General features: G+C 72.7%; 101 protein-coding genes and 1 pseudogene (2 of these 102 running past the window's edge). 51 read left to right on the top strand and 51 right to left on the bottom strand.

Annotation, left to right across the window (positions count from 1 at the left end; genetic code table 11):
• A protein-coding gene (locus C7C45_RS14495) for a bifunctional adenosylcobinamide kinase/adenosylcobinamide-phosphate guanylyltransferase (RefSeq protein ID WP_110564165.1) crosses the window boundary here: on the bottom strand, positions 1–1681 show its 5' portion. Its footprint begins 230 nt before the window's first position; the window shows 1681 of its 1911 coding nt (coding positions 1–1681); it begins with the start codon at positions 1679–1681; its stop codon lies beyond the left edge, outside the window.
• Positions 1682–1740: 59 nt separating this feature from the next.
• Positions 1741–3534: a serine/threonine-protein kinase gene (locus C7C45_RS14490; RefSeq protein WP_110564164.1), complete on the bottom strand. Its 1794-nt coding sequence runs from the start codon at positions 3532–3534 to the stop codon at positions 1741–1743.
• A 143-nt stretch (positions 3535–3677) separates the two neighbouring features.
• Between C7C45_RS14490 and C7C45_RS14485 the strand changes: the two genes are divergently transcribed.
• Positions 3678–3878, top strand: a complete 201-nt coding sequence (locus C7C45_RS14485) for a hypothetical protein (protein ID WP_030337978.1) — start codon at positions 3678–3680, stop codon at positions 3876–3878.
• Entirely contained in the window at positions 3878–4675 is a 798-nt protein-coding gene (locus tag C7C45_RS14480; RefSeq protein ID WP_110564163.1) for a site-2 protease family protein, read from the top strand. Before C7C45_RS14485 ends, C7C45_RS14480 begins: the two co-directional genes overlap by 1 nt.
• Before the next feature lie 64 nt (positions 4676–4739).
• On the opposite strand, the gene C7C45_RS14475 is transcribed toward C7C45_RS14480, so the two are convergent.
• The 6 genes from C7C45_RS14475 to nadA form a co-directional block, all read right to left on the bottom strand.
• On the bottom strand, positions 4740–5738 hold the full coding sequence (locus tag C7C45_RS14475; protein WP_110564162.1) for an aldo/keto reductase family protein: 999 nt from the start codon (positions 5736–5738) through the stop codon (positions 4740–4742).
• A 44-nt stretch (positions 5739–5782) separates the two neighbouring features.
• Positions 5783–10771: a WG repeat-containing protein gene (locus C7C45_RS35525; protein ID WP_280101375.1), complete on the bottom strand. Its 4989-nt coding sequence runs from the start codon at positions 10769–10771 to the stop codon at positions 5783–5785.
• A 386-nt stretch (positions 10772–11157) separates the two neighbouring features.
• Positions 11158–11721: a helix-turn-helix domain-containing protein gene (locus C7C45_RS14465; RefSeq protein ID WP_110564161.1), complete on the bottom strand. Its 564-nt coding sequence runs from the start codon at positions 11719–11721 to the stop codon at positions 11158–11160.
• Between the two features lie 155 nt (positions 11722–11876).
• Complete coding sequence (locus C7C45_RS14460; RefSeq protein ID WP_110564160.1) at positions 11877–12470, bottom strand: DUF3043 domain-containing protein; 594 nt, start codon at positions 12468–12470, stop codon at positions 11877–11879.
• A 113-nt stretch (positions 12471–12583) separates the two neighbouring features.
• On the bottom strand, positions 12584–13951 hold the full coding sequence (murA, locus tag C7C45_RS14455; RefSeq protein WP_247669761.1) for a UDP-N-acetylglucosamine 1-carboxyvinyltransferase: 1368 nt from the start codon (positions 13949–13951) through the stop codon (positions 12584–12586).
• A gap of 200 nt (positions 13952–14151) precedes the next feature.
• Positions 14152–15351, bottom strand: coding sequence for a quinolinate synthase NadA (gene nadA / locus C7C45_RS14450; RefSeq protein WP_110564201.1), 1200 nt, complete (start codon positions 15349–15351; stop codon positions 14152–14154).
• Between the two features lie 68 nt (positions 15352–15419).
• Here nadA and C7C45_RS14445 point away from each other — a divergent pair, with 68 nt between their 5' ends.
• The 3 genes from C7C45_RS14445 (at position 15420) to C7C45_RS14435 (ending at position 18287) form a co-directional block, all read left to right on the top strand.
• Positions 15420–16559 carry a glycerate kinase family protein gene (locus C7C45_RS14445; protein ID WP_110564202.1) on the top strand — a complete coding sequence of 380 codons (1140 nt, stop codon included), beginning with the start codon at positions 15420–15422 and terminating at the stop codon, positions 16557–16559.
• 181 nt (positions 16560–16740) lie between these two features.
• A complete protein-coding gene (gene erpA, locus C7C45_RS14440) occupies positions 16741–17109 on the top strand; it encodes an iron-sulfur cluster insertion protein ErpA (protein WP_007463211.1) in 369 nt (122 codons plus the stop codon).
• Positions 17110–17306: 197 nt separating this feature from the next.
• On the top strand, positions 17307–18287 hold the full coding sequence (locus tag C7C45_RS14435; protein ID WP_110564158.1) for a carbohydrate kinase family protein: 981 nt from the start codon (positions 17307–17309) through the stop codon (positions 18285–18287).
• A gap of 120 nt (positions 18288–18407) precedes the next feature.
• Here the strand turns inward: C7C45_RS14435 and C7C45_RS14430 are convergent, their stop codons facing one another.
• A complete protein-coding gene (locus C7C45_RS14430; RefSeq protein ID WP_110564157.1) occupies positions 18408–18641 on the bottom strand; it encodes a sulfurtransferase TusA family protein in 234 nt (77 codons plus the stop codon).
• Positions 18638–19789, bottom strand: a complete 1152-nt coding sequence (locus C7C45_RS14425) for a cysteine desulfurase family protein (RefSeq protein WP_110564156.1) — start codon at positions 19787–19789, stop codon at positions 18638–18640. Before C7C45_RS14425 ends, C7C45_RS14430 begins: the two co-directional genes overlap by 4 nt.
• Positions 19790–20020: 231 nt before the next feature.
• On the opposite strand from C7C45_RS14425, the gene ctaC reads away from it, so the two are divergent.
• Both ctaC and C7C45_RS14415 read left to right on the top strand, forming a co-directional pair.
• Complete coding sequence (gene ctaC, locus C7C45_RS14420; protein ID WP_110564155.1) at positions 20021–20992, top strand: aa3-type cytochrome oxidase subunit II; 972 nt, start codon at positions 20021–20023, stop codon at positions 20990–20992.
• Between the two features lie 9 nt (positions 20993–21001).
• On the top strand, positions 21002–21427 hold the full coding sequence (locus C7C45_RS14415) for a cytochrome c oxidase subunit 4 (RefSeq protein WP_110564154.1): 426 nt from the start codon (positions 21002–21004) through the stop codon (positions 21425–21427).
• A gap of 181 nt (positions 21428–21608) precedes the next feature.
• Here C7C45_RS14415 and C7C45_RS14410 read toward each other — a convergent pair whose 3' ends face one another.
• The 4 genes from C7C45_RS14410 to C7C45_RS14395 all read right to left on the bottom strand — a co-directional run bounded on the left by C7C45_RS14410 (position 21609) and on the right by C7C45_RS14395 (position 24494).
• On the bottom strand, positions 21609–21815 hold the full coding sequence (locus C7C45_RS14410) for a hypothetical protein (RefSeq protein ID WP_110564153.1): 207 nt from the start codon (positions 21813–21815) through the stop codon (positions 21609–21611).
• A 120-nt stretch (positions 21816–21935) separates the two neighbouring features.
• The gene (gene trpD, locus C7C45_RS14405) at positions 21936–22982 is read right to left on the bottom strand and encodes an anthranilate phosphoribosyltransferase (RefSeq protein ID WP_110564152.1); all 1047 of its coding nucleotides are present in this window, start codon (positions 22980–22982) and stop codon (positions 21936–21938) included.
• Positions 22983–23073: 91 nt separating this feature from the next.
• Positions 23074–23469 (bottom strand): response regulator, encoded by a 396-nt coding sequence (locus C7C45_RS14400; protein ID WP_110564151.1) that lies wholly within the window; start codon positions 23467–23469, stop codon positions 23074–23076.
• Between the two features lie 104 nt (positions 23470–23573).
• A complete protein-coding gene (locus tag C7C45_RS14395; protein ID WP_425271137.1) occupies positions 23574–24494 on the bottom strand; it encodes a cytochrome c oxidase assembly protein in 921 nt (306 codons plus the stop codon).
• A gap of 108 nt (positions 24495–24602) precedes the next feature.
• On the opposite strand from C7C45_RS14395, the gene ctaE reads away from it, so the two are divergent.
• From ctaE to C7C45_RS14370, 5 genes are all read left to right on the top strand, one after another.
• Positions 24603–25202: an aa3-type cytochrome oxidase subunit III gene (gene ctaE, locus C7C45_RS14390; RefSeq protein WP_110564150.1), complete on the top strand. Its 600-nt coding sequence runs from the start codon at positions 24603–24605 to the stop codon at positions 25200–25202.
• 70 nt (positions 25203–25272) lie between these two features.
• On the top strand, positions 25273–26109 hold the full coding sequence (qcrC, locus tag C7C45_RS14385; RefSeq protein ID WP_110564149.1) for a cytochrome bc1 complex diheme cytochrome c subunit: 837 nt from the start codon (positions 25273–25275) through the stop codon (positions 26107–26109).
• 64 nt (positions 26110–26173) lie between these two features.
• The gene (qcrA, locus tag C7C45_RS14380) at positions 26174–27262 is read left to right on the top strand and encodes a cytochrome bc1 complex Rieske iron-sulfur subunit (RefSeq protein ID WP_110564148.1); all 1089 of its coding nucleotides are present in this window, start codon (positions 26174–26176) and stop codon (positions 27260–27262) included.
• Positions 27259–28890 carry a cytochrome bc1 complex cytochrome b subunit gene (gene qcrB / locus C7C45_RS14375; RefSeq protein ID WP_110564147.1) on the top strand — a complete coding sequence of 544 codons (1632 nt, stop codon included), beginning with the start codon at positions 27259–27261 and terminating at the stop codon, positions 28888–28890. The genes qcrA and qcrB overlap by 4 nt, the downstream gene beginning before the upstream one ends.
• 192 nt (positions 28891–29082) lie before the next feature.
• On the top strand, positions 29083–29772 hold the full coding sequence (locus tag C7C45_RS14370; RefSeq protein WP_110564146.1) for a DUF4142 domain-containing protein: 690 nt from the start codon (positions 29083–29085) through the stop codon (positions 29770–29772).
• A gap of 62 nt (positions 29773–29834) precedes the next feature.
• On the opposite strand, the gene C7C45_RS14365 is transcribed toward C7C45_RS14370, so the two are convergent.
• From C7C45_RS14365 to C7C45_RS14345, 5 genes are all read right to left on the bottom strand, one after another.
• Positions 29835–30122 (bottom strand): Lrp/AsnC family transcriptional regulator, encoded by a 288-nt coding sequence (locus tag C7C45_RS14365; RefSeq protein WP_110564145.1) that lies wholly within the window; start codon positions 30120–30122, stop codon positions 29835–29837.
• Positions 30119–31057: a nucleotidyltransferase family protein gene (locus C7C45_RS14360; protein WP_110564144.1), complete on the bottom strand. Its 939-nt coding sequence runs from the start codon at positions 31055–31057 to the stop codon at positions 30119–30121. The genes C7C45_RS14365 and C7C45_RS14360 overlap by 4 nt, the downstream gene beginning before the upstream one ends.
• On the bottom strand, positions 31054–31596 hold the full coding sequence (locus tag C7C45_RS14355) for an NUDIX hydrolase (protein WP_110564143.1): 543 nt from the start codon (positions 31594–31596) through the stop codon (positions 31054–31056). The genes C7C45_RS14360 and C7C45_RS14355 overlap by 4 nt, the downstream gene beginning before the upstream one ends.
• A 53-nt stretch (positions 31597–31649) precedes the next feature.
• Positions 31650–33443: a RelA/SpoT family protein gene (locus C7C45_RS14350; RefSeq protein WP_110564199.1), complete on the bottom strand. Its 1794-nt coding sequence runs from the start codon at positions 33441–33443 to the stop codon at positions 31650–31652.
• A 128-nt stretch (positions 33444–33571) separates the two neighbouring features.
• Positions 33572–35326: a DEDD exonuclease domain-containing protein gene (locus C7C45_RS14345; RefSeq protein ID WP_110564142.1), complete on the bottom strand. Its 1755-nt coding sequence runs from the start codon at positions 35324–35326 to the stop codon at positions 33572–33574.
• A gap of 127 nt (positions 35327–35453) precedes the next feature.
• Between C7C45_RS14345 and C7C45_RS14340 the strand changes: the two genes are divergently transcribed.
• The 4 genes from C7C45_RS14340 (at position 35454) to C7C45_RS14325 (ending at position 40007) form a co-directional block, all read left to right on the top strand.
• On the top strand, positions 35454–36926 hold the full coding sequence (locus C7C45_RS14340; protein WP_110564141.1) for an NYN domain-containing protein: 1473 nt from the start codon (positions 35454–35456) through the stop codon (positions 36924–36926).
• A 280-nt stretch (positions 36927–37206) separates the two neighbouring features.
• A complete protein-coding gene (locus tag C7C45_RS14335; protein WP_110564140.1) occupies positions 37207–37425 on the top strand; it encodes a hypothetical protein in 219 nt (72 codons plus the stop codon).
• Between the two features lie 201 nt (positions 37426–37626).
• On the top strand, positions 37627–38886 hold the full coding sequence (locus C7C45_RS14330) for a M48 family metalloprotease (protein ID WP_110564139.1): 1260 nt from the start codon (positions 37627–37629) through the stop codon (positions 38884–38886).
• A complete protein-coding gene (locus C7C45_RS14325) occupies positions 38883–40007 on the top strand; it encodes a glycosyltransferase family 4 protein (protein WP_110564138.1) in 1125 nt (374 codons plus the stop codon). The genes C7C45_RS14330 and C7C45_RS14325 overlap by 4 nt, the downstream gene beginning before the upstream one ends.
• 13 nt (positions 40008–40020) lie before the next feature.
• Here the strand turns inward: C7C45_RS14325 and C7C45_RS14320 are convergent, their stop codons facing one another.
• The 7 genes from C7C45_RS14320 to C7C45_RS14290 all read right to left on the bottom strand — a co-directional run bounded on the left by C7C45_RS14320 (position 40021) and on the right by C7C45_RS14290 (position 48434).
• Positions 40021–40689 (bottom strand): lysophospholipid acyltransferase family protein, encoded by a 669-nt coding sequence (locus tag C7C45_RS14320; RefSeq protein ID WP_110564137.1) that lies wholly within the window; start codon positions 40687–40689, stop codon positions 40021–40023.
• A gap of 13 nt (positions 40690–40702) precedes the next feature.
• Entirely contained in the window at positions 40703–41287 is a 585-nt protein-coding gene (locus C7C45_RS14315; RefSeq protein ID WP_110564136.1) for a TetR/AcrR family transcriptional regulator, read from the bottom strand.
• Positions 41288–41500: 213 nt separating this feature from the next.
• Complete coding sequence (locus tag C7C45_RS14310; protein ID WP_244200381.1) at positions 41501–43159, bottom strand: putative bifunctional diguanylate cyclase/phosphodiesterase; 1659 nt, start codon at positions 43157–43159, stop codon at positions 41501–41503.
• 79 nt (positions 43160–43238) lie between these two features.
• The gene (locus C7C45_RS14305) at positions 43239–44048 is read right to left on the bottom strand and encodes an SAM-dependent methyltransferase (RefSeq protein WP_110564135.1); all 810 of its coding nucleotides are present in this window, start codon (positions 44046–44048) and stop codon (positions 43239–43241) included.
• Positions 44049–44237: 189 nt separating this feature from the next.
• Positions 44238–44906 (bottom strand): response regulator transcription factor, encoded by a 669-nt coding sequence (locus C7C45_RS14300; RefSeq protein ID WP_007072219.1) that lies wholly within the window; start codon positions 44904–44906, stop codon positions 44238–44240.
• 7 nt (positions 44907–44913) lie between these two features.
• Positions 44914–46605 (bottom strand): sensor histidine kinase, encoded by a 1692-nt coding sequence (locus C7C45_RS14295; protein WP_110564134.1) that lies wholly within the window; start codon positions 46603–46605, stop codon positions 44914–44916.
• 14 nt (positions 46606–46619) lie between these two features.
• Positions 46620–48434 carry an AMP-dependent synthetase/ligase gene (locus C7C45_RS14290; protein ID WP_110564197.1) on the bottom strand — a complete coding sequence of 605 codons (1815 nt, stop codon included), beginning with the start codon at positions 48432–48434 and terminating at the stop codon, positions 46620–46622.
• A 121-nt stretch (positions 48435–48555) separates the two neighbouring features.
• On the opposite strand from C7C45_RS14290, the gene C7C45_RS14285 reads away from it, so the two are divergent.
• The 6 genes from C7C45_RS14285 to C7C45_RS14260 all read left to right on the top strand — a co-directional run bounded on the left by C7C45_RS14285 (position 48556) and on the right by C7C45_RS14260 (position 53822).
• On the top strand, positions 48556–49011 hold the full coding sequence (locus tag C7C45_RS14285; protein ID WP_110564133.1) for an SRPBCC family protein: 456 nt from the start codon (positions 48556–48558) through the stop codon (positions 49009–49011).
• A gap of 31 nt (positions 49012–49042) precedes the next feature.
• A complete protein-coding gene (locus C7C45_RS14280) occupies positions 49043–49747 on the top strand; it encodes a hypothetical protein (RefSeq protein ID WP_110564196.1) in 705 nt (234 codons plus the stop codon).
• A gap of 76 nt (positions 49748–49823) precedes the next feature.
• Entirely contained in the window at positions 49824–50771 is a 948-nt protein-coding gene (locus C7C45_RS14275; RefSeq protein WP_110564132.1) for an ROK family glucokinase, read from the top strand.
• An 11-nt stretch (positions 50772–50782) separates the two neighbouring features.
• Positions 50783–51487: an endonuclease/exonuclease/phosphatase family protein gene (locus C7C45_RS14270; RefSeq protein WP_110564131.1), complete on the top strand. Its 705-nt coding sequence runs from the start codon at positions 50783–50785 to the stop codon at positions 51485–51487.
• A 113-nt stretch (positions 51488–51600) separates the two neighbouring features.
• Positions 51601–53007, top strand: a complete 1407-nt coding sequence (locus C7C45_RS14265) for a flavin-containing monooxygenase (protein ID WP_110564130.1) — start codon at positions 51601–51603, stop codon at positions 53005–53007.
• Positions 53004–53822 (top strand): alpha/beta hydrolase, encoded by an 819-nt coding sequence (locus C7C45_RS14260; protein ID WP_110564129.1) that lies wholly within the window; start codon positions 53004–53006, stop codon positions 53820–53822. Before C7C45_RS14265 ends, C7C45_RS14260 begins: the two co-directional genes overlap by 4 nt.
• A 144-nt stretch (positions 53823–53966) precedes the next feature.
• Here C7C45_RS14260 and C7C45_RS14255 read toward each other — a convergent pair whose 3' ends face one another.
• From C7C45_RS14255 to C7C45_RS14245, 3 genes are all read right to left on the bottom strand, one after another.
• Positions 53967–55460, bottom strand: coding sequence for an alpha,alpha-trehalose-phosphate synthase (UDP-forming) (locus C7C45_RS14255; protein WP_244200379.1), 1494 nt, complete (start codon positions 55458–55460; stop codon positions 53967–53969).
• Between the two features lie 158 nt (positions 55461–55618).
• Positions 55619–56473: a DUF308 domain-containing protein gene (locus C7C45_RS14250; RefSeq protein WP_110564128.1), complete on the bottom strand. Its 855-nt coding sequence runs from the start codon at positions 56471–56473 to the stop codon at positions 55619–55621.
• Between the two features lie 292 nt (positions 56474–56765).
• Positions 56766–60239, bottom strand: a complete 3474-nt coding sequence (locus C7C45_RS14245; RefSeq protein WP_110564127.1) for an ATP-binding protein — start codon at positions 60237–60239, stop codon at positions 56766–56768.
• A gap of 137 nt (positions 60240–60376) precedes the next feature.
• Here C7C45_RS14245 and C7C45_RS14240 point away from each other — a divergent pair, with 137 nt between their 5' ends.
• On the top strand, positions 60377–60640 hold the full coding sequence (locus C7C45_RS14240) for a hypothetical protein (RefSeq protein WP_110564194.1): 264 nt from the start codon (positions 60377–60379) through the stop codon (positions 60638–60640).
• A 123-nt stretch (positions 60641–60763) separates the two neighbouring features.
• Here C7C45_RS14240 and C7C45_RS14235 read toward each other — a convergent pair whose 3' ends face one another.
• On the bottom strand, positions 60764–61456 hold the full coding sequence (locus tag C7C45_RS14235) for a Crp/Fnr family transcriptional regulator (protein WP_007463121.1): 693 nt from the start codon (positions 61454–61456) through the stop codon (positions 60764–60766).
• Between the two features lie 269 nt (positions 61457–61725).
• Here C7C45_RS14235 and C7C45_RS14230 point away from each other — a divergent pair, with 269 nt between their 5' ends.
• From C7C45_RS14230 to C7C45_RS14210, 5 genes are all read left to right on the top strand, one after another.
• Positions 61726–62229 (top strand): polyadenylate-specific 3'-exoribonuclease AS, encoded by a 504-nt coding sequence (locus tag C7C45_RS14230; RefSeq protein WP_110564193.1) that lies wholly within the window; start codon positions 61726–61728, stop codon positions 62227–62229.
• Positions 62230–62318: 89 nt separating this feature from the next.
• On the top strand, positions 62319–62822 hold the full coding sequence (locus C7C45_RS14225) for a pyridoxamine 5'-phosphate oxidase family protein (RefSeq protein ID WP_110564126.1): 504 nt from the start codon (positions 62319–62321) through the stop codon (positions 62820–62822).
• A 170-nt stretch (positions 62823–62992) separates the two neighbouring features.
• Positions 62993–64021: a 6-phosphofructokinase gene (locus tag C7C45_RS14220; RefSeq protein ID WP_110564192.1), complete on the top strand. Its 1029-nt coding sequence runs from the start codon at positions 62993–62995 to the stop codon at positions 64019–64021.
• 72 nt (positions 64022–64093) lie between these two features.
• Entirely contained in the window at positions 64094–64912 is an 819-nt protein-coding gene (gene proC, locus C7C45_RS14215; RefSeq protein WP_110564125.1) for a pyrroline-5-carboxylate reductase, read from the top strand.
• A gap of 45 nt (positions 64913–64957) precedes the next feature.
• Complete coding sequence (locus C7C45_RS14210; protein ID WP_110564124.1) at positions 64958–65308, top strand: DUF2203 domain-containing protein; 351 nt, start codon at positions 64958–64960, stop codon at positions 65306–65308.
• A gap of 27 nt (positions 65309–65335) precedes the next feature.
• On the opposite strand, the gene C7C45_RS14205 is transcribed toward C7C45_RS14210, so the two are convergent.
• Complete coding sequence (locus tag C7C45_RS14205) at positions 65336–66052, bottom strand: class F sortase (RefSeq protein ID WP_244200378.1); 717 nt, start codon at positions 66050–66052, stop codon at positions 65336–65338.
• Positions 66022–66891 carry a DUF4397 domain-containing protein gene (locus C7C45_RS14200; RefSeq protein WP_110564123.1) on the bottom strand — a complete coding sequence of 290 codons (870 nt, stop codon included), beginning with the start codon at positions 66889–66891 and terminating at the stop codon, positions 66022–66024. Before C7C45_RS14200 ends, C7C45_RS14205 begins: the two co-directional genes overlap by 31 nt.
• A gap of 168 nt (positions 66892–67059) precedes the next feature.
• Between C7C45_RS14200 and C7C45_RS14195 the strand changes: the two genes are divergently transcribed.
• Together C7C45_RS14195 and C7C45_RS14190 are read left to right on the top strand one after the other, a co-directional pair.
• A complete protein-coding gene (locus tag C7C45_RS14195) occupies positions 67060–68658 on the top strand; it encodes a glycosyltransferase 87 family protein (protein WP_110564122.1) in 1599 nt (532 codons plus the stop codon).
• 15 nt (positions 68659–68673) lie between these two features.
• Positions 68674–68916 (top strand): hypothetical protein, encoded by a 243-nt coding sequence (locus C7C45_RS14190; protein WP_146247318.1) that lies wholly within the window; start codon positions 68674–68676, stop codon positions 68914–68916.
• A 61-nt stretch (positions 68917–68977) separates the two neighbouring features.
• On the opposite strand, the gene C7C45_RS14185 is transcribed toward C7C45_RS14190, so the two are convergent.
• The gene (locus C7C45_RS14185) at positions 68978–69652 is read right to left on the bottom strand and encodes an NADPH-dependent F420 reductase (protein ID WP_110564120.1); all 675 of its coding nucleotides are present in this window, start codon (positions 69650–69652) and stop codon (positions 68978–68980) included.
• Between the two features lie 576 nt (positions 69653–70228).
• Positions 70229–70723, bottom strand: a complete 495-nt coding sequence (locus C7C45_RS14180; protein ID WP_110564119.1) for a glutathione peroxidase — start codon at positions 70721–70723, stop codon at positions 70229–70231.
• A gap of 167 nt (positions 70724–70890) precedes the next feature.
• Between C7C45_RS14180 and C7C45_RS14175 the strand changes: the two genes are divergently transcribed.
• The 4 genes from C7C45_RS14175 to C7C45_RS14160 all read left to right on the top strand — a co-directional run bounded on the left by C7C45_RS14175 (position 70891) and on the right by C7C45_RS14160 (position 75846).
• The gene (locus tag C7C45_RS14175; RefSeq protein WP_110564118.1) at positions 70891–72555 is read left to right on the top strand and encodes a glycosyl hydrolase family 18 protein; all 1665 of its coding nucleotides are present in this window, start codon (positions 70891–70893) and stop codon (positions 72553–72555) included.
• A 181-nt stretch (positions 72556–72736) separates the two neighbouring features.
• Complete coding sequence (locus C7C45_RS14170) at positions 72737–73246, top strand: hypothetical protein (RefSeq protein WP_110564117.1); 510 nt, start codon at positions 72737–72739, stop codon at positions 73244–73246.
• An 87-nt stretch (positions 73247–73333) separates the two neighbouring features.
• Positions 73334–74740: a class II 3-deoxy-7-phosphoheptulonate synthase gene (locus tag C7C45_RS14165; RefSeq protein WP_110564116.1), complete on the top strand. Its 1407-nt coding sequence runs from the start codon at positions 73334–73336 to the stop codon at positions 74738–74740.
• 80 nt (positions 74741–74820) lie between these two features.
• Positions 74821–75846: a threonine aldolase family protein gene (locus C7C45_RS14160; RefSeq protein WP_425271138.1), complete on the top strand. Its 1026-nt coding sequence runs from the start codon at positions 74821–74823 to the stop codon at positions 75844–75846.
• A 135-nt stretch (positions 75847–75981) separates the two neighbouring features.
• Here C7C45_RS14160 and C7C45_RS14155 read toward each other — a convergent pair whose 3' ends face one another.
• Both C7C45_RS14155 and pknB read right to left on the bottom strand, forming a co-directional pair.
• The gene (locus tag C7C45_RS14155) at positions 75982–76854 is read right to left on the bottom strand and encodes a deoxyribonuclease IV (RefSeq protein ID WP_110564114.1); all 873 of its coding nucleotides are present in this window, start codon (positions 76852–76854) and stop codon (positions 75982–75984) included.
• Positions 76854–78842 (bottom strand): Stk1 family PASTA domain-containing Ser/Thr kinase, encoded by a 1989-nt coding sequence (gene pknB, locus C7C45_RS14150; RefSeq protein WP_110564113.1) that lies wholly within the window; start codon positions 78840–78842, stop codon positions 76854–76856. The genes C7C45_RS14155 and pknB overlap by 1 nt, the downstream gene beginning before the upstream one ends.
• Positions 78843–79030: 188 nt before the next feature.
• Between pknB and C7C45_RS14145 the strand changes: the two genes are divergently transcribed.
• On the top strand, positions 79031–79420 hold the full coding sequence (locus C7C45_RS14145; protein WP_110564112.1) for an Rv2175c family DNA-binding protein: 390 nt from the start codon (positions 79031–79033) through the stop codon (positions 79418–79420).
• A 165-nt stretch (positions 79421–79585) separates the two neighbouring features.
• Here C7C45_RS14145 and C7C45_RS14140 read toward each other — a convergent pair whose 3' ends face one another.
• Together C7C45_RS14140 and C7C45_RS14135 are read right to left on the bottom strand one after the other, a co-directional pair.
• The gene (locus C7C45_RS14140) at positions 79586–80668 is read right to left on the bottom strand and encodes a polyprenyl synthetase family protein (RefSeq protein WP_110564111.1); all 1083 of its coding nucleotides are present in this window, start codon (positions 80666–80668) and stop codon (positions 79586–79588) included.
• Positions 80669–80677: 9 nt separating this feature from the next.
• Positions 80678–81067, bottom strand: coding sequence for a helix-turn-helix domain-containing protein (locus C7C45_RS14135; RefSeq protein ID WP_110564110.1), 390 nt, complete (start codon positions 81065–81067; stop codon positions 80678–80680).
• Between the two features lie 250 nt (positions 81068–81317).
• Between C7C45_RS14135 and metF the strand changes: the two genes are divergently transcribed.
• Together metF and C7C45_RS14125 are read left to right on the top strand one after the other, a co-directional pair.
• The gene (metF, locus tag C7C45_RS14130; protein ID WP_110564109.1) at positions 81318–82235 is read left to right on the top strand and encodes a methylenetetrahydrofolate reductase [NAD(P)H]; all 918 of its coding nucleotides are present in this window, start codon (positions 81318–81320) and stop codon (positions 82233–82235) included.
• Positions 82236–82279: 44 nt separating this feature from the next.
• On the top strand, positions 82280–82969 hold the full coding sequence (locus C7C45_RS14125; protein WP_110564108.1) for a CDP-alcohol phosphatidyltransferase family protein: 690 nt from the start codon (positions 82280–82282) through the stop codon (positions 82967–82969).
• Positions 82970–82979: 10 nt separating this feature from the next.
• Here the strand turns inward: C7C45_RS14125 and C7C45_RS14120 are convergent, their stop codons facing one another.
• The 7 genes from C7C45_RS14120 to C7C45_RS14090 all read right to left on the bottom strand — a co-directional run bounded on the left by C7C45_RS14120 (position 82980) and on the right by C7C45_RS14090 (position 89123).
• Positions 82980–84467: a phytoene desaturase family protein gene (locus tag C7C45_RS14120; RefSeq protein ID WP_110564107.1), complete on the bottom strand. Its 1488-nt coding sequence runs from the start codon at positions 84465–84467 to the stop codon at positions 82980–82982.
• Between the two features lie 10 nt (positions 84468–84477).
• Positions 84478–85605 carry a glycosyltransferase family 2 protein gene (locus tag C7C45_RS14115; RefSeq protein ID WP_110564106.1) on the bottom strand — a complete coding sequence of 376 codons (1128 nt, stop codon included), beginning with the start codon at positions 85603–85605 and terminating at the stop codon, positions 84478–84480.
• Entirely contained in the window at positions 85602–86483 is an 882-nt protein-coding gene (locus C7C45_RS14110; RefSeq protein ID WP_110564105.1) for a carotenoid biosynthesis protein, read from the bottom strand. The genes C7C45_RS14115 and C7C45_RS14110 overlap by 4 nt, the downstream gene beginning before the upstream one ends.
• A complete protein-coding gene (locus C7C45_RS14105; protein WP_110564104.1) occupies positions 86480–87031 on the bottom strand; it encodes a GNAT family N-acetyltransferase in 552 nt (183 codons plus the stop codon). The genes C7C45_RS14110 and C7C45_RS14105 overlap by 4 nt, the downstream gene beginning before the upstream one ends.
• Positions 87028–87798 carry a monooxygenase gene (locus C7C45_RS14100; protein ID WP_110564103.1) on the bottom strand — a complete coding sequence of 257 codons (771 nt, stop codon included), beginning with the start codon at positions 87796–87798 and terminating at the stop codon, positions 87028–87030. Before C7C45_RS14100 ends, C7C45_RS14105 begins: the two co-directional genes overlap by 4 nt.
• A gap of 65 nt (positions 87799–87863) precedes the next feature.
• Complete coding sequence (locus C7C45_RS14095; RefSeq protein WP_110564102.1) at positions 87864–88352, bottom strand: YbaK/EbsC family protein; 489 nt, start codon at positions 88350–88352, stop codon at positions 87864–87866.
• A gap of 36 nt (positions 88353–88388) precedes the next feature.
• Entirely contained in the window at positions 88389–89123 is a 735-nt protein-coding gene (locus C7C45_RS14090; protein ID WP_110564101.1) for a TetR/AcrR family transcriptional regulator, read from the bottom strand.
• A gap of 87 nt (positions 89124–89210) precedes the next feature.
• Here C7C45_RS14090 and C7C45_RS14085 point away from each other — a divergent pair, with 87 nt between their 5' ends.
• The 10 genes from C7C45_RS14085 to C7C45_RS14045 all read left to right on the top strand — a co-directional run bounded on the left by C7C45_RS14085 (position 89211) and on the right by C7C45_RS14045 (position 101339).
• Positions 89211–90407, top strand: a complete 1197-nt coding sequence (locus tag C7C45_RS14085) for an FAD-dependent monooxygenase (protein ID WP_110564100.1) — start codon at positions 89211–89213, stop codon at positions 90405–90407.
• Positions 90408–90823: 416 nt separating this feature from the next.
• Positions 90824–91273 (top strand): SAV_6107 family HEPN domain-containing protein, encoded by a 450-nt coding sequence (locus C7C45_RS14080; RefSeq protein WP_007463070.1) that lies wholly within the window; start codon positions 90824–90826, stop codon positions 91271–91273.
• 102 nt (positions 91274–91375) lie between these two features.
• The gene (locus C7C45_RS14075; RefSeq protein ID WP_110564099.1) at positions 91376–92101 is read left to right on the top strand and encodes a hypothetical protein; all 726 of its coding nucleotides are present in this window, start codon (positions 91376–91378) and stop codon (positions 92099–92101) included.
• Positions 92098–93711 carry a DNA polymerase Y family protein gene (locus tag C7C45_RS14070; RefSeq protein ID WP_110564098.1) on the top strand — a complete coding sequence of 538 codons (1614 nt, stop codon included), beginning with the start codon at positions 92098–92100 and terminating at the stop codon, positions 93709–93711. Before C7C45_RS14075 ends, C7C45_RS14070 begins: the two co-directional genes overlap by 4 nt.
• Before the next feature lie 171 nt (positions 93712–93882).
• A complete protein-coding gene (locus C7C45_RS14065) occupies positions 93883–97293 on the top strand; it encodes an error-prone DNA polymerase (RefSeq protein WP_110564097.1) in 3411 nt (1136 codons plus the stop codon).
• A gap of 95 nt (positions 97294–97388) precedes the next feature.
• Positions 97389–97565, top strand: a complete 177-nt coding sequence (locus C7C45_RS34065) for a hypothetical protein (RefSeq protein WP_167454721.1) — start codon at positions 97389–97391, stop codon at positions 97563–97565.
• A complete protein-coding gene (locus C7C45_RS14060; RefSeq protein WP_110564096.1) occupies positions 97562–98332 on the top strand; it encodes a methyltransferase domain-containing protein in 771 nt (256 codons plus the stop codon). The genes C7C45_RS34065 and C7C45_RS14060 overlap by 4 nt, the downstream gene beginning before the upstream one ends.
• A complete protein-coding gene (locus C7C45_RS14055) occupies positions 98329–99501 on the top strand; it encodes an alkaline phosphatase family protein (protein ID WP_110564095.1) in 1173 nt (390 codons plus the stop codon). The genes C7C45_RS14060 and C7C45_RS14055 overlap by 4 nt, the downstream gene beginning before the upstream one ends.
• 61 nt (positions 99502–99562) lie before the next feature.
• Entirely contained in the window at positions 99563–100822 is a 1260-nt protein-coding gene (locus C7C45_RS14050) for a DNA polymerase IV (RefSeq protein ID WP_110564094.1), read from the top strand.
• A gap of 118 nt (positions 100823–100940) precedes the next feature.
• On the top strand, positions 100941–101339 hold the full coding sequence (locus tag C7C45_RS14045; protein ID WP_110564093.1) for a DUF3040 domain-containing protein: 399 nt from the start codon (positions 100941–100943) through the stop codon (positions 101337–101339).
• A gap of 308 nt (positions 101340–101647) precedes the next feature.
• Here C7C45_RS14045 and C7C45_RS14040 read toward each other — a convergent pair whose 3' ends face one another.
• The 3 genes from C7C45_RS14040 to C7C45_RS14030 are packed head-to-tail and all read right to left on the bottom strand — an operon-like array spanning position 101648 to position 106491.
• Complete coding sequence (locus C7C45_RS14040; protein WP_110564092.1) at positions 101648–104122, bottom strand: transglutaminase TgpA family protein; 2475 nt, start codon at positions 104120–104122, stop codon at positions 101648–101650.
• Positions 104123–104138: 16 nt separating this feature from the next.
• Positions 104139–105437 (bottom strand): DUF58 domain-containing protein, encoded by a 1299-nt coding sequence (locus tag C7C45_RS14035; RefSeq protein ID WP_110564091.1) that lies wholly within the window; start codon positions 105435–105437, stop codon positions 104139–104141.
• Between the two features lies 1 nt (position 105438).
• Entirely contained in the window at positions 105439–106491 is a 1053-nt protein-coding gene (locus C7C45_RS14030) for an AAA family ATPase (protein WP_110564090.1), read from the bottom strand.
• 401 nt (positions 106492–106892) lie between these two features.
• Here C7C45_RS14030 and leuS point away from each other — a divergent pair, with 401 nt between their 5' ends.
• The gene (leuS, locus tag C7C45_RS14025) at positions 106893–109733 is read left to right on the top strand and encodes a leucine--tRNA ligase (RefSeq protein ID WP_110564089.1); all 2841 of its coding nucleotides are present in this window, start codon (positions 106893–106895) and stop codon (positions 109731–109733) included.
• 200 nt (positions 109734–109933) lie between these two features.
• On the opposite strand, the gene C7C45_RS14020 is transcribed toward leuS, so the two are convergent.
• From C7C45_RS14020 to C7C45_RS14010, 3 genes are read right to left on the bottom strand one after another with little or no spacing between them, the layout of a single operon-like run.
• Complete coding sequence (locus C7C45_RS14020; protein WP_110564088.1) at positions 109934–110617, bottom strand: TVP38/TMEM64 family protein; 684 nt, start codon at positions 110615–110617, stop codon at positions 109934–109936.
• Positions 110614–111333 carry a type 1 glutamine amidotransferase gene (locus tag C7C45_RS14015; RefSeq protein WP_110564087.1) on the bottom strand — a complete coding sequence of 240 codons (720 nt, stop codon included), beginning with the start codon at positions 111331–111333 and terminating at the stop codon, positions 110614–110616. Before C7C45_RS14015 ends, C7C45_RS14020 begins: the two co-directional genes overlap by 4 nt.
• Positions 111323–112570 carry a MurT ligase domain-containing protein gene (locus C7C45_RS14010; protein ID WP_110564190.1) on the bottom strand — a complete coding sequence of 416 codons (1248 nt, stop codon included), beginning with the start codon at positions 112568–112570 and terminating at the stop codon, positions 111323–111325. The genes C7C45_RS14015 and C7C45_RS14010 overlap by 11 nt, the downstream gene beginning before the upstream one ends.
• Positions 112571–112925: 355 nt before the next feature.
• Here C7C45_RS14010 and mraZ point away from each other — a divergent pair, with 355 nt between their 5' ends.
• The 3 genes and pseudogenes from mraZ to ftsL form a co-directional block, all read left to right on the top strand.
• Complete coding sequence (mraZ, locus tag C7C45_RS14005; RefSeq protein WP_030488958.1) at positions 112926–113357, top strand: division/cell wall cluster transcriptional repressor MraZ; 432 nt, start codon at positions 112926–112928, stop codon at positions 113355–113357.
• 205 nt (positions 113358–113562) lie between these two features.
• Positions 113563–114666: pseudogene (rsmH, locus tag C7C45_RS14000) on the top strand (16S rRNA (cytosine(1402)-N(4))-methyltransferase RsmH).
• Positions 114663–114912 carry the 5' end (the start) of a cell division protein FtsL gene (gene ftsL, locus C7C45_RS13995; RefSeq protein ID WP_110564086.1) on the top strand. It continues 356 nt past the right edge of the window, so the window shows 250 of its 606 coding nt (coding positions 1–250); its start codon is at positions 114663–114665; the stop codon falls past the right edge of the window. The pseudogene rsmH and the gene ftsL overlap by 4 nt, the downstream one beginning before the upstream one ends.

Below are 114912 nucleotides of genomic sequence, written 5' to 3'. Positions count from 1 at the left end.
CCAGCGCGTTCGCGCCCTCGCCAAGATCCAGCCGCAGGTCCAGCAGTGGGGTGAGACCGAGCACGTCGGCGGCGAGCCGCACCGCCGGGTGCCCACCGTGGTCGGCGAGCAGGCACCAGTGCCGGGCCTGCCCGGCCAGGTCGCGGCTGATCATGGCGGCGGCCACCCCGACCGGCCCGTCGAGCAGCACCGGCACCCGGCGGGCGGTGGCGCCGAGCAGCACACCGGTGGCCACCGCCACGTCACCACCGCCCAGCTCGGCCAGGATGTCCTTGGCGCCGCGCGACGAGCGGCGGGTGCGGTGCAGGGCGTCGCGTACCGCCGCGCAGCGGATCATCCACGCCGCGTCGTCGATCTCACCCGAGTCGGTGATCACCCGGCCCAGCACGGCGGGCGGCTCCGCGCCGGCGGTCGCCGCGAGCACCGCCGCGGCCGTGGCCTCGGTGCCGGCTCCGCACGCCCCCAGCACCAGCAGCTGTACGCCGGCGTCGGCGGCCTGCTCGGCCAGCCGCCAGCCGTAGCGCAGCGCGGACTCCACCTGCTCGGCCGAGAGCGCCGGCTGGTCCTCCATGGGCGCGGCGGCCGGAGTGTCCACCACCTGCAGGCTGGCGCCACTCTCGGCGGCCAGCCGCGCCAACGCGCCCCGGCCGGCGCGGGCCTGCGCGGCCCGTCGTGCCGACTCACCGGCGACGGTTCCGGCCGACGCCCCACCAGCGTGGTCACCGTGCAGCAGCAGCACCCGCACCGAACCCCAGGCCTGCGGGGTCGAGGTGCTCTGGGTGGCGGCGGCGAAACCGACCACCCGGTCCAGCACGCCCAGCCCGGCCCCCGGGACGTCCAGCGTGGCCAGTCGGTCCACCGCCTGCGGGCCCGCGTACTCGTCGGGCATCGGCAGCTCCATGCCCGGTTGGATGACCAACCCGGTGGCCACCATCGGCAGCGCCATGGTCGGTGCCGCCCAGGGGTTGCCGGGCTCCTGGTTCGGGACGACCGGAGGCGCGTGGGTCAGCACATCGGGCAGTTGCACCTCGGGGGTGGGTTCGGCGTCATCCAGGCTCGCCACGACCGTTGCGGTCGTGGCGGCGGGGGCCGCTGCGGTCGTGGCGGCGGGAGCCGCCGGCAGGGTCGTGGTGGCGGCCGGCTTCAGCCAGACCGGCTGGCCGGCGACGACCAACGCCACCGCGTCGCAGGCGTCGGCGACCGCGCGGTTGGCCGCGCCCAACGCGTCGGTGAACGCCCGGCCCAGCGGGGTGGTCGGCACCAGCGACAGCCCCACCTCGGGGCTCACCAGCACCACCCGCGCCGAGCAGGTACGGACCGCCTCGGCCAGCTCCGCGATCGTCGCCACGTCGTCGGCGGGCTGGTGGTCCGGGTCGAGCAGGACCGTCACCCAGCCGCCCAGGTCGTCGACGAGCAGCGTCTCGTTGGGCTCGGCGGACGCGAGCACGTCGGCCAGCCGGCGTGGCTCGGCGGCGGTCTCCTCGGTGGTCCAACTGCCTGGCCGTCGGGCGCGGTGCGCCGCCAGCCGGGTCGCCCACTCGGTGTCCTCCGGGTCGCCCTCCGGCGCGGTGGCGAGGTAGCGGACCACCGGGGCGTCGGTGACCAGGGACTCGGCGAACTCGGACTTGCCGGACCGGGTCCCGCCGAGCACCAGGACCGTGTTCCACCCGTCTACGGACATGCCCGTACCTTAAGGCCGCCGGTGCTCGTGCTGCCTGCCGGCCCGGTGCTCACCGTCGTTCAGTCGCAGTGTTCGAACCCACTGCCGTAACTGACCCCACCGGTGGCGCCGCCCCACTTCACGCACGTCCCGGCGGCGCTGGCCCGCACCGGCCCGGCGTAGTAGTCGAAGGACCCGCTGTCGGTGCTGCGGGCCCGCCCCTGCACCTCCAGGTACGCCGAGGCCGCCGTCTTCGTGCCGACCCCGGTGTCCTTGAGGGTGACCACGCAGTTGGTGCCGGTGCCCGCGTGGTACATCAGGAAGACCCGGCCCTTGCGTTTCCCGTCGCCGCCGGTCAGCGTCGCCGAGTCGATCACCTGGTAGCCGCTGCCGCACGCCTGGGCGGCCGTGAACGGGTTGGGCCGGCTGGCCGCGCTGCCGGTGGGCGTCGGTCGGCTGCTGGCCTTCCCGGTCGGGGTGCTGCCCGGCGTCGCGGTGCGCGGGTCCGGGTCGGCGGTCGGCGCGTCGGTCCGGCCGCCGGAGACGGTCGGCGCGGCGGACGCGGTGGGGCTGGCGTCCGGGGCGCCGCTGGGCGGAGGTCCCGAGGTGCTCGCCCCTCCGTCGTCGAGCGCGACGCCGTCCGAGGCCGTCGCCGATCCGCCAGCCAGCGCCGGCGGACCGTCCGTCCCACCCGGGTCGCCGCCCGGCCGCAGGGCCACCACGGCCACCGCGATCAGCGCCACCAGGGCGACCGCGCCGACCCCGATCAGCAGTTGTTTGTGCCGGCCGGACGACCCCTCCCGGAACACGTCCTCCCGGGTCGACCCCGACCCGGTCACCGGCGAGGCCGCGAAACCGGCCGGCGTGTGCACTGCGGCGGCCCCGATCGGCGCGGCGCCGACCGGCGCGGGCTGCCCGGTCGGCGGCGCGGGGGTCGGGACGGGCGGCGGGGTGGCCGGGCTGGCCGCAGGGGCCGAGGGCGTCCCGGGGGTGGGGGCGGCCAGCGCCCACGGTGGGCGGGCGGAGACCGGGATCCTCGCCAGGGTCGAGTCGCGGGCATCGGCGGCGGCAGCGGCCAGCTCAGCGGCGCTGCCGAACCGGTCCGCCGGACTCTTCTCCAGCGCGCGGGCGACCACGGCGGCGACCGCCGGCGGGGTGTCCTGCGGCAGCGCCGCCGGCTCCTCCTGCGCGTGCCGGAGCGCCACCGCGAGCGGGTTGTCGCCGTGGAAGGGCGGCTGCCCGGCGAGGCAGAAGTACGCCACCGCGCCGAGCGCGTAGATGTCGGTGGCGGCCGAGACCGGCTGCCCGGTGGCCTGCTCGGGAGACATGTACGAGGCGGTGCCGAGCACCATGTTCGCGGCGGTGAGCCCGGCCATGCTGCGGGATCGGGCGATGCCGAAGTCCACGAGCACCACGCTGCCGTCCGCCTTGACCAGCAGGTTGCCCGGCTTCACGTCCCGGTGCACGATGCCGGCGGTGTGGGCGGTGTGCAGCGCGTCCGCGGCCTGCGCCAGCACCGACATGGTGGTGGCCGGATCCAGCCGTCCCGCCGCGCGCACCCGTGCGGACAGCGGCTCACCCTCGACGTACTCCATCACCAGGTAGTCGACCTGGCTTCCGTCGGCGAGCGCGGCCTGCCCGACGTCGTGCACCGCGACCACGCCGGGATGCCGCAGCGCGGCCAACATTCGCGCCTCGGCCCGGAACCGGGCGGTGAACTCGCGGTCGGCGACCAGCGACGGCAGCAGCACCTTCACGGCGACCTCGCGTTCCAGCAGCACGTCCGTGCCGCGCCAGACCGCGCCCATCCCACCGGTCGCCACCCGCTCGCCGAGCCGGTACCGGTCACCGAGCAGTACTCCCCGAGTCAGCACCGAGCCACCGTACCGGCCGGCGCCGACGGGATTGATCCACCCTTGGACCCTGCGGGGGTGAGCGAGCGGCCGTTGCGCGCCGGGCCGACTACGCTGGCGAGGGTTCGTCCCACGGGGACTTCAGCGGCGAGGGGAGACGCGGCATGGCGTGGAGCTGGCGGTACGAGGGCACGGACGGTCAGACGGTCGAGGGGCCGGCGGAGTCGTTCGGCAGCCAGGCCGACGCCGAATCCTGGATCGGTCAGACCTGGCGGGAGCTCGCGGCGTCCGGCGTCACCTCGGTCGCGCTCGTGGAGGACGACCGGGTGGAGTACCGGATGAGCCTGCTGCCCACGGCCGAGTGATGGCCTACGACCGGCCGGGGGCCGATGGGCTGGTTCTCGGCGTACCGAAGGCGGCGTTTCGGCCCAGCCCGGTCTTCCTCGGCCTGGTCGCTCTCTTCGCGGTCAGCGGGGTGCTGACCTGGAACGGTTACGGCAGCGTCCGGTTCAACGTGTTCCTGTTCGTGGTGTCCGGCTGGCTGGTCTCGCTCTGCCTGCACGAGTACGCCCACGCGGTGGTCGCCTACCGGGCCGGCGACCGGGACATCGCCCACCGGGGCTACCTGACGCTCAACCCGTTGAAGTACACCCACCCGCTGCTGTCGATCGTGCTGCCGGTGGTGGTGGTGCTGCTCGGCGGCATCGGTCTGCCCGGCGGCGCGGTCTGGGTGGACCGGCACGCCATTCCGGGCCGACTGCGGCACACCCTGGTCAGCCTCGCTGGCCCGGCGACAAATGTGCTGTTCACGCTGGTGCTGGTGGCGGCACTGCGGATCGGCATCGAGTCGGGTGGCCCGCTGGAGTTCTGGGCGGGGGTGGCGCTGCTCGCCTTCCTGCAGCTCACCGCCAGCGTGCTGAACCTGCTGCCGGTGCCCGGCCTGGACGGCGGCAACATGATCCAGCCGTGGCTCAACCCGCAGTGGCGCAAGATGTACGACCTGTTCGCCCCGTACGGTTTCCTGCTGCTCTTCGCGCTGCTGTGGAACCCGCGCATCGGCGGCTGGTTCTTCGACGCGGTCTTCGCGGTGGGCGACCTGCTCGGCCTGCCCTCGTGGCTCTACGCCACCGGCCTCGACCTGATCCGCTTCTGGCAGAGCTGAGGTGAGCTGACCGAACCCGGTCCGGCCGGCGCGAGAGGTTCGCGCCGACCGGACCGGACTGGCGTCAGGGACGCTGCGCGGGGGACTCGGTCTTCGCCGGGTCCCGCTCGGTGACCGGCTCGACGATGTCGTCGATCGCCTTGAGCAGCGCGGCGTCGAGCTTCACCCCGGCCGCCTTCACGTTGTCGTGCACCTGCTCGGGGCGGGACGCGCCGATGATCGCCGACGAGACGTTCGGGTTCTGCAGGACCCACGCCACGGCGAGCTGGGCCATGCTGAGCCCGGCCTGCTCCGCGAGGGGCTTGAGCTGCTGGACCCGGGTGAGCACGTCGTCGTTCATGAACCGGGAGATGAAGTTCGCACCCGACTTCTCGTCGGTGGCGCGGGAACCGGCCGGCGGCGGCTGCCCCGGCAGGTACTTGCCGGAGAGCACGCCCTGCGCCATCGGCGACCAGACGATCTGCCCGATGCCCAGCTCCTCGCTGGCCGGCACGACCTCGGCCTCGATGACCCGCCAGAGCATCGAATACTGTGGCTGGTTGGAGACCAGCGGGATGTGCAGCTCCCGGGCGAGCGGGTGGGCGGCGCGCAGCTGCTCGGCAGTCCACTCGGAGACGCCGATGTAGTGCGCCTTGCCGGAGTGGACGACGTCGGCGAAGGCCTCCATCGTCTCTTCCAGCGGGGTGCCGTAGTCGTACCGGTGGGCCTGGTAGAGGTCCACGTAGTCGGTGCGCAGCCGGCGCAGCGAGCCGTTGATCGACTCCATGATGTGCTTGCGGGACAGGCCACGGTCGTTACGGCCCGGCCCGGTCGGCCAGTAGACCTTGGTGAAGATCTCCAGGCCTTCGCGGCGCTCGTTCTGCAACGCCCGGCCGAGCACGTCCTCGGCCCGGGTGCCGGCGTACACGTCGGCGGTGTCGAAGGTGGTGATCCCCGCGTCGAGGGCGGCCCGGACGCACGCGAACGCGGCGTCCTCCTCGACCTGCGAACCGTGGGTGATCCAGTTGCCGTACGAGATCTCGCTGACCATCAGGCCGGAGCGGCCCAGGTGTCGGAATTCCATGTACCGACCCTAGCTCTAGTGGATCAACATCGTCGACCAGCCACTCAGAGCACCGGGTTGGCGTCGGTGAGTAGTCGGTCGATCTCCTCCAGCACCTCGGCGCGATCCGGGTGCACCGGGTCGATCAGCGCCGCGCCGCGCCGATCCAGGGCACCCCACCGCCCGGCGCCGGTGGCGACCAGGAACGCCACCGGGTGAATGACCAGCATCGCGTGCGTCGGCGGGACCAGCACCGCACCGGTGCGGTCCACCACGCCGCGCCGGCCGGCCACGTCGACCACGGCGAGCCCCTCGTCGGTGAAACCGTCGACCTGCTGGCCGTCGGCCAACTCGGTGACGAACCCGTGGTAGCGGGTCGGCACGACGATCCGGCCGGTCCGGTCGACCGCCCCCCACCCCTCGCGCCGAACGGCGGCCAGGCCGCGGCGGAACGGTCGTACCTCGGCGAAGTTGGGTGCGACGTGCACCGCGCCGGTCGCGTCGATCGCCGTCCAACCGCCCTCGCCGACCACCCAGGCCAGGCCGTCGCTGAAGGGGTGCGCCGCCCGGAAGGAGGGTGGGATCACCGTCGTACCGAGCAGGTTGATCAGCGACCACCGGTCGGTGTCCGGCCGGCGGACCCAGGCCAGCCCGTCGTGGAACGGCTGCGCCTCGGCGTACCGGGCGGGGATGACCAGGTCGCCGTCCTGCCCGGTGTAACCCCACAGCGGCCCGTCCCGCTCCGGCAGCGGGGGCCGGTCACGGTCGAGCACCTCGTCCCGACCCCGGCGGTACGGCCCGAAGCCGTCCGTCGCGGCCCGGGCCGCGACCGCGTCGAGGGCCACCCGGATCCGGTCCAGCAGTTCGGCGTCGCCGGCACCCCGCAGGTCCAGCGCCTGCTCGAAGTGCTGGCAGGCCTCCATGAGTCGCCCCTGGTCGTAACACGACCGCCCGGCGTGCTCGTGGAGTGCGGCCCGCAACCGGTCCGGCAGCTCCACCGAATTGGCCTGTGCGAAGAGTTGGTCCGCCTCGGCGAAGTTGCCGCGCCAGCGCAGGACGTGGGCCAGCCGGGCCTGGGCCAACGCGGTCCGGCGCAGCTCGCCAGTGGCCTCGGCGTAGGTGAGGGCGAGCCGACCGTCGGCCAGCGCGTCGTCCAGCTCGCCGAGGATCCTCGACGTCACCGCCCGCAGGCTGAGCAACCGGGCCCGTGCCCGGTTGTCGATCGCCGAGCCCAGCTTCTCGGTCAGCCGCCGCCGGATGTTCCGCAGGTCGTCCGACTCGGTCAGCTCCTCGCGCAGGGTGACCGGGTCCAGCCGCCAGCGGTACGCCGCGAGGACCTGCTCCGGATCGCCCGGGTCGGCCAGTGACGGTCGCGTTGCCGTCGGCGGCGCGTCGCCGGGTGGTGCGGACACGGGCACGTTCTCCCCGCGCGAGCCGGTCCTCGGGCCGGGCACGGTTGACGCGGGCGGCGCGGAGATGGGCAGCGCCGACGCGGGTGGCGCGGAGACGGGTGTCGCCGTCGCGGGCGGCGCGGAGATGGGTGTCGCCGACGCGGGTGGTGCGGACACGGGCGCTGCCGACATGGAGGCGGGGGACGTCGGCGGCGCGGACACGGGTGCTGCGGGGGGCGGTGGCGCGGGCGCAGGCGGCGCGGACGCGGGTGGCGCGGACGCGGGTGCCACGGTGGGCGGCTCTGCCGGTGCGGGAGGCGCGGAGACAGGCGCTGCGGGAGTGGGTGCGGCAGAGTCGGATGCTGCGAAGCCGGGTTCCGGGGTGGCCGGCGGCGCGGACACAGGTGCGGCGGCGGACGGTGGCGCGGACGCAGGCGGCGCGGACACGGGTGCGACGGAGGCAGGCTGTGTCGGCGCTGGCGGCGCGGACACGGGTGCCACGGCGGACGGCTCTGCCGGTGCGGGAGGCGTGGACACGGGCGCGACGGAGGCCGGCTGTGCCGGTGCGGAGGTTGGCTGTGTCGACGCGGGAGGCGTCGAGACGGGTGCCGCGGCGGTCGGCAGCGTGGGCGCTGGCGGCGCGGAGATGGGCGCCGTGGCCGGTGCCGGGACCTCCGGCGCGGGGTTGTCAGGAACCGGCGGGGCCGACACGGGTGCTGCCGCGACGGGAGGGTATGTGTCGTCGCCAGACGGCACGGACGGGGCTGGCAGCGCAGCGTCGACCGACCAGTCGTCGGGCCGCCAGTCGTCGGCCCGCCAGTCGTCGGTTGGCTCTGCGGTGCTCGGATCGCCCTCCGCATCCGACGTTCGGTCGTGCGGCTCGGCGTCGTCCGTCGGCCCGGCGGTGCCCGGGCTGTCCTCGGCGTCCAGCGGTCGGTGGTGCGGCTCGGCGTCGTCCGTCGGGTCGTGCTCAGCCGGATCGGTGTCCCCGACGGGACGAGCGGCGGCCGGCTGGTGGCCGGCGTCGGTGGTGGCTTCGGCCTGGTGGTGCGGTATCGCGGCGTCAGGTACGCCGGAGACGGGCCGCTGGCCCTCCGTCGATCCCGGCTCGACGGTTGCTTGTGCCTCGTCGACCAGGTCGTCCGTCCAGGCGCGGGGGGCGCCGGAGGTCGGGCGCGCGGGCGGCGCGGAGATCGGCTCGGGGGCGTCGGTCGGTGTTGACCTGCCGGCGGGCTGGTCGATCAGGTCGCGACGGGCGTCGACGCTCGGTGTCGACGGATCCGCGTCCACTGCGGTCGGTGGGGTGGAGAGGTCGGGGTCACCGACCGTCGGTTCGTCGTCGGTGAACCCGGCCGACTCCCGGTCCGGCGCAGGCTCGTCCTGGTCGGTCTCGACCGGCCGAGCGGGGCTGAACCACGCGTCCGGCCCACGGGTGCCCTGGACCTCCTCGGATGCTCGAACGGGAGCGACCGGCCTCTCCGAGGGCAGCGGCGGTACGTATCGGCGCGGTGTCCCGGGGGCCAGCGGGAGCGCCGCCTCGGCGTCCTCCACCGGAGGCTCCGGGGCCGCAGTCGCCGGGGCCGCAGTCGCCGGGGTCGCTGGGGTCGGGGCCGCTGGGGTCGAGGTCGCAGCGTTCGAGAAGGTCGGGGCGGGCCGGGTCGACGGTGGTTCCGGGACCTGCCAGGTTGGCGGCGGCGCGACCGACGGACGTGCCTCGGCCGTCGACTCCACCCGCTCCGGCGAGTGCGGGCGCTGCGGCGAGGACGGTCGATCGGGGGAGTGCGGTCGGTCTGACGCGGTCGGTCGGTCCGACGGGAACGGGCGCTCCGGCGAGGCCGGGCGACTGTCGCTGGTGCCGACCCGGTGGCGGTCCGGGGTCGGCTCCCCGCCGCGCCGCTGGTCCACCGGGCGGTCCTCGTTGTCCGGGCCGGGGTAACGCGGTGGTGGGGTGGGGTGCGACCCGGCAGCCGACCGCTCGTCGGCGATCGGCGGGTCCATCGGCGCGGGGAGGTACTCCAGCCGAAGACGTGCGGCAGGTGGACCCGAGACGGGTACGCCGGAGGCAGGGGATACCGGCGCTGCCGACACCGGTCGGTCCCGGCCGGGCGCGGCGGGGGAGACCGGCGCCGGCGACACCGGCCGCCCCGGGGCATCCGGCGACACCGGCCGCGCCGGGGCAACCGGCGGGACCGGCACGGCGCGACCGGACGTGGCCGGTGCCGGCGGAGCCGTCGCTGCTGGGCGTACCGGTCGCTCGTCGTACCGCGACGGGGTGGCCGCCGGTCGCTCGGGCCGGGCAGCCGGCCGCGGCGGGACACCCGGCTCGGCGCTCCGGTGCGGGTCCGGCGTGCGGTGTGGGTCCGGGGTGCGGTGGGGCTCGGTGCGGTGGTCCGCCTCGCGGCTGCGGTCCGGGCGCAGCGGACCCGGTGGCGGCCAGGGCAGGTTGCCGTCCGGCCGCGGGCCGGGCTGCGGCCGAGGCTCGCGGTGCCCGTTGTCGCGAGGCCGGTCGTCGCGAGGCCGGTCGTCGCGGTACACGTTCTCGCGGCGTCCTCCGTCCTCGCGGTACGCGTCCGGACGGGCCTCCTCGCGGGGACGCCGATCCGGGTACGCCTCGGCGCGGGCCGCGGTCTCGCGGGGCTGCTGCCGGTGCGGGTCGGGGTCGGGCCGACGCCGCTCGTCGTCGCGGCGGGGCTGTTCGGGCATCTCCGGCTCGGGTCGGTGCCGTCGTCCACCGTCTGGCGACAGGGCTGCACCGGCCCCCTCGTCCGCGCGGTAGCGCCGTTCCGGGCGGCGGACGTCGTCGGCGGCCCGGTCCGGGTGCCCGTCGGCGCGGTACCGCGTGCGGCCGTCCACGGCCGCCCACGGGTCGGCGGCGTCGGGGAGCCGGTCGTCGGCCAGCCGGCCGTCGTGGTCCCGGGTGGGTCGTACGCCGTACCCGTCGCCGGTGTGTCGCTCGTAACCGGCGGCCGGTCGCTCCTGCGTGCCGCGCCGACGCGGCGCATCGTCCGGCTCGGGCACCCGGCCGGAATCGGAACGGGGCGCGGGGGAGACCGGTGGAGTGCCCGGGTAACCCCGGTCCCACTCGGTGGGCTCCGGTCGCGGGCGGCGGCTGTCGTACCGCTCGGAATGAGGCTGGTCCCGGTGCCAGGCGGCCTCCCGCGCCGGACCTCGCTCCTCGGCGGGGCGTCGGTCGGACCAGGCGGTACGCCGGTCCGACTCGGGGGAGCGGCGGTCGTCGCGGCGGGGCGGTTCGGGTAGGGGTCGGCGGTACGGCTCGTGGTCGTAGTGGCGGGAGTCGGCGCTGTCGGGCCGGCCGTAGCTGGACGCGTCCGCCGCGCGTTCGTCGGGCCGGGGCCGGCCGTAGATCGGTGTCTCGCCCGGCTCGTCGTCCGCCCAGGACCGGCTGTGGGGTGTCGGCTCCGCCGGCGGTTCGTCGGCCCAGGACCGGCCGAGGTAGGTGCCGTCCGGGCGGGTGGGCGCGAGCGGCGGCACCTCGGCCCGGCCGGTCACGGTCGCCCGGCCGCGCGGTGGCGGTTGATGGAGTGCGCCGATGTCGCCGGGGTAGCGCTGGCCGGGGAACTGGGGGTGCCACTCGGTGGTCGGTTCGACCACCCAGGACGGCTCGTTCGGGTCTGGCCACGGGTCGGTGTAGCGGCCGCTCATCGGCCGGGCCCGTCGCCACACCCGGCCACTCGGCCGATTCTCGCCGGAGGTGGGTTTTTCGCAGCCAACTCCGGGTGACCGCCGGGCGTCCGGTCGCCGCCTGCCACACCCCGGTGGCCGGCTCGCGTCCGCTCGCTCACGGCGTTGTCACCTCGTTGCAAATTGTCGCGCTGGGGCCCTCGCGTGCCAGTCAGGTCGCCTGCACCGGCAGGCCGTGGCTGCGGATGGAGGGTAACGGCGTGGGCTCGCTCACCGCCACTGTGGTGCCGCCCACGGGCGCAAACGTTATCCCAATGGTTTCGGACATTTGGTCTTATAACGCAATCTGGTCTTCGACCATACCGCATCCGACGCCCGCCCGGCCCGGGCGGGATCGTCGACCTCGGTCAGGGATGCTCCAGGATGAGGACGGCGAACGTGCCGGGAGCGAGCGCCTCGTAACGATGCGGGGCGTCACCGGGGAACGTGGCGTAGTCGCCCGCGTGCAGCTCGACCGAAGCCGCCTCCGGGCCGACCCGCAGTCGGCCCGCGGCGACCACCACGTGTTCGACGCTGCGCGGGGCGTGCCCGTCGGCGGCTCGGACCGCGCCCGGCTCCAACTCGATGAGGTAGATGTCCCGGCGCAGGTGTGCCGCCCCGGGACTGAGCAGCGTGCCGGTGAAGTCGGCGTGCTCGGAGCGGACCCGAGGCCCGTCCCCGGCCCGGATCACCCGTACGCCGCCCTCGTGGTGGGGCTCCACCAGCCGGCTGAACGGCACGCCGAGCGCCGCGCCCAAGGCCCAGAGCGTCTCCACGCTCGGGTTGCCGGTGCCCGACTCCAGTTGGGAGAGCGTGGACTTGGCCACCCCCGCCCGGCGGGCCAACTCGGTCAGCGAAATGCCGACCCGTTCCCGTTCCCGGCGCAGGGCGGCGGCGATGGTGGCCAGCGGGGCGGCCGGTTCCGGAGGCATCCGTTCGCTCCATCGGATCAGCGTTCGTTGTGGCGAACAGCATCAGCCTGTTCAGGATGATGAACCAAGCGCACGGTACAACGAACAGCGGACGTCTGGATGGCGCACGGCGTGCTTGCCCTGCGTGGGGGAGTCTCACCCCGACCCGGGTCGGGTCAGACCTTGTCGCCGAGCTTGACCTGAGGGGCGGGGGCGCGCATCCGCCGGAACGTGATCGACCGCATGACCGCGTAGAGGAAGAGCGAGCCCATCCGCTGGTCGGTCTTCGGGAAGCGCTCCCGGACCAACCTGCTGATCTTGCGGCAGATCAGCACCGAGTCGACGATCACGCCCAGGGCCAACGCGCCCCAGAGCACGTTGGAGATCAACCGGACCAGCGGCGGCATGGCCGCGTTCGACCCGATCAGCACGATCAGCGCGCCGCCGAAGAACCAGGTGCCGACGGTACGCCGGGAGTCGACCACGTTGCGGGCCAGCAGCCGCTCCGGGCCACGGTCGCGGGGGCCGCCCTCGCGGCGGAACTCCGACGCGGCCTCGGTGCGCAGTTGACGACGGCGCTCCCGCTCCTCCTCCTTGGTGAGGGGGCGGCTGGGGCCGGCCGGGCGGCGGCCGACGGTCGGCCGCTTCGGCGTCTCCCGACCCTTGGCCGGGGTGTAACCCCGGGCACGCTCGGCGGTCTCCTCGGGGGTCACCGAGGAGACGGCCTCGTCGACGAGGTCAGTGGACTTGCGGCGAAAGAGCGACGGCACGCGGCAAGGGTAGCCAACGGTCCGCGCCCGGTGCACATCGCGGTACAACGGCCGACGGCTCCAGGTCGCAGCGCGACCTGGAGCCGTCGGAACCGAACGATGGGTGACCGAGGTTACGGACGCTCGGCGTGCGCGCCCAGGTCGGCGAGCTTCGCCTCGAAGTCCTCGTAGCCCCGGTTGATCAGGTCGACGCCGTACACCCGGGAGGTGCCCTCGGCCGCGAGCGCCGCGATCAGGTGGCTGAACCCGGCCCGCAGGTCCGGGATGACCAGGTCGGCGGCGTGCAGCTTGCTCGGCCCGGCGATCACCGCCGAGTGCTTGAAGTTGCGCCGGCCGAAGCGGCACGGGGTGCCGCCGAGGCAGTCCCGGTAGACCTGGATGTTGGCGCCCATCGAGTTCAGTGCCTCGGTGTAGCCCAGTCGCTGCTCGTAGACCGTCTCGTGCACGATCGACAGGCCGCGGGCCTGGGTGAGCGCCACGACCAGCGGCTGCTGCCAGTCGGTCATGAAACCCGGGTGCACGTCGGTCTCCAGCGCCACCGCGTTCAGCTCGCCGCCCGGGTGCCAGAACCGGATGCCGCCCTCCTGGCCCGGGTCGCCCAGCTTCGGCGCGCGGGCGTCGGTGACCTCGTACTCGCCGCCGACGGAGCGGAAGATGTTCAGGAAGGTCATCATGTCGGCCTGCTGCGCGCCGAGCACCTCGACGTGACCACGGGTCGCCAGGGCGGCGGCCGCCCAGCTCGCCGCCTCGATCCGGTCCGGGATCGGCCGGTGGGTGTAGCCGTGCAGCTTCGGCACACCCTGAATCTCGATCACCCGGTCGGTGTGGACCTTGATGATCGCGCCCATCTTCTGCAGGATGCAGATCAGGTCGATGATCTCCGGCTCCACGGCGGCGTTACGCAGCTCGGTGACGCCCTCGGCCATCACCGCGGTCAGCAGCACCTGCTCGGTGGCGCCGACGCTCGGGTACGGCAGGGCGAACTTGGTGCCGTGCAGCCCGTTCGGCGCGGACAGGTGCAGACCCTCGGGCCGCTTCTCGACCGTGGCGCCGAACTCCCGCAACGCCTGCAGGTGGAAGTCGATCGGCCGCGGACCGATGTGGCAGCCGCCCAGGTCCGGGATGAACGCGTGCCCGAGCCGGTGCAGCAGCGGACCGCAGAACAGGATCGGGATCCGGCTGGAACCGGCGTGCACGTTGATCTGATCGGTGCTGGCGCTCTCCACGTTCGCCGGGTCGAAGACGAGCTCGCCGTCCTCGGTGCCGTCGGTGACCTTGACGCCGTGCAGGCCGAGCAGACCCCGGACCACCTCGACGTCGCGGATCTTCGGCACATCGAACAGCCGGCTCGGGCTGTCGCCGAGTAGCGCGGCGACCATCGCCTTCGAAACCAGGTTCTTCGCGCCGCGCACGCGGATCCGCCCTTCAAGCGGAGTGCCTCCGTGTACGACCAGGACGTCGTCGGTCAACGCAACCTCCAGCGCGTCGGTGCTGCCGTGTTGTTGGGGGGGAGCCTGAACGTCGTCACTACCCCGGATGCGGCCAAGGTGAAACGGCCCGCGTGTGTCGTCGCTCCGGCAGCATAGCCCTCGGTGACGAAAAAGGACTCGGTCACATCGGCGTGTGTGGCATTAATCGGTGATCCGGCGCTTTTGCGTACCAAGAGCACTACGGATCGTGATCAGGACGCGGCGGGCGGCGGGGTGTCCGCGCCGGGCAGGGCGAGCATCTGGTCCAGCGCGACCCGGGCGTGGTGCGCGGTGTCGGCGTCCACCGTGATCTGGTTGACGACCCGGCCCGCGACCAGCTCCTCAAGAGCCCAGACCAGGTGCGGCAGATCGATGCGGTTCATCGTCGAGCAGTAGCAGACGGCCTTGTCCAGGAACATGATCTGCTTGTCCGGGTGCGCCAGCGCGAGCCGGCGGACCAGGTTCAGCTCGGTGCCGAGCGCCCACGCCGAACCGGCCGGAGCCGCCTCGACGGCCTTGATGATGTATTCGGTGGAGCCCACGTAGTCGGCGGCGGTGACCACCTCGTGTCGGCACTCCGGGTGGACCAGCACGTTCACCCCGGGCACCCGCGCCCGTACGTCGTTGACGCTGTCGAGGGTGAACCGGCCGTGCACCGAGCAGTGCCCCCGCCAGAGGATCATCTTGGCGTCGCGGAGCTGCTCCGGGGTGAGCCCGCCACCGGGCTTGTGCGGGTCGTAGAGCACGCAGTCGTCCAGCGACAGGCCCATCTCCAGCACCGCCGTGTTGCGGCCCAGGTGCTGGTCGGGCAGGAAGAGCACCTTCGACCCCTGCTCGAACGCCCAGTCCAGGGCGCGCTTGGCGTTGGACGAGGTGCAGACCACGCCGCCGTTGCGGCCGACGAAGCCCTTGATGTCGGCCGAGGAGTTCATGTACGTCACCGGGACGGTCTCGCCGGCGATGCCCAACTCGGTCAGAGTGTCCCAGGCGGCCTCGACCTGGCCCAGGACCGCCATGTCCGCCATCGAGCAGCCCGCCGCGAGGTCCGGCAGGATCACCCGCTGGGCGTCGGTGGTGAGGATGTCGGCGCTCTCGGCCATGAAGTGCACACCGCAGAAGACGATGTACTCCGCGTCCGGGCGGGCCGCGGCCTCCCGGGCCAGCTTGAACGAGTCGCCGGTCACGTCGGCGAACTGGATCACCTCGTCGCGCTGGTAGTGGTGCCCCAGCACGAAGACCTTGCTCCCCAGCTTGGCCTTCGCGGCCGTGGCGCGGGCCACCAGATCCGGATCGCTGGGCGCCGGCAGGTCGCCCGGACACTCGACGCCGCGCTCGGTGTCGGGGTCGCTGCCCCGGCCGAGCAGCAGCAGAGCCGTCGCCGTATTGGAGGGTTCCACCCAGGTCGAAGTCACGTAACCCATGGTCCCACAGCGCGAGCGCGACGCAGCTTCCCTCGGTGTGGGCTGCCACACTGCTCGGCATGCGCGTGCTGCTCTGCCCGGACAAGTTCGCCGGCACCCTGCCCGCACCGGAGGTGGCCGCCGCGGTGGCCACCGGCTGGCGCACCGTCACCGACGGGGACGACCTGCTGATCCGGCCGCTCGCCGACGGTGGGCCGGGCTTCGTGGAGGTGCTCGCCGAAGCCCTCGGCGGTCGGCGGGTGCCGGTGTCGACGGTCGATCCGCTGGGCCGTCCGGCAGTCGGTGAGATCCTGCTCACCGCCGACGGCTCGACCGCCTACCTGGAGAGCGCCCAGGCGTGCGGGCTGCACCTGCTCGCCACCGCCGAACGTGACCCGAAGACCACCACCTCGTACGGGCTGGGCCTGTTGGTGGCCGCCGCGGTGGAGAGTGGCGCCCGGACGGTGGTGATCGGGCTGGGCGGTTCCGGTACCAACGACGCCGGGGCCGGAATGCTCGCCGCGCTGGGCGTGACCCCGCTCGACCCGGGCGGCGCCGCGCTGCCGTACGGCGGGGCGGCGCTCGCCGCGGTCGACGCGTTGGACGGCGTACCCCGGTTGCGTGGCGTCCGGCTCGTCGCGGCCACCGACGTGGACAACCCACTGCTCGGCCTGCACGGCGCGAGCAACGTGTTCGGTCCGCAGAAGGGCGCCGACCGTGCCGACGTGCTGCTGCTCGACGCCGCGCTGGAGCGTTTCGCCGCGGTGCTGGAACGGGACCTGGCCGGCTGCCCGGCGGGGCTCGGCACGTTGCCCGGAGGCGGTGCCGCCGGTGGCATCGGCGCGGCCATCCTCGCTCTGGGCGGCGGCTGCGAGTCGGGAATCGGCCTCGTCACCTGGGCCACCCGACTGGACGCCGCGCTGGACACCGCCGACCTGGTGATCACCGGGGAGGGGTCGTTCGACCACCAGTCGCTGCGCGGCAAGGTGGTCGCCGGAGTGGCTGGCGCCGCCCGCGACCGGGGGGTGCCGTGCGTGGTGGTGGCCGGGCAGGTGAGCACCGGCCGGCGGGAGGCCGCCGCGGCCGGGGTGACCGACGCGTACAGCCTGGTCGAGCACTTCGGCGGCGAGGAGAGCGGCGGGCTCGACGCCGCGTTGAGCCGACCGGCGGAGGGCCTCCGCGAGTTGGGCGCCCGGCTGGCCCGGCAGTGGAGCCGCTGAACGCCCCGACCACCTAGCCGGCCCGCTCAGGAGCGGGTCGACCTGCGGCGGGGGTTACGCCACGCGGGTGAGCCCGGCCGGGGCGGCGTACCATCGGCAAAGGACCACAACCGGGAATCACTGGACGGCGCTCGGCGTTGGCCAGTGCGTCCGGACCCAAACCGCGCAGGGAGACTTCCACGTGACCACGCCAGCGCAGACCGAGTCGACCGAGGCCCAGGCCCCTACTTCCGTCGTCCTCACCGACGTCGCGGCGCAGAAGGTCAAGGCCCTGATCGAGCAGGAGGGCCGCGACGACCTGCGGCTCCGCGTCGCCGTGCAGCCGGGCGGCTGCTCCGGCCTGCGGTACCAGCTCTTCTTCGACGAGCGTTCGCTCGACGGTGATGTCGTCACCGACTTCGGTGGTGTCGAGGTCGTTGTCGACCGGATGAGCGCCCCGTACCTTTCCGGCGCGACGATCGACTTCGCCGACCGGATCGACGCTCAGGGCTTCACCATCGACAACCCCAACGCGGGCAACTCGTGCGCCTGCGGTGACTCGTTCAACTGAGTCACGCCATCCACCAGCACAGACGGGGCCGTCCTTCGGGACGGCCCCGCTGTCGTATTGGTGTGAAGTCGGACCCGTTGGGAATGGTCGAAGAAGCGGCGGTGTCGGGCCGGTTGCCGATGACCGACCGACGGGTCGATGTCGGGTTGCCCGGCCGGTAGGCTGACCTCGCCCTGCTCCCGACCCCGAGGGTTGACATGAAGATCGCCGTCACCGGCTCGATCGCCACCGATCACCTGATGAGCTTCCCCGGTCGCTTCGCCGACCAGCTCATCGCCGATCAGCTGCACAAGGTGTCCCTCTCCTTCCTGGTGGATGACCTGGTGCTCCGTCGCGGCGGAGTGGCGGCGAACATCTCCTTCGGCATGGGTCAGCTCGGGCTGCGCCCGGTGCTGCTCGGCGCGGTGGGGGCGGACTTCGCCGACTACCGCTCCTGGCTGGAGCGCCACGGCGTGGACTGCGACTCGGTGCACATCAGCGAGGTGGCGCACACCGCCCGGTTCGTCTGCACCACCGACACGGACATGTGCCAGATCGCGTCGTTCTACGCGGGCGCGATGAGTGAAGCGCGCAACATCGAGCTCGCCCCGGTCGCCGACCGGCTCGGCGGACTCGACCTGGTGCTGGTCAGCGCCAACGACCCCGAGGCGATGCTGCGCCACTCGGCCGAGTGCCGCACCCGTGGGTACGCCTTCGCCGCCGACCCCTCCCAGCAGCTCGCCCGGATGCCCGGCGAGGACGTGGTGGCGCTGATCGAAGGCGCCGAGTACCTGATGACCAACGACTACGAGAAGTCGCTGCTGCAGAGCAAGGCGCAGTTGAGCGACGACCAACTGCTGGACCTGGTCAAGGTGCGGGTCACCACGCTGGGCAAGCACGGTGTGGAGATCGCCGGGCGGGGCATCGACCCGATCCACGTGCCGATCGCGCGGGAGATCCGGGCGGTCGATCCGACCGGGGTGGGCGACGGCTTCCGGGCCGGCTTCTTCACCGCGCTCTCCTGGGGGCTCGGCCTGGAGCGGGCCGCCCAGGTCGGCTCGCTGCTGGCCACGCTGGTCCTGGAAACCGTCGGGACCCAGGAGTACGAGGTCCGGAGCGACCTGTTCGTCAAGCGGCTGGCCGAGTCCTACGGCGACACCGCCGCAGACGAAATCCGCCCCCACCTCCTCCCGGCGTAGTTCCCACCCCCCCATCCTCGCCGATCTTGCACATTGTGTCGCCGGTTCGCGGTTTTCATGCGTTTTGTCGCCGCAGAAAGTGCAAGATCGCCGGGGCGGGGCGGGGCGGGGCGGGGGTTGTCAGTGTTGGCGGCGGACGTCGTAGGCGGGGCCTTCGGGGCCGTTGACCGACCCGAGAAACTCCTGACCGCGCATCCGGCACCAGGCGGGAATGTCGACCGCCGCCGCAGGGTCGTCGGCGAGCACCCGGACCACCGTGCCCACCGGCACCTGCGGCAGCCGTCGGGCCGCCGCGATCACGGGCAGCGGGCAGCGCTGCCCCCGGCAGTCGATCACTTCGTCCGGCATCGTCACAGCCCCACCACCCCAGCCTCGGCGCGCAAATCGGCGACGATTCCGGGCAGCTCGGTGAGGAACCGCTCGACGTCCGCCTCGGTCGTCTCCCGATGCAGGCTGACCCGCACGTTGCCGTGCGAGAGCACCCCCATCGCCTCCAACACGTGAGACGGGCGCAGCGTGGACGAGGTGCAGGACGACCCGGACGACACGGCGAAGCCCCGCCGGTCCAGGGCGTGCAGCAGCGCTTCGCCGTCGACGTACAGGCACGAGAAGGTGACCAGGTGGGGGAGCCGGAGCACCGGGTCGCCGACCACCTCCACGTCGGGCACCTCCGCCGCGACCCGCGCCCGGATCCGGTCCACCAGCGGGGCCAGCCGGGTCGCCTCGGCCGCCGCGTCGGCCGCCGCCGCCCGCAGGCTCGCCGCCGCCGCCACCACCGCGGGCAGATTCACCACCCCGGGGGTACGCCCACCCTCCCGCTCGTCGGCCGGCCACGGTGACTCCCAGCGGGTGCCCTTACGGACCGCCAGTACCCCCACCCCGGGCGGGCCGCCCCACTTGTGGGCGCTCGCGGTGAGCACCGACCAGCCGGCCGGCACGGGCACCCGGCCAACCGACTGCGCGGCGTCCACGTAGAGCGGCACCCCCACCTCGGCACACGCGGCGGCCGCCTCGGCGACCGGTTGCACGGTGCCCACCTCGTGACTGGCGGTGATCAGCGCGGCCAGCGCGACCCCGGGCGCGCGTACGGCGGCCGACCACGCGGTCAGATCCAGTCGGCCCAGCCGGTCGACCGGCACCCCGGTAACGGTCCCGCCCGTGGCGACGTGCCGCTCCGCGGCGTGCAACACCGCCGAATGCTCGATCGCCGAGTGCACCAGCGTCGACCCGACCCGATGCCGCCCCGACAGGCCGCCGAGCACCGCACCGTGCGCTGCGGTCGTACCGCTGGGGGTGAAGGACACCTCGTCGGCGCGGACGCCGAGCGTCAGGGCGGTGGCCTCGCGGGCGGCGTCGAGCAGTTGCCGCGCCCGGCGGGCCTGGGTGTAGAGCTTGCCCGGGTCGGCCCAGCCGTCGTCGAAGGCGGCCAACAGCGCCTGCCGTGCGACCGGATGCATCGGCGCGGCAGTAGCCGCGTCCAGGTAGACCGGGGAAGCGCTCACAGATCCGCCTTTTGTTCGCGACTGCGGGGCTCGCAACCCCTGCTCACTCCTCGCGCTCACAGATCCACACGCTATCGCGGTGGTATGCCCAGGATCCCCCCGATGGGGGGTGGACAGTGACCCCACCACGGTCGAGCCCGTCATGGTCGAGTAATCTGCGACCGTCGGTGACGCCTTTGCCGCCGGTGCTGAGGAAAGACGCACCGCGGCGCGCTAGGGAGGCAGGACCAGGTGGTCGCAAGGAGTTCGGAGGTACGGCCGTCGGCCGTACGACACAGCGCTTCGCCAGGGGTCGGTGGACGCCGGGGGCGTGGAGCTGGTCGGTTGGCCGGGCTCGGTCTCGGTGGCGTGGCGCTGCTGGTTCTGCTCACCGGCTGTGACGTCGGTCAGACGTTCCACGGCTTCGGCTGGCCGCAGGGCGGCATCTCGGCGGAGTCCAAGCGGATGTACGACCTGTGGATCGCCTCCTGCATCGCGGCGCTCGCCGTCGGCGTCTTCGTGTGGGGCCTGATCTTCTGGTGCGTCGTGCGCTACCGCAAGCGTGGCAACGCGCTGCCGGTGCAGACCCGCTACAACATGCCGATGGAGTTCCTCTACACCATCGCGCCGATCCTGATCGTCTCCGTGCTCTTCTACTACACGGCGATCGTGCAGACCGACGTCGACAAGTTGTCGAAGAACCCGGACGTCACGGTCGAGGTCGTCGCCTTCAAGTGGAACTGGCAGTTCAACTACCGCGACGGCCAGGGCACCGAGGCCCGCACCACGGCGTCGACGCTCGGCACCAGCGAGGTCATCCCGGTGCTGGTGCTTCCGACCAACCGGTCGATCCGTTTCGAGGAGACCAGCCGCGACGTCATCCACTCGTTCTGGGTGCCGGAGCTGCTGTTCAAGCGGGACGTCATGCCGGGCAAGATCCGCAACGTGTTCGAGGTTTCCAGCCTGGACGCCGAGGGCGCCTACGTCGGGCGCTGCGCCGAGCTGTGCGGCAGCTACCACGCGTTCATGAACTTCGAGCTGCGGGTGGTCTCGCCGGAGAAGTACGACCAGTTCCTGGCCGCCAAGCAGGCCGGCAAGTCGACCCAGGACGCGCTGACCGAGATCGGTGAGCAGCCGTACGCGGGGACCACGCAGCCGTTCGACACCCGGCGGACGCAGGACAACTTCAACCCGGACGACGTTCCGGCCCGCACGGGAAGCTGAGGCAGCCGCATGAAGACCGAGTGGCGTATCTTCCTGATCATCGCCGGGTTCCTTTTCGGTGCCACCATCCTCTACGGCACGTGGACGCACGGCGAGTCGGGTGGCGTCGAGTGGGTGGGGACCGTCGCCCTGCTGCTGTCCTTCCTGCTCTGCACGATGTGCGGTGGCTTCTTCTGGTTCGTCTCCCGCCGGATCGACCTGCGCCCGGAGGACCGTGCGGACGCCGAGATCGCTGACGGCGCCGGCGAGGTCGGCTTCTTCAGCCCGGGCAGCTACTGGCCGTTCGGTCTGGCGCTGGCCGCCGCGATCGCCGCGCTGGGCATGGTGTTCTGGCAGTTCTGGCTGATCGGCGCCGGTCTGTTGGCGGTCATCTTCTCCGCCTGCGGGCTGCTGTTCGAGTACTACACCGGCACCCGCCGCACCGCCGAGCACTGATCCACCCGGTCGCCGTCGCGACCGACCCGTACACCACGAAGGCCCGTTCCCCTCAGGGAGCGGGCCTTCGAGTTTCCGGCCGGCCGCCCGTGCGTCGTGGCCGTGCCGGTGGTCGGATGACCGAGACGCTGCGCGACCGAGGCGAGGGCGGAACGCGGCCGGCCGGGGGCCGGTGGTGGTCTCAGGCGGCGTGGCGGCGGACGGGCTGGTGACGTCGGCGGTCGGCCAGCCGGGTGACGGGGTAGGCGAACGTGGCGATCACCACGGCGGCGCCGCAACCGGTGCAGATCAGCTCGGGACAATCGGTGTCGTGGCCGTCGACGCAGGGCGGCGCCTCGAACGGTGCCACGCCCTCGCAGACGTCGCAGTAGAGCTCGCGGTGCGACATGGGCGTCTCCTTCGCACGTCAGGTTGACCCGCCCCCGGGAGCGACAGCGGCGCACCACGGGAACGGAGAACTACTCGGCTGTAGTTTTCCACGCGGGTCCGACAAATCCCCGGCCACCGGTCACACGGTGGTGGCGGTCTCGATCCAGCGGTCCAGGGTCGCGGCGGCCGCGCCGGAGTCGATCGACTCGGCCGCGCGGTCCAGGCCGGCGCGCAGCGCCTCGGTCAGGTCGCCGTCGAGTGGACCCTGGGTGGCGAGCGCCGCGGCGGCGTTGACCAGCACCGCGTCCCGGACCGGGCCCGTCTCGCCGGCCAGCAGGCGACGGGCCACGCCGGCGTTGTACGTGGCGTCACCGCCCCGCAGGTCCGCGAGGGTGGACCGGGGTACCCCGAGGTCCGTCGCGTCCAGCACAGCCTCGCGTACGGTGCCGCCCTGGGCCACCCAGACCCGGGTCGGTGCGGCGGTGGTGAACTCGTCCAGCCCGTCCTCGCCGCGCAGCACGATCGCCGAGTCCCCGCGGGCCGCGAAGACGCTGGCCATCACCGGGGCCATCCGCAGGTCGAAGCAGCCGACCGCGCCGGCGCGGGGCCGGGCCGGGTTGGTCAGCGGGCCGAGGAAGTTGAAGAAGGTGGGCACCCCCACCTCGCGGCGGATCGGGCCGGCGTGGCGCATCCCGGGGTGGAACCGGGCCGCGAAGCAGAACCCGATGCCGGCCTCCTCGACACAGCGGGCGACCTGCTCCGGGCCGAGATCCAGCGGAATGCCGAGGAACTCCAGCAAATCGGCGGTGCCACACAGGGACGAGGCGGCCCGGTTGCCGTGCTTGACGACGCGGACGCCCGCGCCGGCGACCACCAGCGCCGTCATCGTGGAGATGTTGACCGTATGGGCGAGGTCACCGCCGGTGCCGACCACGTCGAGCGCGGTGCGGCGCAGCTCCTCGGGGAGCACCACCGGGACCGAGCGACCCAGCATCGCCTCCACCAGACCGGCCAGCTCGGCCGGGGTCTCACCCTTGGCCCGCAGCGCCACGGCGAAGGTGGCGATCTGCACCGCGCTCGCCGAGCCGGTCATGATCTCGTCCATCGCCCAGGCGGTGTCGGCGGTGGAGAGCTCCTCGCCGAGCAGCAGCGCGTTGAGCAGGTGCGGCCAGGTCCGATCGCCCATGGCGGGCCTCCCGAGCGTGCGAAGTGCGGGTGGGCTGGAATCGGCGCCGAGGAGACCCGGCGCCGTGGAGGTGCCGGAGAGCTTGGGGACGTCAGGCGGGTGCGTGCGTCCGCAGCAACTCGGCCACCGTGCCGCCGGTGGTCACCGGGTCGAGCGGGTGCACCAGCGTCGCGTCGACCTCGGCGTACGCGGCGAGCCATCGGTCGGCGGCGCGGGCGATCACCAGGCAGGTCGGGGGAGCGTCGTCCCGGTCGTCCTTGATCTGCCGGGCGATGCCGATGCCGCCGCCCGGGCTCGCCTCACCGTCGAGCAGCAGCAGGTCGATCTCGTAGTCGTCGACCAGCCGGATGGTCTCCGCGTAGGTCGACGCGTCGACGAACTCGATCTGCAGCCCGGGCGCGGGTCGAGTGCCGACGGCCATCCGCATCTGGTCACGGACCTGCGGGTCGTCGCTGTAGAGCAGGACGGTACACAGACGATCGCTCATGGCTGACAGGCTCCCACCTCGTAGCTGCCCGCCGATCGTACCGGTCGACGTGACGTAGCCGACATCCCGCCCGGCGCCGCCGCGGGGCGTACCGTCCGGGCAGCTCAGGCGGCCGCGGCGTCGGCGGCGCGCTCGCGGGCCTCCTGGCGGTCGAGCTCGCGGTCGACCCGGCGGGCCTCCCGCTCGGACTGCTTGACCCACTGGACCACCAGCACCGCGAGCATGGTCACACTGACGAACTCGCCGCCGGCCCAGAGGATGCCGCCGGCGACCACCTGGTCCTCCCACGGGTCGACCCAGCTCAGGTTGAGCGACGGGTACCAGTCGCCGCCGAAGAGCGTGCTGCTCTGCATGATGGTGAGGCCGAGCACGGTGTGGAACGGCACGGAGAGCAGCATCAGCAGCGCACGCGCCGGGTACGGCCAGCGGCCGGGCAGCGGGTCGAGGCCGAGCAGCGGCCAGAAGAACACGCAGCCGGTCATGATGAAGTGCGCGTGCACCAGCTCGTGCGCCCAGGCGTGTTCGAGGGTGAAGCGGTACAGGTCGCTGAAGTACAGGGCGAACGGGTTGACCACGAAGATGGCGAACGCCACCAGCGGGAAGCTGTAGACCCGGGCGACGCGACTGTGCACGATCGCCAGCAGGCGCTTGCGCGGCCCGACCGGCAGGGTGCGCAGGGCCAGGGTCATCGGCGCGCCCAGCGCCAGGAAGATCGGCGCCACCATGGACAACACCATGTGCTGGATCATGTGCACGGACAGCAGCGCGGTGTCGTACGCGTGCAGTCCGCTGACCGTGACCAGCGCGATTCCGCCCAGCCCGGGGCCGAGGAAGAACACGGTACGGGTGATCGGCCAGCGGTCGCCACGAAGGCGCAGCCGGTACACCCCGTAGAGGTACAGGCCGGCGGCGAGCACCAGGCCGAGGGCCAGCCAACTGTCCAGGCGGGTCTCGGTCAGCACCGTGCCGACGGTGAACGGCGGCGGGGCCGAGGTGGCGGCTAAGATCGAATCGACGTGCAGCACGCTTTTCAGGCTAGGCCAGGCGAACCGGACCCTGACGCTCGGGCCACGGATGGCGCAGGTTTGGCCCCCCGCTGATCGCGGGCCCCGGTCAGGGGCAATAATGACGGCGTGACTGCGGCCCCAGCCATTGACAAGAGCCGGATCCACTCTCTGACCCGACCGAACATGGTCAGCGTCGGGACGATCGTGTGGCTCTCCAGCGAACTCATGTTCTTCGCGGCTCTGTTCGCGATGTACTTCTCCATCCGCGCGGCTGCGCCGGAGCAGTGGGAGAAGCACACCGAATCGCTGAACATCCCGTACGCGACCACCTTCACGGTGATCCTGGTGCTGTCCTCCGTGACGTGCCAGCTCGGCGTCTTCGCGGCGGAGAAGGGTGACGTGCACGCGCTGCGGCGCTGGTTCACCGTCACCTTCGTGATGGGCCTGATCTTCGTGCTCGGCCAGCTGAACGAGTACCGGCACCTGGTCGAGGACGGCATCAAGATCAACGGAGACGGGTACGGGTCGGTGTTCTACCTGACCACCGGCTTCCACGGCCTGCACGTGACCGGCGGTCTGATCGCCTTCATCATCTTCATGGTCCGTACGACCATGGGCCGGTTCACTCCGGCGCAGGCGACCTCGGCGATCGTCGTGTCGTACTACTGGCACTTCGTCGACGTCGTGTGGATCGGGCTGTACGCCATGATCTACTGGCTCCAGTGATCTTGCGCGTCACATTCCGCGCTGCTGCTCCGTCCCCTGAGACAGGTCCAACCGGTTAAGGACACCGCTCATGACTTCTGACAACGACCGCCGACGCGGTCTGCTCGCGCGGTTGCGCGAGCGGCCCGCCGCGCGCAGCAGGGGCCGCCGCCGGCTGGGCGCCGCGGTCCGGCTGATCGCCGCGCTGATGCTCGCCGGCGGCGCCTACACCGTCTTCGCCCCGGGTGCCCAGGCGCAGGACAACCCGCAGCTGACCGGCGCCGCCGCCGAGGGCAAGGCGCTGTTCGACGTGAGCTGCGTGACCTGCCACGGTCGCAACGCCCAGGGTGTCGAGGGTCGCGGGCCGAGCCTGATCGGCGTCGGCGCGGCCTCGGTCGAGTTCCAGGTCAGCTCGGGGCGGATGCCGCTGGCCCGCCAGGAGGCCCAGGCGCACCGCAAGCCCCCGGTCTTCACCGACGAGCAGACCCGTCAGCTCGCCCAGTACATCCAGGAGCTCGGTGGCGGCCCGGTCGTGCCGGGTGGCGACGACCTCCACGAGGACGGCAACGTCGCGGCCGGCGGTGAGCTGTTCCGGATCAACTGCTCGCAGTGCCACGCGTTCGGTGGTGGCGGCGGTGCGCTCTCCTCGGGCAAGTTCGCCCCGAGCCTGCACCCCGCGACCGACCGCCAGATCTACGCGGCGATGCTGAGCGGCCCGCAGAACATGCCGGTGTTCGGCGACAACCAGCTTCGGCCGGAGCAGAAGGCCGACATCATCGCCTACATCCAGGAGACGCTGAAGCACAACCAGGACCAGGGTGGGTTCAACCTCGGGCGGTACGGCCCGTCCACCGAGGGTCTGGCGATCTTCCTGATCGGCATCGTGGCGCTCGTCTTCGCAAGCCTGTGGATTGCGGGTAAGTCGTGACCGAGCGGATCATCAGAATCAGTGCTGTGGTGCCGCTCGGCGCCACCCGTAGCGAGGTGACGGCATGAGCACCCACACCGAGCACCAGGCCCCGCAGGGCCGGGAGCCGCTCGACGTGAACGACCCCAAGCTGACCCGGTTCGACATCGTTCGTGAGGGCGCGCGTCGGGACGACATCGAGATCGTCCACTACGAGCCGCAGGTGCTGCCCGGTACCAAGGCGGAGCGTCGGCTGGCCCGTGTGGTGGCCGGGCTCTTCCTGATCACCGGACTGGCCGCGACCGCCTTCCTGGCCATCTACATCTGGTGGCCGTGGCAGTACGAGCCGGGCCGTGGCGGCGACAAGTTCTACACCCCGCTGTTGGGCTTCACCCTCGGCGTGGCGCTGCTCGCCGTCGGCTTCGGCATCCTGACCTGGGGCAAGAAGTTGCTGCCCAAGGAGGTCTCGATCCAGGACCGGCACGAGGGCGTCGTGGACGCCGACGGTCGCACCATCACCGGCCAGACCATGCTCTACTTGGCGGACGAGCTGGGTGTGAAGCGTCGCCCGCTGCTGGGCATCTCGCTGCTGGCCGGTCTCGCGCCGGTCGGCGCGGTCCTCGCGGCGCCGCTGGTCGGTGGTCTGATCTCCCAGCCGCACAAGAACAACCAGATGTTCACGACCGGGTTCGCCACGGCCGAGGGCGGCGAGCCGATCCGCCTCGTCCGCGAGGACGGCCGGCCGGTCCGCCCCGCGGACGTCAGCGTCGGTGGTCAGCTGACCGTCTTCCCGGGCATCGAGCACGGCGTGAGCAACAGGCATGCCGACTCGCCGACGCTGCTGATCCACCTTCGGGACTCCGACGCGCAGGAGTCGCGCCGGGCCAACGAACGGATCGGCCACGGCGACTACATGTGGGGCAACTACGCGGCGTTCTCCAAGGTCTGCACCCACGCAGGGTGCCCGGCCAGCCTGTACGAGCAGCAGACCAACCGGCTGCTCTGCCCGTGCCACCAGTCCCAGTTCAAGATCACTGACAACGCCCGGCCCGTCTTCGGCCCCGCCAGCCGGCGGCTGCCGCAGTTGCCGATCGAGGTGGACTCCGAGGGTTTCTTCGTGGCGAAGTCCGACTACACCGAGACCGTCGGGCCTGATTTCTGGGAGCGGCCATGAAGCGTCGAAAGTTTGACCTTGCGGCGACGCCGGGCAAGGCCGCGGTGGGAGTGGACGACCGCTTCCAGGTGGCCACCCCGCTGCGCAAACTGCTGAACAAGGTCTTCCCGGACCACTGGTCCTTCCTGCTCGGCGAGATCGCGCTGTTCTCGTTCGTCGTGCTGCTGCTGACCGGTGTGTTCCTGACCCTGTTCTACGAGCCGGCGATGACCGAGGTGGTCTACGACGGCAGCTACGCGCCGTTGCAGGGCACGCCGATGTCCGCCGCGTACGCCTCCAGCCTGGACCTCTCGTTCGACGTCCGGGGTGGTCTGGTGATGCGGCAGATGCACCACTGGGCGGCGCTGCTGTTCATGGCCGCGATCGTCGTGCACATGCTGCGGGTCTTCTTCACCGGTGCCTTCCGCAAGCCGCGCGAGACCAACTGGATCATCGGTTCGCTGCTGTTCTGGGTCGGCTTCCTGGCCGGCTTCACCGGCTACGGCCTGCCGGACGACGGCCTGTCCGGCACCGGCCTGCGGATCGCTTCGGCGATCATGCTGTCCATCCCGGTGATCGGCTCCTGGGTCACCTCGTCGATCTTCGGTGGCGAGTTCCCGGGCGTGATGATCATCAGCCGGATGTTCATCGCCCACGTGCTGCTCATCCCGGGTCTGCTGGTCGCCCTGATCAGTGTCCACCTGGGCCTGGTCTTCAAGCAGAAGCACACCCAGTGGCCCGGCCCCGGCCGGACCAACGGCAACGTGGTCGGCGAGCGGATGTTCCCGCGGTACGCGCTGAAGCAGGGTGGCTTCTTCATGGTCGTCTTCGGCGTCATCGCGCTGATGGGCGGTCTGTTCCAGATCAACCCGATCTGGCTGTTCGGCCCGTACGAGGCGTGGGTGGTCTCGGCCGCCAGCCAGCCCGACTGGTACGTCATGTTCCTCGACGGGTCGACCCGACTCATGCCGGCGTGGGAGATCAACATTCCGCTCGGTGACGGGTACGTCATTCCGCCGCTGTTCTGGCCGACGGTCGTGCTGCCCGGCATCCTGGTGGGCTTGTCGACGATGTACCCGTTCCTGGAAGCCCGGCACCTCAAGGACCGCAAGAGCCACAACCTGCTCCAGCGTCCCCGCGATGTTCCGGCCCGGACCGCGGTCGGCGCCATGGCCGTCGCTTTCTACCTCGTGCTGACGCTCTCCGGCGCCAACGACGTGATCGCCGACAAGTTCCAGATCAGCTTGAACGCGATGACCTGGGCCGGCCGGATCGGTCTGCTGTTGGTCCCGCCGATCGCGTACTACGTCACGTACCGGCTCTGCCTGGGTCTGCAGCAGCACGACCGGGAGGTGCTCGCGCACGGCGTGGAGACCGGCATCATCCGGCGCCTGCCGGACGGCCGGTTCGTCGAGGTGCACCAGCCTCTCAGCGCGTCGAACGGGCACGCGGACGGTCACGGTGAGCTGGAGTACGTCGGCTGGGTCGTGCCGAAGAAGATGAACCGGCTCGGGGCCCTCGGCCCGGCCATCCGGGGCTTCTTCTACCCGATCGAGAAGCCGGTCGAGGCGCCGGTCTCGCCGGGGCACCCGCCGGTCGAGGCCCGGCCTGAGCGCGAGGAGATCGGCAGCGGCGAGAGCCGCCGCTGACCCCCCGAACGCACCGTTACGTGGCGCCCGCCGGATTCCGGCGGGCGCCACGTCGTATTCGCACCCGCCGCCCATCCGAGTCGGAGTCGGACTGCCACGGCGGGACCGGTCGACCCCGCGCGACAGGCGATCGCAGGAATAACCCCGGTGAGTCGGGTAACCGTGCGGTCCAACGTCTCAAGGGGGGGAAGCATGTTGGGTATCAAACGCCTCGGCCTGTTGGCCGCACTGGTACTGGTCGGGGTCGCGCCGGCTGCGGCCGCGCAGGCCGCGGCACAGCCGTCGACGCAGGACACCCAGTACCTGCAGGCCATACACCAGGTCAACCTGTTCGAGATCACCGCCGGTGACCTGGCCCAGCAGAAGGGTCAGGACCAGGGGGTCAAGGACCTGGGCGCGATGCTGAAGACCGACCACACCCAGCTGGACCAGACGGTCCAGCAGACCGCGTCCCAGCTCGGGGTGGAGCTGCCGAACGAGCCGAGCGCCGATCAGCAGACGGTCATCGACAAGTTGAACAACGCCAGCGGTGCGGAGTTCGACCGGCTCTGGGTGACCAGTGAGCTGGCTGGCCACGTCCAGGCCATCCAGGCCACCCAGACGGAGATCTCGCAGGGCTCCGAGCAGTCGGTGGTCCAGTTGGCGCAGACCGCGCTGCCGACGCTGCAGGCCCACTACGACGAGCTGGTGCAGCTCGCCAACAAGCTGGGCATCCCGGTTCCGCAGACCAGCGCCAGCGGTACGCCCAGCCCGGGTGGCACCGGCACTGAGTCGCCGGCTCCGGGCGGCATCGGCACCGAGTCGCCGGCTCCGGGTGGCAACACCGAGTCCCCGGCTCCGGGCGGCGGCACCACCGAAACGCCGGCTCCCAGCGAGAGCTGACGTAGCGACAGCAGACGGCCGGTCCACCCGCGCGGGTGGACCGGCCGCCCTGCGTGCGCGGGTCAGTCGGCGCTGGACAGGCCGATCGCGAACGCCTCTTCCAGGTCGTGCTGGGAGTACGCCCGGAACGCGATGTGCGACTCGGTGTTGAGCACACCCGGCACCTTGGAGATGCTGCCGGCGATGACCTGGGCGATCTGGTCGAACTCGCGGACCCGGACGATGGCGATGAGGTCGACGTGCCCGGCCACCGAGTAGACCTCACTGACACCGGAAAGGTTGGCCAGGGTCTCGGCAACCTCGGGGATCGCGTCGGTGGCGCAGTCGATCAGCACGATGGCGGTGATCACGGGACATTTCTCCGTTCGTCGGCGTCGTCGCCCATGCTAGATGTTTTCCGCCCGGTCGAGGCCGAGGGTGGTGGACAGGTGACCGGCACGGTCAGGTTGTCGCCGGCCCGGATCGCGTCGCGCAGCCGCTCGCCCTCGTGCACCGTCGCGCCCGGCCAGAGCACGGTGCGCTCCACGTCGCCGTGCACCCGAGCGCCCGCGCCGACCACCGACTCCACACAGCGACCGGTCACCACGGCGGACGGGTCGACGAGGGAACCGCCGGCCGCGGCGTGCAGGTTGGCCGCCAGGTAGTCGGCCGGGGTGCCGGTGTCGTAGAAGGTGCCCGGGTAGGGCACCACCTCCAGAGCGCCCACCGACTCCGCCGGGCGCCACACGGCGTGGACCAGGTCGGACTGGACGACCCGCAGATCGCGGACGAACCGCCAGGGCAGCAGAGAGAAACCGGTGAAGGAGTGCCCGGCGAAGGTGCCCGGTGCCGCCGGGTCCGCGGCGGGCTGGCCGAGTAGGCGCACGGTGTGGCCGTCCCACCCGTCGAGCAGCGCGGCCACGTCCGGGCCCGGCGGTGTCGCCGGGTCGGCGAGGTACGCGTCGGCGTTGCCGACCAGCACCGGCCGCCCGTCGATCCAGTCCCGCAGGTTGGCCACCCCACCCGCGGTGCCCAGCGGGTCGCCCGGCTCGACGGACAGGTGCGCGCGGTCGCCCACGTGCGTGACCACCTGATCGCCGAGGTAGCAGGCGTTCACCGCGACCCGGGCAGGACCGGCCAGGCCCAGCCCCGCCAGCCGGGCCAACGCCCGGTCCAGCAGTGGCACGTTGCCCACCGGGCAGAGCGCCTTGGGCACCCGTTCGGTGAGCGGGCGCAACCGGGTGCCCTCGCCGGCGGCGAGCACCACCGCGCACAGCTCCGTCGGCCCGCCGACCATGCCGGTCATGGCAGGTCGTCGGGGACCGGTGGCGGGAACTGCCCCGCCAGCGGCCCGATGTCGTAGTAGGCGAGCAGCCGGGCGGTCGGCCAGGTCAGCTTGGGCAGGTCGTCCAGGGGATGCCACGCGGCCTCGAAGACCTCCGCGCCGTCGACGGCCAGCTCGGTGGTGGACGCCGGCACCTCCGTCTCGAAGACCGTGTCCACCCAGCCCTTGGCGTGCACGATCGCGTTCGGCACCGCCGGACGTAGCCGGGACGGGGGGAGCCGGATGCCGGATTCCTCGAACAGCTCGCGGGCCGCGCCGACCACCGGGGCCTCGCCGCGGTCCAGCAGGCCGGCGGGGAGTGACCAGCCCTTGCCGGGTGGCTGGCGCAGCATCAGCAACCGGCCCGCGCCCGTCGCCTCGGAGTCGCGGACCAGGGTGACCGCCCCGACGATGTACTTGGGCACGGCCAGCCGAACCAGGCGTCGCCGCACCGGCAGCGGCAGGCGATAGAAGGCCTGGTAGAACAGGGCCCGACCGGTGGCGCGGGAGCGGGGGATCATGACCCCAGGCTAGTGGTCACGAATGTCCTTCGGACGCGCTGGGGCCCGCCGGCTCACTGTCGATGGTCGACCAGATCGATGAGCTGGCGTACCACGGTGTCTGGCTCGATCACCCGGTCGAAGACCGCGACCAACAGGGTCTCCAGGTCGGGATAGCCCAACTCCTCGGAGAGGCGCAGCAGCGGCAGGTCACTGGCGAGGCCTCGGTTGTGCTGACGCAGGGCGAGCCCGATGGTGGCCCGACCGAGGCGGACCTTGTCGCTGATCGTGATGCCCGGCTCGGTGTGCTCGGCGAACCACCGGTTGATCTGCATCTGCGCGTGCGGCGACTTGACGAAGGTCAGCCACTCCCGGCGGGGACCGCGCGACGCCACACCGGCCTCGAAGCCGTTGTCGCCGTCGTTCTCGGTGAAGATCTCCACCACGTCGCCCTCGTCCAGCTCCGAACTCAGCGGAGCCAGTCGACCGTTGATCCGCGCGGCGAGGCAGCGGTCGCCCCGGTCGCTGCCCAGCTCGTACGCGAGGTCGACCGGCGTGGCGCCGGCCGGCAGCACGACCTGCCGTCCGTCGGCGAAGACCTGGATCTGGCCCTCGGCGAGGTCGCAGCGCAGCGACTCGAGGAACTGCGCCGGGTCGGCGGCGTCCGGCTCCCAGTCGAGCACCCGGCGCAGCCAGTCCAACTGCTCGGCGCGGGCCTCGGCGCTGTTGCTCGCCGAACGGGGGAAGCGGAAGCCGGCGGCGATGCCGTACTCGGCCGAGCGGTGCATCTCCTGGGTGCGGATCAGCACCTCCACCGTGCGGTCCTGCGGGCCGCAGATGCTGGTGTGCAACGAGCGGTAGAGGTTGTTCTTCGGTGAGGCGATGAAGTCCTTGAAACGGCCGGGCACCGGTCGCCAGGTGCCGTGGATCGCGCCCAGCGCGGCGTAACAGTCGGTGGCCGGGCCGTCGACCACCACCACGATGCGGGGCAGATCGTACGGGGCGGTGTGGCCGCCGGCGATGGTGTCCTTCCAGATCGAGTAGAGGTGCCGGGGGCGGGGGCTCACCTCGGCGTCGACGCGGCTGCGTTTCAACGCGGCCCGGGCCCGGGTGACCACCGAGTTGAGGTAGTTGTCCCAGCCGGGCCGGTCGTGCACGTGCCGGGCCAGCCGGGCGTGCTCGTCGGGCTCCAGGTGCAGCAGCACCACGTCGTCCAGCTCGCGCTTGAGGGTCTGGATGCCCAGCCGGTCGCAGAGCGGGACCAGCACCTCCTGGGTCTTGCGGGCGATCCGTTCCCGCGATGACGCCGAGCGCACCCCGAGGGTGCGCATGTTGTGCAGCCGGTCGGCCAGTTTGATGATCAGCACCCGGACGTCCTTCGCGGCCGCCACGATCATCTTGCGGATCGTCTCCGCCTCCGCGGCCTTGCCGTAGAACGCCTTGTCGAACTTGGTCACCCCGTCGACCAGGTGGGCCACCTCGCCGCCGAAGTCCTCGGAGAGCGCCTGGAGGGTGTAGCGGGTGTCCTCCACGGTGTCGTGCAGCAGCGCCGCGACCAGGGTGGTGGTGTCCATCCCCAGCTCCGCGCAGATCTGCGCCACCGCGAGGGGGTGGGTGATGTACGGTTCCCCGCTCTTGCGGAACTGCCCGCGGTGCATGTTCTCCGCGATCGTGTACGCACGTCGCAGCACCGCGGGGTCGGTGCCGGCGTGGATGCCCCGGTGGGTGCGAACCAGTTGGGTGACCGGGTCGGAGTCGGTGGTCGGCCAGCTGAGCAACGACCGTAACCGGCGCGCGAACGGCAGCTCACCTGACTGTGTCGGAAGGGCGCCCCCCAGGGCGGCGCCGTGTCCGGCGTCGACGTCCACGAGGGACACCTCCTCACCCCGGCTCCGCATCGCCGAAGGTCGGCGGCGGGGAGCAGGCCCACTAATCGGGCAGGACTGCACTTCTCTAACAGCCTAAGCGAGTCGACGTAGTCCGATCGGTCAGTTGGTCATGAGCGTTCGGTCGAGAGTTGGTGGGACGCTCCGTTCTCGGCCTTCGCCAGCAGGTCACGGAACCGCCCCGCGCCACCCACCGGGGAGGACCAACCGGAGGACATCTCGACCAGGCGGGTCTCCGGTCGTTCCAACCACGACAGGATCCGCTCGGACTCCTCGGCGGTGGCGGCCGGCACCGGCCCGTGCCCGCCCGACACCGTCTCGGCGGTGGCCCGGATGGCGGTCAGCGTGGGCCGCGGGTGGACGCCCGGCGGGGACACGCCGGCACCGGCCAGCCGACCGTGCCGCACCAACGCCAACTCCCAGCCGCCCCGGGCGGCCGGTCGGGCCGCGGCCAGCTCGACGATCCCGGTCAGCGCGGCGAGCCGCTGCATCCGCGCGGTGGCCCGCAGCACCGCGGCCAGCCGGGACCGCACCACCGCCGCCTCCTCGTAGCGCTGGTCGGCCGAGAGCACCTCGATCCGGGCGAGCAGCGCGTCCACCACCGGTTGTGGGTCGCTGGCCGTGGCGGTGCGGAAGGGCGCGGCGGCGCTGTCGTCGTACTCCTCGGGGGTGATCTTGTGCTCGCAGGGCGCCGGGCAGCGACCCAGCTCGGCCAGCGCGCAGGCCGGCGTGACGGTGCGCAGCGAGAGCCGGTGGGTGCACTGGCGCAGCGGCACGGCGTCGTGGAAACCGGCGGCGGCCAACTCCGCGGCCCGCCGGGACGTGAACGGCCCGAGGTAGGCGGTGTCGGTGGGGGAGAGGTCGCGGACGATCGACAGCCGAGGGTACGGACCGTCGGTGAGCTTGAGCCAGACCATCCGCTCCGGGTATTTGGACCGGCGGTTGTACGGAGGGGCGTGCGCGGCGATCAGACGCAGCTCGCGGACCTCCGCCTCCAACGAGTGGGCGCACTCCACCGCCTCGACCCGCTCGGCCGCGCCCAGCATCTCGGAGATCCGGGCACGCTTCTCGCCGGCGGTGAAGTAGCTGCGCACCCGGGTGGCGATGTCGACGGAGGTGCCCACGTAGAGCGGGCGGTCGTCAGCGGCCCGGAAGATGTAGACGCCGGGGACCTTGGGCAACCCTTCGGCCAGGTGCCGTTTGCGGCGCTGCGTCGGGGTGACCGCCCGGGCGAACTCGATGGCGTCGCCGACCGTGTCCACCCGGTGCCCGCCGAGCCGACCGATCAGCCCGTGCAGCACGTCGACGGTGGCCTTGGCGTCGTCCAGGGCCCGGTGGTTGGGTTGGGTGGCGGTGCGGAAGTAGGCGGCGAGGGTGCCCAGCTTGCGGTTGGGCACCTCGTCGCGGGTCAGCACCCGGCGGGCCAGCGCCGCCGTGTCGAGCACGCGGGGGTTGGGCCAGCGGTAGCCGTGCTTCGCGCAGGCGGCCTTGAGGAAACCCACGTCGTACGGGGCGTTGTGAGCCACCAGCACCGCATCGGTGATGAATTCCAGGAAACTCGGCAGCACCTGCTCGATCGGCGGCGCCGGCACCAGCATCGCCTGGGTGATCCCGGTCAGCACGGTGATGAACGGGGGGATCGGCTGCCCCGGGTTGACCAGGGTGGCCAACACGCCCAACTGCTCTCCACCGCGCACCTTGACCGCGCCGATCTCGGTGATGCCGCCGCCGTCCGGCGCGCCGCCGGTGGTCTCCAGGTCGACCACCACGAAGGTGGTCGCGTAGAGCGGCAGCGCCGGGTCCACCCCGCCCGCCGCCGGGTCGAGACCAGCGAGGGACTCCTGGACGTACTCCGCCTGTGCCATCGGCGGCACGCTAGCTCCCCGGTCCGACACTCCTGTCGCAGCCGTCCCATCCGTCACCATGGGGCTAGGATGAGAGATCGGCTCACTCACCGGGCGGTGGGCCCGGTCGCGGTGGGAGACTTGCCACATGCCCCTCACCGAGCCCTACGACGACCACCTCCCGCAGGAGGATCTGGTCGCGCTCGACGGTGCCGCGGGCAACCCGGACGACAACGTAGTCGGCGAGACATCAGGCGCATCCGACCCGGCTTCGGGCGACCGCCCGGCTGCCGAATCGGAGTCGACGCTGCCCGAGCCGGAGCCGACGCTGCCCGAGCCGGTCCGCCAGCGGATCGTGACGCTGACGGCCGCGGTGCTGCCCACCCTGCCCGCCGACGAGGTGCCGGTGCCGTTGCGCCGGGTGGCCAAGTTCGCCCCCAACCGGCGGGCCCGGCTCGGTGCTCCCGCCATCGCCGCCCAGCTCACCGCAGACCCGCTGTTCCGGCAGCGGGTCACCGCCCGGGTCCTGACCGACGCCGGTGACCTCGGTGCCGCCGTCGTCGAGGGCACCGCGCCCGCCGCCGCCGACCCGGTCGAGGTCGCCGCACTGGCCTACCTGGCCCGGCCGCGCGGCTGGCGGGAGCTGATCGACGCCAGCGGCGCCGCCGTGCGGGCCGAGGCGGACAGCGCGGTCGTCGCCGAGCTGGTCCGGGAGGCTGAGCAGCGGGCCACCCGCGCCGAGCACGACCGGGCGGTGGCCCGGGTCGAGGCCGAGAAGCTCCGCGACGAGCTGGCCCGCGTCCGTGAGGAACTGGGTCAGCTCCGCGAGGAGTCCCGGCAGGTCGCCCGTACCCTGCGGGAGACCCAGGCCCGCGAGCGCAAGGCCACCGAGCTGCTGGCCACCGAGCGCGGCCGGGCCGCACGGGCCAGCGCCGACGTGGACGCCGAACTACGCCGCGCCCGGGCCCGGCTGGCCGAGGCCGAGTCCGCCGCCGGGGTGGCCCGGGCCAGCGCCAAGGAGGCCCGCTCGGTCGACGACGCCCGGCTCTGGCTGCTGCTGGAGACCATCGGCCAGGCCGCCGTCGGGCTGCGCCGGGAGCTGGCGCTCGACCCGGTCGACAAACTCCCCGCCGATTTCGTCGCCGACGCCTTCGCCGAGCAGCCGGGCACCGCCCCGGCCAGCCCGGCCGCACGTGCCCGCGACACCGACGACCCGGCCCGACTCGACCAACTGCTCGCCCTGCCCCGGGCGCACCTGGTGGTGGACGGCTACAACGTCACCAAGCGCGGCTTCGGCGAAATGTCCCTGGAGCAGCAGCGCAAACGCCTGATCACCGGGCTCGGCGGGATCGCCGCGCAGACCGGCGACGAGGTCACCGTGGTGTTCGACGGTGCCGAGCGGATGCACGGGCTGCCGCCCGCGCCGCGCGGTGTACGGGTGCTCTTCTCCCGCAAGGGCGAGACCGCCGACGAGCTGATCCGGCGGCTGGTCCGCGCCGAGCCGTCGGGCCGCCCGGTGGTGGTGGTCTCGTCCGACCGTGAGGTCGCCGACGGGGTACGCCGGCACGGCGCGTACCCGCTGGGCGCCGACTCGCTGCTGCGGCGGCTCGCCCGATCCTGACCGCTCCTGACCGCGCCGGCGACCCGGCTCCTGCGCGACCCGACTCGTGCGCGGCCTGGCTCGTGCGCGGCCCGGCTGTGATCGACACGAGATCGGCGATGTCGGGGTGTCCAAGTCATCGGGATACCCCGATATCGCCGATCTGGAGTGGATCTAGCCCTTAAACGGGCGGTCGGACGGGGATTCTGTCGTACCCGGCGAATAGCGTCGATGTGACCGACGGTGCTCGGGCGGCCACGACAGGGCGTCGGCCGCGCACCGCGAGCGATCAGGAGGCGTGATGCTCATCGACTGCGACGGGTGCGCGAGGCGGGGTGACGGCTGTTCCGGCTGCCTGCTGGCCGCCCTGTTCGACGAGACGTCCCCGGCGGCCGGGCTGGTCGCCGCCGAGGTCGAGGCGATCGAGGTGCTTGCCCGGGCCGGCTTCGACGTAGAGGTGCTGTCCGCACCTACGCGCCCCGGTGCCGCCCGCCACCTCGGCCACCGCCGGGTGGCCTGACCCGCCCACAGCCCGCCGCCCGCCGCTGCACTCACGCCGGGTGGCCTGACCACCACACCGCGCCCGGAGGGTGCTTTTCCCGAGCAATAGGATGGGCGCTCACGGCGGGAGGAGCGGCCAGATGAGCGGGGTACGACGCGACGACGGCCGGCTCCGGTGTTGCGGTGACGCCCGTCCGTTGACGACGAAGGCAGGTTTCCGGTGACTCCGCGCGGCTGGGCGCTGCTGACCCTGGCCGGGGTGACCGTCGTCCTGGTCGTGATCGCCGCGTTGTTCATTCCGTGGCACCGACCGCCAGCCCCGCGCGCCGACCAGCTCGCCGCGCTGCGCGACCTACCGGCCGAGCAGGTCGCCAAGGGGCGGGAGTTCCGGGCGGCGCTGCGCCCCGGCGGGTACGCGGCTCTCGTCGTGGGGCTGCTGGTCGCCCTCGCGCTCGGGTTGACCCCGCTGGGCAGTCGCCTGGTCGAGCTGGTGGGCCGGCCGTTCGGGGGGCACTGGGCCGCTCAGGCGGTGCTCGGCGGGCTGGCCGTGGTCCTCGTCGCCGACCTGGTGACGCTCCCGTTCGCCGCCTGGCGACAGAGCGTGCTCACCCGCTACGGGCTGAGCACCAACGGCTGGAGTGGCTGGGCGGTCGACCTGCTCAAGTCGTACGCGGTCAGCGCGGTGATCGGCGCGGTGGCGCTGATCGGCTTCTACACGGTCATCCGGCTCGCGCCGCGCTGGTGGTGGGCGTTCGGCGCGGCTGGCGCGGCCCTGCTGGTGGTGTTGCTGTCGTTCGTGCTGCCGGTGCTGGTGGAGCCGGTCTTCAACAGGTTCACCCCGATGGAGCAGGGCCCGCTGCGTACCGAGCTGATGAGCATGGCCGCCCGCGACGGGGTGCCGGTGCGCGACGTGCTGGTGGCCGATGCCTCCCGCCGCACCAGGGCGGTCAACGCGTACGTCTCCGGTCTCGGGCCGACCCGCCGGGTGGTCGTCTATGACACGCTGCTGCGCGAGGCGACCCCGGCCGAGGTGACCGCGGTGGTGGCGCACGAGCTGGGGCACGCGAAGGACTCCGACGTGACGGTCGGCACGCTGACCGGGGCGCTGGGTGCCGCTGCCGCCGTGGTGGCGCTCTACCTGCTCGGCTCGTGGGGGCCGTTGCTGCGGCTGGCCGGTGTCGACTCGGTCGCCCAACCGAGCGCGTTTCCGCTGCTGGTCGCCCTGGTCACGGTGGCCGGGCTGGTCGCCGCGCCGGTGCAGGCGCTGATGTCACGACGGGTGGAGGCGCGGGCCGACGCGCACGCGCTCGCGCTGACCCGTGACCCGGAGGCCTTCGAGTCGATGCAGCGCCGGCTCGGCTCGGTCAACCTCGGCGACCCCGACCCACCGCGCTGGGAATACCTCTACTCGGCCACGCATCCGTCCACCGTCGAGCGGATGGCCGCCGCCCGCGCGTACGCCCGGGAGGCCGCCCGATGACCCGCACGCTGCTGATCACCAACGATTTTCCGCCCCGCCCGGGTGGCATCCAGTCCTTCGTGCACAACCTCGCGGTGCGTCAACCGGCCGGCTCGGTGGTCGTGTACGCGTCGAGTTGGCGCGGGGCCGACAAGTTCGACGCCGACCAGCCGTTCGAGGTGATCCGGGAGCGCACCCGGGTGCTGTTGCCCACCCCGTTGATCGCCCGCCGGGCGGCGCGGTTGGCGCGCGCGTACGACTGCGACACGGTGTGGTTCGGCGCGGCGGCTCCGTTGGGGCTGCTCGCCGCCGGCCTGCGTCGGCGAGCCGGCGTACGCCGGGTGGTGGCGCTGACCCACGGCCACGAGGTCGGTTGGGCGGCGCTGCCGGCCGCCCGGCCGGCGCTGCGGCGGATCGGTCGGGGTGTGGACGTCACCACCTATCTCGGCGAGTACACCCGTAGCCGGCTGGCCCGCGTGCTGGACGACGTGACCGAGTTGCGCCGGCTCGCGCCCGGGGTCGACGTGGACACCTACCACCCGACCGTGGACGGTGAGCAGGTCCGGGCCCGGCTCGGGTTGACCGACCGGCCGGTGGTGGTCTGCGTGTCCCGGCTGGTGCCGCGCAAGGGTCAGGACATGCTGATCCGGGCACTCCCGGAGATCCGCCGTCGGGTGCCCGACGCGGCACTGCTGATCGTCGGCGGCGGGCCGTACCGGGCGACCCTGGAGAAGCTGGCCCGGCAGACCGGTGTGGAACGGGACGTGGTGTTCACCGGGTCGGTGCCGTCGGCCGAGCTGCCGGCGCACTACGCGGCCGGCGACGTCTACGCGATGCCGTGCCGCACCCGCAACCGTGGGCTCGACGTGGAAGGGCTCGGCATCGTCTACCTGGAGGCGTCCGCGACCGGCCTGCCGGTGGTGGCCGGTGACTCCGGGGGTGCACCGGACGCGGTCCGCGAGGGGGAGACCGGCTACGTCGTACGTGGGCGGGACATCGCCCAGCTCGCCGACCGGGTCGCCCGGCTGCTCGCCGACCGGGATCTGGCCCGCCAACTGGGCGCTGCCGGTCGGGCGTGGGTGGAGCGCGAGTGGCGCTGGGAGGCGCAGGCGGAACGGATGGCGGCGCTGCTCGCCGGCTGATCGCCACCCGCGCTCAGCCGGTGCTTCCCCGGGGCGGCGCGTAGCTCGGCACGTACTCCTGGCCGGTGAGCTTCTGGATCTCCGCCACCACCTCGTCGGTGACCGTCCGGATGTCGCGTGGCCCGTTGATGCGCTCGGCGACCGGGATCGGCGGGCCGAAGCGCAGGGTGACCGGGTGTCGGCGGGGCAGTCGCGCGTCGACCGGCAGCACCTCCGCGGTGCCGAGCACACCGACCGGGATGATCGGCACCCCGGCGTCGCGGGCCAGCCGGGTCATTCCCACCCGGCCCCGGTAGAGCCGTCCGTCCGGGGAACGGGTGCCCTCCGGGTAGACGGCGACCAGGCCGCCGGCCCGCAGCACCGGCACGGCGGCGTCGAGGGCGCGCAGGGCGGCGCGGCCGTCGGCGCGGTCGACCGGGATGGCGCCCATGCCGGCGACGATCCGCCGGTTGAGCCAGCCACCGGGACCACGGCCGGTGAAGTACTCGACCTTCGCCCAGAAGGTGACGTGTCGGGGTGCCAGGCAGGCGAGGAACAGCTCGTCGGCGACGGACAGGTGATTGCTGGCGAGGATCGCGCCGCCGTGCGGGGGCAGGTGCTCCAGCCCTTCCACGCGGGGTCGCCAGCCCCACCGCAGTGTGGTGCCGACGGTCAGCTTGGTGAGGTCGTACAGCAGGGGCACAGGTCCTCCGAGGTCAATGCCGGGTGGGGCCGAGATGGGCATCGAGCGCGGCGCGCAGCAGGGCCTCGTCGTCGTGTGCGTCGGTGGCCAGCGGCAGGCTGCCCCAGGCCCAGAGCTGGGCGATGCCGTGCAGGTTGGCCCAGAGCGCGCCGGCGAGCACCGGTGCGGGCGTGTCGGTCGGCCGGCGGACCTGGGCCACCAGGTCGGCCAGGACGGCGAAGAGCGGCAGGCTCGTCTCGCGTAGCCGCAGCCGGCCGCTGTCCAGCAGGTCGTGGCGGAACATCAGCTCGAACATGCCGCGGTGGGCCGCCGCGAAGTCCAGGTACGTCCGGGCCAGCGCGGCCAATCGGGTACGCGGGTCCGGGCCGGCGTCGCGCATCGTCTGCTCGACGCGGGCGGTGAGGTCGGCGAAGCCCTCCCGGGCGATGGCGGAGAGCAGGTCGACGTGGGTGGGGAAGTAGCGGCGCGGTGCGCCGTGCGAGACACCGGCACGGCGGGCGATCTCCCGCAGCGACAGCGCCGCCTGGCCCTCGCGCAGCACCAGGTCGACCCCGGCGGCCACCAGCCGCGCCCGCAGGCCCGTCTCCTCCACGTCCATAGACACTGTCTACCAGGGTGGCGTAGACGCTGTCTACTCGCGGGCGGGCCGACGGGTGGAGCGTGCCGGTCGCCGCGGCGATGTGTCTCGTCGAGCGGTATACCTCTGCGTCATAGATATGCCGCTGAGGTATACCGCCTTCGATCCGCCTGGCGGCGCGATCGGGTGGCGGGATGAAGAGTCGCGTTGGGTGGGCGGGCCGTGTGGGCGCGCTCAGCGGATGCGGGCCAGGATGCGATCGGCGGGGGCAGGGCGGCCGAAGTGCCAGCCCTGGGCGGCGTCGCAGCCGATCGCCCGCAGCCTCTCGGCCTGCCCGGCGGTCTCCACCCCCTCGGCGGTGACCGTCAGGTCCAGCGCGTGCGCCAGCGAGACCAGCGAGGCGAGGATCCGCTCGTCGGTGCGGCCGACCGACGGCGACCGCAGGCCGGCCACGAACTCCCCGGCGACCTTCAGCTCGGTCACCGGCAGGTCCCGTAGATACGCGAGATTGCTGTAGCCGGTGCCGAAGTCGTCGATGGCGATCCGCACACCGAGGTCGGCCAGCACCCGCAGGGCGCGTACCGGCTCCTCGGCGGTGCTCATCATGGTGCTCTCGGTGATCTCCAGTTGGAGCCGTTCCGGCGGCAGGCCGGTCTGCCGCAGCAGCGCGCGGACCTCCTGCACCAACCCGGGCCGGTGCACCTGCCGTACCGCCAGGTTGACGCTGACGAACGGTGCGGCGACGCCGCCGGCCGACCAGGCCTCCGCCTCGCGGCAGGCCTCGGCCAGCACCCACCCGCCCAATTGGACGATCAGGCCGGTCTCCTCGGCCAACCCGATGAAGCTGTCCGGACGCAGCACCCCCAGCTCCGGGTGGCGCCAGCGGACCAGCGCCTCGACGCCGACCAGGCTGCCGTCGCGCAGCGACGTCAGCGGCTGGTAGTCGAGGTAGAACTCACCCCGCTCCAACGCGGCCGGGATGGCGGCGGAGAGCGCGTACCGGGCCAGTTCACGTTGGTTGCGTTCGGCGTCGTAGAGCGCCCAGCGCGCCCCGCCGGCGGACTTCGCCCAGTGCAGGGTGCTGTCCGCGGCCCGCATCAGGTCACTGGGGTTGGCTCCGGCCACCTGGCGTTCGACGATGCCGATGCTCGCCGAGATCTGCAGCTCGTGCCCGTCGACCAGCGCCGGTGTCCGTACCGCGGCCAGCGCGGTCTCGGCCACCGCCACCATGTCGTCGGTGCCCCCGGTGCGTTCCACCAGGATGACGAACTCGTCCCCGCCGAGCCGGGCCACCAGGTGCTCATTCATGGCCTGGCACAGCCGTTCGGCGACCGTGACCAGCAGCTGATCACCGACCTGGTGCCCCAGGGTGTCGTTGACGACCTTGAAGCGGTCCAGGTCCAGGAAGCACACCCCGACCCGCTGCGCCCCCCGGCCGGGCTCGTTGAGCGCGGCGGTGAGCCGCTCGGTGAACAGCGTCCGGTTGGGCAGGCCGGTGAGCGGGTCATGGGTGGCCTGATGCCGGAACCGGGCCTCGCTGGCGCGCAGCGCCCGCTCGGCCTGCGTCCGGGCCGTCATCGCGGCCCGGCGGATCGCCTCCTGCTCGTCGAGCGTCCGGTCGCGCAGCGCGCGGGCGTAGCCGGTCGCCACGGCCGCCAGCAGCCGGGCCATCCGGTCCTCGACGTCCTCGGCCACCAGACCCAGGTCACGCACCAACCGGAGCTGAATGACCTCGACGGTACGACCCAGCCCCTCGGCGGAGGCGATGTGCGCGGCGACCAGCTCGGCTCCGACCCGGTGCCCGGCACGCAGATCGAACGGCTCCGTCAGCAACGCGCCGGCCAGCTCCCCGGTGAGCCGGTCCAGCAGGGCCTCCAGCTGCGCGTGGGTCATCGGCAGGTAGCTGGTGCCGGAGACCGCCTTCGCCCAGGCCCGGGCGAACGTGCCCGGGGGAGCGCTCGCCCCGGGCAGCTCAGCCACCGAGTCGCCCGACGCCGCCCAGGAAGACCGCGCGCTCGGCGTCCTCCGCGCTCTCCGGCGTGTCCGGTCGCCACTGGGGCACCCAGACCACGCCGGGATCGAGCACCTCGAACCCGTCGAAGAGCGCGGTCAACTCGGCGCGGCTGCGCACCCACAGTGGATTGTCGGTCCGCCGGTAGACCCGCTCCGCCTCGGCACGTTCGTCTTCGCTGCGCCCGTCGTCGCTGGCCTGCGACAGCACCAGGTAGCTGCCGGGGGCCAACGCGTCCCGCAGCACCCGCAGCAGCTCCGCCGGTCGGTCGTCGTCGGAGACGAAGTGCAGGACGGCCACGACCATCACGGCCACCGGTTGACTCAGGTCGAGCAGCTTGCGGACGTCGGGATGGGCCAGGATCGCCTCCGGGCGCCGCAGGTCCTCCTGCACCACCACCGCCCGTTCGTTGCCGGCGAGGATCTCACGGCTGTGCGCCACCGCCACCGGGTCGACGTCCACATAGACCACCCGCGACTGCGGGTCGAGCCGCTGCGCGATCTCGTGCACGTTGCCGACGGTCGGAATGCCCGAGCCGATGTCCAGGAACTGCCGGACCCCGGCCTCGGTGAGGTGGTGCACGGCCCGGCGCAGGAACGCCCGGTTGGCCTGCGCCATCAGCGGCGCCTCGGGCACCGCCGCGACCATCGCCTGCGCCGCGGCCCGGTCGGCGGCGAAGTTGTGTGAGCCGCCGAGGTAGTAGTCGTACATGCGCGCGACGCTCGGGCGCTCGATGTCGATGGTGTCGGGTGCCCAGTCCGGCCGCTGCATGCGTCAACCCCTCGAGTCCGCGAGGCGGGCACCGCCGCCCGCGCGGGTATTGTGCACCCGCAACGCACGCCAGACCAGAGCGCGGCGAAGGTTGCCCGCCGACGTCGGTCGATGCGCAACGGTCCGCGCCAGGGTGAAGCTGGCGCGGACCGTCGGTCGCGATAACCCCGCTCGACGAGCGGGGGCAGGTCAGAACTTCGGCGCGTCCGGTGCCTCGAGCAGGCCGAGCCGCAGCGCGGTCATCAGGGCCTGAGCCCGGTTGGCCGCCCCCAACTTCTCGTACAGCTTGGAGATGTGGGTCTTGGCCGTGGACTCGCTGACGAACAACTGCTTGGCGATGCCCGCCACGCTCATCCCGTCGGCGAGCAGCCGCAGCACCTGCCCCTCCCGGGGGGACAACTGCGGGCCGGACGGAGCGAGCCGGCGCTTCATCGCCTCGGCCAGGTCGGCGGCGGTGAACGCGCTGGGGGAGGAGGCGGCGTGCCGGGCGGCGGCCACCACCTCGTCGGCCGGTGCGGTCTTCGGCACGAAGGCACTCGCGCCGGCCTCCAGAGCGCCGAAGAGCTGGTCGTCGCCGGCGTACATGGTCAGCACCACGATGCCCATCGACGCGCTGGACTTGCGCAGCGCGCGAGTGGCCTCCAGGCCGCTGCCGTCGGGCAGCCGCAGATCCATGATCACCACGTCCGGCTGCAGGGCGCCGGCCTGGCGTACGCCCTCTGCCGCCGTGGCGGCCTCACCGACGACCTCGAACTGGCGGTCCCGCTCGAAGGCGTGTCGCAGCCCCTTACGAATCAGGTCGTGATCATCGACAAGGAGGACCTTGGTGCGGGTGGCCGGTGTCGGACTTGTGGTCATCCTCGGGTTACTCCCCTTCTGGTGCTGCGCTGTCGCGCACGTTATCTCGGCGGGACGAGGTGCCAACAACCACCGCCACGGTTGTGCCGCTGGGTTGCCGTGGCCTGATCTCCAACCGGCCCCGGATACGTTCCGCCCTCTCGGCCATGATCGCAAGACCGTACCGTCCGTCGGGGCGCTGGTCAGCCATCCCCTGACCGTCATCCGACACTTCTATTTGCGCGTACGGGGGGTCGACCTCGCACGTGACCCACAGATTCGAGGCTCCGGCGTGCTTGCGCGCGTTGGTCACCGCCTCCTGCGCGATGCGCAGCAACTCGGCCTCGGTGGCAGCCGGCAGCCGGGCCGTGGACTCGTCCAGCGAGAGATGCACCCGCAGCCCGCCGGACGCGCCGACGGTGCGCGCGTACTCGGCGATGGCCGCCGCCAACCCGCCCTGCCGGTCCACCTCGCTGCGCAGCTCGAAGAGGCTCAGCCGCAGCTCCTGGATCACCCGGGTCACCTCGCCGCGCAGCGTACGCAGGGCCTCGGCGGTCTCGTCGGCGTCGTCGAAGACAGTGGCCATGGCGTTGTCGATGCCGTAGCCGACCATCACCAGTTCCTGCGCCACCCCGTCGTGGATCTCCCGGGCCAGCCGCTGCCGCTCCTCGTTGGTGGCCAGCGAGCGCACCTCGTCGAAGAGCAGCGCCGCCTCCAGCCGCAGTGCGGCCGGCCGGGTCAGGGCGGTCACCCGGGACACCACCGGCGGTGGGTACGCGTGCGCGACGTCCGCCTCCAGCACCACCAGCCCCACCGTGCGTACCCCGGCGACCAGCGGGACGATCAGCGCGGACACGTCGGCGCCCCGGTGCGAACGGGACTGCGAACGCGCGGCCGTCGTGGCCTGCTGGCTGGCCCAGGCGTCGGCGATCGCCGAGTCGGCGTCCAGCGTCGTCTCCCAGTCCACCCGGTCGACGCCGGCCTGGGCGAGCACCACGAGCCGGCCGCCGCCGCTGGCCGACAGCACCGCGCCCCGGTCCGCCCGGGCCACCGTGCGCAGCTCCTCCAGCAGGTGCTCGGAGATGCCGCCCGGGTCCAGGGTGGCTCCGGGCAGCTGCCGGGCCACCGTACGCAGCTGGGTCAGCAGGCGGGTGGCCTCGGCGTACGGCTGGGGTTTGCCCTCACCGCGGACCGCCATCACCCGGTGCAGGGTGCCGGCGGCGTAGAGGCCCAGCGCCGCCAGGATCAGCCACTGCGCGCAGACCGCGAGGTAACCCGCCTGGTCGAGCTGGAGCTCTCCGCCGACCTTGGTCAGTGCGCCGCTGACCAGCAGGGTGGCGGCGGCGACCGCGAGCAGGGCGGCGCCCTCGCGGAAGCGTCGGCGCAGCGCGGTGACGGTCACCGGGACGGCCAGGTAGGGCAGCACCGCCGAGGCGCCGAGCCCGTCGACCGTGCCGCCGATCGACGCCACCGCGGCCACCTGGCTCGCGGCCAGGCCCAGCACCACCACCTCGGCGACCCGACTCAGCGGCGCGATCAGCCGGTGCTGCGGGGCCAGCAGCGACGGCAGCCCGGCCACCGCCAACAGCGCGATCCACCACAGCTGGGTGACGTCGCGGGTGGCGAACAGGGTCAGGATGGCGATCAGCGCCAGCACCACCAGGCGGGCGGCCGCGGCGAGGGGATGCGGGTGCGGTGCGGTGGCTGTGGATGCGGGCACGTGACGGATGGTAGTCAGCCTCGGTAGATATCGGCGATCTCCGCCGCGTACGTCTTGTGGACGACCTGCCTCTTGACCTTGAGCGACGGGGTCAGCTCGCCGGTCGTCTCGGTGAAGTCGCGGGGCAGGACCCGGAACACCTTGATCGCCTCGGCCTTGGAGACCGCCTGGTTCGCGGTGTCGATCGCGGCCTGGATCTCCTTGCGCAGGGCCTCGTGCTCGCGCAGTTGCTCGACCGGGGTGTCGGCGGGCATCCCGGCACTCTCCAGCCAGGCCGGCAGCGCCTCCTCGTCGAGGGTGACCAGCGCCGCGATGAACGGCTTCCGGTCACCGACGACGACACACTGGCTGATCAACGGGTGTGCCCGGACCAGGTCCTCCAGCACCGCCGGGGCGACGTTCTTGCCGCTGGCGGTGACGATCAGCTCCTTCTTGCGCCCGGTGATGCTCAGGTAGCCGTCGGAGTCGAGCTGGCCCAGGTCGCCGGTGCGGAACCAGCCGTCGCTGCTGAGCGTCTCGGCGGTCGCCGTCTCGTTGCGCCAGTAGCCCTGGAAGACCAGCTCGCCGGAGATCAGGATCTCGCCGTCGTCCTCGATCCGTACGGTCACGCCGGGCAGCGGGCGACCGACGGTGCCCATCCGGGTGCCGGTGGGCAGGTTCGCCGCCGCGGCGGGCGAGGTCTCGGTCAGGCCGTAGCCCTCCAGGACCGTCACGCCGATGCCCCGGAAGAAGTGACCGAGCCGGGCGCCGAGCGGCGCACCGCCGGAGATGGCGTCGCGGCACCGCCCGCCGAGCGCGGCGCGCAGCTTGCCGTAGACCAGCCGGTCGAAGACCACGTGCTGGGCGCGCAGCGCCAGGCCGGGCCCGCCGGGGGTCTCCAGAGCCTCGCTGTACGCGATGGCGACCTGCTCGGCGCGGGCGAAGATGCCGGCCTTGCCGTCTGCCTCGGCCTTCTGCTTGGCCGCGTTGTAGACCTTCTCGAACACCCGGGGTACGGAGAGTATGAAGGTCGGCCGGAAGGCCTGCAGCTCGGCGACCAGGTTCTTGGTGTCGGCGCAGTGCGCCATGGTGGCCCGCGCCTGCACGAGGCCGATCTGGATCAGCCGGGCGAAGGCGTGCGCCAGCGGGAGGAACAGCAGGGTGGACGCGCCAGCGTTGAACAGGTTCGGCAGCACCGGCACCGCGTTGGCGATGTCGGCGTACATGTTGCGGTGGGTGAGCATGCAGCCCTTGGGTCGGCCGGTGGTGCCGCTGGTGTAGATGATCGTGGCCAGGTCCTGGGCGCGGACTGCCTTGCGCCGGCGCTCGACCTCGGCCAGCTCGACCGTGGCACCGGTCGCGACCAGTTCGTCGACCCCGCCGTGGTCGATCTGCCAGACGTGGTCCAGCTCGGGCAGCCGGTCCTGTACGCCGGCGATCAGGGCGGCGTGCGCGTCGGTCTCCACCACGACGGCGACCGCGTTGGAGTCCTCGAGGATCCACGCGGCCTGCTCGGCGCTGGACGTCTCGTAGATCGGCACGGTGACCGCGCCGACGGTCCAGATGGCGTAGTCCAGCAGCGTCCACTCGTAGCGGGTGCGGCTCATCAGCCCGACCCGGACACCCGGTGCGATGCCGGCGGCGATCAGCCCGCGGGCCACGGCGGCCACCTCGTCACGGAACTGCAGGCAGGTCACCTCCGTCCAGGAGGTGGTGGTGCCGTCGGCGCCGGGGGTGGGGCGGGCGAACTGGACGGTGTCGGGCGCGACTTCGGCGTTGTCCCAGACCGGATCGGTGAGGTTGGCCGCGTCGCCAACGGTGACGATCGGCGGGACGGAGAACTCGCGCACCTGCACTCCTTCGTGCTCGCACTGGCGGGGTCGGCGGCCAACCTGGGTGGCGTCGGCTGTGTCGAAACCTACCCGGCGGGCGGTCCGGGTGGGTTAAGCAGGATGCGGGTAGCCTCCCCCCATGGCGGACTCCTCCACCCAGTCGATCATCATCGGCGCCGCACCGGATCGGGTGACGGCGGTCATCTGTGACTTCGCGCGCTACCCGGAGTGGACCGACGCGGTGCGTCGGGCCGAGGTCGTCGAGGAGTACGAGGACGGCTACGCCAGTCAGGTGCACTTCACCATCGACGCCGGGGTGATGGCCGACGACTACGTGCTCGCCTACGAGTACGCCGAGGACCTGTCCCGGATCGAGTGGCACCTGGTGGCGCCCTCGAAGATGCAGAAGAGCCAGCGCGGTTCGTACGACCTGGTGGGTAACCCGGACGGCAGCACCACGGTGACCTACACGCTGGAGGTCGACCTCTCGGTGGGGATGCTCGGGATGTTTCGGCGCAAGGCCGAGAAGATGATCATGGACACCGCGTTGAAGCAGCTCAAGCGCCGGGTAGAAGCAACCGGTGCGGCGCAGTGACGTGTCCGGTGGCACGGTAGAGGAGCCGACGATGGGCGGAACGGATCCGGGTTCGGCCCGGGAAGAGGCGGAGCGACTGGTCGCCACCCTGCTCGCAGGGGCGCGACTGGCCTCCGCGGGCTCGGCAAGCGGCGCGTTCGGTTCCCTGGGCGGGGTGCTGTCCGGTGTCCTCGGTCACAGTGCCGGCCCGGACGGGCGCCCCGGCGCTGGTGGTGCTTTCGCCACCGGTTCGGCCGAATGCTGCGTCTGCCCGGTCTGTCGGGGCATCGCCGCGTTACGCGACCCTAGTCCCGAATTCGCCGAACGCCTCGCGACCGGCGCCGGTGACCTCGCGGCAGGCGTCGCCAGTCTGCTCCGCGCGTTCTCCCCGGCGGATCCGCCCGCGACGAGCCCGTCCGAGCCGGCATCCGAGTCGAACGCCCCACCATCGCCGGCGCCCGCCGCGAGCACCGACGACGTGCTCCCCGAACCAGCACCGAGCGCCCCGCCCACCGCGACCGGCGACGACCGCGTGTGGCGCGATGCCACCCGTACCGGGCATGATTCTCAGCCGGCGCCGGAGCGGGATGTCTGGTCGGTCGCCACCCGGACGGCGGACCCACTCGCCCCGGCCGCCGTACCACCCGTCGACGACGCCGGGACGGCGACCGTACCGGCACCGACCACCCGTCCCGTGGTGCCCGCCTCGCGGGTGCCCGATGACGCCGACGCGGAAGCATCGGGCGACGGCGCCTGAGCGCGGGACATTCCGACCCGGACCGGCATTGGGCCGGAACCTGGGCCGGACAGCACAGCAGAGGGGGGCGGTAGCGGTGACGCTGACCATCGGAGTCGACGTCGGTGGCACGAAGGTGGCCGGCGGTGTCGTGGACGACACCGGCACGGTCCTCGTGCAGACCCGACGGGACACTCCCGCCGATGACGTCGCCAAGACCCGCGACGTCATCATCGAGTTGGTCGGCGAGCTGGCTGCCGGGCGGACCATCGAGGCCGTCGGCATCGGCGCGGCCGGTTGGATCGACGCCAGCCGTTCGACCGTGCTCTTCGCCCCGAACCTGGCCTGGCGGGACGAACCACTGCAGGAGTATGTGAGCACGGCTGTCGGCCTGCCGGTGATCGTGGAGAACGACGGAAACGTCGCCGCGTGGGCCGAGTTCCGCTACGGCGCGGCCCGCGACGCCGACGACTCGATGATCATGTTCACCATCGGCACCGGTGTGGGCGGCGGCATCGTCCTCGGCGGCGACCTCATGCGCGGCGCCCACGGCATCGCCGCGGAGCTGGGCCACATGCTGGCCGTGCCGGACGGGCACCAGTGCGGCTGCGGGCGGCTGGGCTGCATCGAGCAGTACGCCAGCGGCAGTGCCCTCGTGCGCTTCGCCCGAGCCGGCGCCCGGCAGGAGCCCGACCGGGCCACCGCGCTGCTGGCCCTGGCCGGCGGCGAGGTCGAGGCGATCACCGGCCCGATGGTGACCGCCGCCGCGCAGGGTGGCGACCCGATCTCCGCCGAGGCGTTCGCGCAGATCGGCCGGTGGCTGGGCACCAGCCTCGCCGACATGGCGCAGATCCTCGACCCGCAGACCCTGGTGGTCGGCGGCGGTGTGATCGACGCCGGTGACCTGCTGCTCGGCCCGACGCGCCGCTCGTACCTCGACGCGCTCGCCCAGCGCGGTCGCCTGCCGGTGGCCGAGGTGCTCCCGGCCGAGCTGGGCAACAGCGCCGGGGTGATCGGCGCCGCCGACCTGGCCCGCAGGATCTGAAGCGGTCCGGGATGGGCCAGGGTGCGGGCGTGCCGCTGCGCGTGGTGTCGTACAACATCCACAGCCAGCGCGACGACACCGCCGCGCTGGCGGCGGTGGTCCGGGCCGCGACGCCGGACGTGGTGATCGTGCAGGAGGGGCCGCGCCGGTTCCGGTGGCGGCAGAAGTCCGCCACGTTGGCCGAGTCGTTCGGCCTGGTGGTGGCCGCCGGTGGGTTGCCCGCGTTGGGCAACCTGCTGCTGACCAGCCTGCGGGTCCAGGTGCGGGGCACCCGGTGCCAACGCTTCCCGCTGACCCCCGGACGGCACCTGCGCGGTGCCGCGTACGCCGACTGCCGGGTCGGCGACGCCCGGTTCACCCTCGCCGGCTCGCACCTGTCCACCGACCCGACCGAGCGTCCCGCGCAGGCCGCCGAGTTCAAGCGTGAGCTGGACGCGGCGACCAGCCCGGTGCTGGCCGGGGCGGACCTCAACGAGGGTCCGGACGGGCCCGCGTGGGCGACCGTGTCCCGCGGGTTGACCGATGCCGCGGTGGCGGCCGACCGGGCGGACCGGCTCACCTACTCCTGCGTCGACCCGCGTCGGCGCATCGACGCGCTCTTCGTCGACCCGCGGATCACCGTGGTCGACTACGACGTGGTGGACACTCCGCAGACCCGCCGGGCCAGCGACCACTTCCCGGTCCTGGTGGACCTGCTGCTGCCCACCACCGGCTGACCCCAACCCGGCCCGACCGTCGATTTGTCCGCGTCAGGACTGGACATCCGGCCCGGTTGTGGAGAGGATTTCGCGGCGACCGGCACGCCTGCCGTACAAAAGGAGATGTCCCGGTGTCCACCTCCACCGACCACGGCCGGCCCGACCCGGAGGCGACCTCGTCCGGGCTGGGCAGCGACGGCCGCACGGTCTCCGACCGTGGCGACACGGTCTGCGTCATCGGGGCCGGGGCCAGTGGCCTGACGGCCATCAAGAATCTGCGCGAGCACGGGTTCGGCGTCGACTGCTACGAGCGGGAGACGGGCGTCGGCGGCGGCTGGAACTGGCGCCACGACCGCAGCCCGGTGTACGCCAGCACCCACCTGATCTCGTCGAAACCGTTCACCCAGTTTCCCGACTTCCCGATGCCGGACTCCTGGCCGGACTACCCGCACCACAGTCAGGTGCTGTCGTACTTCGAGCGGTACGCCGATCACTTCGACCTGCGCTCGCACATCTGGTTCGGCACCGAGGTGGTCCGGGTTGAGCCCGCCGAGGGGGAGCGGTGGGACGTGACCACCCGCTCCACCGGCGGGTACGGTCCGGAGCGCACCTCCCGGTACGCCGCCGTGGTGATCGCCAACGGCCACAACTGGTCGCCGAAGCTGCCCCGCTACGAGGGCCTCGAACAGTTCCGCGGCGAGATCATGCACGCCTCGTCCTACAAGGACCCAGCGCAACTGCGCGGCAAGCGGGTGCTGGTGGTCGGCGCGGGCAACACCGGCTGCGACATCGCCGTCGAGGCCGCCCAGCAGGCGTCGCGCTGCTGGCACTCCACCCGGCGCGGCTACTGGTACGCGCCGAAGTACGTGCTCGGCCGCCCCGCCGACCAGGTGAACGACAGCCTGTTGGCGCTGCGCGTGCCGCTGCGGTTGCGGCAGTGGCTCTACCACTGGACGCTGCGGTTGACCGTCGGCGACCTGACCCGCTTCGGCCTGCCCAAGCCCGACCACCGGGTGTACGAGACGCACCCGATCGCGAACAGCCAGCTCGTCTACTACGTCGGCCACGGCGCGATCGGCCCGGTGCCCGACATCGCCCGGTTCCACCCGTACGCCGTGGAGCTGGCCGACGGTCGCGAGATCGACCCCGAGGTGGTCATCTTCGCCACCGGCTACCTGCCGCGCTTCGAGTTCCTCGACGCGTCGGTGTTCGGTGACAGCGCGGGGGCGGGCCGGCCCACGCTGTGGCTCAACGCGTTCACCCCGGGGCATCCGACGCTGGCGGTCGCCGGCCTGGTGCAGCCGGATTCCGGGTTGTTCACCCTGTCGCACTGGCAGACGGTGCTCTTCGCCCGACTGCTGCAGGCCCGCCGCGACCGACCAGAGCGGGCTGTGGCGTTCGCGTCTCGGGTGCGCGAACGGGCCGGGGAGCGCTACTCCGGGCAGGTCAAGGAGAGCAGCCGGCACTGGTTCGAGGTCGGTCACGCCGACTACCTGCGCGCCGTCCAGCGGGCCCTGGTCGAACTGGAGGGCAAATGAGCGCGAGTGAGCTGCGGATCATGCGGAGCCGGGAGTGGTCCCGTCCGGTCCGACCGGCCCGGCGGGAGGTGCTCAGCGCCCTCCCCCAGTTGGAGGAGGGGCGACCTCCGCTGCTCTTCGTTCCCGGTTTCGGCCACGGTGCGTGGGCGTTCGCCGAGCACTGGTTGGGTCATGCGGCGTCGCGGGGCTTCCCGGCGTACGCGGTGAGCCTGCGCGGGCACGGTGGCAGCGAGCCGGCGCCGGAGGCGACGCTGCGGGCGTACGCCCACGATGTGGTCCAGGTGGCCGCGGGTCTGCCGCGCCAGGCGGTGCTGGTGGGGCACGGTGCCGGGGCTCTGGTGGTGGCGCACGCGTTGGCCCGTTACCCGGCGCGGGGTGCGGTGCTGGTGGCGCCGGTCTTCGGGGGGTGGGGAGTGCTGGGGGCGGCGTTGCGCCGCAACCCGGCGGGCACGTTGCCGGCGGTGTTCGGTGGGCCGTTGCGGCTCAACCGTGGGCAGTTGTTCAGCCGTGAGCTGCCCGACGAGGAGGCCCGGCGGTACGTCGGACGGCTTGGTCGGGCGAGCCGGCGGGCGCAGTGGGCTCTGCTGGGCGAGCCGGAGGCCGAGCCGGCCGTGGGCGCACCGCCGGTGCTGGTGCTGGGCAGCCCCGACGACCGGGTGGTGCCGGCGTCGACGTTGACTCGGGTGGCCCGCCGGTACGGTTCGGCGCCGCTGCTCTTTCCCGGGATGGGCCACGACGTCATGCTGGACGCCCGTTGGGCCGAGCCGATCGACGCGATCCTGGACTGGCTGGAGAAGGAGCCCGCAGCGCACTGAGCGGCCGGGCCGGCTGCACGCCGGTCAGGGCGGCCGGGCCGGCTGCACGCCGGTCTGAGCGGCCGGGCCGGCTCCACGCCGGAGGGCAGCCGGGCCGGCTGCACGCCGGTCAGGTCTGCGCCGCCGGTCTGGCGGGTGGCCGGGTCAGCCGCTGGTCTGGCGGGCGGCCTGTTCGGCGTCCGGGGTGGCGGGTCGGGGCACCCGGGCGTCGTCGGGGTCGGTGTCGGTGCTGGTCAGACGGCCGACCAGGGCGCCGTGCTCGTCCAGCGCGTGGAGGTAGGAGCGGGCCCAGGCCCGGATGTCGTGTTCGCTCAGGTGGGCGCGCATGGCCCGCATCCGCTGCGTGATGTCGGCCGGGCTGGCCCGCAGCGCCGCGCAGATGCCCTGCTTGAGCCCTTCCAGGTCGTGCGGGTTGACCAGGTACGCCTGGGACAGCTCGGCGGCGGTGCCGGCGAACTCGCTGAGCAGCAGAGCGCCCGTGTCGTCCACCCGGGCGGCGACGTACTCCTTGGCGACCAGGTTCATCCCGTCGCGCAGCGGGGTCACCGCCATCACGTCGGCGACCCGGTAGAGCGCGGCCAGCTCGGCGCGGTCGAAGGGCTGGGTCAGGTAGTGGATCGCCGGTTCGCCGACCCGGCCGAACTCGCCGTTGATCCGGCCCACCTCGCGTTCGATCCGCTCCCGCAGGATCTGGTACTGGCCGACGCGTTCCCGGCTCGGCATGGCGACCTGCACCAGCACCGTGTCGCGGACCTTGACGTCGCCGCTGGCGAGCAGTTCGCTGTACGCCTTGAGGCGCTGCTCGATGCCCTTGGTGTAGTCCATCCGGTCCACGCTGAGGATGACCTGCCGGGGGTTGCCGAGGTCCTGTCGTAGCCGGCGGGCGCGGGCGGCCACATCCGGGCGAGCGGCGAGCGCGGCCATTTCGGCGGTGTCGATGGAGACGGGGAACGCCCCGATGCGGACGACCCGGTCGTCGATGCCGATCCGCCGGTCGGTGGCCGGCAGGTCCAGCACCCTGGTCACCAGCTGGGCGAAGTTGTGCGCCGCCTGCACGCGCTGGAAGCCGACCAGGTCGGCGCCGAGCATGCCGCGCAGCAGTTCGGCCCGGCGCGGCAACTGCATGAAGAGCTCCGGCGGCGGAAACGGCACGTGCAGGAAGAACCCGATGCGCAGGTCCGGGCGGAGCGCCCGTAGCTGGCCGGGGACGAGTTGCAGGTGGTAATCCTGCACCCAGACCATCCCACCCTGCTCGGTCACCTCGGCGGTCGCTTCGGCGAAGCGCTGGTTGACCCGCTGATACGCCTCCCACCACCGACGGTGATGCTGCGGCTGCTCGACGGCGTCGTGGTAGAGCGGCCAGAGGGTGGCGTTGGCGAACCCCTCGTAGTGGTCGCGCAGGTCCTCGTGGGTGAGCGCGACGGTGTGCATGCGGACGCCGTCCACGTCCGGTAGTGCGGGGGCGGGCCCGGTGCCGCCGGCCCAGCCGACCCAGGTCGCCGGCGTGTGCCGCAGGAGTGGGTGCAGCGCGCTGACCAGCCCGCCCGGGCTGCGCCGCCATTCGCAGGCCCCGTCGGGCGCCTGACTGTCGTCGATGGGGAGGCGGTTGGCCACCACCACGAGGGAACTCTGTCGCATCTCGGGCATTCCGATCAGCAGAGGGCTGACCGCCGCGAGCAAGGAAAAACCGGTCAGTCAGCGGAGGGAGTGACGTACAGCGGTATTCCTACTGACAGTAAGTTACACCACTGTTACGCCCTCGGCGGGTCGGCGCCGTCCCGGGATGCGGGCCAGGGTCAGACGACGGCGCCGTTGTCCGGGTCGTCCTCGTCCTCGTCGCCGGGGCGCAGCCGCCAGATCAGCGTGACGAAACCGGCCAGAATGCCGGTGAACCCGAACAGGGTGACCGCCGAGCGGTCCACCGGGAGCAGCCAGGGGAAGAGGAAGAGCACGAACCCGATGACCACGCCGAGCACGCCGACCACCGCGTACTTGCTGATCCGCGGCAGCGGAGGCGGGGGCGGCGGGTGGTAACCCTCGTCGTCGTCCTCGTCGTCGGGCAGATCGGCGCCGAAGGTGTCCAGCCCGTCCAGCAGCGACGGCTCGTCCGGGCGGGCGCCGCGCCCGATGGAGATCCCGGAGATGTCGGTCGCGGACGGTAGCCGGCGGACGTCGGTGGCGGTCGGGCCGGGCTCATCGGTCCCGGAGCGGGCCAGCGGGCCAGCGGACGGCTCGTCCTGGGTGTCCCGTTCGTCCACGTCCTCCGCGGCCGGCCACGGGTGCTCGCCCACGGCGGAGGAGGTGTGGAAGCCGGCGACGATCCGCGCCCACTCGGCGTCGATGTCCGGTTCGTCACGGGCCGGCGTCTGCTCGGGAGTGGTCTCGTCGGCGAGCTGGGTCAGGTAGTCGCGTGCCGTGGTCAGGTGCGAGCGGTCGACGTAGAGCCGGTCGACCGGCCGGGCCGGCACGGTGGTGGTGCGGGTGACCGGGTTGAGATCGGCGGAGGGCTGCAGGTAGGCGGCGATCCCGCCGGCGGCCAGCACGTCGAGCAGGTGCTCGCCGACGCGCGGATCGACGTCGCCGACGACGGCGTACTCGTTCGCGTCGAGCCCGTTGTCCCGCCGTCCCCGGCGGGCACCACCCGCTGACACCCGGACATCCCCCTTAACGCGTCTCTCGACGCGACAGTCCCTGGCTCCTCGACGCCCCGTCCGCACGCCGTGCTCTGAATCGTGACACGTCGGGGCATGGTTCCGGGAGTGCGTTGTGTCGCGTCTTCCAAAGTCACGGCTAGCGCCGCAGGTCGCGGCAGGGGTTCTTTGTCCCTTCTTGCGCAACAAGTGCGATCTCGATGATCGTTGGCACCGGGAGCGACCCGACACGCCGAGCGTTGCCCGGCTGAGCTGCCGACGATCGGGAGCTGACTCGACGGGTGCGCGGCCCTCAGGGCAGGCGGAGCAGGGTGGGGGCGTGGTGTCGGGTCGCGAAGTCGTGCAGGCGGGCGCGGGTCGCTGCGGCGGCGGGTGGATCGGTCTCGGTCAGCGGGCCGATGGCCAGCGCCAGCGTGATGATCTCGTCGGTCACGTCGGTCATCCGGGCGTAGCTCGCCGCCGCCGAGCGCAGCAGGTTCGCCGCGGTCGAGGCGTCCCCGGCGTGCCGGGCCAACGTGGCGTCGGCGACCTGACCGGCCGCGTGAGCCCACGGGGTCATCCGGGGCGCCCGGTCGAGCAACTCCCGGACCAGCCGGGCGGCGTCGGCGCCGAGCACCCCGGCGACGTGCCCGACGGCCGGCACCCACTCCGCGAACGGGATCATCCGGGTCCGTCGCCAGTCCTCGTCCAACTCGGTCAGTAGGGCCATCGCCTCGTCCCGGCGGCCCTGCACGGCTCGGCACAGCGCGGCGTGCGCCAGGGTGGAGCGCAGCACCCGATGGAATCCGCTGCGGCGGGCCGCCACCAGCGCCTGCTCGACCAGATCCGCACCCGCCCCGCCCGGCCCCGCGGCCCCGTCCGGCTCGGCGCCGGCCAGCCCGCGCATCCAGCCGGAGACCGCCACGATGTGCAGGTCCCACTCCGCGGTCGGCCGACGGGTCGACTCCGCTGCCATCGCCAGCGCGGCCGTCCAGTCACCCGCGTAGTACGCCCGCGCCCACTGGTCGGCGAAGCTGGTCGCCAGGCTGTGCTCGCCGCCCAGATCGAGGGTGAGCTGCTCGTCGACCAGCCGAGCCGAGCCGGCCAGGTCGCCCTCCTCCTGCAACGCCCAGGCCAGGTTCTGCACCGCCCGGCGTCGACTGGTCAGCCGCTCCACCCTGCAGTGCTCGGTCACCTCGACCAGCTCCGGGTACGCCGAGTCGGAGCCGGCCAGGTAACGCGCGACCGCCAGGGTGATCCGCGCGTTGGCCTGCACCTCCCGCAGGTGGAGCCGCTCGGCGAGGGTCTCTGCGGCCCGCGCCGCGGCGCACGCCGGGTCGGTCTCCGCGTTCAGCATGTGCACGCGGGCCAACTCCAGCAGGGCACCCGCCTTCTCCTGGCTGTCCGGCAGCTCGCCGTAGATGCCGATCGCCTGGTCCAGGCAGTGCAGCGTCGCGGAACGATCGGCCCGACTCCACGCGGCGGTGGCGAGCAGCGTCCAGGCCCGCGCCGCACCCGTCCGGTCGCCACCCGCGGTGAGCCGCTCGGCCAGCCGGCTGAGAGTGTCCGTGCCGCCGGCGACCAGGAACGCGTCGCCGTCGCGATAGAACGCCAACTCCGCGTCGAACAGCTCCAGCGCCGGGTCCGGCCCGACGTCGAGGGCCAGCGCCCGACCGACCAGCGCGGCGGCCGTGTCCAACGCGTGCAGCTCGTACGCCCGGCGGGCCGCCCGGTGCAGCGCGGCCCGCGCGGGCGGGGCGTAGGGGGCCGTGTCCAGCCCGACGGTCCGGGCGATCTCGTGTGCCGCCCAGCGGTGGTTGGCGAGCACCTCGGCCAGGTCGTGTTGTCGGCCGTCGGCGAGCTGCGCCATCCAGTCGGCGGTGCGCTGGTGCCGCAGGACCCGCTCGGCCCTCGGCAACCGCTGGTAGCAGACGTCCCGTACCAGGATGTGCCGGAACCGGTACTCGGACTGGCCGGGCATCGTCGACGTGCCCTGCTCGTACACCAGGTCGCGCCGTTGCAGCCGGTCCAGCGCGCGTTCCACCCACTCCACCGACCGCCCCAGCGCCGTCGCCACCGGCGCGGCCCAGAACTGCACGCCGACCACGGCGGCGGCCTGGAGCACCGCCCGGTCGGCCGGGTCCAGCAGGTCGAGCCGGTTGGCGATGACCGCCTGCACCGTCCGGGGCATCTCCGCGCCACCGTCGGGGTCGAGGCGGGCGGCCGAGCGCACCGCGTCGAGCAGGCCGCCGTCGAGCAGCATCCGGGCGTACTCCTGGGCGTAGAGCGGGTTGCCGTCGGCGAACTCGATCAGCGGGGTGCGCGCGGTCGTGGGCAGCGTGGACTGTCCGAGTAGCAGCGAGTAGAGCGTGTCGATGTCGGTGTCGTGCATCGGTGGTACCGAGATGGACATCGCGCCGCTGATCGTCGCGGTCCAGGCCGGGTGTCGTTCCCGCAGCTCCGGGCGGGCGGTCGCGACGACCAGCAGCGGCACGCCGCGCGCCGTCGCGCCCAGTTGCTCGACGAAGGCGAGCATCGCCTGGTCCGCCCAGTGCATGTCCTCGAAGGCCAGCACGGTCGGACCGGTGGCGGCCAGGGCGAGCAGGAAGCGCCGCCAGGAGGCCTCGGTCTCGCCGGGGGTGAGTCGTTCGCCGGGTACGCCGATCAGCGGCCCGAGCGCCTCGGCCAGCCGGGTCGCGTGCGGGTCGGCGAGCTGCCCCAGCCGGGCCCGCAGCCGCTCGCGCAGGGCGGCCGGGTCGTCGACCTCCGGTACGCCCACCCAGCTCTTCACGATGTCCGCCAAGGCCGCCCAGGTGACGTTCTCGCCGAACGGCGGGCACTGCCCGACGAGCCAGGTGACCGGCGTCCCGGGCAGGCTCCCGGCGTGCCGGGCGAGCTCGCGCAGCAGCCGGCTCTTGCCCACGCCGGCCGGGCCGAACACCGTCACCAACTGGGAGGTCCGCTCGGTCACCGTCCGGTGCAGCGCGTTGACCAGCAGGCCACGCTCGTGCTCCCGGTCCACCATCGGCGTCAGCTCCGCGGTGCGCAGGTCCCGGTGCGGCCGGACCTGCACGGCCAGCCAGATCCGGCTCACCGCCGACCGGCCGCGCAGCGTGACCGGCGGCTGGTCGGCGTACTCCATCTCGTGGCGGGTGGCCGACCAGGTGCTCTCGTCGACGACGACACCGCCGGCCGGGGCGAACGCCTGCAACCGGGACGCCGTGTTGACCACGTCGCCGGTGACGAAGGCCTGCCCGCCGTCACGGGTGGCCGAGAGGTCGACCAGGGCCTCGCCGGTCGCGATGCCGACCCGGAAGCCGAGCGGCGGCTGCGGGCCGGTGGTCTGGTGGGCCAGGCTGCGTTGCAGCTCCAGGCCGGCGCGGACGCACCGCAGCGCGTCGTTGTCGGTGGCCACCGGAGCACCGAACAGCGCCATCGCCGCGTCCCCGATGTACTTCTCGACCACCCCGCCGTACTGGTGCACGATGCGTCGCACGGTGGCGAAGTAGGTCTGCTGCAGACCGCGGGCCTGTTCCGGGTCGGCCCGTTCCGCGTACCTGGTGAAGTCGACGATGTCGACGAAGAGCACGCTGACCTGGCGTCGGTCCTCCTCCACCACGACGACGTGCTCGCGCAGCGGTTGACCACAGCTCGTGCAGAAGTTGACCTCGGTGCTGTTGGGGTGCCCGCAGTGCGCGCAGTTGACCGCGAGCGGCTGGCCACACCCGCCGCAGAAGCGGTCGTCCGGCCCGGCCGCGCGGGCGCAGTGTCCACACCTGAGGTCGATGTTCAGCTCCGTGGGCGAGAGGGGTCAGTATCGCGGCGGCCCCGGCCAGTCGGCTACCCGACGTGCGGGCGGGCAACGCCATCGATCGGTCGGAGTTAGTGTTCCGTATCAGGAAGTTTCATGTCAGGGAGAGTGCCGTGCAGGTACGACTGTCCGCCTCGTGGACCGATCCGGGTGGTACGCGGTGGGCGCCGGGCGACACGATCGACGTCGATGCGGTAACTCTCGCCGAACTTGAGGAGCAGGGCATGGTGGAAGAGCCTGAGGGCCAGTCGGGCGGGTCGGGGGAGACCACGACCACCTCGTCGAGCACGTCCACGTCCACGACCGCTAAGCCGACCGATCCGAAGAAGATCGGTCCGGGGCCGGGCGCGCCGCCGGCCGACGACACGGACAAGTGATCGGCCGGATGAGGCCGGCGGGCCCACGGGTCTGCCGGCCTCATCCGTTGCCCGTGCCCGCAGCCGCAGGCGACGCTGTCGCTGGTGACGCCCTCGGTGGGGGCACTGTGGAATGCGCGTTGGTCAGCGGTCGTTCATGCCGGCGCGGCGGCGCAGCGCGGCCACGTCGGTCACCACGATCCGGCGACCTTCGGTACGCAGCCAACCACGGCTGGCGAACGAGCCGATCGCCTGGTTGACGCTCTGCCGGGAACCACCGGCCATCTCGGCCAGTTGGCTCTGGTTGAGCTCGATGGTGATCATCGGTGCCTGGCTTTCGCCGGCCAACCGGACCAGCGTCTTGGCGACCCGACCGGGCAGGTCGAGGAAGACGTGGTCGGCGTTCTGCTCGGTGAGCCGGCGGATCAGCCCGCCCAGCGAGCGCATCACCGCGTCCAGGATGCGGGGGTTGGAGTGCACCAGCTCCATGAACGCGCCCCGCGAGAGCGCGAGCGCGGCGCAGTCCTCGATGGCCTCGGCCGAGGCGGACCGGGTGGATGCGTCGAGCAGGGAGACCTCGCCGAGCACGTCCGGTGGACGGATCACCGACAGCACGGCCCGCTCGCCGGTGGGTGCGGTGCGAAAGACGGCCACCGCGCCGCGGCGCAGCACGATCAGCGACTCACCCGGGTCGTTCTCCACGAAGAGCAACTGGCCCTTGCGGTAGGTGCGCGGGACGGCGGCGGCGATGACGCGCTGCCGCACCTCGGGCTCCAGGCCGGCGAACATCTCGACACCCGTGAGCGCGTCACCCGGCTCCGGCAGGCGCATCTCCACGGCCCAACCCCTCCCCGGTCACGGACCACAAACTCGCTCACCGGGTAACCTCATGGCCCTGACAAGGTGAACTGACACCGATTCGGCGTCCGGTAGCGGTACACATCAGATCATGACGGTCCGGTCGCTTGCTGTACACCCCTCGAAGCACTTCCGTGACCGTCGCGAGCTGCTGGCTCCCGTTGTCCCAGGTGCCGGGCCGGCCCGCCGCCAGCGTCGGGCAGGCCCCGCCGGGCACGGCCGCGCGGCGGTGGGCGAGGATGGCCGGAATGGTCTACCGCTACTTCTACGACTGCGAGTTCATCGAGGACGGCACAACCGTCGACCTCGTCTCGATCGGTGTCGTCGACGAGTACGGCCGCGAGTTCTACGCGGTCTCCACCGAGTTCGACGACTCCCGCGCCGTGCCCTGGGTCCGGCGCAACGTGCTGGACAAGCTGCCCTCCCCGGCGGACCGGGCCTGGCGGTCACGCGAGCGCATCCGCGACGACCTGTACGACTTCCTGGTCGAGCCGATCCGGGACCGGCCGGGGGAGCAGCTGGAGTTGTGGGCCTGGTTCGCCGCGTACGACCACGTGGTGCTCGCCCAGCTCTGGGGTGCGATGCCGGCGCTGCCCCGGGAGATTCCCCGCTACACCAAGGAGCTGCGGCAGCTCTGGGACGACCGTGGTCGGCCGTCTCTGCCGGATGCCGACGCGGCTCGGCACGACGCGCTTGTCGACGCCCGGCACAATCTGGCCCGCTGGCGCGCGATGACAGCTGGCGGGCGATGACGACCCGCTGAGTGGCGGTCGTACCGTTGCAGGTTTGACCGGTTCTGTCCCGGGCAACGGTTCGATCAGTCGAGCCGAGGGAGTGTGCCATGAGCAACCAGCCGACGAGCGCCGCCGAGGCCCGCGCACGGGTGACCGAGCTGGCCCGGGCCGCGCGGATCTGCATGCTCACCACGATTGCTCTGGACGGGCGGCAGGTGAGCCGGCCGATGGGGCTCCAGGAGGCCGAGTTCGACGGCGACCTGTGGTTCTTCGCCTACGCCGACTCGGCCAAGGTCCGCCAGCTCCGGGTGAACCCGGAGGTCAACGTCGCCTTCTCCGACCAGAAACACCACGCCTGGGTGTCGGTCTCCGGCACCGCCACCGAGGGGTTCGATCGGGCCCGCGCCGAGCGACTGTGGAACCCGCTGCTCAAGGCGTGGTTTCCCGATGGGCTGGACACTCCCGGCCTCACGTTGATCAAGGTGCACGCCAGCTCCGCCGAGTACTGGGACTCGCCGAGCAGCACGGTGGTCAACCTGCTCGGCTACGCGAAGGCCGCGGTCACCGGCCAGCCGCCGGAGGTCGGCGAGAACCACGAGGTGACCTTCTGAGCGGCGTTCGTGGGCCCGCGCCCCGGGGCGCGCTGTCGCCGGACCGGCGGGCCGACTACAGTGCGCAGTGACGGCCCGCCCCGGGCCGGCAACGGCGCCGATGGTCTGACCTGACACATACCCTGGGGCATATCGGGCTTTACCTGATGCTCCAGGAGGATGAGCGGATCATGCGTATCGGCGTGCTCACCGGCGGCGGCGACTGCCCCGGTCTCAACGCGGTCATCCGGGCGGTGGTCCGCAAGGGCGTCGCCACTTACGGTCACGAGTTCGTGGGCTTCCGGGACGGCTGGAAGGGCCCGCTGGAGGGCCTGTCCCGGCCCCTGGGCATCGCGGACGTCCGTGGCATCCTGCCCCGTGGCGGCACCATCCTCGGCTCGTCCCGGACCAACCCGTTCAAGATCGAGAACGGCGTCGAGCGGATCAAGGACAACCTCGCCGCGCAGGGCGTGGACGCGCTGATCGCGATCGGCGGCGAGGACACCCTCGGCGTGGCCACCAAGCTCTACGAACTGGGCGTGCACGTGGTCGGCGTGCCGAAGACGATCGACAACGACCTCGGCGCCACCGACTACACCTTCGGCTTCGACACCGCGGTCAACATCGCGATGGAGGCCATCGACCGCCTGCACACCACCGCGGAGAGCCACCACCGCACCCTGGTCGTCGAGGTGATGGGCCGGCACGCCGGCTGGATCGCCCTGCACGCCGGCCTGGCCGGCGGCGCGAACGTGATCCTGCTGCCCGAGCGGCAGTTCGACGTCGACCAGGTGGCCGGCTACGTCGAGAAGCGCTTCCAGCACCAGTACGCCCCGATCGTCGTGGTCGCCGAGGGCGCCCAGCCGCTGGACGGCCAGATGGTCCTCGCCAACCAGGAGCTGGACTCGTTCGGTCACGTCCGCCTCGGCGGCATCGGCCAGTGGCTCGCCGAGCAGCTGGAGGCCAAGACCGGCAAGGAGGCCCGCACCGTGGTGCTGGGCCACATCCAGCGCGGTGGCACCCCGACCGCCTTCGACCGGGTGCTCGCCACCCGCCTGGGCCTGCAGGCCATCGACGCGGTCAACGACGGTGACTGGGGCAAGATGGTCGCGATGCAGAGCACCGACATCGTCCGGGTGCCCCTCGCGGAGGCCACCCGCGAGCTGAAGACCGTGCCGCTGGAGCGGTACGCCGAGGCCGAGGTCTTCTTCGGCAGCTGATCGACGGTCGGCGGCGCGGCGGGCCTGCGGGTCCGCCGCGCCGTGACCCGACGCGAGAGGGGTACGGCCGAGATGTCAGCCGAGGTACACACGGTCGCGGTGATCGGCGCGGGCAAGATCGGTGAGCTGATGCTCTCCGGGCTGCTGCGCTCGGGATGGCCGGTGGACCGGCTGCTGGCCACCGCCCGCCGGCCGGCTCGCGCGGAGGAGTTGACCGCCCGCTACGGCGTACGGGTCGTCGACAACCTGACCGCGGTGGACGAGGCGGCGGTGCTCGCGGTCTCGGTGAAGCCGCAGGACGCCGCCGCGCTGCTCGACGAGATCGGCCCCAAGGTGCCGGCGGACAAGCTCGTCATCTCGCTCTGCGCCGGTCTGCCCACCAGCTTCTTCAACCGCCGGCTGCCCGAGGGCACCCCGGTGGTACGGGTGATGACCAACACCCCGGCGCTTGTCGACGAGGCGATGACCGCGATCTCGGCGGGCGCGTACGCCACCGGGGCGCACCTGGCGTTGGCCGAGGAGATGTTCAAGCCGCTCGGGCAGACGATCCGGGTGCCGGAATCGCAACAGGACGCGGTCACCGCGCTCTCCGGCTCCGGCCCGGCCTACTTCTACCTGCTCGTCGAGGCGATGATCGACGCGGGGATCCTGCTCGGGCTGCCCCGGCAGGTGGCGCACGAGCTGATCGTGCAGACCGCGATCGGCGCCGCGGTGATGCTCCGCGACTCCGGTGAGCACCCGGTCAAGCTGCGCGAGGCGGTCACCTCACCGGCCGGCACCACCATCTCCGCGATCCGTGAGCTGGAGAAGCACGGCGTACGGGCGGCGCTGCTCGCGGCGCTGGAGGCTGCCCGGGATCGCGGCCGCGAGCTGGCGGCCCAGGCCGACTGATCGTCCGGGCGCGTCGCGGGGCGGTGCGTGCCGCATACTGGCCCCGTGTTCACACTCGCCCAGGCCCGGCACCTGGTGGCCACCCTGCAGCCGCGCGTCGACGAGCTGATCCGGGTCCGGGCCGACCTGGCCGAGCTGCGCGCCGACCTGGCCGACCACGGCGTGAGCGCGCTCGGCGGGCTGGCCGAGGTGAAGGGGCTGGAGGCCCGGCTGCACGCCGTCGTCGACGAGCTGCACCAGCACGACATCCAGGTCAAGGGCATCGCCCCGGTTCTGCTCGACTTCCCCGGCGAGCGGGCCGGCCGCGCCGTGCTCTGGTGCTGGCTGGAGGGCGACTCCGACGTGCGCTGGTATCACCGGGCCGAGTGCGGTTTCGCCGGCCGCCGCCCGCTCTGACGCCGTACCTGGCTGCCGACCGGCGACCTAACCCGCGGCGGATTCCGGCAGCACCGCGCTGGCGGCCTCGGTCACCGCGAAGACCACCACGTTGTCCCGGTAGTGCCCGCTGCGCCGGTCGAAGTCGCCCCCGCAGGTGACCAGGCGTAACTCCGCACCCGGCGTCGGCCCGTAGACCGCTTCGGTGGGAAAGCGGTCCTTGCGGGTACGCAGCGACCCGGTCACCCGGAACGACAGCCGCTGCCCGCCGCGCCACACCTCCACCCGATCACCGGGGCGCAGCTCACCGAGGCGGGCGAACACCGCCGGGCCGCGCCGCGAGTCCAGATGCCCGGCGAGCACGGCCGGGCCGACGTCGCCGGGTGCCGGGCCGCCGCCGTACCAGCCGGCGACGTCGAAGTCGCTCGGCGGGATCAGCGCACCCGCGCGGTCCAGGCCCAACACGGTGAGCGCGGTGTCGACACCGATGCGGTTGACGCGTACCCGGGTGGGTGGACCCTGCGGCACGGGCGCCGCGGCCACGGACGGACAGGCGTCGGTGCAGCCGGGGTACCAGCTCGCCATCGGCGGGGCCGCGCCGGGCGCCGAGTCGCCGGTGGCCAGCTCGACCCCGGTGCCGGCGGCCAGGCAGACCGCCGCGCCGGCCGCGACCAGCGCGGCCAACGGCACCCGCCGGTCGCGGTGCCGCCGGATCGACGCGTCGGGCCCGTCGTTCACCAGGTGGTGCGCCGCCGCCGGCGCCACAACAGCAGGGTCACCGCGACGGCCGCCGCGGCCAACCCGCCGGCCACCAGGGGGTACGCGCCGAACCCGGCCCGGGCGGTGCCGCCGGCGCCGGTGTCCACCCCGCCGGCGGGGACGACGGTGCCGCCCTCGGCGTCGCGGCGCAGCTCAGCGGTGAGCCCGCCCTGTTTCGCGTCGAGCACCAGCAGTGAGTAGACCGCGCCGCCGGTGAGCCGCACCTCGGCGTCGGCGCTCGGCCCAGCGGCACCCGTCAGCCGCAGCCGAAAACTGCCCGGCTCGACCTGCTGGTAATCGGTCGTGGTCGCGAACTGCACGCCGTTGGCGATCACCGGGCCGTCGGCGGCGGCCACGTCCAGCACCGGGGTACGCACCGAGGCCTGCACGACCCGCACCTTGGCGTGGCCCTGCGTGGGCGCGCTGAGGTCATCGTTGAGCACCCGCAGCCCCAGGTCGGCGTGCCGGCCGACACCGGCCACCGTGTAGGCCTCACCACTGGTCACCGCGACCTCGGTGGTGAGCACCGGGGGATCGCTGGCGGGGGCGCCGGCCTCGCGCATCGCCACCGCGTACCGACCGGGTGCCAGCTTCAGATAGTCGGAGACCACGCCGTAGCCGACCCCGTTGAATACCCTCGGCTTGGCGGCGCCCGGCGCGGCCAGGTAGACGTCGACGGCCGGGGTGTCGGGGGAGAGGTGGGCGAGCCGGACGTATCCGACGCCGTCCACAGCGGTCGCGGCGCTGGCCGGCACGGGCGTGCCGGCGGCGGCGAGGGCGGTGCCGAGCAGAAGCGCGCCGGAGCCGGCCAGCAGCCGGCGGGGCACGGTACGGAGCGTGTGCATGTCGCCTCCGGAAGCACGTTCGGTGAGCGGGCGGCAACCCAGAGAACAGGGTCTCGTTTGCGGGACTCCAGCGCAAGTTGCCGAAAGGATGTTTTTGCGCCGCGTTCCACCCCGTATCTGCCGCCGAGCGGGCCGAATTCGACAGTCGGAGTCCCCTATCATCTGTCGATGCGGGATCGCCGGGTGGCGTTGATGTGGGCGGCCTTCGTGGTCGTCGCGCTGGTGTCCTGTGTGCTCGTTCTCCGGCGTCCGGATCGCCTCTCCGACCTGCACATCTACTACGGCGCGCTGTCCGACCTGCACAGCGGTCGGCCGCTGTACGAATACGCGGCGGACAACGGCGGGCCGTTCACCTACCCCCCGTTCGCCGCTCTCGCGCTGGGGCCGATCACCGCCGTGAGCGAGGGCGTACTGCAGGGGATCTGGCTGGTCGCGACCTGCGCGGCCGTCGTCGCCATCGCCGGGGCCGTCGGTGTCGCGCTCACCACCCGGCAGTCCCGGCGGCCGCTCGTCGTGGCGGTGGCGGCCACCGTGCTGATGCTCTCCGCGCCGGTGCAGAGCAACCTGCGCTTCGGCCAGGTCAGCATCTTCATCGTGCTGATGGCCCTGCTGGACGGGATGGGCGCCGTCCCACCCCGACCGCGCGGGGTGCTGGTCGGGGTCGCCGCGGCGATCAAGCTGACCCCACTGCTGTTCGTGGTCTACTTCCTCGTCACCGGCCGCTACCGCGACGCGGGCCGGGCGGTGGCGACGTTCGTGGCCTGCGCGGGTCTCGCCGCGCTCGTGTTGCCAGGCGAGAGCTGGACCTACTGGGGCGAGGCGGTGCGGCAGACCTCGCGGATCGGCAACCTGGCTTCGCTGGGCAACCAGTCCGTGCACGGAATGCTGCTGCGCGTCGGCGTCGACGAGTCGGCGCTGCCACTGCTCTGGGCCGCCCTGGTGGCGCTCATCTGCGCGGCGGCGCTGCTGCGGGCCCGGCACCTGACGTCGGGGGGCCGCCCGGGGCACGCGGCCGTGCTGGTCGGCTGCGCCACCATCGCCGCGTCCCCGGTGTCCTGGACCCACCACCAGGTGTGGCCGGTGCTCGCGGCGATGCTGCTGATCGGCGCGTCGGGCGTCACCCAGCGGGCCGCTGGCGCCGCGCTGCTCATCGCCATGGTCGTCTCGTTGGGCGCGGTCCTCAGCCCGGTGTCGATGCGGCCGGGCGTGCAGTTCCTCTTCGAGAACGCCCGCGCCGTCGGGGTGTGCCTGCTGTGTCTGGTCGGCTTCGGTGGTGTCGCGGTCGCCGCCGCTCGGACGAACCGGCGGCCGGCCGGGAGGGGCTGGCTGCGGGTGGGCGTCACGGCTGCGGTGGCGGTCGCCTTCTTCGCCGTGCAGCCGTTGCCCGCCGGGGCCGACCCGACCTTCAAGGCGTACGCCCTCGACGACGTGGCCAACCCGCGATACTTCTTCGTCTGCCGTGGCCCGGTCGAATGCGCCGCCTACGGCACCGACGCGCCGGTCACCTTCGGCACCCGCGCCGAGAAGACCAAGGTCCGGGTCAACGGCGTGGTCTCACCGCAGGTGGCCAGACTGGAGTACTACTCGGCGCCGGGCGGGGCACCTCGGGTGATCCCCCTGCTCGACGCCTATCCGGGGACGCGGACGTTCTCGTTCCGCTCGGCGAACATGGCCCAGGGCCGACTCCTCGCGTACGCCTCGGACGGCCAGCCGATCGCCAGCTACGACGACGAACTCGCCGCCGCCCTCCGCACCACCACCTGGTAGCGGAGGCTGTGCGCGGTGTCGGAAATTCCGCTTGACAGGTACGGCCGGATCGTGGCCGGGGAGAACGAGGGATACCTCGTGCACGTCCACTTCGACGCCGAGGTCACCGGCCGGTATTACGTCTACCTGGTAGATGACCTGGAAAGTCCCTCCGACGGAGGAGATTACTGGGCCAAGGACCGGGAGGAGTTGACCAACCTCGTCCGTCTCATGGAATGGCGCGTCGAATGGCTGGAAGAGGAGTGCCACTCCTCATGAGGTTGGCGCGGCGCCGACCGGTCGCCGGGCGAGCCGAAGATGGCCCACCCGGCGGCGTTGCTCAGCGGGTCGCGGCGGCCAGGGCGGCGCGCAGCTTCTCGGCGTCGCCCTGGGCCGGGTGCTCCCAGTCCGTCGGGTCGGCGGAGTAGATCGTGCCGTACGCCGGGGTGTCCGGCTGGTAGCGCCACCCCTCGGCCAACGACCCGGCGTCGACCGCGTCGTAACCGATCCGGTCGAGGAAGGCCGTCACCTCGGCCTTCGCGGCGGCGTCGTCGCCGGCGATCGCGAGGGCGCTGCGGTCTGCCGCGCCGGACGGCCGCGGCAGCGCGGCCAGGTGCTTGAAGAAGATGTTGTTGAAGACCTTGACCACCCGGGCCTCCGGCAGGTGCTTCTGCAGCAGCTCGCTGCTGGTGATCTCGCCGGCGTCCAGCTCCGGGAAGGCCCCGTCGCGCTGCGGGTAGTAGTTGTTGGTGTCGATGACGACCTTGCCGGCCAGCGGCTCCACGGGCACCGCCCGGTACGCCTTCAGTGGCACGCTGACCACCACCAGGTCACCGACCTGCGCCGCGTCCTGGACGGTGCCAGCGCTGGCGTGCCCGCCCAACTCGTCGGCGAGGCCCTTCAGCGTCTCCGGGCCCCGCGAGTTGCTCAGCACCACGTCGTAGCCGGCGTCCACCGCCAGCCGGGCCACGGTGCCGCCGATGTTGCCACTGCCGATCAGTCCCACAGTTGTCATGCTGGTTCCCAACTCCGTCCACCCGCGACGCATTCCCGACCAAGGCAGTGGGTTATTCCGGTTGCCCGGAGTGTCGACCGGCTGCGCTGCCGGGCATGCGCTGTCTCGTCGAGATCTCGCGACCATCGCCGCCACGGCGGGCACCTGGCTGCGCCGAGAGCCCGTCCTGCACAACGTACTGCTCACGCTGGTCGCCAGCCGCCACTCCGGGGACCTGCCACTCTCCGGTGACGAGCAATTCGTCCGGGTGGTCGTGGCAGCCCACCGGTGCCCAGCGCCCGCCGCCCTGCCGCGTCCGCCGCGTCCGCCGCCCTGCCGCGTCCGCCGCGTCCGCCGCCCTGCCGCGTCCGCCGCGTCCGCGGCCCTGCCGCGCCCGCGGCTCGGCGGCGTCCGCCCGACAAGATCGCGCTCGATCCAGGATGTAGTGGCTTCCGGGAGTTGGGAGACCACTACATCCTGGATCGAGCGTGATCAAGGCGGGGCGGGCGGCCCGGGCGGGGCGGGCGGTCCGGGCGGGGCGGGCGGTCCGGGCGGGGCGGGCGGTCCGGGCGGGGCGGGGCGCTCGGCCGGGGTGAGTCAGGCGGGGGTGGGTAGGGCCTTTTCGATTGCGGTGCGCAGGTCGTTGGCGTCGGGCTCGACCGTTGGGGCGAAGCGTGCGGCGACGCTGCCGTCCGGGGCCACCAGGAACTTCTCGAAGTTCCACCGGACGTCCCCGGTGTGCCCGTCGGCGTCCGGGGTGTCCACGAGCGCGGCGTAGAGCGGGTGCCGGTCCGGACCGTTGACGTCGACCTTCTCGGTCAGCGGGAAGGTGACCCCGTAGTTGACCTGGCAGAAGTCGCTGATCTCGGCGGCGCTGCCCGGCTCCTGCCCCGCGAACTGGTTGCAGGGCACGCCGAGGACCACCAGGCCGCGGTCGGCGTAGGAGTCCGCGAGCGTCTGGAGGCCGGCGTACTGCGGGGTGAGGCCGCAGCGGGAGGCCACGTTGACGACCAGGAGCGCCTTCCCGCGGTAGCGGGTCAGGTCGGCGGGGCCGCCGTTCAGGGCGTCGATCGGGATGTCGAAGACGGTCATGGCCCGAGGCTACGCGCCGGGCGGGCGGGGCCCCCGGGGCGGGCGGAGCAGGGCACTCCACGCACCAAGGGAAATCGAAACATGCACATCTTGACGAAGTGATGACGCCGTGAGTACCGTCTCACCATCTCTTTTGGAAGGTTTCCTAACAGTTCGGGAGACGCCTCATGAAAAGATCGCTCCGCCGGGCCCTCTGGGCCGGTGCCGTGGTCGCCGTGACCGTCGCAGCGGTGCCGATGACCACCGCGTTCGGCGCCGGCAGTGTCACCACCACGTTCACCAGGGCACAGGACTGGGGAACCGGCCACGAGACGAAGGTGACCGTCACCAACGGATCCACTGCCACCGTCACCACCTGGCGCATCGAGTTCGACCTACCTTCGGGCACCACCATCAGCAGCGCCTGGGACGCCGACGTGACCAGCAGCGGCAACCACTACGTCGCGGTCAAGAAGAGCTGGGCCGGCGGCCTCGCCCCGGGTGCCTCGTTCAGTTGGGGTTACAACGGCACCGGCACCTTCAAGGCCCCGCTGAACTGCACCGTCAACGGCGCACCCTGCGGCGGCGGCACCCCCACCAGCCCGCCGACCACGACCCCGCCGCCGACCACCGCCCCGCCGACCACCGCCCCGCCGACCACCGCCCCGCCGACCACGGCCCCGCCCACCACCGCCCCGCCCACCACGGCGCCGCCGACCACCAACCCGCCGAACCCGGGTGGCAAGAAGGTCGTCGGCTACTTCGCCGAGTGGGGCGTCTACGGGCGCAACTACCACGTCAAGAACATCCAGACCAGCGGCTCCGCCGCCAAACTGACCCACATCCTGTACGCCTTCGGCAACACCACCGGTGGCCGCTGCGCCATCGGTGACAGCTACGCCGACTACGAGAAGGCGTACACGGCGGCGGACAGCGTGGACGGCGTCGCCGACACGTGGGACCAGCCGCTGCGCGGCAGCTTCAACCAGCTACGCAAGCTCAAGCAGTTGAACCCGAACCTGAAGGTGATCTGGTCGTTCGGTGGCTGGACCTGGTCCGGCGGCTTCACCCAGGCCGCGCAGAACCCGACCGCCTTCGCCGAGAGCTGCTACAACCTCGTCGAGGACCCACGCTGGGCCGACGTCTTCGACGGCATCGACGTCGACTGGGAGTACCCCAACGCCTGCGGCCTGACCTGTGACACCAGCGGTCCGAACGCGTTCAAGAACGTGATCAGCGCGCTGCGGTCGAGGTTCGGCTCCAACGCCCTGGTCACCGCCGCGATCACCGCGGACGGCAGCAACGGCGGCAAGATCGACGCCGCCGACTATGCCGGTGCCATCGGCAACCTCAACTGGCTGATGCCGATGACCTACGACTACTTCGGGGCCTTCGCCGCCCAGGGTCCGACGGCACCGCACTCCCCGCTCACCTCGTACACCGGCATCCCGCAGCAGGGCTTCAACTCCGACGCGGCGATCCAGAAGCTCAAGAGCAAGGGCGTTCCGGCCAACAAGCTGCTGCTCGGCATCGGGTTCTACGGCCGGGGCTGGACCGGGGTCACCCAGGCCGCCCCGGGCGGCAGCGCCACCGGCGCGGCACCGGGCACCTACGAGGCGGGCATCGAGGACTACAAGGTCCTCAAGAACACCTGCCCGGCCACCGGCACGGTCGGCGGCACCGCGTACGCCAAGTGCGGCAGCAACTGGTGGAGCTACGACACCCCGTCGACCATCAACGGCAAGATGCAGTACGCGAAGAACCAGGGCCTCGGTGGCGCGTTCTTCTGGGAGCTCTCCGGTGACACCAGCAACGGCGAGCTCATCGGCGCCATCAAGGGCGGTCTCGGCTGAGCCGAAGGCCGACGTACCACCCACACGGCGGGGAGGGGCACGCACCGCCCCTCCCCGCCCGTGACACAGCGGCCCGGTCGACGCCCAGCGTCGGCTGGGCCGCCGGCGTTGGGTCGGGCCAGCTCGATGTGGCAGACTCCCGGCTCGGCAGGTTTCGATCTCAGCGTCGACGGAGGTGGTCATGCGCCCGACCCACCGCAGGCTGGCGGCAACGGCCGCAGGGCTGGTGCTGCTGCCGGTCGCCCTGGTCGGCTGCGGGATCGGCGGCGGCGCCAAGGACGAGCCGGCCGCCAAGCCCGCGCGAGCCCCCGCCGAGGAGGCCACCGCCCGCTCCCGCGAGCGCGTGCAGGCGTACCTCGACGCGATGACCGCCAAGGACGTCGCCGCCGGCCGCAGTCAGCTCTGCGCGCTGCTGCACGACGGGTTCGACCTGGGTGCCACCGGCCCCAACGGCGACTTCGCCGATCATTTTCAGGTGCCTGAGGCGGCCATCACCGACATCCGGTCCGGTCCGCGCGGGCAGGAGGTCAGCGTCTCGGTCTCGGTCAGCGCCGGCAAGCGCACCGTCGTCCGGCCGCTGGTGTTCACCGTCACCCGCGACGGCAGCGACTGGTGCATCGCCGGGGAGGCGCCGGGCGGCCCGGTCGCCAGCCCCGCGCCGGGCGGCGTCGTTCCCTCTCCCGCGTCCTGACCAGCGCCCGGCGGATTGATCTCCCACCTGCCGGAACCGTCCCCCTCGCCTCCCGGGCACCCCGACCGTCGCCGTACGCTTTCTGTCATGCGCCATGAGTGGCATCAGCTGAGCCATCCCGGGGTGGGCAGCCCCGGCCTGCAGACCAGCCGACCGACCGTCGACTCCGCCGAGGACGCCGCGCTCGGCCTGGACCGATGGCGGGAGCTGCCCCGCGAGCAGGTCCCGCCCTGGTCCGACCCGGCCGCCGTCGCCGAGGTCTGCAAGGTCCTCGACACCGTGCCGTCGGTCGTCGCGCCCTACGAGGTGGACCAGCTCCGGCAGAAGCTCGCCCTGGTCTGCGAGGGCAAGGCGTTCCTGCTCCAGGGCGGTGACTGCGCCGAGACGTTCGTCGACAACACCGAGAGCCACCTGCTGGCCAACGCCCGCACCCTGCTGCAGATGGCGATCGTGCTCACCTACGGTGCGTCGCTGCCGGTGGTCAAGGTCGCCCGGGTCGCCGGGCAGTACACCAAGCCCCGCTCGCTGCCCACCGACGCACGGGGCCTGCCCGCCTACCGCGGCGACATGATCAATTCGCTGGAGGCCGACCCGGCCGCCCGGATCGCCGACCCACAACGCATGATCCGGGCGTACGCCAACTCGGCGGCGGCGATGAACATGCTCCGGGCGTACCTCGCCGGAGGGCTCGCCGACCTGCACGCCGTGCACGACTGGAACAAGGGCTTCGTGAAGAACTCCCCGGCCGGGGAGCGCTACGAGGCGATCGCCCGGGAGATCGACCGGGCGCTGGCCTTCATCCGGGCCTGCGGCATGACCGACGACGAGGCGCTGCGCACCGTCACCCTCTACTGCTCCCACGAGGCACTCGCCCTGGAGTACGACCGGGCACTCACCCGGGTCTCCGACCGGCGGGCGTACGGGCTCTCCGGGCACTTCCTCTGGGTCGGCGAGCGCACCCGGCAGATCAGCGGGGCGCACATCGACTTCATCTCCCGGATCGCCAACCCGATCGGCGTCAAGCTCGGCCCGACCACCTCCCCGGACGAGGCGATCGAGCTGTGCGAGAAGCTCAACCCGGACAACGTCCCCGGCCGGCTCACCCTGATCAGCCGGATGGGCAACCACCGGGTGCGCGACGCCCTGCCGCCGATCGTCGCCAAGGTCACCGCCGCCGGTGCCAAGGTGGTCTGGCAGTGCGACCCGATGCACGGCAACACGCACGAGTCGTCCAACGGCTACAAGACCCGGCACTTCGACCGCATCGTCGACGAGGTGCTCGGCTACTTCGAGGTACACCGAGGGCTGGACACCCACCCCGGTGGCCTGCACGTCGAACTGACCGGCGAGGACGTCACCGAGTGCCTCGGCGGCGCCCAGGGCATCGAGGATCTCGACCTGCCCGACCGGTACGAAACCGCCTGCGACCCGCGACTCAACACCCAGCAGTCGTTGGAGCTGGCCTTCCTGGTAGCCGAGATGCTCCGTGGCTGAGCTTGCGAGCCCCGCAGCCGGCTCCGTGGCTGAGCTTGCGAGCCCCGCAGTCGGCAGCCGAAAGGACAACTGTGACTGACCTGTTCGTGGACCTGCGTTCCGACACGGTGACCCGACCCACCGCCGGGATGCGGGAGGCGATGGCCACCGCCGAGGTCGGTGACGACGTCTACGGCGAGGACCCGACCGTCAACGCGCTGGAGGCCGAGGTCGCGGCGTTGTTCGGGCACGAGGCGGCGCTGTTCGCCCCGAGCGGGTCGATGGCCAACCAGATCGCCCTGCAACTGCTGGTGTCGCCCGGCGACGAGCTGCTCTGTGACGCCGACGCGCATGTGGTCACGTACGAGATCGGTGCCGCTGCCGCGTACGGCGGGATCTCCTCGCGGACCTGGCCTGCGGTCGGCGCGGACATCGACCCGGACGCGGTGGCCGCGATGATCCGTCCGGACGGCTACTTCGCCGTCCCGACCCGCGCGATCGCCGTCGAGCAGACCCACAATCGCGGCGGCGGCGGGGTGATTCCGCTGTCCACCCTGCAGAAGCTGCGCGGGGTCGCCGACGACGCGGGCGTCGCGCTGCACTGCGACGGCGCCCGGATCTGGCACGCGCACGTTGCCGACGGGGTGCCCCTGATCGAGTACGGCCGGCTCTTCGACACCATGTCGGTGTGCCTCTCCAAGGGCCTCGGCGCCCCGGTCGGCTCGCTGGTGGTGGGCAGCGCGGAGAAGATCGAACGCGCCCGGATGATCCGTAAGAGGATGGGCGGTGGCATGCGCCAGGCCGGCATCCTCGCCGCCGCCGGCCGGTACGCGCTCGCGCACCACGTCGACCGGCTGGCCGATGACCATGCCCGGGCGGCCCGGCTCGCCGAGGCGGTCGCGCCGTTCGGTGTGCTCGCCACCGTGGTCCGCACCAACCTGGTCGCACTGGACCTCACGAAGCACGCCCTGGACGCGCGTACCCTGGCCGCCGCCGCGCGGGCCGAGGGCGTGCTGATCTCGGTGCTCGGCCCCCGGAGCGCCCGCCTGGTCACCCACCTGGGCCTCAGCGACGCGGACATCGACCGCGCCGTCGCAGCCCTACCCCGCATCCTCGCCGCCGCCTAACCCCACCCGCCCACTCCCACCCCCACCCCCCTCGCCCCGGTGATCAAGAGATTTGCGTCAGATTCCAGTCGTTGGACGACGCAAACCTCTTGATCACCAAGGCGGGAGAGGGGGAGGGGAGGGGGACGGGGTGGGTTAGGCGGGTGGGGACAGGCGGGTGAGGGTGGTTATGTCGGCGGTGTGGCCCACGTGCTTCTCGCTCGGGGTCTCCACGACGATCGGGACGCCTGCGGTGGCCGGGTGGGCCATCAGTTCGGCGAAGGCGGGCTCACCGATGGTGCCCTTGCCGATGTTCTCGTGCCGATCCCGGGTCGAACCGCACAGATCCTTCGAGTCGTTGGCGTGGATCAGCCGGAGCCGGTCCGCACCCACCGTGGCCACCAGGGTGTCCAGGGTCGCCGTCATGCCGCCCTCGGCAGCCAGGTCGTGGCCGGCGGCCCAGGCGTGGCAGGTGTCGAAGCAGACCCCCAGCATGGGGTGCCGGTCCACCGCGTCCAGGTACGGCCCGAGCTGCTCCACCCGGGAGGCGAGGGACCGGCCCCCGCCCGCGCTCGGCTCGACCAGCAACATCGGCCCGCCAGCGTCGGCGGCCCAGTCCAGCAGCGGCAGCAACTCCCGGCGGACCTGGCGCATCGCCGTCTCCGCGTACCCCTCGTCCACCGAACTGCCCGCGTGGAACACCACCGCCTGAGCGCCGATCGCCACGCCCCGACGAAGCGCGTGCGCCAGCGTCTGCGTCGACTTCTCGACCGTCGCCGGGGTGGGCGACCCGAGGTTGACCAGCAGCGCGGCGTGGATGAACGCCGGAATGCCCCGCTCGGCGCAGCCGTCGCGGAACAGGGCGTCCTGTGCGGGGTCACCATCGGGCAGGGCCCAGCCCCGCGAGTTGGAGACGTAGACCTGCACCACCTGGGCGCCGGTCGTGTCGACGTACGGCAGGGCGGCCTTGGCCAGGCCACCGGAGGTGGGAGTGTGCGCGCCCACCGGCCGCGAGTGGATCGTCGGCATCAGAAGCACGTGATGACGACCTGGGTGCCCGGCGGCACCTGCGAATTCTCGCCCGGGAGCTGGATTCGGGCCACGGCGTTCGGGTTGACCGCAACCGTCACCGGGAAGCCCTGGCTCTCCAACACCTGCTTGGCCTGCTGACAGGGCAGGTCGATCACCCGGGGTACGACGACGAACGGCGGGCCCTTGCTGACGTCCAGCTTGACCTGGGTGCCCTTCTCCACTCCGGCACCGTCGGCGGGGCTCTGACCGAGGACCTCGTCCTTGGGCTTGTCGGAATCCTTGTAGGTCTCCACCAGCACCAGGTTGAGCTGGGCCAGGGCGGCCCTGGCGTCGGTCAGGCTCTTACCGACCAGGTTCGGCACTGTCACGGGCGCCCGGCCCTTGCTCAGGATGAGGGTGATCTTGGCGCCCGGTTTGACCTCGGCGCCGACCTTGGGGGAGCTGTCCAGCACGACCCCGGCGGGCAGGGTGTCGTCGTAGCGGGCGGCGCCCTTGGCCACCACCAGCTTGACGTTGGTCAGGTCCGCCTCGGCAAGCTCGAACTCCTTGCCGATCACGTCCGGCACGGGGAAACGCTCCGGGCCGAGCGAGAGGGTCAGGGTGATCGTGCCACCCTTGACGATCTTGCTGGTGGACGTCGGGCTCTGCCCCAGCACGCTGTCCTTCGGGGCGGTCTCGTCGAAACGCGGCTCACCGTACTTCAGGATGAGCCCGGCGCGATCGGCCTGCGCCTGCGCCTCGGCCTTGTTCAGGCTCACCAACTGCGGAGCAGTCGTGTAGCGGCCGGCGCCGAACCACCAACCCCCGACGGCGGCCACCAGACCCAGCACCACCACCACGGCCGCGACGGCCAGCCGGCCGCGTGGATTGCTCAACACCGTGGTGCGCAGCGCGGCGAGCCGGGCGCCCAGGCCCTCCGCCGGCTCCGGGGCGGCCCGACGGCGACCAGGTCCCTGGCTGGCGCCCCCCTCGGGCAGCCGGGCCCAGGACGGGCGGTCGGTCGGGCGGACCGTCGCGACCATCATGGTCGGCTGGGAGAGCGACACGTCGTCGGTCACCGGGCGGAGCACGGCGGTACGGGTGTTGGCGTCGCCCAGGCGATCCCGGGCAACCTGCACCTCGGCCAGCAGGGCGCTGGCATCGGCGGGCCGCGCGTCGGGATCGCGCCGAGTGGCCCGCTGCACGAGGTCGTCGAGGACCGGCGGCAGGCCGGGCACCAACGTCGAGGGTGCCGGCACGTCCCGGTCGACGTGCTGCCAGGCGACGTCCACCGGGCGGTCCGCGTCGTACGGCACACGGCCGGTGAGCATCTCGAACAGCACGATGCCGGCGGAGTAGACGTCGGTGCGCGGATCGGCCCGGCCCTCGGTGACCAGCTCCGGGGCGACGTACGCCACGGTGGCCATCAGCTGGTTGCCCTGCTCCTCGTCGGCGCTCGCCTCGACCGCCCGGGCCAGCCCGAAGTCGGCCACCTTGACGACGCTGTCGACCAGATTGGCGACACCACCGGTGGGCGCCTCGGCGACCAGAACGTTCTCCGGCTTGACGTCGCGATGAACGAGACCGGCCCGGTGCGCGGCGGCGATCGCGGCGAGCATCTGCTCGGCGATGGCCAGCGCCTCGTCCGGGTTGAGTCGGCGGCGCTCGGCCAGCACGTCCCGCAGGGTACGGCCGCGGACGTACTCCATCACCAGGTATGGCAGACCGGCGTGGGTGCCCTGGTCGTAGACCGCCACCACGTTCGGGTGGGTCAGCCGGGCGATGGTCTTCGCCTCGTCGGTGAACCGGGCCACGAAGTTGGCGATCCGGGCCCGGGCCTCGGGTGCCTGGGTCGGATGAATGATCTTGACAGCGACGGTGCGCTCGAGGCGTTCGTCCGTGGCGGTGTACACGGTCGCCATGCCACCACGGGCCACGCGACCGCGAATGCGGTAGCGCCCGTCGATCAGCGAGCCCAGCAACGTGTCGGCGACCTGTGTGTCCATCGGCAGGGAGTCTATGTGTCCAGAGGGTGAAGGTTGAACAGGATGCTACAGCCGGACGCCGAACCGGTCCGTCCCGCGGCGCTCGCTGCCCCTCGTCCGCTGGTCAGCGGCGGTCACGAGAGGTGGTTCGGCTCGGTCGGCCGGGGTGCCGGTGGCCCGTCGCGACGGCGACGTGGCAGGGTGGTCGGGTGACCGAACCCGTACCCGACCAGGCCGTGCCGGGCCTGGAGCTCGCCGGACCCGCCGACCCGGCCGACTGGCTGACCCTCCCCGACGTCGCCGAGCGCCTCGACGTGTCGATCAGCAAGGTGCACCAGATGATCCGTGACCGGGAATTGCTGGCGGTCCGCCGCGACGGCGTCCGCCGAATCCCGGCGGACCTGGTCGCCAACCAGACCGTGCTCAAGCACCTGCCCGGCGTGCTCAACCTGCTCACCGACAACGGCTACGACGACGAGGCCGCCCTGCGCTGGCTGTACGAGCCGGACGACACCCTCCCCGGCGCCACCCCAGCCGCCGCCCTCTCCGGCGACCAGGCCCGCGAAGTAAAACGCCGAGCCCAAGCCCTAGGCTTCTAAACCCCCACCCCACCCCCCAACCCCAACCCCCCACCCCGCGTTGATCATGAGGTTATTGCCGCGACACGCCGAGGCGAAGGGCAATAACTCCATGATCAACGCGGTGGGAGCGGGGTGGGGGCGGGGTGGGGGCGGGGGGTGGGGGAGCGGGAGTGGGGGCGGGGGTTAGTCGGCTCGGCGGGTTGCGGCTATGGCCAGGTCTACCAGGGCTTGGCGGGCCTCGGTTTCCAGGTCGGCTGCGGTCAGGGCTGCCAGGGCGGCGTCGGTGAGCGTGACGATCCGCTGCTCGGTGCGGGCCAACGCCCCGCTCGCGGAGATCAGCTCGCGCAGCCGCGCCACCCCCTGCTCGTCCAGCTCCGGGTCGCCGAGCCGGCTGAGCAGCAGCTCGCGGCCCGCCTCGTCGGTGGTCTCCACGGCTGCCGCCACCAGGTAGGTGCGCTTGCCCTCGCGCAGGTCGTCCCCGGCCGGCTTGCCGGTCAGCGCCGGATCACCGAAGACACCCAGCACGTCGTCGCGGAGCTGGAACGCCTCACCCAGCGGCAGCCCGTACGCCGAGTAGGCCGTCCGCACGTCGGCCGTCGCGTCGGCCAGCGCGGCGCCGAGCAGCAGTGGACGCTCGACGGTGTACTTCGCGGACTTGTACCGGGCGACCTTGCTGGCTCGTTCCACCGAGGTGTCCCCGGTGGCCTGGGTCAGCACGTCGAGGTACTGCCCGACGGTGACCTCGGTGCGCATCTCGTCGAAGACCGGCCGGGCGCGGGCCAACGACCACAGGTCCAGCCCGGCGGAGTGCAGCAGCTCGTCGGACCAGACCAGGCAGAGGTCGCCGAGCAGGACGGCTGCGGCGTCGCCGAAGCCGTCCGGGTCACCGCCCCAGCCGGCCTCCCGGTGCCGGGCGGCGAACCGCCGGTGCACCGCGGGCTCGCCACGGCGGGTGTCCGAGCGGTCCATCAGGTCATCGTGGATCAGGGCGCTGGCCTGCACGAACTCCAGCGCGGCCAGGGCGGTGAGCACCTGGTCGCCGTCCACCCCGCCCGCGCCCCGGAACCCCCAGTACGCGAATGCCGGGCGCAGCCGCTTGCCGCCGCCGAGCACGAAAGCCTCGATCGCCTCGGCCACCGGGACCAGGGACTCGTCCACGGCGGTGAGCCGGACCCGTTGGCCGGCGAGGAACTCGGTGAGGGCCTTGTCGACCCGCTGCCGTAGGCCGGCGCGGTCGACGGGGGATACCGGAGCAGCGTGGGTCACGCTCCGACGCTAGCGGGTCGCCGCGGACCGCGCTCCACCGCCACGCGTAGTCCCGCCGGTGCGGCCGGGACCGGTCCGCCCGGCCGGTCGCGCGCCGGCCAGCGCGGTGCGGCCCGGCCCGGTGGCCCGCGTCGAGCCGGCGCGACGGGTCGCCGCGGCAGCCTCGGCGAGCGTCACCAGCGGCACGTCCAGGACGACGGCGAGCCAGCCGAGCCAGAACCCGCCGGGTACGCGACGCTGTCGTTCCCACCGGGACACCTCGTGCCGGCTCAACGTCGGCACCCCGGCGGCGGCACACAGTTCGGCGGCGGCGCGCTGCTGGCTCCAGCCACGGGCCAGCCGGCGCCGGGCCAGCAGCGGCCCGAGCTGCGCCGGTCGCGGCGATGCGGGCGGGGTCATGGGTCCTCCTGACGGGCGTCGGTGTCGGTGACGACCCCATCCGCGCCCGACCGGACGGGACCGGCGTCACCGCGCGGTTGCTGACCCCCACGTGGGACCTGGGGCCGCCCCCGCCGCCCCTCCCACGCCACCCATTCCTACCCCGGGGGTACGACGCCTTCCGCCCGCCGGACCCGGGCGCCCGGGTCGGTACCGGTCACCGGGTGGGAAGCTCCTGGGCCGTGGTGGCGTCGCCCGCTAGAGTCGGGTCGTGGCGCTCGGTCTTCCCTCGGTACTCCCCAATCCGCAGCCGGCGATCGGGGAGCTCATCCGTGAGCGCCAGCCGACCTTCTCGTTCGAGTTCTTCCCACCCAAGACCGAGGTGGGGGAGCGGCTGCTCTGGCAGGCCATCCGCGAGTTGGAGTCACTGCGCCCGTCGTTCGTGTCGATCACGTACGGCGCCGGCGGCTCGACCCGGGACACCACCGTGGCGGTGACCGAGCGGATCGCCACCGACACCACCCTGCTGCCGATGGCCCACCTGACCGCGGTCAACCACTCCGTCGCCGAGCTGCGGCACGTGATCGGCCGGCTCGCCGGGGTGGGGGTGCGCAACGTGCTGGCCGTCCGCGGCGACCCGCCGGGCAACCCGGGCGGTGAGTGGATCCGCCACCCCGAGGGCGTGGACTACGCCGAGGACCTGGTCCGACTGGTACGCGATGCCGGCGATTTCAGCGTCGGCGTGGCGGCCTTCCCGTACAAGCACCCCCGCTCGCCCGACGTGGCCAGTGACACCGCCCAGTTCGTCCGTAAATGCCGTGCCGGCGCGGAGTTCGCGATCACGCAGATGTTCTTCGAGGCCGACGACTACCTGCGCCTGCGTGACCGGGTGGCGGCCGCCGGCTGCGACACCCCGATCCTGGCCGGGGTGATGCCGGTGACCCAGATCGGCACCATCGAGCGGTCCGTGCAGCTGTCCGGTGCGCCCTTCCCGTCGGCGCTGGCAGCCCGCTTCGAACGCGTCGCCGACGACCCGGAGGCCGTTCGCCGGCTCGGCGTCGAGCAGGCCAGCGAGATGTGCCGCCGACTGCTCGACGAGGGTGTGCCGGGAATCCACTTCATCACCCTCAACCGGTCCACCGCGACCCGCGAGGTCTGGCAGAACCTGAAGGTCGGCGCGCGGTTGTGAGTGCCGGGCCGGCGACACCTGATGCCCGGCACGACGGTTGATCCGTGGTGGGCACACAGCTGAACTGGGATCAGTACGCCACGGCGTGGGCGCGGTTGCACGGCGGGTTCGACCCTCGGGTCGCGGCGCCGGTGGTGCGCGCCTGGCTGCGGTTCGCGTACCACGTCGGGTACGTGCTGGGCCGGCTGCGGGTCAGCCCCACCGCGGTCACCGTGGTCGGGGTGCTGCTCTGCCTCTGCGTACCGTTGCTGGTGGGCCGGCCGGGGGACGGGCCGTTCCTCGGCGCGTTGTTCGTGCTGCTCGCCGCCGTGGCCGACAGCGTGGACGGTGCGGTGGCGGTCGCCACCGGCCGCACCACCCGGCTCGGCTACGTCTACGACTCGGTCGCCGACCGGCTCGGTGAGGTGGCGTGGTTGCTGGCGTTCTGGCTGGTGGGCGCGCCGGGCGCGCTGGTCGTCGCGGGCGGAGCGCTGTCCTGGTTGCACGAGTACGTCCGAGCCCGGGCGGTCGCCGCCGGCATGCGCGACATCGGTGCGGTGACCGTGGGCGAACGTCCCACCCGGGTCTCGGTGGCGCTGGTCGGCCTGCTGGTCGCCGGGTTGGCCGGTCTGATCGAGCCGGACCTGGCCGCCGGCACCATCACCATGGCGACCGCGGTGTGGGTGCTGCTGGCCGGGTTCGGCCTGGGGCAACTGCTCTCCAGCATCCGACGCGCCCTGCTCGACGCCGGCTGAGCGTCCGCGCCTACCAGGCGGGGCCGATCTCGTCGGCGACGATCTGCGCGGAGAGGGTCACCATCGGCAGCCCGCCGCCCGGGTGGGTGGAGCCGCCCACCAGCCACAGCCCGTGCACCGGGCCCCGGTTGGCGGGGCGGAGCAGCCCACCTGCGGTGCCGTAGATCGAGCCACCGGGGGCGCCGGTCGCCGCGTCCAGGTCGGCCGGGGTGCGGATCTCGCGGAACAGCAACCGGTCCCGCACGTCCACCCCGCGTCGCGCCAGCACGTCCAGGATCCGGTCGGCGTACGCGTCGGCCAACCCCGGGCGTCGCCAGTCGACCGCGCCCGCCGCAATGCCGTGGCGGGGTGCGTTGACCAGCACGAACCACGCCTCATGTCCGGCCGGGCGGACCATCGGGTCGTCGGCCACGGTGACGAACACCGTCGGGTCTACCGCCGGCCGGGCCCGTACGCCCCGCCCGGGGTCGCCGAAGACCGCGTCGAACTCCGCGTCGTAGTCGGCGGGGAAGAAGACGTTGTGGTGGGCCAGCCCGGTGCTGCCGGAGACGCCGAGCAGCAGCACGAAACCGGCGAGGCTGCGGTCGGTCAGCCCGGCCAGCCGACCCGGGTGCGGCAGCAGGTCACGGTAGACGGTGAGCGCGTCGGTGTTGGCCACCACCACGTCGGCGGGCACCGGCGCGGTGACGCCGGCGAGGCGTACCCCGTGCACTCGACCGCCGGTGGCGTCGATCCGGGTCACCGTGGCGTCGGTCTGCACGACCACGCCGAGATCCAGGCAGCGGGTCAGCAGCGCGTCGGCGAGCGTGCCCAACCCGCCGCGCAGATACCAGCCGCCGAAGGTCAGCTCGGCGTACGGGACCGCGACCAGCGCCGCCGGCGCCCGTCGTGGGTCGGCGCCGGTGTAGGTGGCGTACCGGTCCAGCAGCATCCGCAGCCGCGGGTCGGACAGGTGCCGGCGGCCCAGTCCGCGCAGCGTGCGACCCGGGGCGATGGCGGCCAGGTCACCGACCCGCCAGGCCAACGACGCGAGGTCGCGGGGGGAATCGACGGTACGGCGCAGAATGTCCCGCTCGGAGGCGTGCCACACCCGTTCGGCCCGCCGCCACAGGCGCTGCCAGTCGGCCGCCGCCCGGTCACCGAAGGCAGCCCCGATCCGGGTGGCGAACTCCACCGGGTCGGCGCACGAGTCCAGTGTCGGCCCGCCGCCGGGGAAGACGTGCCGGACGATCGGGTCCAGTGCAACCAGGTCCAGGTACTCGTCGAGCTTCGCCCCGGTCGCCTCGAACAGGTCCTGGAAGACCTCGGGCAGGGTGAGCAGGCTCGGCCCGGTGTCGAAGTGGAACGACCCGGCCGGCGTGTCGTGCGCGTACCGGCCGAGCTTGCCACCGACCGTGTCGGCGGCCTCGAAGACGGTCACCTGGTGCCCGGTGGCGGCCAGCCGGGCGGCGGTGGCGAGGCCACCCACCCCGGCGCCGACGACCACGATCCGCGCCATGCCGCGCCTCCTAGCTGACCGGGCGGCCCCGCCAGGTCAGGCGGCGTCGCTTTCGCAGATGGTACGACCGCAGGGTCAACCAACCGAGGACCACGACCGACACGGGGTGTGCGAGCGCGTCGGGCCACCACCGGCCCCCGGTCGCCCGTGCGGTGAGCACCCGCCCGGCCACGCCCAGCAGGTAGCCCACCAGGCCCACGACGGCCACCTGCGCCGAGCCGGCCACGAGGCCGACCAGCGCGACCAGCGGCGGGGCGGTGTAGAGCAGGAGCAGCAGCGTCACCACGGCGGCCGCCGCGCCGGGGTGCCCGAACGACGCCCACAGCGACTTCGAGTAGCCGTCGCGCAGTTGCGGCCAGTCGTCGTACATCCGGCAGGTGGCCAGCCGGGAACCGTCGGCCAGGGCGATCCGCCCACCGGCCCGCTTGACCGCCCGGGCCAGCTCGACGTCCTCCAGGATCTTGTCGGCGACCGCGGCGTGCCCGCCGGTGGCGGTGTAGCCGGCCCGGTCCAGCACCAGGAACTGCCCGCCCGCCGCGGCCAGCGACGGCCGCGGCGAGCGTTCCATCGCGCGCAGCGGCAGGAACGTCAACCAGAGCCACTGCAGCAGCGGCTGCACCAGCCGGTCGGCCGCCGTCGCCACCACGATCCGGGGGTACGGCGACAGCAGCGTCACGCGGGCGGCGCGCAGTTCGGTGACGGCCGCCGCGACCGCGTGCGGGGCGAGCACCACGTCGGCGTCGACGAAGACCAGCGCGGTGGCGTGCGGGTCGGCCCGGGTGGCCAACTGCCAGCAGGCGTGCGGCTTGCCCAGCCAGCCCGGCGGCGGGGCGACCCCGGTGAGCAGCGTGACCCGCGGGTCGTCGCCGACCACCGCGCGGACCACGTCGGCGGTGCCGTCGGTCGACCCGTCGTCGAGGACCACGACGCTCAGGCCGGGCACGCCACGCTGGGCGAGCAGGGCACGCAGGCATCCGGTGACGCGGGCGGCCTCGTCGCGCAGCGGCAGCAGCACCGCGACCCGCTCGTCGAGCTGGTCGGGTCGGTCGGTGGGTCGGCGCAGCCACCCGGCGGCGTTGAGCCAGGTGTGCCCGGTCAACGCGGCGACGGCGATCAGCAGGACGAGCAGGACGGTCATCGGGTCGCGTCGACGCCGGGGCGGTGCGGCTGGTGGTCGCCGGAGACGAGGTCACGGCCCCGGCGGGCACGCAGCAGGGTCACCGTCAGCGGCACGGCGGTCACCGCCATGCCGGCGGCACCCCAGAGCGCCGAGGTGGGCAGGTCGAGGAAGACGGCGTGGGCCAGGATGCTGGAGAAGTACGTCCACAGGTAGAGCGTGACCATCGGGTGGTCCCGCCGGTCGGTGTGCTCGGCGGCCGGCCCGGCCAACGGGCGCAGCGCGCTCATCAGCAGCACCGCGAAGAGCAGCCAGCCCAGGTAGTTGCTGACCGGGATGCCGGGCAGGCCGGGCAACGCGGGGGTGGCGTCCCGCCAGACCCAGTAGCCCTCGGCCACCATCTGCGGATCGAGGAAGAGGTCCCAGGCGGCCAGTCCCACCGTGGCCAGCGCGATCCTCCCCACCCACCGGCCGGCCGTCGCCCTGCCGCCGCCGGCCGCCGAGCCGGCGTGGCCGGCCGTTGCGACGGTGTTGCCGCCGGTCAACCGGACCGCCGCCAGCCAGGCCGGCCAGGCCATCCAGGTCCAGGCCAGCGGGATGATCAGCGGCACCCCGGCCAGCTTGGGGCCCAACTCGCCGGAGTAGTCGTAGCTGCCGAACGGCACACCGGTGGCCACCCCGATCGCCTCGATCGCGAACCCGCCGCCGGTGGCGACCGCGACCAGCGCCGCCGCGACCTGCGGGCCCCGACTGAGCAGCGCGTGGCCGACCGAGAGCAGCCAACCGAGGACGACGGTGGCCACGGTGAGCCCGGCCCGGGTGGCGCCGGTGGTGAGCGGGTAGCAGATCTGGGCGAGCACCAGGACGGCGAGCAGCGTCCAGGAGATCCGCCGGGTCATGACGCCGGTGGCTCGACCGGCAGGTCCCGACCGAGTACGCCGAACGGTCGCTCGTCGCCGGGGAAGTGGAAGTTGCGCAGCACATCGACGAAGCCGAACCGCCGGTACAACCGCCAGGCCCGCGAGGTCTGCTCGTCGGCCTCCGGGGTGGACAGCAGCACGGTGTCGCCCTCGGCCATGCCGAGCAGCGCGCGCAGTTGGCCGCTGCCCAGGCCGTGCCCCTGAGCCGGTGGCCGGACATGCAGCTCGACCACCTCGAAGCAGTGGGTGAGCCAGCGCGTACGGGTCGGGGCGTCCAGCGCCCGGTGCACCTGGTCGTGCCACCACTGCCCGGACGCGCCCAGGTAGCCGTAGCCGAAGCCGGCGAGGTGACCCTCGCTGGTCAGGCTGGCGACCGCCCGGAAACCCGGTCGGCGGACGTGGGTGGCGATGTAGCCGCGCCGGGCCTCCAGCAGGTCGGTGCGGTACCCCATCGCCTCGCCGTAGACGGCCACCACGTCGTCCAGCCGCCGGACGAGATCGTCCGGCGTCCAGCGCACCAACCTCATGCCCGTCCACCCTTCACCGTTGCCGGGCCGCCGTCGGTGACCCATCCGAGCACCGTCCGGTCGCCGCTCACGTCGCGTACCTCGAACCGGGCGAACAGCTCCTCGGCGTACCAACCCGCGGTGGGGGTTCGCATGATCGCCGCCCGGTGCTCCGGGTGACGGTACGCGAACGCCACCAGGTCCGTAGGGTCGCGCCACACGCTCACCGTGCCCTGCCAACCCAGTGGCGCCTCCCCGACCCCGAACCGGGCCAGCAGACCGGGCGCGTCGCGCAGGGCGGCGGCCACCGGGGGGACCGCCCGCCAGAAGGTGGCCGCCCGACGGACCCGCAACCGGGCCCGGGTCAGCGCCAGCACCGGGCCGGTGACCCGGTCCCCCGAGGGCTCGCCGAACGGCCGCTGGCCGGACCACTCGCCCCGGCTGGTCAGCGGACGCAGGTCGACGCGGGCCTGGGCGTGGGCGATGCGTGCCCAGGCGCGCCCGACCGACGAGTCGTCGAAGTCGGCCGCCGCGGCGGGGGAGTCCCAGACGGTCAGCGCCGCCCACCGGGTCAGGTCGGCATCGCCCGGCCCGAAGCCGGTGCCGGTCCCGGTGCCCAGCAGCTTGCCGAACCGGACGCCCGGGAGGGCCCGCAGCCGGCGCGGGTCCACCGCCATCCGGCTCAGCGCCCGGGGCAGCGCGCCGCGGGAGGTCCGCCACACGTGCAGGGTGACCAGCTCCGGAGCCGCGCTGCTGTGCCTGCTGGTTCGCTCGCTCCGCTCGCTCACGCCACCGCTTCGCGGCGGCGCGAGCGCGTCGCTGCTGTGCCTGCTGGTTCGCTCGCTGCGCTCGCTCACGCCACCTCGGCGGGGCTGCCGGCGGTGACTCGCAGCAGCTCGGCGTAGGTGGTCGGGAAGACCGCCTGCGGTACGCCACCCGCGGCCCAGATCTCGGGGTACGCCGCCAGCGCCGTGTCCACCAGGGTGCGCAGCGGGTGCGGGTGCCCGAGCGGGGCGACCCCGCCGATCGGCTGCCCGGTGTGCGCCCGGACGAACTCCGGGGTGGCCCGGCGCAGCCGGGTGACACCGATCGACGCCGCCAGGCCGGCGGTGTCCACGCGGTGCGCGCCGGAGGTGAGCACGAGCAGCGGCGCGTCGTCCGCGTCGAAGATCAGTGAGTTGGCGATCTGGCCGACCTCGACGCCGAGCGCCTCGGCGGCCGCGGCGGCGGTGTGCACCGCGTCGGGCAGCAGGCGGACGGTGCTGGGCTCACCGGCGCCGTCGAGCGTGCCGGCCGCGGTGAGCGCGTCCTGCACCGCCCGTACGTTCGGGTGTGGCTGCATGTCGCCATTCTTCCCGGTCCACCGGTGGCCGGGTGGTCAGGGCCGGGCGCGCTCGGTGACCAGCAGCTGCACCCCGTCGAGGATCCGGGCCAGGCCGAAGTCGAGTGCCTGGTCGCGGCCGTCCTGAACGGCGGCGGAGGCCACCGCCTCGAGCAGCGCCGGGAATCGCTGCTCGCGCCCTCGCAGCAGCTCGGACAGCCCCGGGGCCATGGCCTGTTCCGGGGTCTCGGTGGGGATACCCGCCACCTGCTGGGCGAGGTTGCGGACGTGCCCGACCAGGAGTACCGCGACGTCGAGCTTCTCTCCGCCGTGCAGGCGGGTGCCGTCCAGGGCGGCGATGGCCCGTTCCATCCAACCGAGCTCGTGGGGCCCCAGCACCCGTACGCCGACGGTGGCGGCCACCGCCCACGGGTGCCGGCGGAACCGGTCGTACATCTGCCGTGCCCAGGCGTCCAACTGGTCGCGCCAGGGCGCGTCGGCGGGCAGCGTGGGTGGCTCCCCGATCCCGGCCTCGATCATGAGGGCGACGAGTTCGGTCTTACCCGGCACGTACCGGTAGAGCGCCATCTTGGTCACGTCCAGCGACTCCGCGACCCGTTGCATGGTCACCGCGCCGAGCCCGTCGGCGTCGGCGACCGCGATGCCGGCCTGGGCGATGACGGCCAGGGTGAGCGTGGGTCGAGGGCCGCGTCGTGGCGGGCTCGGCGGCTGCCAGAGCAGATCGACGAGGCGTTGGCGCTGCGTCGCGCCAGTGGCGTCCACCGGGTCCATCGGTCTCCCGTCTAGCTGTCTTGTCCAGGTCGCTGAACTGTGTCTAGAGTAATCTGTATCCGAAGGACACAGTTTTGGAGGTCTTCCATGTCGTACCCCTTTCCCCTGCGCGGTCTGCGCGTCCTCGTCTCCGGCGCCGGCGTCGCCGGGCCGGCGCTGGCCTGGTGGCTGACCCGCTACGGCGCCGAGGTCACCGTGGTCGAGCTGGCCCCCGCGTTGCGCACCAGCGGCTTCGCGGTCGACTTCCGCGGCCCCACCCACCTGGGGGTGCTGGCCGCGATGGGGGTGCTCGACGACCTGCGCGCGGTGCAGACCCACGGCGGCGCGATGAGCTGCGTGGACGAGCGCGGTCGGGAGATCTTCCGACTGCCCGCCGAGTTCGCCGGGGGTGAGCTGGAGGTCCGCCGCCGGGACCTGTCCCGGATCCTGCACCAGCGCAGCGCCGACCGGGCCGAGTACCTGTTCGGCGACCAGATCGCCGCGCTCACCGAGACCGTCGACGGGGTGCACGTCGAGTTCGACCGGGCCGGTGCACGCACCGTCGACGTGGTGGTCGGCGCCGATGGTCTGCACTCCGGGGTACGCCGGCTGGCCTTCGGCCCGGAGTCGGGGTACGTGCGGCACCTCGGCTACCAGTTGGCCGGCTGGGAGCTGCCCAACGAGCTGGGGGTGGGTGCCCTGTCGCAGCAGTACAACGTGCCGGGGCGGATGGTCAGCGTCGCCGCCGACCAGAGTGATCCGACCCGGGCCGGCGCCTTCGTGGTCTTCACGGTGCCCGACCCGGAGGGTGACTGGTACGACCTCGACCAGCAGAAGAAGATCATCACGACGGCGTTCGACGGGCTGGGCTGGCACGTGCCGCACCTGCTGGACAGCCTGCGCGACGTGCCGGAGCTGTACTTCGACTCGATCAGCAAGGTGCGCGTACCGCGCTGGCACGCCGGTCGCACCGCGCTGCTCGGCGACGCGGCCTGGGGTGTCACCCTCGGCGGGATGGGGGTCGGCACCGGCATCGTCGGCGGGTACGTGCTCGCCGGCGAGCTGGCCGCGGCGGCCGGCGACCACCGGATCGCCTTTCCCGCGTACGAGCGGCGGCTGCGCGACTATGCGATGCGCTGGCAGCGCGGGGCCAACCCCGGCCCGTTCCTCGCCCCGGCCACCGCGAGCGGGCTCCGGCTGCGCAACCGGCTGCTGCGTACCCGGCCGGTCCAGGCTCTGCTGGTGCGCGGCACCCGCTCCCTGGCCACCGACCTCGATCTGCCCGACTATCCGGCCCCGAGTTGAGCCGCCGCGCCCGGTGCGCACGGGCGGTGCGTCACACGTTGCATTTTCGTCGGTGGGGAGGTGTACTGTCAGCAGCAGTTAGAACGAGTGTTCGATTGCCTCGAACGCCCGTTCCAACCAGCCGGAGCGCGGCGTTTCGCGGCGCCACCTCCGGGCGGTGCGGCTCCGCGGGCCGCACCTGGGTTTCCGGGCAGTCGCGAGCCTGGTCCCGACAGGCAGGAGCGTCGTCCGCCGCCCACGACCCCCGGGCGGCGGGCGACGCACCCGCCGGTACGCCGGCCGGGTGAGGTGTGGGGAAGCATCCACACCCGGCCGGCCACACCCGGTGCGTCTTCCTCCGCACCACCCGACCTCGGCGTCTCATCGGCGGCACCAGCGCGCCGAGGCGACGCCCCGGCCACGTGGAGGAGACATCCATGCCGACCAACCCGGCTCAGGCACCGACGGTGCCGGCGCATGTGCTGCCGCACCGCACCCCCGCCCAACTCCTCACCCTGGCCCGGCGCGGGCTGGTCGAGGCCGGCCAGACCCGACCTGACGGCCTGCGCTACGCGGCTGCCCACCTGGCGGCGCTGCGCGCGGCGGCTGCTCTGCTCGCCGCCCGTGCCCGGCCCGCGCCGAGTCGGCGCAACCGGATCACCAGTGTCTGGGTCCTCCTCTGCGCCGTCGCTCCGGAGCTCGACGAGTGGTCTCGGTTCTTCGCCGCCGGGGCCAGCAAGCGCGCCGCCGCCGAGGCCGGCATCCCCCGGGTGGTCAGCGCCCGGGAGGCCGACGACCTGCTCCGCGCTGCCGAACAGTTCGTCACGGTGGTGGAGACCGCGCTCGGCGTGGCCCACCAGCCGGCCCTGGACGGCCTCGCCGCCTGATCCCGCCGTGTCACCGACCGCCCCGCGGGGGGAGCCGGGCGGCCGGTGGCACGGCGTGCCAGTCCTGATCTGATCCACAGCAACGACGGGGGGTTGGTCCCAATGGCGGGCCGCATGGTGGTCGGTTCCGCCGCACTGGCCGATCTGGTGCGCCCGGCGAGCGCACCCGACCCGGTCGGCGGTCACCGGGTGCTGCCGGTGGCGCCCGAGCTGACCGGTCTGCTGCCCAACCGGGGTCTGCGCCGGGGGAGCACCATCGCGGTCGCCGCCGGCCAGGCCCGGCGCAGCGGTGGCACCTCGCTGATGCTGGCCCTGCTCGCCGAGGCGTCCCGGGCCGGCTCGTGGTGCGCCGTGGTCGGTGTGCCGACGTTCGGTGCGGGCGCGGCCGCCGAGCTGGGCATCGCCCTGGACCGGTTGGCCCTGGTGCCGAATCCCGGCCCGGAGTGGGCCACCGTGGTCGCCGCGCTGATCGACGGGGTGGACGTCGTGGTCACCACCGTGCCGGCCGCGGTCTCCGCCTCGGTCGCCACCCGGTTGGCCGCCCGGGCCCGGCAGCGCGGCAGCGTGCTCGTTCCGTACGGCCGGTGGGACGGCGCGGACGTGACACTGCAGGTGGTTCGTGGAGTCTGGGAAGGGCTCGGGCAGGGCCGGGGGCGGCTGCGCCGCCGGGAGGTCACCGTCTCGGCGCGCGGGCGTGGGGCGGCTGCTCGACCCAAGGAGATCAAGGTCTGGCTCCCCGGTGACGAGCTGACCCGGGTGATTCCCCGTTCGGTGCCGTCGACCGTGGGCCGACCGGCCGCGTCGCTTGCCCTGGTCGGTCGGGGGTGACCGGTTCGCCGGCACGGACTCTGCTGCTGTGGTGCCCGGACTGGCCGGTGCTCGCCGCCGAGATCGTCGACGGGGTGCCGGCAACCGGCCCGGTCGCCGTTCTGCACGCCAACCGGGTGGTCGCCTGCTCCGAGCGGGCCCGCGCCGACGGGGTGCGCCGAGGGCTGCGCAAGCGGGAGGCACAGGGGCGATGCCCGCAGCTCACCGTCGTGGAGTATGACCCGGGTCGGGACGCGCGGGCGTTCGAGCCGGTGGTGGCCGCGGTGGAGGAGTTGGTCGCCGGCGTGGAGGTGGTCCGTCCGGGCGCCTGCGCGGTGGCTGCCCGGGGGCCGAGCCGTTACCTCGGCGGTGAGGAGGCGGCCGCCGAGCGGATCATCGAGCACGTCGCCCAGTCGTGCCTGGTGGAGAGCCAGGTCGGCATCGCCGACGGGGTGTTCGCGGCCGGGTTGGCCGCGCGCGAGGGCCGGGTGGTGGCACCGGGCGGGACGCCGGAGTTCCTGGCCGGGTTGCCGGTCGAGGCACTTGGCCGGTCGGCGCTGGCCGACCTGCTGCGCCGGCTGGGGGTGCGTACCCTCGGCGACTTCGCCGCGTTGCCGGCTGGCGACGTGCTGGCCCGGTTCGGTTTCGACGGTGCGCTGGCCCATCGGCTGGCCGCCGGGCGGGACCACCGCCCACTCGCCGTCCGGCAGCCGCCGGCCGACCTGACGGTGACCGCCGAGCACGACGAGCCGATCGACCGGGTCGACGCGGCGGCGTTCGTGGCCCGGGCGCTGGCTGAGCAGTTGCACGAGCGGTTGGCCGGGCACGGGCTGGCCTGCACCCGGCTCGGCATCGAGGCGGTCACCGAGCACGGGCAGGAGCTGCACCGGGTGTGGCGGCACGACGGCCTGCTCACGGCCGGGGCCATCGCCGACCGGGTGCGCTGGCAGCTCGATGGTTGGCTCTCCGGCAGCAACGGCCGCACCGGCGCCCGACCGGCTCGACCGACGTCCGGCATCATCCGGCTGCGACTGATCCCGGACGGGGTGATCGCCCAGGCCGGTCTGCAAGCCGGCCTGTGGGGGGAGACCGGCGAGGAGCGGGAACGGGCGCACCGGGCGTTGAGCCGTGTGCAGGGCATCCTCGGCCCGGAAGCGGTGGTCACCGCGGTGCTCGGCGGTGGACGCTCCCCGGCCGACCAGGTGCGACTGGTGCCGTGGGGCGACGAACGTCTCCCCGCCCGCCCCGGCCCGCCGGCCGATGCCGGCGCCGATCCGGCCACCGGCCGGGGTGGAGGCGGGGCTCCGCCGTGGCCGGGCCGGCTGCCGGCGCCCGCGCCGGCGGTGGTGCTGCCCAGCCCGCTCCCGGCGACGGTGCACGACGCCGTTGGTGAGCCGGTGGTGATCAGCGCGCGGTTGGCGGTGAGCGCCCCACCGGCCCGGCTGGTGGTCGGCACCGGCCAACCGGCGGAGATCGTGGGCTGGGTCGGCCCATGGCCGGTGGACGAGCGCTGGTGGGCACCGGCCGAAGCCCGCCGCCGGGCCCGGTTCCAGGTCGGCCTCGCCGATGGCACCGCTCTGCTGCTCGCCGTCGAGGCCGGCCAGTGGTTGGTGGAGGCGATCTATGACTGAGGTGACCCTGTCCCGTCCCGGCCGGTCGTCGGTCCGCTCCGTGCCGGAGGCGGATGCCCTGGTGAGCGATATACCTGCCAGGCATATTCATGACTCTCAGGTATATCGCTCACCGACCCTCTCGTCGGTGGATCCGGCCGTCGGGATCCGGCCACCCGTGCGGGCGGCGCGATGAGCTTCCACAACCCGAAGATGCCCTGGTCGGAGCTGGAGCGGGTGCTCTCCGGGCGGGGCGGCGGCTCCGGCAGGTCGGACGGCTCCGGCAGGTCGGGTGGCTCCGGCGGCGGGCGGTCGCGCGAGGAGCGGCACCTGCACGTGGTGGACCCGCTCGCCGTGGACGCCGACGGTGGGGACTCCCCGGCCTGGAGCCGCCGGCGCGAGCAGTACCAGCCGCCGGAGCTGACCCGCCCCGACGGCGTGGTGCCCTACGCGGAGCTGCACGCGCACACCAACTTCAGCTTCCTCGACGGTGCCAGCCACCCGGAGGAGCTGGCTGAGGAGGCGGCCCGGCTGGGGCTCACCGCGCTCGCCGTCACCGACCACGACGGCTTCTACGGGGTGGTCCGTTTCGCCGAGGCGGCTCGTACGTTGGGTCTGCCGACGATCTTCGGCGCGGAGCTCTCCCTCGGGTTGCCCGGCCCGCAGAACGGCGAACCCGACCCGCACGGCGCGCACCTGCTGGTGCTCGCGCACGGCCATGAGGGGTACGCCCGGCTGGCCACCACCATCGCCCGCGCCCAACTGCGCGGCGGGGAGAAGGGCCGCCCGGTCTACGGGGAGTTGGAGGAGGTCGCCGAAGAACTGCGTGACCACGTGCTGGTGCTGACCGGCTGCCGCAAGGGGCACGTGCCGGGGGCGTTGCTCACCGAGGGGGTGGACGCGGCCGCCCGCGAGTTGGACCGGCTGACCGCGCTCTTCGGTGCGGAGACGGTGGCGGTGGAGCTGACCGACCACGGTCATCCCGTCGACGCCGACCGCAACGACGCGCTCGCCGAGTTGGCCGCCGCGGCCGGGCTGCCGACGGTGGCCAGCAACAACGTGCACTACGCCAGCCCCGGCCGGCGTCGGCTGGCCACCACTGTCGCCGCCGTGCGGGCTCGACGCAGCCTGGACGAGATCGACGGCTGGCTGCCCGCGGCGGCCACCGCCCACCTGCGCAGCGGTGCGGAGATGGCGGCCCGGTTCGCCGCGTACCCGGGTGCGGTGGCTCGGGCCGCGGAGTTCGGCGCCGAGTTGGCCTTCGACCTCCAACTGGTCGCGCCGCAGCTGCCGGCGTACCCGGTGCCGCCGGGGCACACCGAGATGAGCTGGCTGCGCAAGCTGACCGCCGACGGCGCGCGGGAGCGCTACGGGCCGCCGCAGGCGCACCCGGCGGCGTACGCGCAACTCGACCACGAGCTGAACATGATCGAGGAGCTGGGCTTCCCCGGCTACTTCCTGGTGGTCTACGACATCGTCACGTTCTGCCGTGACCAGGACATCTACTGCCAGGGTCGGGGTTCGGCGGCCAACTCGGCGGTCTGCTACGCGTTGCGGATCACCAATGTGGACGCGGTCCGGCACCGGCTGCTCTTCGAGCGGTTCCTCGCCCCGGAGCGGGACGGCCCACCGGACATCGACGTGGATATCGAGTCCGACCGCCGGGAGGAGGTGATCCAGCACGTCTACACCCGCTACGGCCGGGAGCACGCCGCCCAGGTCGCCAACGTCATCTCCTACCGGCCCCGCTCGGCAGTGCGGGACGTGGCCAAGGCGTTCGGCTACTCGCCGGGGCAGCAGGACGCCTGGAGCAAGCAGATCGACAGGTGGGGCTCGGTCGCCACGGTCGACGTCGAGAACATCCCCGAGCAGGTGGTGGAGTACGCCAACGAGTTGCAGACGTTCCCGCGGCACCTGGGCATCCACTCCGGCGGCATGGTGATCTGCGACCGGCCGGTGATCGAGGTCTGCCCGGTGGAGTGGGGGCGGATGCCCGGGCGCAGCGTGCTCCAGTGGGACAAGGACGACTGCGCGGCGGTGGGCCTGGTCAAGTTCGATCTGCTCGGGCTCGGCATGCTCTCCGCCCTGCACTACGGCTACGACATGATCGGCGAGAGCCTCGACCTGGGTGACATGACCCTGGACGACCCGGAGGTCTACGACATGCTCTGCCGGGCCGACTCGGTCGGGGTGTTCCAGGTGGAGAGTCGCGCCCAGATGGCCACCCTGCCCCGGCTCAAGCCCCGCGAGTTCTACGACCTGGTGGTCGAGGTGGCGCTGATCCGGCCCGGCCCGATCCAGGGCGGTTCGGTGCACCCGTTCATCCGGCGCAAGAACGGGCAGGAGCCGGTGACCTTCGCGCACCCGTTGATGCGCAACGCCCTGGAGAAGACCCTGGGTGTGCCGTTGTTCCAGGAGCAGTTGATGCAGCTCGCCATCGACCTGGCCGGCTTCGACGCCGCCGAGGCCGACCAGCTGCGCCGGGCGATGGGCGCCAAACGGTCGGTCGAGCGGATGACCCGTATCGCCGACCGGCTCTATGAGGGGATGGCCGAGCGGGGCATCACCGGCGAGCTGGCCGACGACGTCTACCGCAAGCTCACCGCGTTCGCCAGCTACGGCTTTCCGGAGAGCCACGCGATGAGTTTCGCCTACCTGGTGTACGCCAGCTCCTGGCTCAAGCGCTACCACCCGGGGCCGTTCCTGGCGGCGCTGCTCAACGCCCAGCCGATGGGCTTCTACTCCCCGCAGACCCTGGTCGACGACGCCCGCCGGCACGGGGTGGAGGTTCGTCGTCCGGACATCAACGCCAGCGGGGCGTTGGCGGTGCTGGAGGCCACCCCGGACACCCGGTGGGGCAGCGGGCCGGGGGAGCCACCGCACGCCTGGGGGCTGGGCGGTCCGGCCGTCCGGCTCGGCCTGTCCAGCGTACGGACCCTCGGCGTCGACGTGGCCGAGCGCATCGAGGCCGAACGGGCCACCGGTGGGCCGTACCGGGACATGCCTGATCTGGCCCGGCGGGTCGGTCTCACCTCCGCGCAGTTGGAGGCGTTGGCCACCGCGGACGCCTTCGCCTGTTTCGGGCTGACCCGGCGACAGGCGCTGTGGGCCGCCGGCGCGGCTGCCCAGGACCGGCCGGGCCGGCTGCCCGGCACGGTCACCGGCGCGGCGGCGCCCACGCTGCCCGGGATGGAGGCGGTGGACCGGCTGGTCGCCGACGTGTGGGCCACCGGGTTGTCGCCGGAGAGCCATCCGGCCCGGTTCATCCGGGGTCAGCTCGACGTGCTCGGCGCGGTGCCGATCGCCCGGCTCGGCCGGGTGGAGCCGGGGCAACGCATCCGGGTCGGCGGCATCGTCACCCACCGGCAACGCCCGGCGACCGCGGGCGGGGTCACCTTCCTCAACCTGGAGGACGAGACGGGGATGCTCAACGTCACCTGTTCACCGGGGCTGTGGCAGCGCTACCGGCGGGTGGCCCGGACCAGCGCCGCGCTGGTGGTCCGGGGGCGGCTGCAGCGGCACGAGGGGGTGACCAACCTGGTCGCCGACCGGCTGGACGCCATCGAGCCGCCGGTCAGCCCCGCCTCCCGTGACTTCCGCTGAAGAGTGATTCACATTACGGTTTTCAGCGCCGCTGGGCGGGAGACTCCTCCCCGAGCGGGCAGAGTGGCCCGTGATCCGTTTTAGGGGGAATGACAGTGACGGGCAATCACGCGTACACCGGTGGAATCGCCAACGCCCGGCGGACCCGGCTGGGTGCCGGTTGGGTGCCGTCGCACCTCGCCGACCCGCGTGAGTACGAGGTGACCAACGGCCCGGTGGCCAACGAGCGCCGTTCCCGGGCGGAGGACGAGGTCGAGGGCACCGAGTCCTGACCACTAGGCTCGACCGGGTGGAGCAGACCCGAGGCCGGTTCGCCGGGCCGCCGCTGACACCCCGCACCGCCGTGATCTGGTCGGTGCTCCGCGCCGAGCTGGACCGGCGCGGCGACGCCGAGCTCACCGTGCTGGACGTGGGCGGCGGCACCGGCGGTTTCGCCGTCCCGCTGGCCCGCGCCGGGCACCGGGTCACCGTGGTCGACGCCAGCCCGGACGCGCTGGCCGCGCTCACCCGCCGGGCCGCCGAGGCCGGGGTGGCCGACCGGATCGCCGCGGTGCAGGGCGACGGTGACGCCCTCGCCGGGCTGGTCGAGCCGGCCGGCGTCGACCTGGTGCTCTGCCACGCGGTGTTGGAGGTGGTGGACGACCCGACGCCGGTGGTGGCCGCGCTGGCCACCGCGTTGCGTCCCGGCGGAGCGGCCAGTGTGCTGGTGGCGGGCCGGGCGGCCGCCGTGCTGGGCCGCGCGATGAACGGGCATCTGGACATCGCGACCGCGTTGGCCGCCGATCCGGCCGGCACCGCCGGGCCGCGGGACACGCTGCGCCGGCGCTACGACGCCGCTGACGCCGCCGCGCTGCTCGGCGCCGCCGGGCTGGTGGTCGAGGAGATCCACGGGGTACGCGTGCTGGCCGACCTGCTGCCGGCCGCGGTCGCCGATGGGCAGTCCGCCGCCCTGGTCGAGTTGGAACGTGCGTTGGCCGCCCAACCGCCGTACCGGGACGTGGCCGCCCAACTGCACCTGTTCGCCCGCCGGCCGGCATGATCGCCGAGGTCGGCGGCCTGCCGGCGCCGCTGGAGATCCTCGGGCCGGGTCACGGCGGCGGACGTATCGCCGATGTGCTGCCCAGCGCGCTCGCCGTGCTGGGCGTGCCCGGTGCGGCCGATCCGCTCGGGCTCGTTCCCGCGCTGGCCGGGGTACGCCGGATCGCCGTGCTGCTGGTCGACGGGCTCGGTTGGTACCAGTTGCCGACCGCCGCGCCGTACGCGCCGACCCTCGCCGGGCTCGCGGCGACGGTGGCCCGGCCGCTCATCGCCGGCTTTCCGTCCACCACCCCGACCAGTCTGGTGTCGTTGGGCACCGGCGTCGCGCCGGGCGCGCACGGGGTGCTCGGCTTCACCGTGCGGGTGCCCGGTACCGATCGGGTGCTCACCCACACCGACTGGGCCGCCGACCCGTCGCCGTTGCTCTGGCAGCCGGTGCCCACACAGTTGGAACGGGCCCGCGCCGCCGGCGTGACGACGACCGTGGTGAGCCGGCCGGAGTTCGGCGGCAGCGGGTTGACCCTGGCCGCCAACCGGGGCGGCGACTTCCGGGGCGCCGCCGGCGGGGACGCGGTGGCCGCCGCCATGCTGGCCGCGCTGGCCGCCGGCTCCGGGCCGACCCTGGTCTCCGGCTACCACGCCGACCTGGACCGGCACGGCCATCTCAGCGGCGTCGACTCGGCGCCCTGGCGGGTCGCCGCCACCGAGGTGGACGCCATGCTCGCCCAACTGGTCGACGGGTTGCCGCCGGACGCGGCGCTGCTGGTGACCGCCGACCACGGGCAACTCGACGTACCCGTCGCGCACCGCTTCGACCTGGACACCGATCCGCGGCTGCGGGCCGGGGTGCGGCTGGTGGCCGGCGAGGCCCGGGTGCGCTACCTGCACGTCGAGCCGGGCGCGGTCGACGACGTGTTGGCCGCCTGGTCGGAGGTGCTGGGTGCCGCGGCGCGGGTACGCACCCGTGCCGAGGTGGTGGCCACCGGCTGGTTCGGGCCGGTGCCCGAGGAGCACCTGGCGCGGATCGGCGACGTGGTGGTGACCTGCAACGACACGTACGCGGTCATGGCCAGTCGCACCGAGCGGCCGATGGCGTCGAAGTTGGTGGCGTACCACGGGTCGGACACCGCCGCCGAGCTGACCGTGCCGCTGCTGGTCGTGCGCGGCTGACCGGGGCAGGTCCGGCCGACCGGCGGCTGGTGGTGTCGTACCCCCGGGTTAACCTGCCGGGATGGGCCGCAGCCAGTCGTTGCCCCGGGGCGACGATCCGCGCTTCGGGCCGGACGCCGACGATTCCGGCAGTCCGATCCTGCACGTCGACATGGACGCCTTCTTCGCCGCCGTCGAGGTGCGCCGCCGACCCGAGTTGCGCGGCCGGCCGGTCATCGTCGGCGGGGTCGGGCCACGCGGGGTGGTCAGCTCGGCCAGCTACGAGGCCCGCCGTTACGGCGTGCGCAGCGCGATGCCGACCAGTCAGGCCCGGGCCCGCTGCCCGCACGCGGTCTTCCTGCCACCGGAGTTCACCGCCTACACGGCGGCCTCCCGGGCGGTGATGCAGATCTTCCGGGACGTCACCCCGCTGGTCGAGCCGCTCTCCCTCGACGAGGCGTTCCTGGATGTGACCGGTGCCCGCCGGCTCTTCGGCTCCCCGGCCACCATCGCCCGGCTGATCCGCCGCCGGGTCGCCGACGAGCAGGAGCTGACCTGCTCGGTCGGGGTGGCGCCGAGCAAGTTCGTGGCCAAGCTGGGCTCCACCCGGGCCAAGCCGGACGGCCTGCTGGTCGTGCCCCCGGGGCAGGTGCTCGACTTCCTGCACCCGCTTCCGGTGGACGCGCTGTGGGGGGTGGGGGAGCGCGCCGCCGAGGCGCTGCGCCGGCTCGGCCTGGCCACCGTCGGCGATCTCGCCGAGGCGCCGGTGGGCATGCTCCGCCGAGCGGTCGGTGCCGCCTCGGCGGCGCACCTACACGAGCTGGCCTGGGGACGGGACCCGCGCCGGGTCAGCCCCGAGCACGTCGACAAGTCCATCGGCGCCGAGGTGACCTTCGACGTCGACGTGGCCGACCCGCTGGAGATCCGCCGCGCGTTGCTCGCGCTCAGCGCGAAGGTCGGCGTCCGGTTGCGGGGCTCCGGGCAGGTCGGGCGCACCGTCTCACTGAAGGTGCGGCTGGCCGACTTCCGCACCGTCAGCCGCTCCCGCACCCTCGACGTGCCCACCGACACCGCCCGCGAGATGTTCGACACGGTCTGGGCGCTCTACACCGCACTCGACCCGGGCGAGCGGATCCGACTCGTTGGTGTTCGGGTGGAAGGGCTCGCGCCGGCAGTGGGCGCACCGCGACAGCTCACCCTCGGCGCACCCGAGCGTGGTTGGCGCGAAGCGGAAGCTGCCGCGGACGCCGCTGCTGCCCGTTTCGGGCGGTCCGTCATAGGTCCGGCCAGTCTGATGGGCGACCGTGCTGCCCGTCGAAAGGAAAATCCACCCCGCCCGTAGGTCGTCCCGCTTTCCGACGCGCGACCCCCCTCGTAGACTTGCGGGTAAGCAGCCGGTTGGCTGCCACGGTCTGTCGGCCCGAGTGGGCCCGACCAATGCGTGACCGGGGAGGAGTGCCGTGCCGCTCTCGGAGCACGAGCAGCGGCTGTTCGAGCAGATCGAGCGGTCGCTTGCCGAGGACCCCAAATTCGCCTCGGCCGTGCGCGCCAGCGATCCGCGCTTCCATGCGCGGCGTCGCCTGCTCGTCGCAGCCGGCGTGATCATCGCTGGCTTGGCTCTACTGGTCTATGGCGCGGTGATCAAGACTCCACCGTTGGCGGTGGCGGGCTTCGTCGTCATGCTGGCGTCGGCCGCCTACGCGGTGCAGTCGCACCGACGGGCGCAGTCACCCGACCTGCACGTGGTGGGCGGCACGACGAGTCGTCGCCGTCCGCGCGGTGGCCGATCCGGTCGCCGGTCGTCGATCCTGGACCGCATGGAGGACAGGTGGCGGCAGCGCCCGGAGGGGCACCGCTGAGCCAGTCCCGCCGCTGAGGCGGGCCGTACGCCGCGACGAGCGAGTCGCCGGGTTAGCCCGGCGACCTCCGTCGTATCCGCGCGCCCTCTCCCGCCGGCAAACGTCGCCGAGCGTCTGTGCATGTGCCGTTGCGCGGCTGTGGCGCGTCGTCCATGCCGCAGCACGGGCCGTCGCATGATCGACATCAGGTCGGCGACATCGGGGTAGCCGGGCCGCGGGATGCCCCCCACATCGGCGATCTGGTGACGATTACCCGCACGTGGGGCAGCGGTCGGTGGACCGCCGCCCCGAACCTGGACGAGCGTGGGTCAGCGGGCCGCCCGGTCGGCCAGCAGCCGTCGGGGGTTCCAGCGCAGCAGCCGGTACCGGGCTCGCCCGGTCAGCGCCACCATTCGGCCGGACGTGTCCGCCATGGCGGTCCTCCACCGCAGCAGCACCGACGGCGGCAACACGGCGGCGAGCAGGCGGGTCCGCCGGTCGGCCTGCGCGGCGAGCGCCCCACGGACAACGCGTAGTGCCGGCAGCAACCGCTCACCGGTCAGCGGATCCCGCGCGTAACGGGCACGCTCCTCCGCCCGACCGAGCAACCGCGCCGACCCGGTCGCGGCGGTGTCGTCGCCGAGGGTGTCCCGGACAAGCCGGTCGGCGGTCGCCCGGGGTGTCTCGGTCAGATCGACGGGGATCCGGAAGTCCACCATCGTGTCGAGGAGCTCCGCCCAGGCGGCGTGCGCGTCCGCGCGTGCCGCGTTGGCGTCCGCGCCGACCACCACCACGCGTGTCCCCGGCTCGGCTCCGTCGTCGACGGTCGAGGAGACCACCGCGGCGCTCGCCGCCTTGGCACCCCGTCTACGGCGCAGGGCCAGCCGGCGCAGGGCGGGGATCGCAAGCAGTGCAAGCAGGGCCAGCAGGCCCGCCGTCCACCAGGGCCAGACCGGTGGCTGCTCGGCCGGCCTCGTGCCACTCAGGGAAAGCCCGTCGTCAAGGTCCCGGTCGGCGTTGTCGGGCCCGGCCGGACCAGCGGAGGTGTCGGTGCCCGCCGGGCTGTCCGTGACGCCGGTGCCCGGGGCCGCCGGCTCCGGCGCGTCAGTGTCCGGCGCCCAGGCCGATCGGGTGGACCCCGGCACCCCGTACGCCGGGGTGGCGTCGAACGGCACCCAGCCGATCCCGTCGAAGAAGACCTCGGTCCAGGCGTGCAGGTTGAGGTTGGTCAGCGTGAAGGTGTCACCGTCGCGATTGCTGCCGTTGGTGAACCCGAACGCCACCCGCGCCGGGATGCCGGCCGAGCGGACCAACCAGGCCATCGCCGCCGCGTACTGCTGGCAGTAGCCAACCTTGTTGGTCAGGAAGTTGACGATGTCCTGCCCGCTGCTGCCGCTCGCGGTGCTGAGTCGGTAGGAGAACCCGTTGTCCGCCGAGAAGTGCTGGTAGATCGCCAACACCCGGTCGTAGTCGGTGCGCTTGTTCTGGATCAACCCCTTGACCAGATCCTCCACCTCGGGCACCGGCCCAGGGGTGGCGGTCAACTGTCGGCGTACCGGGTGGTCGGTCGGCAGCGGTCGCGCGGCTCGCAGCGCCGCCGGACTGTACGTCGAACGGACGTAGTCGAAGGAGTACTTCCGGCCCCGGGAGTTTTCCCGGTTGGAGAAGACGACCTGCTGGTTGGGGTCGTAGAGCCAGTTGCCGTTGAGGTCCTCGGTGCGTACCGGCTCGGCGTACACCGGCATCAGCGCCATGCTCAGGTTCTTGGTGACCTCGACGGTCGCCTTGTAGGTCGTCTGCTGCACACCTGGGCCAGCCCGTTCGGCCGGGTTGGGCAGGTCCCGGTTGGTCGGCCGGCCGCTCGGGTTGCGCGCCTGGAAACCAGCCGGGCGCAACTCGTCGGCGACCGCGTACCGCAGGTAGAACGGGTTGGGCTCGGACGTGGTCACCTTGACCAGCTCGGACACCTGGGACTGGTTGAGCTGGCCGGCGAGCGAGGCGAACAGGTCGATCCGACCCGAGTTGCCGCCCGAGCCGTTCCCGTTACCGGTGCCGTTGCCCGGCCCCCGGCTGAGGGAGTCGAGGAGCCCGCCGGTCATGCCGGGCACCGCCAACGGCAGCGCCACGGCCAGCGCCACCCCGACCACCGCGAGCCGACGGCCGGCCGACGCCAGCGGCGAGGCCTCCCACACGTCGATGTCGCGACCGTCACCGGTGAACCGGCGCCCGAACCTGCGCACCCGGTCCACGTTGTCGGTGACCAGCAGCCAGAGGTAACCGGCGGCGCCCACCACGAACGGCGTCGCGGGGACGCTGTTCACGTAGACGGCGACCGGCACCGAGTAGATGGCGAGCATCGGCAGCCCTGCCAGCGCGGGCCGGCGCAGCCCCACGGCCAGTACGTCCACCAGGACAGCGACCGCGCCGACGCCGAGCACGGCGATGAACAGCAGCGGGTCGGTGTCCGGGACCTCGACCCCGTACGAGCGCATGTCCTGCGCGGAGCTGGCGAGCAGGTTGGCGAAGTGCGCGAAGGTGCCCGGCGTGGGCAGGACGGCGACCAACTCCTCGCCGCTGGGGAACAACCAGGTCAGGGCGAGGACCAGGCCGGCCAGCATGCCCAGCACCTGACCCCACAGGGGTGCCCGGGCGAGCCTGGTCAACGCGGCCACCCCGGCGACCACGGCGACCGCGATGACGGACTCGATCAACCACGTCCAGCTCTGGAAGATGGCGGAGAGCGGCGCGGCGGCCAACAACGTGGCCGCGGCCGCCACCACGCCGATGTTCCGACTGGCGATCATGAGGAGAACCTTCCGTTCATCGCACGCCGCCGGCGACCGTCTCGGCCAGCGCGGCGCGCAGGGCGAAGCCCTGCGAACCCCGGCCGGCCTGCGGCCACAGCGCCGGCAGTCGGGTGCCGTGGTCGACGCCGACCACGCGCCAGCCGCTCTGCAGCATGGCGAGGACAGCGGCGCCGTGCGCGTGCTCGGCCTCGGCCCGGGCCTTCTCCGGCAGGCTGAGCCAGGTGGAGCTGCTCAGGAGGAACCCGATGCAGGTGGCGCCGTTGCCCCGCAGCCCGGCCAGCAGCTCGGCCTCGGCCACGCTCACCGTGCCGAACAGCCCGATGATCAACCCGCCGTCGGCGCGTTGGCGGACCCGCTGCACGAGGTCGGTCACCTCGGCACGCTGATCGAGGCGGACCTCCGCGAGGTGGTCGAGCAGCGCGCCGTCACCGCCGGCCTCCGACGCGTCCACATCGACGCCCGAGCCGGTGACCAGGCGCAACTTGTAGCCGGCCTGGCGTAGGTGGACGGCGACGCTCGCGGCGGCGGAGACGGCCCACTCGAAACTGGCCGTCGGCCCCTCGCCGCGGTGGCCGTACGCCCGGGTGTCCAGAACGACAGTGGCCCGGCTCTCCCACGGCTGCTCCTCGCGGCGCACCATCAGCTCGCCGGTACGCGCCGTCGACTTCCAGTGCACCCGGCGCAGGTCGTCGCCGCGCCGGTACTCCCGGGTCGCCGCGTCGTCCTCGCCGTGCACCGCCACCGAGCGGGCCCGGCTGTCGCCGCTGCCCGCGTACTCCCCGGGGAGCCGGACCGACGGCAGCGGGGAGACCTGCGGGATGACCGTCAGGTGGTCGGTGCTCGGGAAGGACCGGGTGAGCTCGCAGAGCCCGAACGGGTCGGTCATCCGGACCACCAGCGGGCCCACGTCGTAGCGGCCCCGCACGTCGGCCCGCACGGTGTACGCCACGGAGCTGGCCTGGTGCGCGCCGAGCCGCTCCAGGACCACTCGGGGCCGGCTGCCCAGCGCGTAGGGCAGCCGGTCCTCCAGCAGGAGGGTGCCGGTCGGCAGCCGGGAGAGATTCTGCAGGCGCAGCACCACGCGGGAGTTGGCGCCGACCGGGACCCGGTGCGGGTCCAGTGAACGGTTGCAGGCCAGTTTGTAGCGGCTGCGCCCGACGTAGGTCGCCGCCAGCAACGGCAGGATGGCCAGCAGCACGGCCACCCGGAGCAGGTCCTTCTCGCCGAGGATGCCGGCCGAGATCGCTGCCGCGACCGCCGCGGCGAGGAAGGAGCGCCCGCGGGTGGTCAGCCCGCGCAGCCCGGCACGCACGTCATGGCCTCCGCGGCTCGTAGGGCGCGCGGCCGTTGCCGGAAGCGGGCCGGGTGTCGTACGGGTTGCGCTGCCGGTCGTGCGGCAGCGGCAGACGGTGCACCAACTCGGAGACGATCGCGTCGGTGGTGCGTCGGGCGAGCTGCGCGTCGGCGGTCGGGATGATCCGGTGCGCGAGCACCGGAACCGCCAGGGCCTGGAGATCGTCGGGGAGGACGTAGTCGCGGCCCTCCAGGGCGGCGACCGCCCGGGCGGTGCGCAGCAGCTGCAGGGTGGCTCGGGGGGAGGCGCCGAGCCGCAGATCGGGGGCCTCGCGGGTGGCGGTGACCAGGTCGATCGCGTACTGCTTGACCGCGTCCGCGACGTGCACCTGCCGGACGGTGGCGATGAGCTGCCGGACGATGTCCGCGTCGGAGACCGCGCGCAGCTCGTTCAACGGGTCGGTGGCACCGTGGCCGTCGAGCATGGCCAGCTCGGCGTTGGAGTCCGGGTAACCCATCGCGATGCGGGCGGTGAACCGGTCGCGCTGCGCCTCGGGCAGCGGGTAGGTCCCCTCCATCTCGATCGGGTTCTGGGTGGCGATGACCATGAAGGGCGTCTGCAACTGGTACGTCACGCCGTCGACGGTGACCTGCCGCTCCTCCATGCACTCCAGCAACGCCGACTGGGTCTTCGGAGAGGCCCGGTTGATCTCGTCGCCGACCACCAGGTTGGCGAACACGGCACCGGGGCGGAACTCGAAGTCGTGCGTCTCCTGGTTGTAGACGCTGACCCCGGTGACGTCGCTGGGCAGCAGGTCGGGGGTGAACTGGATCCGGCGTACCGTGCAGTCGATGGACCGCGCGAGCGCCTTGGCCAGCTTGGTCTTTCCGACACCCGGGACGTCTTCGATCAGGAGGTGGCCCTCGGCGAGCAGCACGGCCAGGGCGAGCCGCACGGTGGCGGTCTTACCCTCGATGACCTGCTCGATGTTGGCCACGATGGCCTCGCTGGCGGCGCGGAACTCGTCGTGCGGCAACAGGCCGCCCACCTCGTCCCAGGTCTGTTGTGTCACGGGCCTCCTCCTCGTCGCCGTCACGGCAGCTCTGTAGAGAGCACCTGGACCCGCCGTTGGGTTCGCGACGTCGAGCCTCTTTTGCCGCAGGATTCTCACTAGCCTCTCAGGCTAACCATGTTTGTCGTTATCGCCGACCCCCGCAGGTAGTCCGTCGGTTACGCCCCGATATTCGCCGCGTCGGGGGACCTGGCCCGGTCCGCCCTGGGGCCCGCCGGCCGAATCGTCGGCGAGGTACACTGCCGAACATGGCCGGAGTCTTCCTGCTTCTTACCGGGCCGTGCTGATGCGCTGAACGCGCGACAGCACGGCGGCCCCTCCTGTGCGAGGGGCATTTTTGTGCCCGCCGCCGGCCCGGCCCGGTGGCGCCGAGACGAAGCGAAGCGAAGCGAGGAGAGACGATGAGTGAGGCAGCCGCACCGGCGGGCGACATTCCCCCGTTCCGGTACACCGCGGCCCTGGCCGACGAGATCGAGATCCGTTGGCAGGACACCTGGGCGCGCGAGGGCACCTTCCACGCACCGAACCCGACCGGCCCGCTGGCCGACCCGACCCATCCCCGCGCCGGCGCGGAGAAGCTGTACGTGCTGGACATGTTCCCGTACCCGTCCGGTGCCGGCCTGCACGTCGGTCACCCCCTGGGCTACATCGGCACCGACTGCTACGCCCGCTACCAGCGGATGGCCGGCCGCAACGTACTGCACGCGATGGGCTTCGACGCGTTCGGCCTGCCCGCCGAGCAGTACGCGGTGCAGACCGGCACCCACCCCAGGACCACCACCGTGGCGAACATCGAGCGGTACAAGGCGCAGCTGCGCCGGCTGGGGCTGGCGCACGACGAGCGGCGTTCGGTGGCCACCATCGACACCGACTTCTACCGCTGGACCCAGTGGATCTTCCTGCAGATCTTCAACTCCTGGTACGACCGCGACGCGGGGCGAGCCCGCCCGATCGCCGAGCTGATCGCCGAGTTCGAGGGCGGTAACCGACCCACCCCGGACGGCCGCGCCTGGGCCGAGCTGAGCGTCGCCGAGCGCCGCCAGGTCGTCGACGACCACCGACTGGCGTACGTCTCGCAGGCCCCGGTGAACTGGTGCCCGGGGCTGGGCACCGTGCTGGCCAACGAGGAGGTCACCGCCGACGGTCGCTCCGAGCGGGGCAACTTCCCGGTCTTCAAGCGCAACCTGAAGCAGTGGATGATGCGGATCACCGCGTACGGCGATCGGCTGCTGGACGATCTGGACAGCCTGGACTGGCCCGAGCCGATCAAGCTGATGCAGCGCAACTGGATCGGCCGCTCGCAGGGCGCGCACATCGACTTCCCGACCAGTGCGGCGCCGGTGCGGGTGTTCACGACCCGGCCGGACACCGTCTTCGGCGCCACCTACATGGTGCTGGCGCCCGAGCACGAGCTGGTCGACACGCTGGCGCCGGCCACCTGGCCGGAGGGCACGAGGGACGCCTGGACCGGCGGGCACGCCACCCCCCGGGAGGCCGTCGAGGCGTACCGCAAGGCGGCGGCGGCCAAGACCGACGTCGAGCGGCAGTCCGACACCAAGGAGAAGACCGGCGTCTTCACCGGCGCGTACGCCACCAACCCGGTCACCGGCGGGCAGATCCCGATCTTCATCGCCGACTACGTGCTGGCCGGCTACGGCACCGGCGCGATCATGGCGGTGCCGGCCCAGGACGAACGGGACTGGGCGTTCGCCGAGGTCTTCGAGCTGCCCATCGTGCGTACCGTGCAGCCGGCGGAGGGCTTCGACGGCAAGGCGTACACCGGGGACGGGCCGGCGATCAACAGCGCCGCGCCCGAGCGCGGCCTGGACCTGAACGGCCTGGGGGTCGCCGACGCCAAGGCGGCGATCATCGCCTGGCTGGAGGCGAACGGGCACGGCACCGGGGCGGTGACCTACCGGCTGCGTGACTGGCTGTTCTCCCGCCAGCGCTACTGGGGTGAGCCGTTCCCGATCGTCTACGACGAGACCGGTGCGGCGATCGCCCTGCCGGAGGAGATGCTGCCGGTCGAGCTGCCGGAGGTGGACGACTTCTCCCCGAAGACGTTCGCCGCCGACGACGCGAACAGCAACCCGGAGACCCCGCTGTCGCGCCGGCGCGACTGGGTCGAGGTCGAGCTGGACCTGGGTGACGGGCCGAAGCGTTACACCCGGGAAACCAATGTGATGCCGCAGTGGGCCGGCTCCTGCTGGTACGAGCTGCGCTACCTGGACCCGAGCAACAGCGAGCGGTTCGTCGACGCCGAGAACGAGCGCTACTGGATGGGTCCGCGCGGCGACGGCGACTGTGGGGGCACCGACCTGTACGTCGGCGGCGCCGAGCACGCCGTGCTGCACCTGCTGTACGCGCGTTTCTGGCACAAGGTGCTGTTCGACCTGGGGCACGTGTCGTCGTTCGAGCCGTTCCGCAAGCTGTTCAACCAGGGCATGATCCAGGCGTACGCGTACACCGACTCGCGCGGCAGCTACGTGCAGGCCGAGGAGGTCACGGAGCGCGACGGCGCCTACTACCTGGGCGACCTGGCGGTCAACCGCGAGTACGGCAAGATGGGCAAGTCGCTGAAGAACGTGGTGACCCCCGACGACATGTGCGCCGCCTACGGTGCGGACACCTTCCGGGTGTACGAGATGTCGATGGGCCCGCTGGAGGTGTCCCGCCCCTGGGAGACCCGGGCGGTGGTCGGCTCGTACCGGTTCCTGCAGCGGGTCTGGCGGGCCGTCGTCGACGAGCAGACCGGCGAGCCGCGGATCACCGAGGACCCGGCCGACGAGGCGACCCGCCGGCTGCTGCACACGGTGATCGACGGGGTCCGTGGCGACATGGACGGCATCCGGTTCAACACGGCGATCGCCAAGCTGATCCAGCTGACCAACGGGCTGACCGGGCTGTCGGCGACGCCCCGCGAGGTGGCCGAGCCGCTGGTGCTGATGGTGGCGCCGTTCGCCCCGCACGTGGCCGAGGAGCTGTGGCGCAAGCTGGGCCACGACACCTCACTGACGTACGCGGACTTCCCGACCGCCGACCCGGCCCTGCTGGTGGCCGACACGGTGACCTATCCGGTGCAGGTCAACGGGAAGGTTCGGGGCCGCATCGAGGTCCCCGCCGACGCCGCGGAGGAGACCGTTCGCGCGGCGGCCCTGGACGCGGTGGCCGCCGCCCTGGCCGGCAAGGAACCCCGCAAGGTCATCGTGGTGAAGGGCCGGATGGTTTCGGTAGTCGCCTGACGGGCTGCCCGTGCGCCCCCGCCCGGTCCCGGACTGGGCGGGGGCGTCACGGGTTGTGCCGTCGGAGGTGGCGGACGCCGCGACGAGCGCTATGACTCAGCGGCATATTTATACCGGTGAGTCATAGCGGTCACCGGACCCGGGGAACCCTCCGACGGATGGCGGGCCGTCGGTGCCGGCGTCGATCGGCTCGGGCGCGGTCAGACCGGTACGCGACGGCGGCGGCGTTCGGCACGCCACCAGCGGTGGACGAGCACCAGGCTGGCGATCAGACCGAGGCTGGACGGGGCGGCGGCGTACCAGTTGACGTGGCCGGGTGAGCTGACCGCCGCGCCGATCGCCGCGTAGCCGAAGGCGGTCGGCGCGGACGCGATGACGCTGCCGGCCAGGAACGGCAGTACCCGGGCTCCGGTCGTGCCGTAGCCGTAGCTGACCAGTCCGAAGCCGGCGATCGGCAGCAGTCGGACGGTGATCACACCGAGCACGCTCTGCCGGGCGAACCAGCCGTCCAGGCGGGCCAGGCGACCACGGACCCGAACGGCGACGAACTCCCGGCCGAGCAGCCGGCCGACCGTGAACCCGATCGCCGCGGCCACCAGCGCGGCGCCCAGGGCGTACCCGGCACCCTCCAGCGGGCCGAAGATCGCGCCCGCGGCGAGCGTGATGAACGTCCGGGGGACCAGCGCGACCAGCAGCACCGCGCCACCGAGGATCGCCGCCACCGGGGCGAGGTCGCCCAGCCGGTCGGCCAGCAGCGGCAGCTGCTCCGGATCCGGCCGGGGCACCAGGAGCAGCAGCAGCCCGCAGCCGCCGATCAGCAGCAGGAGCAGGGCGAACCGGGCGGCCGACGGCTGCCGGAGCAGCCGCCGGACGGCACGGATCATGCCCGGGCGGCGGCCACTGCGGAGCGGCGCTCGTTGCGGAGCCGGTCCGACCAGGTGTCGTCCAGCGGCGGGAGTTGGTGTGCGCCGGTGGCCCAGCGCAGCAGCAGGTCGGCCAGGGCCGGGTTGCGGGCCAGCGCCGGGCCGTGCGAATAGGTGCCGAGCAGCTTGCCGCGCCACGCGCCCTCGGTGGCGCCGTTGTTACCCACCCCGGCGGTGACCCGGGCCAGCGGGGAGACCTCCGGGCCGAGGTGGGTGCGGCCGCCGTGGTTCTCGAAACCGGTCAGCGGGGGCAGGCCCAGCCGGGGGTCGATCTCACCGGCCAGCTCGCCGACCGCCCGGCTCTCGCCCCGGTCGGACTGCAGGTCGAGCAGCTCCAGGCCACGGCACTGCACGCCCTTGGCGAAGAAGGAGGTGCCGAGCAGTTGGTAGCCGGCGCAGACGCCGAACACCACCGAACCCTGGGCGACCGCCCGGTGCAGACCGCCGTCGGCGAGCAGCCGCTGGGCGCCCAGGGCCTGCGGGCCGTCCTCGCCACCGCCGACCAGGTAGATGTCGGCGGTCGCCGGCAGTTGCTGGTCGGAGCGGACCTCCAGGACCTCGACCGGCATGCCGCGTTGGCGGGCCCGGCGGGCGAGGATCAGGGCGTTGCCCCGGTCACCGTAGGTGGAGAGCAGGTCGGGGTAGATCCAGACGATGCGCAGGCTCTCAGATGACACGGTCCAACTCCGCTCGGATGTCCTGGAACGCGGTGTAGTTCGCGATGACCTCCAACCGCCCGGGCGGGACCGACCGGAGGGCGTCGCCGAACGTGCGGACGTGCTGGAACGGCACGTCGTTGACGTCCAGCCGAACCGCCAGGTCGAATGCCCGGTCACCGGTGATCAACACCTGCCGGCCACGCAGCGGGGAGAAGTCGACGTCGTAGAGCCAGGAGGTGTCCAGGCCGTCGGGGTCGCGCGCGTTGATGGAGAGCAGGGTCGGCGCGTCGTCGGCCATGTCGAACGCCTCCAGCCAACTGGCCGGGTTCTTGGCCAGCAGCAGCCGGATGTTGCGCCCGTCCTTGTCGACCTGCGCGTAGCGGCCGGCCACCGAGGTGACGATGCCGAGGCGGGACACCGCGTCGACCGGGCGGACGCCGAACTCGGCGGCCACCGCCAGCGCGGTCGCCGCGTTGCCGAGATTGACCTTGCCGGGTAGTTGGAGGGAGACCTTGTGCCAGGCACCGGTGGGGTCGAGCACGCCCTCGTCCTCGACGACCCACTGCGGCTCCGGTCGGCGCAGCGGACAGCCGGTGCACCACCACTGCCCACCGGAGCGCTGGATGGTGGAGCCGCACTCGGGGCAGACCCAGGAGTCGTCGTGCCAGCGCTGGCCGGCACTGAACCAGGTCACGTGTGGCGGGTTGATGCCCCGGGCGGGGTCGCCCGGCGGGGTGGCCGCCCACACCACCAGCGGGTCGTCGGCGTTGGCCACCACCCGGACGTTGGTGTGCCGGACCAACGCCGCGCGCCAGAGCTGCGCCATCATGGCGACCTCCTTGGCGCGGTCCAGTTGGTCGCGGGAGAGGTTGAGCAGCGCGACCACGTGCGGCTCGGTCGCCTCCAGCACCTGGGCGAGGTAGTGCTCGTCGACCTCCAGCACCGCGTACGGGGTGCTGCCGGCCTTCGCCAGCGCCGACGTGTGCCCGCTGGGCATGTTGGCGCCGAACGAGTTGGTGGCGACCCGGCCGAGCACGCCGACCGCGGCGGAGGTCAACCGCGTGGTGGTGGTCTTGCCGTTGGTGCCGGAGACGAGCGCGATCGCACGCCCGGCCGACAGGTGGGCCAGCAGGTCCGGGTCGATCTTCAGGCCGATCCACCCGCCGATCACCGAACCGTCGCCACGGCCGGCCGCCCGGGAGAGCGCCGCGGCGGTCCGTGACACGGAGCTGGCCACCTTGGCCCGTAGGGGCATTTTCGCGTCCGTCACGCGAGCGAGGTTACCGGACCGCCCGCCTCACCAGATCGCCGCCGACGGTGAACCGTTCGGCCGTGGTGGCGGCGCGGGCGGCCAGGTGGGCGTCCGCCGGACGGAGTCGATCTATGTCGGAAAGCGGACCACGCCGGGGGGCCGCCGTGCCCCTCCACTCCGCTCCACCCCTTGTGACGTGCGGTTTTGCCCTCCGATGGGGCACGCCACGCGGGCGAATCTGGTTGCGGGTGGAGGGAAGTGGAGTAGAGTGGGGACCAATGGTGAGGCCGGGAGGGCTCACCGGCCTGGGGGGTCAGCGGCGCCGCGAACGCCGCTCAGGGGCGAGGGGGTAGGGCCGATGTTCCTCGGCACCCACACTCCACGCCTGGACGAAAAGGGCCGGTTGATCCTTCCGGCCAAGTTTCGGGATGAGCTGGCGGGGGGTGTCGTGGTCACCAAAGGGCAGGAGCGCTGTCTCTACGTCTTCCCGACCCCCGAGTTCCAGCGGATCGCGGAGCAGTTGCGCGCGCAGCCGATGACACACAAGGCGGCCCGGGCCTACAGCCGGGTCTTCTTCGCCAGCGCGCACGACGAGGTTCCGGACAAGCAGGGTCGGGTGACCATCCCCGCCCACCTGCGGGCGTACGCCGCGTTGGACCGCGAGTTGGTGGTGATCGGCGCGAGCACGCGGGTGGAGATCTGGGACAAGGTCGCCTGGGAGACCTACCTCGCCGAGAGCGAAGACGACTTCGCCGACATCGAGGAGGGGGTGCTGCCCGGCGGTCTGTAGGGCGGAACGGCGCCCGACGTACTGCGAGATCTCCAGCCGCTTTCGAGTTCCTGGCATCACTTCCCCGGTGCCAGGCGCACGATCCAGTCATCGGGCGACGGTTCGGTGTCCGGCGGGAGCGGATGGGGATCTGGCGGTACGACGGCAGCGCCGTCCGACGACAGGCGCACGAGGAGAACGGACGTTTCAACCAGTGGGGGTCAACATGGGGGAGTTGCGCGGCACGCACGTGCCGGTGCTGCTTGAGCGGTGTCTTGAGCTGCTGGCCCCCGCGCTGGGTCGAGGCGGCCGCACGGTCCACGTCGACGCGACGCTCGGCCTGGCCGGGCACGCGGAGGCGGTGCTCGAGGCGCACCCGGAGACGGTCCTGATCGGGCTCGACCGGGACACCGAGGCGCTCGCTCACGCGCGGGTCCGGCTGGCCCGGTTCGCCGATCGGGTGCATCTGGAGCACGCCGTCTACGACGAGTTGCCCGATGTGTTGGAGCGGCTGGGCTATCCGGGCATCGACGGGATCCTGTTCGATCTGGGTGTCTCGTCGCTGCAGTTGGACGCGCCCGACCGCGGGTTCGCGTACGCCCAGGACGCTCCACTGGACATGCGGATGGACCAGACCCGGGGGGTGACCGCCGAAGAGGTGGTCAACACCTACGCACATCCGGACCTGGCCCGGGTGCTGCGGGTCTACGGCGAGGAGAAGTTCGCCGGGCGGATCGCCTCGGCGATCATCCGGGAACGGGAACGCGCCCGGATCACCTCGTCGGCGCTGTTGGCGGAGCTGGTCAGGGACTCCATTCCGGCACCAGCCCGACGAACGGGTGGGCACCCGGCAAAGAGAACGTTTCAGGCTTTACGGATCGAGGTAAACAGAGAACTGGCAGCGCTGGAGACAGCGTTGCCGTCCGCACTCGACGCACTGACCGTGGGCGGTCGCATGGTGGTCCTGTCCTACCACTCGCTGGAGGACCGGCTCACCAAGGCGGCGCTCGCGGACCGGGTCCGCAACAAGGGCCCGGTCGACCTCCCGGTCGAGCTTCCCGGGTCGGGTCCGACGTTCCGGCTGCTCAGCCGGGGCGCCGAACTGCCCGGGGAAGCGGAGGTCGCCGCGAACCCGCGCGCCGCATCAGTGCGGCTGCGGGCAGCGGAACGACTCGACCCGAATGCGACAGAGCAAGGGCGGACCGACCGCGAACGGTCTCGCCGACGGGTGAAGGGAATGCACCAACCGGGCACGGGGTCTGCCTGATCCGTGGGGGGTCAGGGGCACCGGGACGGCAGAGGGACGGATGTTGAGGGGGAGGGACATTGAACATTGACAAGCGCGACCGCCGGGACGTCACCGGCGGCGGGCAGCGCGCACCGCGGTCGGGGGGCCGGACCGCGGCGGAGCGGGCTCCGCGCCTCGGAAACGGTACGCCACGCATCGATCGAGTGAACCGGCAGGGGGAGACTCGCGCCCGGGGGGCGCGCGAGTTCCCGACCCAGGGCACCGCCGCGCTGCGGCCGGTCGAGAAGACCGGCAGCACCGCCAACGCCCGCCCGCCGCGGTTGCGGG

Origin of the sequence: Micromonospora arborensis, from assembly GCF_003205615.1 — a bacterium.
GTDB lineage: Bacteria > Actinomycetota > Actinomycetes > Mycobacteriales > Micromonosporaceae > Micromonospora > Micromonospora arborensis.
This window is presented reverse-complemented; position numbering and strand designations above follow the sequence as displayed.

Bases quoted from the DNA above. Each gene is read 5' to 3' on its own strand.
- C7C45_RS14485 (WP_030337978.1), top strand. From the start codon at position 3,678: ATGGCGTGGAGCTGGCGGTACGAGGGCACGGACGGTCAGACGGTCGAG.
- C7C45_RS14480 (WP_110564163.1), top strand. From the start codon at position 3,878: ATGGCCTACGACCGGCCGGGGGCCGATGGGCTGGTTCTCGGCGTACCG.
- C7C45_RS14475 (WP_110564162.1), bottom strand. From the start codon at position 5,738: ATGGAATTCCGACACCTGGGCCGCTCCGGCCTGATGGTCAGCGAGATC.
- C7C45_RS35525 (WP_280101375.1), bottom strand. From the start codon at position 10,771: ATGAGCGGCCGCTACACCGACCCGTGGCCAGACCCGAACGAGCCGTCC.
- C7C45_RS14465 (WP_110564161.1), bottom strand. From the start codon at position 11,721: ATGCCTCCGGAACCGGCCGCCCCGCTGGCCACCATCGCCGCCGCCCTG.
- C7C45_RS14445 (WP_110564202.1), top strand. From the start codon at position 15,420: ATGCGCGTGCTGCTCTGCCCGGACAAGTTCGCCGGCACCCTGCCCGCA.
- C7C45_RS14435 (WP_110564158.1), top strand. From the start codon at position 17,307: ATGAAGATCGCCGTCACCGGCTCGATCGCCACCGATCACCTGATGAGC.
- C7C45_RS14415 (WP_110564154.1), top strand. From the start codon at position 21,002: ATGAAGACCGAGTGGCGTATCTTCCTGATCATCGCCGGGTTCCTTTTC.
- C7C45_RS14410 (WP_110564153.1), bottom strand. From the start codon at position 21,815: ATGTCGCACCGCGAGCTCTACTGCGACGTCTGCGAGGGCGTGGCACCG.
- trpD (WP_110564152.1), bottom strand. From the start codon at position 22,982: ATGGGCGATCGGACCTGGCCGCACCTGCTCAACGCGCTGCTGCTCGGC.
- C7C45_RS14400 (WP_110564151.1), bottom strand. From the start codon at position 23,469: ATGAGCGATCGTCTGTGTACCGTCCTGCTCTACAGCGACGACCCGCAG.
- qcrC (WP_110564149.1), top strand. From the start codon at position 25,273: ATGACTTCTGACAACGACCGCCGACGCGGTCTGCTCGCGCGGTTGCGC.
- qcrA (WP_110564148.1), top strand. From the start codon at position 26,174: ATGAGCACCCACACCGAGCACCAGGCCCCGCAGGGCCGGGAGCCGCTC.
- qcrB (WP_110564147.1), top strand. From the start codon at position 27,259: ATGAAGCGTCGAAAGTTTGACCTTGCGGCGACGCCGGGCAAGGCCGCG.
- C7C45_RS14370 (WP_110564146.1), top strand. From the start codon at position 29,083: ATGTTGGGTATCAAACGCCTCGGCCTGTTGGCCGCACTGGTACTGGTC.
- C7C45_RS14360 (WP_110564144.1), bottom strand. From the start codon at position 31,057: ATGACCGGCATGGTCGGCGGGCCGACGGAGCTGTGCGCGGTGGTGCTC.
- C7C45_RS14355 (WP_110564143.1), bottom strand. From the start codon at position 31,596: ATGATCCCCCGCTCCCGCGCCACCGGTCGGGCCCTGTTCTACCAGGCC.
- C7C45_RS14345 (WP_110564142.1), bottom strand. From the start codon at position 35,326: ATGGCACAGGCGGAGTACGTCCAGGAGTCCCTCGCTGGTCTCGACCCG.
- C7C45_RS14340 (WP_110564141.1), top strand. From the start codon at position 35,454: ATGCCCCTCACCGAGCCCTACGACGACCACCTCCCGCAGGAGGATCTG.
- C7C45_RS14335 (WP_110564140.1), top strand. From the start codon at position 37,207: ATGCTCATCGACTGCGACGGGTGCGCGAGGCGGGGTGACGGCTGTTCC.
- C7C45_RS14325 (WP_110564138.1), top strand. From the start codon at position 38,883: ATGACCCGCACGCTGCTGATCACCAACGATTTTCCGCCCCGCCCGGGT.
- C7C45_RS14315 (WP_110564136.1), bottom strand. From the start codon at position 41,287: ATGGACGTGGAGGAGACGGGCCTGCGGGCGCGGCTGGTGGCCGCCGGG.
- C7C45_RS14310 (WP_244200381.1), bottom strand. From the start codon at position 43,159: ATGACCCACGCGCAGCTGGAGGCCCTGCTGGACCGGCTCACCGGGGAG.
- C7C45_RS14305 (WP_110564135.1), bottom strand. From the start codon at position 44,048: ATGCAGCGGCCGGACTGGGCACCCGACACCATCGACATCGAGCGCCCG.
- C7C45_RS14300 (WP_007072219.1), bottom strand. From the start codon at position 44,906: ATGACCACAAGTCCGACACCGGCCACCCGCACCAAGGTCCTCCTTGTC.
- C7C45_RS14285 (WP_110564133.1), top strand. From the start codon at position 48,556: ATGGCGGACTCCTCCACCCAGTCGATCATCATCGGCGCCGCACCGGAT.
- C7C45_RS14280 (WP_110564196.1), top strand. From the start codon at position 49,043: ATGGGCGGAACGGATCCGGGTTCGGCCCGGGAAGAGGCGGAGCGACTG.
- C7C45_RS14270 (WP_110564131.1), top strand. From the start codon at position 50,783: ATGGGCCAGGGTGCGGGCGTGCCGCTGCGCGTGGTGTCGTACAACATC.
- C7C45_RS14260 (WP_110564129.1), top strand. From the start codon at position 53,004: ATGAGCGCGAGTGAGCTGCGGATCATGCGGAGCCGGGAGTGGTCCCGT.
- C7C45_RS14255 (WP_244200379.1), bottom strand. From the start codon at position 55,460: ATGCGACAGAGTTCCCTCGTGGTGGTGGCCAACCGCCTCCCCATCGAC.
- C7C45_RS14230 (WP_110564193.1), top strand. From the start codon at position 61,726: ATGGTCTACCGCTACTTCTACGACTGCGAGTTCATCGAGGACGGCACA.
- C7C45_RS14225 (WP_110564126.1), top strand. From the start codon at position 62,319: ATGAGCAACCAGCCGACGAGCGCCGCCGAGGCCCGCGCACGGGTGACC.
- C7C45_RS14220 (WP_110564192.1), top strand. From the start codon at position 62,993: ATGCGTATCGGCGTGCTCACCGGCGGCGGCGACTGCCCCGGTCTCAAC.
- proC (WP_110564125.1), top strand. From the start codon at position 64,094: ATGTCAGCCGAGGTACACACGGTCGCGGTGATCGGCGCGGGCAAGATC.
- C7C45_RS14200 (WP_110564123.1), bottom strand. From the start codon at position 66,891: ATGCACACGCTCCGTACCGTGCCCCGCCGGCTGCTGGCCGGCTCCGGC.
- C7C45_RS14195 (WP_110564122.1), top strand. From the start codon at position 67,060: ATGCGGGATCGCCGGGTGGCGTTGATGTGGGCGGCCTTCGTGGTCGTC.
- C7C45_RS14185 (WP_110564120.1), bottom strand. From the start codon at position 69,652: ATGACAACTGTGGGACTGATCGGCAGTGGCAACATCGGCGGCACCGTG.
- C7C45_RS14180 (WP_110564119.1), bottom strand. From the start codon at position 70,723: ATGACCGTCTTCGACATCCCGATCGACGCCCTGAACGGCGGCCCCGCC.
- C7C45_RS14175 (WP_110564118.1), top strand. From the start codon at position 70,891: ATGAAAAGATCGCTCCGCCGGGCCCTCTGGGCCGGTGCCGTGGTCGCC.
- C7C45_RS14170 (WP_110564117.1), top strand. From the start codon at position 72,737: ATGCGCCCGACCCACCGCAGGCTGGCGGCAACGGCCGCAGGGCTGGTG.
- C7C45_RS14165 (WP_110564116.1), top strand. From the start codon at position 73,334: ATGCGCCATGAGTGGCATCAGCTGAGCCATCCCGGGGTGGGCAGCCCC.
- C7C45_RS14155 (WP_110564114.1), bottom strand. From the start codon at position 76,854: ATGCCGACGATCCACTCGCGGCCGGTGGGCGCGCACACTCCCACCTCC.
- pknB (WP_110564113.1), bottom strand. From the start codon at position 78,842: ATGGACACACAGGTCGCCGACACGTTGCTGGGCTCGCTGATCGACGGG.
- C7C45_RS14135 (WP_110564110.1), bottom strand. From the start codon at position 81,067: ATGACCCCGCCCGCATCGCCGCGACCGGCGCAGCTCGGGCCGCTGCTG.
- C7C45_RS14120 (WP_110564107.1), bottom strand. From the start codon at position 84,467: ATGGCGCGGATCGTGGTCGTCGGCGCCGGGGTGGGTGGCCTCGCCACC.
- C7C45_RS14115 (WP_110564106.1), bottom strand. From the start codon at position 85,605: ATGACCGTCCTGCTCGTCCTGCTGATCGCCGTCGCCGCGTTGACCGGG.
- C7C45_RS14110 (WP_110564105.1), bottom strand. From the start codon at position 86,483: ATGACCCGGCGGATCTCCTGGACGCTGCTCGCCGTCCTGGTGCTCGCC.
- C7C45_RS14105 (WP_110564104.1), bottom strand. From the start codon at position 87,031: ATGAGGTTGGTGCGCTGGACGCCGGACGATCTCGTCCGGCGGCTGGAC.
- C7C45_RS14095 (WP_110564102.1), bottom strand. From the start codon at position 88,352: ATGCAGCCACACCCGAACGTACGGGCGGTGCAGGACGCGCTCACCGCG.
- C7C45_RS14090 (WP_110564101.1), bottom strand. From the start codon at position 89,123: ATGGACCCGGTGGACGCCACTGGCGCGACGCAGCGCCAACGCCTCGTC.
- C7C45_RS14085 (WP_110564100.1), top strand. From the start codon at position 89,211: ATGTCGTACCCCTTTCCCCTGCGCGGTCTGCGCGTCCTCGTCTCCGGC.
- C7C45_RS14080 (WP_007463070.1), top strand. From the start codon at position 90,824: ATGCCGACCAACCCGGCTCAGGCACCGACGGTGCCGGCGCATGTGCTG.
- C7C45_RS14075 (WP_110564099.1), top strand. From the start codon at position 91,376: ATGGCGGGCCGCATGGTGGTCGGTTCCGCCGCACTGGCCGATCTGGTG.
- C7C45_RS14065 (WP_110564097.1), top strand. From the start codon at position 93,883: ATGAGCTTCCACAACCCGAAGATGCCCTGGTCGGAGCTGGAGCGGGTG.
- C7C45_RS14055 (WP_110564095.1), top strand. From the start codon at position 98,329: ATGATCGCCGAGGTCGGCGGCCTGCCGGCGCCGCTGGAGATCCTCGGG.
- C7C45_RS14050 (WP_110564094.1), top strand. From the start codon at position 99,563: ATGGGCCGCAGCCAGTCGTTGCCCCGGGGCGACGATCCGCGCTTCGGG.
- C7C45_RS14040 (WP_110564092.1), bottom strand. From the start codon at position 104,122: ATGATCGCCAGTCGGAACATCGGCGTGGTGGCGGCCGCGGCCACGTTG.
- leuS (WP_110564089.1), top strand. From the start codon at position 106,893: ATGAGTGAGGCAGCCGCACCGGCGGGCGACATTCCCCCGTTCCGGTAC.
- C7C45_RS14020 (WP_110564088.1), bottom strand. From the start codon at position 110,617: ATGATCCGTGCCGTCCGGCGGCTGCTCCGGCAGCCGTCGGCCGCCCGG.
- C7C45_RS14010 (WP_110564190.1), bottom strand. From the start codon at position 112,570: ATGCCCCTACGGGCCAAGGTGGCCAGCTCCGTGTCACGGACCGCCGCG.
- mraZ (WP_030488958.1), top strand. From the start codon at position 112,926: ATGTTCCTCGGCACCCACACTCCACGCCTGGACGAAAAGGGCCGGTTG.